Genomic DNA, 110,381 nt, shown 5'->3' on the forward strand with positions numbered 1-110,381 from the left:
TGACGATGTCGCGCCATGCGCGTGGCGCGGCCGACTATTACCAGATTCCGTCGAACCGCGTGATCGAGTTGGGAACCAAGGTGGAAATCTGACGATAGTGATGTCATGAAAAAGGGCGGCCATGCCGCCCTTTTTCATTTCGCCGGAATGCTGCCGGATACCATTCGTGCGCGGCGATAGCTGTGCAAGCCATCCACCGAGTACAGGGCCAGTGCGATCCAGATGGCGGTAAAGCCGATCAGACGCGCACCGCCGAACGGCTCGTGATAGAGCCAGATGCCGGCGAGCAGTTGCAGCGACGGCGTGATGTACTGCATCAGCCCCATCGTCGACAGTGGCACCAGTCGTGCCGCTGCGCCGAACAGCAGCAGCGGAATGGCAGTGATGGGGCCGGCTGCCACCATCAGCCATTGCGTGCGGGTGGATGCCTCCGCAAAACCGTGCGCGCCTTGTGCAGTCATCACCAGCAGCGACACGGCTGCCACCGGAAACAGCAGCAGCGTTTCCAGCGACAGGCCTTCCAGCGTGCCGAGCGAAGCCGTCTTGCGCAACAGGCCGTACATGCCGAACGTGATGCCCAGCAGCAGGCTGATCCATGGCGGATGGCCGTTCTGCCAGGTCAGCCACAGCACGCCGAGCGCGGCCATGCCGACAGCCATCCACTGCAGGCGGCGCAAGCGTTCGCCGAGAATGGCGGCGCCGAGCAGCACGTTTACCAGCGGGGTCATGAAATAGCCGAGGCTGGCCTCCACCACGCGGTCGTGGTTGACCGACCAGATATAGAGGAACCAGTTGCTCGACAACAGGAACGCGCTGGCGGTGAAGCCTGCCAGCACTCTGGGTTGCCGCAACACCGGCCGTAGCCAGGCCCATTGCCGACGTACGGCCAGCACGACGAAAAGAAAGACCAGAGCCCAGACCATCCTGTAGAGCAGCACTTCAAGCGGCGGGATTTCCTGCAGCGACTTGAAATAGATGGGGAACATGCCCCAAGTCACATAGGCGAAAAGGGCGTAAAGAATGCCGGGATTCATGGCGGCGGCTCGATCGATGCGGCAACAAGGGCCCGCCATCGGGATGGCAGGAAACGAAGGCTGCCGATTATCCTCCCAATCGCAAAAGCTTGCCGGCTGTAGTCGACGTTGGAAAGGAGCGGCCCGCGGCCGATGAAGAAGGAAGGTGTGCTGCGATTTGCCCGGCGCTCAGGCCGACGGTTCGTCGAAGAAGAACTCGACCGATTCGGCCGGTCCGCTATCGACCTTGATGATGCCTTGTTCACGCAGATCGTCGTAGTAGCAGACGCGATTGCGGCCGCTTTCCTTCGCGTGGTACAGCGCCTGGTCGGCATGGCCGAGGATGACGACCGGTGTCTCCTGCGTGATGGCCGCGAAGCCGACGCTGACGGTGATCGTGCCGACCTGCGGAAAGGTATGTTGTTCGACGTTGGTGCGGAAGCGGTCGAAGATCATGCGCGCTTCGTCCAGCGTGGTCGAGCGCAGCAGGATCACGAATTCCTCGCCGCCGAAACGGAACACGCGATCCTGCGAGCGGAACGACGTGCGCAGGATGTTGGCGACCAGGATCAGTACTTCGTCGCCGTACAGATGACCGAAGCGGTCGTTGACGCGCTTGAAGTGATCGATGTCGACGACGGCCAGCCATTGCGATGTCGCATGATGATGGCGGCGGTCGTTGCTGTTCGCCGGTTCGGGTGTACGGCTGCTGATCATGCGCGCGAACTTCTCGTCGAAGGTCTTGCGGTTCAGCAGGCCGGTCAGCGAATCGCGTTCGCTGTAGTCAAGCAGGCTCTGGTAATTGCGATAGACGCTGAGGATGCCTTCCATCACTTGCAGCATCTGCGGCGTGAAGGGATGCGCGTTGACGATTTCGAGGCAGGTCGAGACCTTGTCGTTTTGCCAGACCGGTACCCACAGTGCATGGCTGCCGTCGTCGCGGGTTTCTTCCACGCGGTTGTGGCGCTGCGCAATGCAGTTGACCAGTGCGGGAAACCGGACGATGGGCTCGCACGGCTGGTCGGCAGGCGAGCTTTCCTCATCGAGGATATGTACCTTGCCGTCTTCGATCCATACGCGCGGGCGCACCAGCAGATCGCCGTGCGACTGGAACAGTTCCAGCACGCGCGCCTGGCCGACGCCGATCATGTTGAGCAGCGCGCTCATCGTCGAAATATCCAGCAGATCGTGATCGCGATGGCCGGTGATTTCCACCAGATGTCCCAGCAGGGATTCCATCTTCAGCGGTGCATGATCCATCAAACAGCCTCCCGGGCGAAGTCGTCGATCGAACGGGAAAACTGAATCCTGTGAGGCATGTTCCTATGAGGCACACACGGCATCGGGGGGAAATTCAGGCAACGATCAGACGAAACGGTCAAGCGATATGAGCGAATTGATTCTTATTGATTTGTAACCATCTTATATGAAGTGATCACGACAAATTCGCACGAAATGATGATGGAAACCATATTTAACGTTTCCAATCTGGGATCGGGCACAATTGGTGCGATAGATGCAACGGTTGGCGGCAATGATCGATGGTAAGTAGCCGCAGCCACGGTGGGCACACAGCGGCAAGAAGCACTTGACCTTCCCCTTGTGGCAAGCCCTAAAGTGGCATCAGGCATACAACAAGGAGAGTGTGATGTACGAATTGCAAGTGGAAAAAATGAGTTGCGGTCATTGTGTCAATGCGGTGACGAAGGCGGTGCATGCAGTGGATGCGCAGGCTTCGGTCAACGTCGATCTGGCGCAGAAAAAGGTGAGCGTGCAATCGGGCGCGGCGCTGGACAAGATCAGCGCTGCAATCGTCGATGCCGGTTATCCGGTGACCGGCAGCAAGGCAGGGTGAGCAGGCGCGGCATTCTGCAGTAATGGAAAAGGCGAGCGGCATGGCCGGCTCGCTTTTTTTTCCGCTTTTTGCTAACGTCTTTGCTGGCGTCGATCGGTGACGATCAATGCTGGCAGCAGGCTGCGGCATTTGCGGCATCGGACGAGTCCGCCAGACCGCGCAGGATGGGGCAATCGGCACGCGCATCGCCGCTGCACGATTGCGCCAGATGTTGCAGCGTGTCGCGCATCTCGGTCAGTTCGGTGATGCGTTTCTCCAGTTCGCCGACGTGTTCCAAAGCAATCGCCTTGACGTCGGCGCTGGCGCGATGTTCGTCCTGCCACAGCGACAGCAGGTTGCGGATCTGGTCCAGCGAAAATCCCAGCGAGCGCGCGCGCTTGATGAAGCGCATGGTGTGCACGTCTTTCTCGCTATAGGTACGGTAGCCGGAAGCGGTGCGTGCTCCCGGCCGGATCAGATTGATGCTTTCGTAATGACGGATCATCTTGGCGGAGATGCCGGAAGCAGCGGAGGCTTGTCCGATGTTCATGCGTTTTCCTCCTTCATGTTGCGATTGATGTTGCGGTTCGTATTGCGGTTGGCACTGCGATCTGCCTTCCATCGTTTCAACAGCAGCGCGTTGCTGATCACGCTGACCGAGCTGAACGCCATTGCCGCGCCGGCGAACATCGGATTCAGCACGCCGAAGGCGGCCAGCGGAATGCCGATGACGTTGTAGATGAAGGCCCAGAACAAGTTCTGGCGAATCTTGTTGTACGTGCGGTGCGAGATGTCGATCGCATCGGCGACCAGCGCCGGATCGCCGCGCATCAGCGTGATGCCGGCTGCGTGCATCGCGACATCGGTGCCGGTGGACATCGCGATGCCGACGTCGGCTGCGGCCAGCGCCGGCGCGTCGTTGATGCCATCGCCGACCATTGCGACAACCTGGCCGCTGTTTTTCAGTTCGGTGATCTTGTCGGTCTTCTCGGCCGGCAGCACCTGCGCGATCACGCGGTCGATGCCGAGCGCACGGCCGACGGCATCGGCATTGCCCTGGTTGTCGCCGCTCAACAGCACGGTATCGATCCGTTGTGCATGCAGGCTGTCGATGGCGCGCGATGCGCTTTCCTTGATCGTGTCGCTGGCGGTGATGAAGCCGAGCAGTTGATGCGTCGGCATCGCCTGTGCGACCCAAGACAGGCTGCGGCCGCTGCGTTCCAGCTGTTGTGCCTTGGTGTTGGCGTCGCCGTCGAGCACAATGCCTTGTTCGCGCATCAGGCGAGAAGTGCCGAGCAGATATTGTTTGCCGTCTATCGTCGCGCGCAGGCCGAGGCCGGCCAGCGCCTGCACTGCGACGGCATCGCCGGGAACGATCTGCAGTTCGGCGGCGCGTTGCATGACGGCGAGGCCGAACGGATGTTCACTGCCACGCTGGATGGTAGCCGCCAGTTGCAGCAATTCATGTTCGGTGATGCCGATGGCCTGCACTTCGGCTACGCGTGCACGGCCTTCGGTCAGCGTGCCGGTCTTGTCGAACACGACGGTGGTGACGCGATGCATGGTTTCCAGCGCTTCGGCGTCCTTGATCAGGATGCCGTACTTCGCGGCCACGCCGGTGCCGGCCATGATGGCGGCTGGCGTGGCGAGGCCGAGCGCGCAAGGGCAGGCGATCACCAGCACGGTGACGGCGTTGATGATGGCGGTCTCGGCATCGGCGCCGGCGATCCACCAACCGATGAAGGTGAACAACGCAATGATCAGCACCACTGGCACGAAGACCGCGCTGACCTTGTCCACCAGTCGCTGGATCGGCGCTTTCGCAGATTGCGCGCTTTCCACCATGCGGATGATGCGCGCCAGGGTGGTTTCAGCGCCGATGGCTTCGGTGCGGACCAACAGCATGCCTTCGGCATTGATGGCTGCGCCCGTCACGTGGTCGCCTTCCTGCTTGACGACCGGCATGCTCTCGCCGGTGATCAGCGATTCGTCGACATGACTGCGGCCTTCGATGACGACGCCGTCGATCGCGATGCGTTCGCCCGGACGCACGACGACCAGATCGCCGACGCGTACGGCGTCGATCGGCACGTCGGCGTCGATGCCGTCGCGCCGCACGCGCGCCGAATCGGGGCGCAGTTTCTGCAATGCGCGGATGGCGGCGGCAGTCTGTTTCTTCGCACGTGCTTCCAGCCATTTGCCGAGCAGGATCAATGTAATGACGACGGCTGATGCCTCGAAATACAAGTGCGGCGTGTGTCCTGCATGCGCGGTCAGCAGCAGATAGATACTCAGGCCGTAGGCGGCGCTGGTGCCGAGCGCGACCAGCAGATCCATGTTGCCGGTGCCGGCCTTCACCGCATGCCAGCCGGCGCGATAGAAGCGCGCGCCCAGCCAGAACTGTACCGGCGTCGCCAGCAGCCATTGCACCCAGCCCGGCGGCATCCAGTGCACGCCGAACGGCTGCAGCAACATCGGCAGCACCAGTGGCGCGGACAACAGCGCGGCGTACAGCACCGGCAGCCAGTCGCGCGCGGGCGTGGATTCCTTCTCGGCCTGTTCTTGCGCGGCGGCCGGTAATGCAGCACCGTAGCCGGCTGCCTCGACGGCCGCGATCAGTGCAGACGGCGTAACACCGGTGCCGGCCTGCACGCGCGCCTGGTCGGTGGCGAGATTGACGCTGGCGTCGAACACGCCCGGCACCTTGCTTAAGGCCTTCTCGACACGGCCGGCGCAGGAAGCGCACGTCATGCCGGTGACGTCCAGCGACCATTCCTGCTGCGGTACGCCGTAGCCGGCTTTCTCGATCGCTTCCCTGATAGGGGCGTTGAGCGTGGCGGCATCGACACCGTCTGCCGTCTCGACGGCAACCGAATCGGTCGCCAGATTGACGCTGGCCTGGGCGACATCCGGCACGGCGGCAATCGCCTTTTCGACACGCGCCGCGCAGGAGGCGCAGGTCATGCCTTCGACGTCGAATTGCAGACGGCCGGCAGGCACGGAGGCGGCAGAATTGACGGAAGGAATCGGTTGCGTGGTCATGGCAGGCCTGTTCGGAAATGGAATGAAACCAGTGTCGACCTTGACATGATGGGAAGGTCAACCGCTTTTTTCAAGGGGAAACCGAAAAAACGAACAGGCCTGATTCATCGAGCATGGTAAGTAAGCATGCGCTCACTTCAGTGTTGCCAGATAGGCGGCAATGTCGCGCGCATGCGCTTCGGAAACGCCCATATCGGGCATGGCCGTCTGTGGATCGACGGCTTGCGGATTGCGTATCCACCGCACCAGATTGTCAGGCGTGTTCGGCAGGCTGCCGGCAAGCATGGCGCGTGATGCCAAGCCGTCCAGCGGCGGGCCGACGTGGACGTCGGAGCCGGTGATGCCGGGAATCACGTGGCAGGCTTGACAAGCGTACTGGGTCAGCGCGATGCGTCCCTTGGCGGGATCGCCATGCAACGCTGGCTGCAAGGCGCGTTCGTCGCAGCCGGCGAACAGCAGGCAGACGCCGGCCAGCAGTGCGGGAACGGCGAGGCGCTGGATTGCATGCGGAATCTTGCGCATTGGGCGCACCATTGCAAATTTCATGGCTGCTCCTGTGCTGCCGTCGTCGCGTATTGCGCCGGCGTCAATTGTGGCAGCCGCTGCATGAAGGCGACGATTTCCCACAGCTGCTCATCCTGCATCCGGTATTCCCACGCCGGCATACCACTCATCTTGATACCGTGGCGGGCGATCCAGTACAACTCGTTCGGTTTCCATTTGTCGATTGCATCGACCAGCGGCCCGGGCACCGGCTGCATGCTCATGCCGATGCCGTCCGGCGCGACGCCCGGTGCACCGTGGCATTGCACGCAGTGCGCGCGATAGAGGCGGCCGCCGCGCGCGATCATCGCGTCGTCGGCGAGATTCGGCACGGTGATGTCGCGCGCATGGAAGCGCACCGAATGATGCATGCCCTGTTCCAGCAGCGAATAGACCGGCTGCAGATGCTGCGACGTCGCGGCAACGCTGTACAACCCGCTGCGCAGAAAGAGGTAGCCGCCGACGAGCGCGCAGACGGCAAGCACGCCCAGGGTGGCGAGAACGGTCAGGACGACGAGTCGGGATGGCTGAAGACGCATGGCGACACCGTAAAAAGCGGAGAAGCTGTCGTTTGTCAGGCACAAGCATGGTGGCAAAGTTCACGCGGCAATGTGCGCTGGCGCACAGCCGCGGCGATGTGGCGCGATCCATACTGCGGGCACGCCGGAGGCGTTGTGCGCCGGCCGCGCGTTGCGTGCGCGCAATGTGCCGTCAGCAAGGGACAGCCATGCATGCCAACCAAGCCGCCACATTCCGGCTGCGCTGCTGCGTCATTGCGCTTGCCGCTGCAGCGACGGCCGGTTGCGATAGCCAACTGGCCGACGATGTTGCCGCCGGCGTCAGCATCGAGCGCGGCAAGCTGCTGCTGGATCAATACCAGTGTGGCAGCTGTCATGCGATTCCCGGCATCCCGGCCGCCCGCGGCACGGCCGGCCCGCCGCTTGAAGGTTTCGGCCGCCGCAGCTACATCGCCGGCCACATTCCCAACCGACCCGACCTGCTGGCGAAATGGATTGCCGATCCGCACGCGATGATTTCCACCACCACGATGCCGGCAATGGGCGTATCGCCCGGCGATGCGCGCGACATGGCGGCCTATCTGCATACGCTGAAATGACGGCACGACGGACGGCATCAGCATTACGCGCAGGCACGAGGCCAATCGCCATGGCGATGTTTGTGCTGTCGCTTGCCGGATGCGCGGAGGCGCCGCTGCAATCCGCACTGCATCCTTCCGGCAACGATGCAGTCGTCATTGCGCGGATGACGTGGTGGCTGGTCGGCGGTGCGGCGATCATCTTCGTCGGCGTCATGGCACTGGCGGTGTTGAGCTTGCGCGACGGCAGGAAGCCGGTGCGTCCGGCCGTGTGGCTGCTCGGCGCCGGCGTAGCGTTTCCGGTGACGGTGCTGTCGGCATTGCTGGTCTACAGCCTGGTGCGCAGCCAGCAGCTGCTGGCGCCGATGTCGCAGGATGCGTTGGTTGTGTCCGTCACGGCAAGAATGTGGTGGTGGGAAGTGCGCTACCGCGATCCGACCACCGGTCGTACCGTTATAAGAAATGGCGTCAATAACAGCGCCAGCAATAACGCCAACAGCATCGCCGACGATGTCGTGACGGCCAACGAAATCCGCCTGCCCGCGCATCGCGACATTTACTTCGCATTGACCAGCGACGACGTCATCCACAGCTTCTGGGTGCCGCCGCTCGCCGGCAAGGTGGACATGCTGCCGGGGCGTATCACGCGCTTGCGCGTGCGCACCGGCGAACCCGGCGTGTTGCGCGGGCAGTGTGCCGAATACTGCGGCGAGCAGCATGCGCGCATGGCCTTGCACGTGATCGTCGAGGAAGCGGGCCGTTTCGATGCATGGCTGAAGAACCAGGCGCAGCCGGCCCGTGCGTCGGAGAATGCCCTGCAGCAGCGCGGCCGTGCGCTATTCACGGAGCGACGTTGCAGCGCCTGCCACACGATACGCGGCGTGGCGGAACAAACGGCTGGCGGCGCGGCGCTGGGGCCGGACCTGACGCACGTCGGCAGCCGCCTGTATCTGGGTGCCGGCACCTTGCGCAACGACGGCGACGCCATGCGCGACTGGATCGCCGACGTGCAGCGCATCAAGCATGGCGCGCGCATGCCGGCGTTTCACGATCTCGACGACGACAGCCTGCACGCGCTGTCGGCTTATCTGGAGCAGCTGCAATGACGGACGACGTGCGCATTGTGCAAGATTCACTGCCGAACTCGCTGCCGCGTCCGGCGCATGAGCTGCCGCACCTGAAAGCCCTGTGGCGCACGCCGCCCGGCTGGCGCTTCTTCAGCTCGGTCAACAACATCAACATCGGCCTGCTGTACATCGGCACCGCGCTGCTGTTCTTCGTGCTGGCCGGGATTCTCGCGCTGCTGATGCGCGCGCAACTGGCCGTGCCGGGCAACACGCTGTTCGATGCCGGCACCTACAACCAGCTGTTCACGATGCACGGTACGGTGATGATGTTTCTGTTCGCGATTCCGGTAGTGGAGGCGATCGCCGTATTCCTGCTGCCGGGCATGCTGGGTGCGCGCGATCTGCCGTTCCCGCGCCTGTCCGCCTATGCGTACTGGGCCTACGCGATCGGCGGGCTGGCCTTCTTCTGCACGCTGCTCCTCGGTGTCGCGCCGGATGGCGGCTGGTTCATGTATCCGCCGCTGACGAGCAAGGAATATTCGCCCGGCGTCAACGCCGATTTCTGGCTGCTCGGCATCGGCTTCATCGAGATATCCGCGATCGCCGGTGCGATCGAACTGATCATCGGCATCCTGTTTACGCGCGCGCCCGGCATGAGTCTCGGCAAGATGCCGATCTATGCGTGGACCATGCTGGTGGTCGCCTTCATGATCGTGTTTGCCTTCCCTGCCATCATCGCCGGCACGATGCTGCTGGAGCTGGAGCGTGCGTTCGACTGGCCGTTTTTCATCGCCGCGCGCGGCGGCGATCCCATCCTGTGGCAGCACTTGTTCTGGTTCTTCGGCCATCCGGAGGTCTACATCATCTTTTTGCCGGCGGCCGGCATGGTGTCGATGATGATTCCGACGATCGCGCAGACACCGCTGGTCGGCTACCGCACCATCGTCGTCGCGCTGCTCGGCGTCGGCGTCATCAGTTTCGCGCTGTGGGCGCATCACATGTTCACCGCCGGACTGGGGCCGATGGAACTGAGTTTCGTGTCGGCAGCCAGCATGGCGGTCGCGGTGCCGACGGCGATTCAGGTCTTCGCGTGGATCGCGACGCTGTGGCGCGGCCGCGTGCGCATGTCGACGCCGGCGCTGTTTCTGCTCGGCTTTCTGTTCATCTTCGTGCTCGGCGGCTTGACCGGCGTAATGGTCGCGGTGCTGCCGTTCGACTGGCAGGCGCATGACAGCTACTTCATCGTCGCGCATCTGCATTACGTGCTGATCGGCGGCATGGTGTTCCCGATGTTTGCTGCACTGTATTACTGGATGCCGCTGGTCAATGGCAACATGCTGTCGGAACGATGGGGGCGATGGATTTTCTGGCTGATGTTCGTCGGCTTCAATCTTGCATTCTTCCCGATGCATATCTCCGGCCTGCTCGGCATGCCGCGCCGCGTCTATACCTACGACGCCGGCCTGGGCTGGGAGATATGGAATCTGTTGTCAACGATCGGCGCTTTCGTACTGGCGGCCGGCATCGTGCTGTTCTTCATCGACCTGCTGCGGCTGGCGCGCCGGCCTGCACGCAACAACGACAATCCGTGGCATGCGGGCACGCTGGAATGGCTGTCGTCGGAAGACTATTCGTCGCGCAGCATCCCGCATGTGCATTCGCGCGAGCCGCTGTGGGAACAGCCCGGCCTGCGCGAGGAAGTCGAAGCGGGGCAGCACTGGCTGCCGGGTGCCGTCACCGGTCAGCGCGAGACGCTGATGACCAGCCCGGTACGCGCGCGGCCGATGTATGTGCAGATGCTGCCAGGCGACGGCTGGCTGCCGTTGATCGCGGCGGCCGGCACCGCGGGTTTCTTCCTGCTGTTGACGGTCGAGCAGGTCGTCGTTGCATTCATCTGCGGCATCGCCGCGATCGCCGCCGTCATGCGCTGGCTGTGGGAAATCGACCGCAAGCCGCCGTCGGCCATCGTGCGAATCGCCGACGACATGCATCTGCCGGCAAGCGCATCGGGCAGGGCATCGCATGCATGGTGGGCAACCGTCATTATGCTGGTCGTCGATGCGACGATCTTTGCTGCGCTGGTCTTTGCCAACATCCATGTCTCGATGCTGCTGGACGTCTGTCCGCCGCCCGGCGCGCGCTTGCCTGAAACGGGTTGGCCGCTGGCAGCCTGCGCGCTGCTGCTGTGCGGATCGGTTGCTGTCGAGGGTGTGCGTCGCCATGTCCGACGCTTGTCGGAAGCAGAGCGCGTCGCTTTCCAGCCATGGTTCTGCGCGATCGTGCTGATTGCGATGCTGGCGGCAGGTGCGGCTTACGGACTGGATATCGCCGGCCAGATGCGCGCTGGTTTGACGCCGACCGGGCAGGCATGGAGCGCCACCGTGGCGGCTATGCTTGGCTATCAGGGGTTTCATGTGGCGATCCTGCTGCTGACCGCGGCTTACCTGCTGGTGCGCGCATGGGCCGGCCATCTGGCGGCATCCGGCCGCACGCTGGATAACGCCGCATTGATCTGGCATTACACGACGCTGCAGGGATGGACGATCGCCCTCGTCGTCAATCTGCTGCCGCAATGGATGGCATGAGGTGAAATGAGGTGAAGCATGCATGAAGACATGTCGAACAAGCGCATCGATGCTTTCCTGCGCTTGTCTTTCGATACTGCGGCGCCGTTGCTGCTGTGGCTGCTTTATTTTCTTGCGAGCTATGCCTTCGTCGCTGCCGGTTGCGATTCACGTTTGGGCAGAATGCAGTGGCTGGGTCTGCCGGCAATCGCACTGGTGCTGGCGCTCGCCAGCGGTGCGACGGCGATACTGTTCTTCCTGATGCTGGGCCGCGCCGTCATGCATTGGCGTGCCGCGCCGCCGACCTTGCTGTCCACCGCAAGGCTGGGCATTGCCGCGCTGGCGCTGCTCGGCTTCGCGTGGATGACCGTGCCGCAATGGATCATGCCGCTCTGTGCCGATTGAAATCAATCGCGAATGTATTTCGGATCCGGTGTCAGGTAGATCGTGACGCGATGATCGAGCAGTCCCGGTGGCGTCACGCGGTTCAGGTCGAACGAGACGATCTGCTGGGAGTTGTTGAACGCCCAGGTGAATGTCTTGCGGCCCGTCTTGCCTTCGACAATGAAGCGCACGATCTGTCCGCTCTCGATGTTGGCCCAGCGTGTTTCCGGCCGGATCACGACGACCTGCGTCGCCGCCGCGTCGTCGACCTGCTGGCCCAGCAAGTGCGTCGGCGGCAGTTCGCCCCAGCTTGCGCATGCAGAAAGCGAGATTGCCAGACACGCAGCCAGTGCGGTATTGCATGAAAAAAATCGCATGATGTTCTCCTTGCCGTCGATGCAGGACATTGCATTACGGAAAACGGCATTCCTGCGCTTACTTTAGCCGATGCATGGCAATCCTGCCGTGCGTTATGCGCTTTCCGTCCAAGCAAACTTGCAATCCGTCATTTACATTAACGGCATCGCTGCATACCATGCGAGTCTTTTCCGATCGAATCTTTCCGACGCAACGCCAGCACGATGCGCCTGCTTTCCACCCTGTTCCTGTCGATGGCACTGGCCGGCGCATGCTGCGCGCCGGCATCGGTGCGCGCAGCCAACCTGAAGATTGCGCTGGCGGCCGACGTCTCGTCGCTCGATCCGCACTATCTGAACATCGCGCCGAACGTGGCGTTTTCATCACATCTGTTCGATGCATTGGTCAATGTCGATGCCGATGGACATCTGGTGCCGGGGCTGGCTGTTTCATGGAAGCCGATCGATGCGACGACGTGGGAATTCAAGTTGCGCCGCGGCGTGAAATTCCATGATGGTTCGCCGTTCACGGCCGACGATGTGATTTTTTCGCTCGATCGTCCTGCCACGTTGACGCGCAGTCCCGGCCCGTTCACCAGTTACACGAAGCAGATCGTCGCCAAGCAGATCGTCGATCCGTACACGGTGCGTCTGAAGACGGCCACGCCCTACGGCCCGCTGGCGCTGGACATGAGCGCGATCTTCATCGTCTCGAAGAAGGCGGCGGAACACGCGACTACCGACGATTTCAACAGCGGCCGCGCGCTGGTCGGCACCGGGCCGCTGAAGTTCGTCAGTTTCCGTCGCGGCGAGCGCATCGTGCTGAAACGCAACGACGATTACTGGGGCGAGAAGGCGGAATGGGACAAGGTGACTTTCCGCATCGTCACCAGTGCCGCGCCGCGACTGGCTGCCTTGCTGGCTGGCGATGTCGACGTCATCGAAGCGGTGCCGACCGCCGATATCGCGCGATTGAAAACCGATCCGCGTTTCCGAATCGAACAGAAGATTTCGTGGCGCACGATTTTCTGGCATCTGGATCAGCGCGATCAACCGTCGCCGACCATCACCGACAAGACCGGTAAGCCGCTGGCCGTCAATCCGCTGCGCGATCCGCGCGTGCGTGCGGCGATCTCGATGGCGATTGATCGGCGCGCGCTGGTCGATCGTACGATGGAAGGGCAGGCGGTGCCGGCATCGAATATCGTCGCGCCCGGCATCCTCGGCTACAACGATGCATTGCCGGTCGAAAAATACGATCCGCAAGGTGCGAAGAAGCTGCTGGCCGAAGCCGGCTATCCGGACGGGTTTGCAATCACGCTGCACGGACCGAGCGACCGCTACATCAACGATCGCCAGATCGTGCAGACGGTCGCGCAATTCCTGAATCACGTCGGCATCCGCGCCAGTGTCGAGACGCTGCCGCTCTCGGTCTATTTCGGCAAGGCGCGCACCGGCGCATTCAGCATGTCGCTGCTCGGTTGGGGCACGCTGGCGGCCGATTTCGGCCTGCGCACCTTGCTCGGCACGCCAGATCCAGCGATCGGCTGGGGCTCGTGGAACTGGGGCAAGTACAGCAACCCGCAGATGGACAAACTGGTGCATGCGTCACTGGCGTCCGTCGACCAGAGCGCGCGCGATGCATATGCGCGGCAGGCGATGGCTGTCGCCTTGCGCGACCATGCGGTGATCCCGCTGCATTATCAGTACGCGACGTGGGCAATGCGAAAAGGGCTGCGCTACACTGCACGCACCGATGAATTCACCTTCGCGCATCAATTCCATACGGATGCGGCAGTGCAGAAAGCGAGCGCGCTGAAATGATAGCTTTCCTGCTGCGCAGACTGATACAGAGCATCGTCGTGCTGGTCGCGATGTCGCTGCTGGTCTTCATCGCGCTGCATGCGATCGGCAATCCGATCGACATTCTTCTCAGTCCCGACGCCGACCAGGCCGAACGCGCACGCACGATCGCCGCCTTCGGGCTCGACCAGCCGCTGTGGCAGCAGTACTTCTACTTTGCGAAGCAGGCGCTGCATGGCGATCTCGGCCGTTCGTTCTCGTTCGGCACGCCGGCGCTGCAGCTGATTGCGGAACGCCTTCCGGCGACGCTGGAACTGGCGATCGCCGCCATCCTGATTGCGATCGTGCTTGGCGTGCCGCTCGGCCTGTGGGCCGGCTTGCGGCCGCACGGCATTGCGGGAAAAAGCATCATGACCTTGTCCATCTTCGGCTTTTCGCTGCCGACGTTCTGGGTCGGCATGATGCTGATCATGCTGTTCGCCGTGCATCTGGGTTGGCTGCCGTCAGGCGGGCGCGGCGAGACGGCGTCGCTGTTTGGCGTGCAGGTCAGTTTCCTGACGTGGGATGGTTTGCGCCATCTGCTGCTGCCGGCCTTCAATCTCGCCTTGTTCAACATTGCGCTGGTGATCCGCCTGACGCGCGCCGGCGCGCAGGAAGCATTGCTGCAGGATTACGTGCGCTTCGCGCGCGCGAAGGGTTTGCGTCCGGCGCGCATCGTCGGCGTGCACGTGCTGAAGAACATCCTGATTCCGGTGATCACCGTCGTCGCGCTGCAGTTCGGTTCCATCATCGCGTTTGCCATCGTCACCGAATCGATCTTCGCGTGGCCGGGCATGGGCAAGCTGATCATCGACTCGGTGCGCGTGCTGGATAGGCCGGTGATCGTCGCCTACCTGATGCTGACGGCGATCCTGTTTGTCGCGATCAATCTCATTACCGATCTTCTGTACGCGGCGCTCGATCCGCGCGTGCGATTGACGGATGCGAAGGGCTGAGATGGAAGAGACGATCGCACAGCGTTTGCCCGAGACGCCGGAAGTACCTGAAACGCCTGAATCACCGCTTCAGCGTTTCCTGCGCAACTATCTCGCCAGCCGCATCGCGCTGTTCGGTTCGGTACTGCTGATCGTGATCGTGCTGGCTGCCGTTTTCGCGCCGTGGTTGGCGCCGCAGAATCCCTACGACCTGTCGCAGGTCGACATCCTCGATGCGCGCCTGCCGCCGGGCGCGCATGCATCGGCAAGCGTATCGACGAATGCATCGGTGAACATTGCGCATGGACCGAGAACCTATCTACTCGGCACCGACGAACAGGGCCGCGACATGTTGTCCGCCATCCTGTACGGCTTGCGCATCTCGGTGACGGTCGGCGTCGCCAGCACCGTCGTCGCGCTGGCGATCGGCCTCGCGCTTGGCCTGATCGCCGGCTATGCGGGTGGGCGCGTCGATGCCTTCATCATGCGTATCGCCGATCTGCAGCTGGCGTTTCCGCCGATTCTGGTTGCGCTGATTCTGCTCGCATTGATGGGGCCTGGCACAGGCAAGATCATCGTCGCGCTGATCGCCGTGCAATGGGCCTATTACGCGCGCACCGCACGCGGTGCAGCACTGGTCGAGCGACAGAAGGAATATATCGAGGCGGCGCGCGGCCTCGGCCTGTCGCCACTGCGCATCGCATTCCGCCATCTGCTGCCGAACTGTCTGCCGCCGGTAATCGCGATTGCCGCGCTGCAGATCGCGTCGGCGATTTCGCTGGAAGCGACATTGTCCTTCCTCGGTCTCGGCCTGCCGGTGACGGAACCGTCGCTGGGTCTGCTGATCGCCAACGGCTTTGAATATCTGCTGTCCGGCCGCTACTGGATCAGCCTGTTTCCCGGCATCGCGCTGGTCGTCACCGTAGTGGCGATCAACCTCGTAGCCGATCAATTGCGCGACGTGCTGAATCCGCGTCTGCAGACACAATGACGATCCATTCGACACAACCGGTCCTCGACGTGCGCCATCTGAGCACGCACATCGCCACGCGCGCCGGCACCGCGAAGGCGGTGGACGACGTGTCGTTCTCGGTACGGCCCGGCGAGATCATGGGGCTGGTCGGCGAATCCGGGTCCGGCAAGTCGATGACCGCATATTCGCTGATGCGGCTGCTCGATGCGCCGGCGAAGATCGTCGGCGGCAGCGTGCTGCTGAACGGACGCGATCTGCTGCAGGCATCGGAAGAAGAGATGCGGCAATTGCGCGGCAACGACATCGCGATGATCTTCCAGGACCCGATGATGACGCTGAATCCGGTGCTGCGCATCGATACACAGATGATCGAGGCGGTGCGTGCGCATGAAGACGTCAGCGTTACCGTCGCACGCGCACTGGCGCGCGAGACATTGGCGCGCGTCGGCATCGCGTCGCCGGACAAGCGGCTGCTCGCGTATCCGCACCAGTTCTCCGGTGGCATGCGCCAGCGCGTGGCGATCGCGATCGCATTGCTGAACAAGCCCGATCTGATCATCTGTGACGAGCCGACCACCGCGCTCGACGTGACGATACAGGGCCAGATCCTGCATGAGATGCAGACGCTGTGCCGCGAATCGGGCACGGCGCTGATCTGGATCACGCACGATCTGTCGGTCGTCGCCGGGCTGGCCGATACGGTGGCCGTGATGTACGCCGGTCGCATCGTCGAATCCGGCAGCGTACGCGACGTGCTGCAGGCGCCGCGCCATCCTTATACGCATGGACTGATCGCGTCGTCGCCGTCGAACAGCCGGCGCGGCGAACCGCTGAAGCAGATTCCGGGTGCGACGCCGTCGCTGCTGAATCTGCCGTCCGGCTGTGCCTTCCGTACGCGCTGCGATCGCGCGACCGAGATCTGCGCCACCGATCCGCCGTTCGAGACGATCGATGGCCACACATTGCGCTGCTTCCATCCGATCTTCGACGAAGGAGGCGCGTATGTCTGAACGCGTATTGCCCGACAACGAAACACCGCTGCTTGCGCTGCACGATGTCAGCAAGCGTTTCGTGAAACCGGCCGATGCGATCGACCGCGTCGCGCGCGTGTTCGGCGCAGGCAAGCCGGAAGAAGTTGTGCATGCGGTTGATCGCGTATCGCTCGATATCCGGCGCGGCGAAGTGGTCGGCCTGGTCGGCGAATCCGGCTGCGGCAAATCGACACTGGGGCGCATGGCGATCGGCCTGCACACGCTGTCGTCCGGCACGCGGCAGTGGAAGGGCGCGGACATCGATGCGATGCCCGCTTCGCAACAACGCAAACTGCGACTGGCGATGCAGATGATCTTTCAGGACCCGTATGCGTCGCTGAATCCGCGCTTGCGCGTGGACGACATCGTCGGCGAAGCACCGGTTACGCACGGCATCGTGCCGCGTGCGCAGCGCAATGCATACGTAGCCGAACTGCTGCAGCGCGTCGGCCTCGACGCGGCATTGGCGCGCCGCTTTCCGCACCAGTTCTCAGGCGGCCAGCGTTCGCGCATCGGCATTGCGCGTGCACTCGCGGTAAAGCCGGAACTGCTGGTTTGCGATGAAGCGGTGGCAGCGCTCGACGTTTCCATTCAGGCGCAGGTGCTGAATCTGTTCATGCGCCTGCGCGATGAGCTCGACCTGACCTATTTGTTCATCAGCCACGATCTCGGCGTCGTGCGTCACATCTCGGATCGCGTCGTCATCATGTATCTGGGCCGCATCGTCGAATCGGCGTCGGCCGACGAACTGTTTGCGCATCCGAATCATCCGTACACGATCGGTTTGCTGGCCTCGGCGCCGACGCTGAAAGTGAAGAAAATCGACTTCCGCGCAGTCGAAGGCGAAATGCCTTCGCCATTGCATCCGCCGTCGGGTTGTCATTTTCATCCGCGCTGTCCGCATGCGATGCCGCGCTGCAGAGTCGAGCAGCCGCTGCTGAGGGAAGTCGCACCGCAGCATTTTTCCGCCTGCCATCTGAACGACGGCTAGATGACTTTAACGGATGGCGCGATCTACCGTCTTGTTCGTTGATCTCGTCTCGTCATCCATCTTGTTAATCGGTCAAGTTGCGCATGCGGCGCAATCGGACGACAGTAAACAATTTGCATTGAAATGACTTTCCGTGCGGAACTTCGCATGCCGCGCGCACTCGCATACCGACAAGGAGGGTAGTCGCAATGAAGAAAGTAATCGGTTTGGTGGTCGTCGTCGCGCTGGCGGCGGCCGGTTATTTCTGGTGGCAGCACAATATGCGCGAGACGGTCGAGCCGTTGCCGCCGCCGGTCGCAGTCGAGCAACCGCCGGTCGTTGAAGCGCCGGCACCGGCGGTTCCGCAGCAGCCGCTGATCCAGCATCCGATCGAAGAAACACCGGTCGAACAACCGCTGCCGGCGATCGATGACAGCGATCGTCAGCTGGCGCAGGCGCTGCAGGCGTTGACGGGCAGCGAACTGTGGCGCTTCATCTTCCTGCCGGATCGCCTGGTTCGCCACATTGTCGCGACGGTCGACAACCTGCCGCGCCAAGAAGTCTCGACCAAAGTGTGGCCGGTGCGTCCTGCCGGTTCCTGGCTGCAGGTCGAGGGCAGTGGCGGCGATCTGCGTCTGTCGCCGTCGAATGCACAACGTTACGAGCGTTACGTGGAACTGGTGCAGCGTGTGGATACGGCGAAACTGGTCGGCGTCTACAAACAGTTCTATCCGTTGTTCCAGCGCGCATATGTCGAACTCGGCTACCCGGATGGTTATTTCAACGACAGGCTGGTGATGGCGATCGACGATCTGCTGGCAGCGCCTGAACTGGAAGAGCCGCCGCAACTGGTGCAGAACAAGGTGTTGTACCAGTACGCCGATCCCGATCTGGAAAGCCGCTCGGCCGGCCAGAAGATCATGATGCGCATCGGCGTGACGAACGAGCGCATCGTCAAGAAAAAGCTGCGTGCGTTGCGCGCGGCGGTGACGAACATGCCGCCGCAGCCGAAATCGTCGGAACTGGCACCGCCGCAAACGGTGCAATGAGGTGTGTCATCGAGCGGCTGGATCGCGTGCGATCCAGCGCCGATGCCAGTTTTCCACCGGGCCCTGTGGATGATGCGACAGCCACCAGCGGCTCAACAGCAGTTGCACCAGCATGATCGCGCCAGCGATTGCCAGCCAGCCGGCTGGTGGCAGCGTCGCTCCCAGTCCAAAGCCCGCACCTTGCAGCAGCAGCGCGCACAATAGCGACTGCATCAGGTAATTGGTCAACGCCATGCGTCCCACCGGCGCCAGCCAATGCTGCACGTGGCGCATGATGCCGTCGCCCGCCAGCATGAAGACGGCGACATAGGCCGCGGCCAGACTCGTCCCGCCGACCGGCAGCCACGAATACAACGAATAATCGAGACGCGCCGGATGCAGCGGATCGATTGCTTCGCCCAGGACCATCGTCGCCCACATCAGGTTGAATGGAATGCCGACCACGAGGCCGATTGCCAGCACGCGCCGCCACAGTGTGCGATGTCGCTCGGGTTGCGTCAGCCAGCGCAGCCGTACCGCCAGCACGCCGAGCAGGAACAGGATTGCGACATGCGGAATGATCAGGATCGATTGCATCGTGACCGCCACGTAATCGTTCAGGCGCTGCCACGCGATCGCGGCCAGCGTGCCCTGCGTATAGACGAGATGCGAAGCCTGGACGCTGTCATACATGGCACGGCCCTGCGCCTGCAGTTCATTGCCGTTCAGCAGCCACAGGTTGAGAAAGAAACCCGTCAGCAGCAGCAAGCCGAACACCAGCGCCCAGTTGCGCAACGATGCCGTCACCGTCCGCAGCCGCGCACCGACCAGTCCCAGCAAGACCCAGAAGCCGGCGATGGCGTATAGCGTCAGGATGTCGCCGAACCAGATCAGCGTGCCGTGCAGCACGCCGCAGCCCAGCAGCCATTGCAAGCGTCGGCGATATAGCCGCTTCGCATCGCCCCAGCTGCCGGTGCGCCGCTTCGTCGACTGCGTCACCAGTGCGAAGCCCGCGCCGAACAGGAAAGCGAAGATCGGGTAGAACTTCTGCTCGGCGAAGAAGGCGACGAAGGCTACCGACAGGATGTCGGCCAGCGTCGCATCGGCCGGCAGCACGCCGTAGCGCAGCGGTTCGAATCCCCAGACGAAGGACCAGATGTTGACCAGCAGGATGCCGAAGACGGCGAGGCCGCGCAGCGCGTCGATGCGCAGATGGCGGTTGGTGGCGGGAGCGGTCGGCATGAGCATGGAGGAGGGCATCGCCCGAAAAATTCCGACAGCATAGCGTCAAACGGCGCGGGCGGGCGGCTGGCAGCGATGCGGTGCTATGCTGCCGGCTGTCGTCCTGCCACCATAATCGTCGCACTCACTGCATGCCGCGCCGCCATCACCATCATGTCTACGTCGTCGAACTGGCGTCCGATGTCTGGTACGAACCGCGCTTTCGCAAGGCCAATCCGGACTATGTGCGCGGCAAGCCGTGCGTCTATGTCGGCATGACGGGGCTCGATCCCGATCTGCGTTTCGATCGGCACAAGGCGGGCATCCAGGGCAATCGGTTCGTCGAACAGTACGGCTTGCGCCTGCTGCCCGAACTCTATGCGATCTATAACCCGATGCCGTATGCCGCTGCCTGCGAGATGGAAGTGGAACTCGGTATTGCGCTGCGCGAAGCCGGCTACGGCGTCTGGCAGGCGTAGAGAATTTGTGCTGCGGACGGGCAACTTTTTGCGTGTGCAAGGAACCTTTCCGCTCTGTGTCTATCCATCCCCTGTTCGACAGTGTCCCGAACCGCCGTTTCGCCTGCGTTATCTGGATTGCGAGGCGGCAAGGGTCGCGGGAGTCAATGTAAAATCCGATACTTGTCCGGCCGCCAACATCCGGTTGCTGCGGTCGGCAGAATAATCGGACGGCACGGCGCATCGGCGCCGCCTTCCCAGAATTCCGCGTCGGCTTCGGCCGCTGACTTGCGTACCGACCGGCAGGCCACCTGCGGTCGGCATGTGATGTGCTTTGATTGGAAACCATGTTCTTGAATGTTTTAAACCCGGTACGATTCTGTCGACAAGCGCGTCGACAAGTACGTCGACAAGCGCTCGTTTTCGCGCTGGCGCTTCTTCCCTGCATTCCTTCCCTCGCATTCGATTTCAATACCGTCGCCAAAAAGGCGAAACAACTCTCTGAAAGCGCCTACAAGGAGCCGAAGAAGAATCTCTCGCCGCTGCTGGCCAATCTCAGTTACGACCAGTACAAGGCGATCCATTTCAAGCCCGAAAAGGCTTACTGGCACGATCGCAAGCTGCCGTTCGAGCTGACCTTCTTCCATCAGGGACGTCAGTACGACACGCCGGTGCGCATCAACGAACTGGTCGGCGGCCGTGCGCGTGCGATTCCTTTCGATCCGCGCTCCTTCGATTACGGCGGCCTGAAGACGACGGCGCAGGATTTGCGTCACCTCGGTTTTGCCGGTTTCAGCGTGCAGTACCCGCTGAATACGGCCAAGAGCAAGGACGAGTTCCTGGTGTTCCTCGGCGCCAGCTATCTGCGTGCAGTCGGCAAGAACCAGGCGTACGGCGTGTCGGCTCGCGGCTTGGCAATCGATACCGCACTGAATTCCGGCGAGGAATTTCCGCGCTTTACCGAATTCTGGATCGAGCGTCCCGGAACGAAGAGCAAGCAGTTGACGATTTATGCGCTGCTCGATTCGAAGCGTGCGACCGGCGCCTATCGCTTCATTGTCAAGCCGGGCGAGCAAACGATCACCGAAGTGAAATCGCAGCTGTATCTGCGCGAGAACGTGACCAAGCTCGGCATCGCGCCGATGACCAGCATGTATTACTTCGGCGAGAACCAGCGCGCCCCGGTCGAGGATTATCGCCCTGAAGTGCACGACTCCGACGGCCTGTCGATCGCTTCCGGTACCGGCGAATGGATCTGGCGTCCGCTGGTCAATCCGAAGCGCCTGCTGGTCACGTCGTACTCGCTCAGCAATCCGACCGGTTTCGGCCTGGTGCAGCGCGACGACCGCCAGAGCAGCTACGAAGATCTGCGCACGCGATACGAAACGCATCCGAGTGCGTGGATCGAGCCGATCGGCAAATGGGGTTCGGGCCGCGTCGAGCTGATACAGATTCCGACGCCGGACGAGATGAACGACAACATCGTCGCCTTCTGGGTGCCGGATCGCCTGCCCAAGCCGGGTCAACCGATCGACTTTGAGTACCGTGCATCATGGGGCAAGCAGTCGCAGCAACTGCCGCCGCTGTCGTGGGTGACGCAGACACGCCGCGGCCAGGGCGTGCCGCGCAAGCCGGATGGCAGCGTCGCGCTGTATGTCGACTTCGACGGCCCGGTCTTCAAGAAGCTGCCGCGCGATGCCAAGGTGGATATCCGCGTGTCGGCCGATGCGAACGGCCAGATTCTGGAATCGGCCGCCTATCCGAATGAAGCCACCGGCGGCTGGCGCGCCGCGGTACGCGTCAAGCGCGTCGACGAAAGCAAGCCGGTCGAGATGCGTGGCTTCCTGCAAAATGACAACGCCACGCTTTCCGAAACGTGGAGTTACATCCTGCCGGCGGAATGATGGAAGCGACACGCATGGCGCCGGCCGCTTGCCGGCAGTATCTGGATCATCTGTCGCTGCCGCTGGCGCAGCGCAGCGAGATCGAATCCCAACTCGAAGCACAACTTGCCGCGCAGCCGGCCGCCACGACGCGCGAAGCGATGGCGATCCTGCATCGCATTCTGGCCGGCGATGATGCCGAGACGGTGAATCCGGCATTCGGTTCGATTGCCGCTCGCGCGCAGACCGCGATCGAACAGGACGACGCATGGGCCTGCGACGACACGACTGCGCTGCCGTCGTCCTCATCCGCATTACCGCAACTGCCGCTGCCGCATCAGCTGAAGGTCGCGCCGCCCATCCACCGTGCATCGATGGTGCCGGAACCGTGGGGTGCGCTGAATCCGCTGGTGCGCTGGTGCAAACACACGTTCGGCCGCGGCAAATCGCCCGCGCCGTGGGAAGCCGGCGAAGCCGCACCCGAACCGGCGCATCCGGCACGCGGCGGCTTGCGCCGGCTGGTGCTGCTGTTCCTGATGCTGGGACAGACGGGTTTGGCGACCTTCTATATGAGCCGTGTATTGCCGTACCAGGGCACGACGCCGCTGGAAATCTCGATGCTCGCGCTGTTTGCCTTGCTGTTCTGCTGGGTATCTGCCGGCTTCTGGACGGCGATGACCGGCTTCCTGCTGCTGGCTACCGGCCGCGATGCCTACTTGATCTCGAAGACGGCCGTCACCGGCGGCGCGATCGATCCGGCTGCGCGCACCGCGATCGTCATGCCGATCTGCAATGAAGACGTCACGCGCGTGTTCGCCGGCCTGCGTGCCACCTACGAATCGGTGCAGAAGACGGGCAAGCTCGACCGTTTCGATTTCTTCGTGCTGAGCGATACCGGCAACAGCGACACGGCCGCCGCCGAAGTCGCTGCCTGGACGCGGCTATGCAATGCAGTGGGTGGCTTCGGCCGCATCTTCTATCGCCGCCGCCAGCGCCGCGTGCGCCGCAAGAGCGGCAACATCGACGATTTCTGCCGCCGCTGGGGCAAGGATTACCGCTACATGATCGTGCTCGATGCCGACAGCGTGATGAGCGGCGATTGCCTGACGAAACTGGTGCAGGCGATGGAAGCCAATCCCGACGCCGGCATTATCCAAACCGCGCCGCGCGCGGCCGGCCGCGATACCTTGTATGCGCGCATCCAGCAATTCTCGACGCGTGTCTACGGCCCGCTGTTCACCGCCGGCCTGCATTACTGGCAGTTGGGCGAATCGCATTACTGGGGCCACAACGCGATCATCCGCATGAAGCCCTTCATCGAACACTGCGCGCTGGCGCTGCTGCCGGGCAAGGGGCCGTTCGCCGGCGAAATCCTGTCGCACGATTTCATCGAGGCGGCGATGATGCGGCGCGCCGGCTGGAAAGTCTGGATCGCCTACGATCTCGACGGCTCGTACGAAGAGATGCCGCCGAATCTGCTGGACGAACTGAAGCGCGACCGCCGCTGGTGCCAAGGCAACCTGATGAACTTCCGGCTGTTCATGGCGCGCGGCATGCACAGCGTGCATCGGGCGGTGTTCGTCACCGGCGTGATGGCCTATCTGTCGGCGCCGCTGTGGTTCCTGTTCCTGATTCTGTCCACGGCGCTGCTGGCGCAGCACACGCTGACCGAGCCGGCCTACTTCACCGAGCCGTGGCAGCTATTCCCCAACTGGCCGCAATGGCATCCGGAAAAGGCGCTGGCGTTGTTTACCGCCACCGCCACACTGCTGTTCCTGCCGAAGATACTCAGCGTGCTGTTGGTGTGCATCCAGGGTGCGCAGGAATTCGGCGGACGCTTCCGCGTCGTCATGAGCATGCTGATCGAAATGCTGTTCTCGATGATGCTGGCGCCGGTGCGCATGCTGTTCCACACGCACTTCGTGGTGGCGGCATTCATGGGCTGGGCATTGCGCTGGAAATCGCCGTCGCGCGAGGATTCCGAGACGACGCCGGGCGAAGCGTTTCGCTATCACGGTTACCAGACGTTGCTGGGGCTGGCATGGGGCGGCGCGATCTTCTGGCTGAACCCGGCCTTCCTGCCATGGCTGCTGCCGATCTGCGGTTCGCTGGCGGTGGCGATTCCGGTCTCGATCTATTCGAGCCGCGTGTCGCACGGTCTGCAATTCAAGCGCGCGAAACTGTTCCTGATCCCGGAAGAGGCGACGCCGCCGATCGAGTTGCAGGAGACGGTGCGCTACGTGAAGGATGCGGCAGCGGAAGCGGATTTCGTGCAGGCGGTGGTCGAGCCGGTATTCAATGCCGTGGTCTGCGCGACCGGCAAGCTGCATCCGCATCGTTCGCTGCTGGCGCAGGAAATGCGCGCCAACCTCGTGCAGACCGCGCTGCTGAGCGGCCCGTCGGCCTTGGCCGATGCGCAGAAGAATGCGTTGCTGGCCGATCCGATTTTCCTGTCGCGGCTGCACTTCGCCGTCTGGAGCAACGACAACGCGCATACGATATGGCGGCAGGCGATCGGTTCGCCGGCGGAGTTCACCGCGCCGGCTGCCTTGCGGCATGCGGCCTGAAACTTCGGATAAAAAAAGCCCCGTTTGCGAACGGGGCTTTTTTGTTTCAGGAGACGATGTTCGTCAGCAGATGAATGCCGGCTCCGAGCAAGACGATTGCCAGCAGGGCCACGCTCAGCATCGGCAGGATGGCGATGCCGTACATCAGCATCTGTATCGCGATACGCTGCAGCGGTGGATGTTGCGTGCCGAAGCGGTTCGCGATCTTTTCTGCCAGCCAGTCGGCCAGCGGCATCACCATTGCTGACAAGACGCCGGATAGCAGCCGGCCCGTCGTTTCCAGCATGTTCTTCCTTGTATGTTTGTGCCGTCGTCAGAACGACAGCGTGCGCCGACTTTCGAATGCGCGTGCCTCGCCGGTCACCGGATCGGTGAAGCGCACCGATTTTGCCAGCAATTGCAGCGGCCGCGTGTAATCCTGATGTGTGCCTTCGTCCGGATGGAGATGTGGGTAGATGCGGTCGTTGACGATCGGTATTCCAAGCGCTGCCATGTGCGCGCGCAACTGATGCTTTTGTCCGGTTACCGGTTCCAGCGCGTAGCGAGCGAAGCCGTCTTTGCGTTCCAGCAGTGCGATGCGGGTTTCCGCATTCGGCTCGCCGGGCATTTCCGTCATCTGCATGAAGGCATCGCTTTCGACGAGGCGGCTGCGATGCACGTACGGCAGCACCAGCTCGGCGCGGAACGGCGCGATCGCTTCATAACATTTCGCGACGCTGCGATCGCGGAACAGCGTCTGATAAAGATTGCGATGCGACGGTTGCACGGTGAACAGCACGAGGCCCGCGGTATCGCGATCGATGCGATGCATGGGCGTCAGTGTGTCGATACCGAGCAGGCGCTTCAGGCGCACCAGCAGCGTTTCTTGCACGTAGCGGCCGGATGGCGTCACCGGCAGGAAGTGCGGTTTGTCGGCGACGATCAGTTGCGCATCCTGATGCAGCACTTCGATCTCGAACGGGATGCGCGGCTCGAACGCCAGCATGCGGTAGTAGAAGACGCGCGCCAGCGGCCGATAGGGTTCGTGCGGCTGCAGCGGATTGCCCTGCGCATCGAGCACTTCGCCGCGCTGCATGCGCGCGACCCAGTCGTCATGAGGGACGGCAGGGAAGCGCTGCGCGAAGAAATCCGCCATCGTGCGCCACGGCCCCGGCGGCAGCGCGACGCTGCTCGGACTGACGCCGGCGATGGCTGGCGGCTGCCATGCGGGAAGCGGGCGCCCCATGTTTCTATTCGCTTTCCTCTAGCCGGCGCGCGCGCTGCAGACGCCATTCCCATTCCGGATGGCCGCCGTAGACGTCTTCCGATGTGGTGGCGGTTTCATGCAGGTGCGTATCGAGCGCGACGCGGTTGTCGAAGACAAAGCATTCGCCTTCCCAATCCTTGTCTGCATCCGGCATCTGCAGGAAGTAGTTGAGGATGCCGCCTTCGAGCTGGTAGACCGGCACGCCCATGTCGCGCATCCAGACACTGGTCTTCTCGCAGCGGATGCCGCCGGTGCAGTACATTGCGACGCGCTTGCCCTGCGCCTTCCACTCCGGCAGATGTTGTTCGATGAACGCGGGGAAGTCGCGGAAGTTGTCGACGCCGGGATCGACCGCATGGTGGAAGCGGCCGAGCTGGTATTCGAAGCTGTTGCGGTTGTCGATGACGACGACGTCGTCCTGCGCGATCAATTCGCGCCATTGTTGCGGACTGACGTCGATGCCGCCGGCAGCCGTCGCATCCACGTCGTCCACGCCGAGCTGCACGATTTCCGGTTTGCGATGCACCTTCATCCGCGCGAACGGCGCGGTGGTGCAGGCGCTGCGCTTGAAGGCGATGCCGGCGAAGCGGCCGTCGAATGCGGGATCGTGCTGCAGCGCCTGTTCGAACGTATCGAGCGCCATTGTGTTGCCGGCCAGCACGCCATTGATGCCTTCCTCGGCGACCAGGATGCTGCCCAGCAAATCGGCAGTCAGTTCGCGCAGGCGTGCGGCGACCATGTCGGGATCGTCGAGACGGACGAATTTGTAGAAGGCGGTGTGGAACAGCGGCGCAGCGTTGTCGGCGCCTGAGGGCAGGGCATTCATGGCGAAATTGTCGCAGATTTGCCGGTGTTTGCCATGGCGTTTGCCGATCGGCGGCATGTCGTTGATGCGTTTGTCACGCTATGTGGAAGCCCGTGTAGTGGCCTATGCGGCGCCGTTGAATGTCGGCAACCCGCTTCGGCCCATGTCGGTCGATAACGCTGCGCATCGGCGAGGCGCGCTGCAAACATGAGCCGTATTCCGACAGGAGTTGGTGCCAATGTCTGATACGCGCGGTCGAGCTGCCGGCATACATTTCCCACTGGTTCACCGAATCCACCTTCAGGAGACAGACATGACGTCCAAATCAGCGCATAAGCCAGCCAAATCAGCCAGCAACGACGCAATTTCGCTGCTGATGGAAGACCACGAGAAAGTGAAGAAGCTTTTCAAGGAATTTGAAAAGCTGGCCAAGCATGGCGACGTCGACGGCAAGGTAGACATCGCCAACCAGATCTGCGAGGAACTGACCATCCATACCATGATCGAGGAGGAAATCTTCTATCCGGCCGCGCGCACCGCGTTCGGTGATGCAGAGGACCTGATCAACGAAGCGGAAGTCGAGCATGCGACGGCCAAGGACCTGATCGCGCAGATCCGCGAAATGGCCGGCGACGATCCGATGTACGACGCGACCGTCAAGGTCTTGAACGAATACATCAATCATCACGTCAAGGAAGAAGAAACCGAAATGTTTCCGAAGGCGAAGAAAGCCAAGCTGGATCTGGAAGGCCTCGGCGTGCAACTGATGGAACGCAAGGAAGAGCTCAGCACGGAAGCCGTCGCATGATGCGTGCGGCGTAATCTCCTTTCTTGTCACTGCACAACGTCGGCGCGATGGCTGCATGCAAATGCGTCCACGTGCCGTTCCCACCGCGACGGTTACGCCGGGCGCGTGCAGGAAAGGCGGGAAATGGGGCGGGAAATCATCATGTCGAAGAAGAACAGCGGCATCAACGACCGGCACGACGAAAGCGGCGAGCAGAGTCACGTGGACGGCAATTCGGGGCTGGATAACCTGATCGATGGCGAAGCGTTGCCCGATCCGCCGGATGCAATCGATGTGGCGCAGGCGCGTGAATTGCAGCGGCGTGCACGTGCGTTGACGCGCACACCGACCAAGCGCAATAGCGATATCTTCTGAATGCGCTTGCACAGAGCGCTAGTAGATTCGCAGAGTGCCGGCAGAGCGTCGAGAGCCGTGTCGGAATTTTTCGGAGAGCACGATGGGCGATGTCATCGGCTGGAGCAGCGCCGCCATCCTGTTGCTGACGGTGTCGGCACAGGTCCTGCAACAGTGGAAGAGCCGCAGCAGCGCGGGTGTGTCGCCGTGGCTGTTCATCGGACAGATCAGCGCATCGGCCGGCTTTGTCGCTTACAGCATTGCGGTCGGCGATGCGGTTTTCACGGCGACCAATACCCTGCTGCTGCTGGCGGCGTTACTGGGGCAGGTACTGTATCTGCGCAATCGCTGCGCCGAACGACGCAGGCGTAACGGCGCCGAGCATCTGGCCGACGGCGGTACGCCGGCAACCTCGCTGCCGCCCTAGGCATCATGCGAAGTTGGCTTCGCGAATTCAGTCAGGGCGGTGCAGTTTTTCCGCTTCGTCCTTCTGGTTGCCGGCCGAGAAGGTCTGCCACAGCGTGATGAACATTGCCGCGATCACCGGTCCGATGACGAAGCCGTTCAGGCCGAGCAGCGCCATGCCGCCGACGGTAGAAATCAGCACGATGTAATCCGGCATCTGCGTATCCTTGCCGACCAGGATGGGGCGCAGGATGTTGTCCACCAGTCCGATCACCAGCACGCCGAATGCAATCAGCACGATGCCTTGCCAGAGCGAGCCGGTCAGCAGGAAGTAGATGGCGACCGGTACCCAGATGATGGCTGCGCCTACGGCCGGCAGCAGCGACAGGAAGGCCATGATCACGGCCCACAGCAATGCCCCTTTTACGCCGAGGAACCAGAATGCGATGCCGCCGAGCGCGCCTTGCACGGCAGCGACGATGATGTTGCCCTTGACGGTTGCACGAATGGCGCCGGTCAGGTTGTTGAACAGCAGTCGCTTGTGTTCCTGGTTCAGCGGCGCGGCCTGCCGGATGTGCGCAGCGAGACGATCGCCGTCGCGCAGCAGGAAGAACAGGATGTACAGCATGATCGTGAAGCCGACCAGGAAATTGAAGGTGTTCTGGCCGATGTTGATCGCCTGCCGCGTGAAGAATTCGCTGCCCTGGATGGCGGCGGCGGCCAGCTTGGCCTGCAGCGCCGTCAGGTTGCCGATGCCGAAACGATCGAGGATGCCGATCAGCCAGCCCGGCATCGCGGAGAAACCCTTCTGGATGAAGCCGGCAAAATCGATCTGTCCGCCGCGGATTTCTGCATAGAAGGCCGAGGCTTCTCGCACTAGCGAAATCGAGATCAGCGTCAGCGGCAGGATTACCACCACCAGACATAGCAGCAGCGTCGTCAGCGCAGCCAGGTTTTCGCGCCTGTGCATCTTGTGCAGCATCTTGCGATAGAACGGTGCGAACAGGATGGCCAGCACGATGGACCAGAATACCGCGCCGTAGAACGGCAGCAGGATGACGACGAAAGCGATCGAGAATACGATCAGCAGCGTCAGGAAGGTTTTTTCGCGGATTCCTTGATAGTTCATGTTGAGGCGCCCCGACGGGCCGCGGCATTGTGGGTGCATCCATCCTACCCGAAGTTGCCGCGCCCGCGACGGGTTTCGGCATCGCTCGGACATTGCGGAACGCATGGCCGATGCGGTTGTCCATGCAGGAAGATCGGTCGGCCATTCTCCGGCTGAAGGAGAGCGCGATGTCTTATCTGATGAAGCCCAACCTGATCCTGCTGCCGGGACTGTTGAATGATGCGCGGCTATGGCGTGCGCAGGCCGAAGGACTGGCCGATATCGCCAACGTGTCGGTAGCGGATCTGACGCGCAGCGACACGATGGCGGGTCTGGCCGCCGACGTGCTGGAACAGGTGCCGGCCGGCATGTTCGCACTGGCCGGCTTGTCGATGGGCGGCTATGTCGCGCTGGAAATCATGCGGCAGGCGCCCGAACGGGTGACGGCGCTGGCGTTGCTCGATACCAGCGCGCGACCGGATACGCCGGAAGCGACTGAAAACCGCCAGCGGCTGATTACGCTGGCGCGCACGAATTTTCCTGCGGTGCCGCGCGAACTCATGCCGAAGCTGCTCTATCCCGCCCATCTGGAGGAACGTCGCATCGTCGACTGCGTCGAGGATATGGCGGCCACCGTCGGTCCCGATGCCTTCGTGCGTCAGCAGCACGCGATCATGGCGCGCGTCGACAGCAGAGACGGTCTGGCGAACATAGATTGCCCGGCACTGGTGCTGTGCGGACGCGAGGATCGCATCACGCCGGTGGAAGTGCATGAGGAAATGGCAGCGCTGATTCCGCGTGCGGCGCTGACAATCGTCGAGCATTGCGGCCATCTGTCGGCGCTGGAGAAACCGGATGCGGTCACGGCGGCGCTGTGCAATCTGTTGCAGGGCAAGCCGTGCTGAATGCTCGCAAAAGCTGCTTGAACTATCGGAATTGCCGGAACGACGGATAAAAAAAGACCGGCGCGAAGGCCGGTCTGAAAAACTGTCTGAACGGAAACCGATCAGTTCTTGCTCATGAACTTGGAACGCATCGGCTTCAACACGAACCATGCCATCAGTGCAGCGGCAGCGTTCAGGATACTTGCCAGCACGAATACTGCGTACCAGCCGCCCGTTGCCGAAGCGATCACTGCGGAGATCGGAACCAGCAGCGATGCCGTGCCTTTAGCGGTGTACAGCAGGCCGGAGTTGGCGGTTGCGAACTTGGCGCCGAAGGTATCCGCGCAGGTCGACGGGAACAGCGAGTAGATTTCGCCCCATGCGAAGAACACGATACCGGTCAGGACCACGAACGCGATCGGATCGTGACCCCAGTGGTACAGCGCCAGGATGCCGACTGCTTCGATCGCGAAGGCGATGAACATCGTCGGTTCGCGGCCGATCATGTCGGAGATCCAGCCGAAGAACGGACGGGTCAGGCCGTTCAGCACGCGGTCGATTGCCAGTGCGAAGGTCAGTGCAGGCAACACCATGCCGAACACGTTGAAGTTGACGTCGAACACCTTGAAGTCGTGCGCGATCGAACCCAGTTGCGCGGTTGCCATCAGGCCGCCGGCCGCAACCATCACGAACATCAGGTACATGATCCAGAACACAGGCTGACGCAGAACTTCGCTCGGCTTGAATTCGTTTTTCGACTGCTGCACCTTGGCGGCGCTTGCTTCGCCTTTCTTGTGCTCTGGAGCACGGGTCAGGAACAGTGCGATCAGGATGACGATCAAGCCCTGGCCGATACCGAAGTACAGGAACGCGGCTTCATAGCCCTTGCTTGCGATCATCGACGAGATCGGGATGATGGTCGCAGCGGAACCGGCGCCGAAACCGGCAGCGGTCAGGCCGGCAGCCAGGCCGCGACGGTCCGGGAACCATTTCAGCGCATTGCCGACGCAGGTGCCGTAGACGGCGCCTGCACCCACGCCGCAGATGATGGCGGAAATGTAGAACAGTGCCAGCGAATCGGCGAACGAATTGATGAACCAGCCGAGGCCGCACAGGATGCCGCCGACGAGGACGACAGGGCGCGGGCCGAATTTATCGACGAACCAGCCTTCGATAGGAACGAGCCAGGTTTCGGTGATGACGAAGATCGTGAATGCCACTTGAATGGCAGCACGGCTCCAGCCGTATTTTTGCGAAATAGGATCGACGAACAGGGTCCAACCGTACTGCAGGTTGGCGATCATCGCCATGGCGACGATACCAAGGATCAACTGCATCCAGCGGTAAGAGGCCGGACGGCTGACTTCGGCAGTCAGCGTAGCGGAAGCGGTTTGATTCATTTTGCCTTCTCTCAACTCTCAAGTATGTAATTGCACGTCACGACCTGTGCCGTGCGCCCGTTGCCATAAACACTTGATTCGATGTGATCATTCTCGGCTGCATCGTTTGCGGGAAAGCCGGTGTCTTTTCCTCGCCGGGTTTGCAGTCCGTGTGTTTACTTTTTCAACGGCATCACTATCAGAGAACGCGCGCTTCGTTGCTATGCTTCAAGTCAGGAATATGTGATATTCAGATTGTGGATATCCCGTATTCGCGCGCGAATGCGTTAAGTGAATTGTGGATACCACGTAAAAATTTTGTGGATAGTACGTAATCGCGGAGAGCGAGAGCTGGCGCGGGTTTGCGGCCGATCGTGTTAAGATTTCGTTAAATTGTTCTGCCTGAATTTTAGGCAGTCCGGTGTTTTGCAATGTTTGCCCATTTTTTAGGCAGTGCTGTTTTTGCCGCCCGAAGGAGGCGTCATGCGTGAACGTGCATGGCGCGGCATTCAATAAAAAAGCGCGCCATTGCGGCGCGCCTTGCATGGTATGCGGTTGCGTTTATGCAACCGATGCGATGGCGTTCAGTACATCTTGTACGGCAGATACTTGCCACTCATGGTGATCTTCACACGATCGCCGTTCGGGTCCTTCTCGCGCGACATGTCCATCTTGAAGTCGATTGCGCTCATGATACCGTCGCCGAATTCCTCGTGAATCAGTTCCTTGAACGTGGTGCCGTATACCTGCACCAGTTCATAGAAACGATAGATCGTCGGATCGGTCGGCACGGCGGTCGGCAGTGTGCCGCGGTAGGGAACGACCATCAGCCATTTCTTCTCTTCGTCGCTCAGGCCGAACAGTTTGGCGGCAGCCTCGGCCTGTTCGGCATTCATCGTCATCTGGCCGAAACAGGCGGCGGTGACCCATTCTTTGCTCATGCCGACCTTGTCGGCAATCTCCGACCATTTCAAGCCCTGCGATACTTTTGTGGAGATGATTTTTTCGGTTACGTCGTTGCGATTCACGTGAAACTCCTGTTGAGAAAGTGGTTGAATGAAAGATCAGGCAATCAGGTGCAGTGGCGCCGGCGTTGTTGGTAATGCCGCCTCGGGTTCCGTTCTATCGTCGGCGAGGCCGGGCTCGATCACCGGCGGGTGCGTCGGAGCACGTCCACCGGAAAGCGTCTTCGAGCGCGCCACCAGAAAATCCACCAGATGATTGCGAATGCGGTAGTACTGCGGATCGTGATGCAGCGTTGCGCGCTGGCGGTCGCGTGGCATTGTGTTGCGCACGATTTCGGCCACCCGTGCACGCGGACCGTTGCTCATCAGCAGGATGCGGTCGGCCAGCAGGATCGCTTCGTCGACGTCGTGCGTGATCATGAAGACGGTCTGCCGCGTTTCGGCGCAGATGCGTAGCAGTTCGTCCTGGATCGTGCCGCGCGTCAGCGCATCGAGCGCGCCGAACGGTTCGTCCAGTAGCAGCATCTTCGGCTCGATCGCGAACGCGCGCGCGATGCCCACACGCTGTTTCATGCCGCCGGACAGCGCGGATGGCTTTTTGTCGATTGCCTGGCTGAGGCCTACCAGGGCGACATACTTTTCGACATGTTCATCCACCTTGGCCGCAGGCCAGTCAGGCCACTTGCTTCGCACGGCGAAGGCGATGTTCTTGCGTACCGATAGCCACGGCATCAGTGCATGGCCCTGGAATACGACGCCGCGCTCCAGTCCCGGGGCAATGACTTCGCGCTCGTTCATGAAGACGTGGCCGCCGCTGGCACGTTCGAGGCCGGCCAGTGTATTCAGGATTGTCGTCTTGCCGCAGCCGGAATGGCCGATGATGCAGACGAACTCGCCGCGGTTGATCGTGAAGTTGATCTGGTCGAATACCGATTCGGATGCGCCCGGATACGTTTTCTCCAGCGCTTCGACGCGCAGAAAGGATTTGTCGTTGACGATTTCAGTCGACATAGGTCACCGCTTTCTGTGCCGTGGCAAAGATCAGATCGAGCAGCATGCCGATTACGCCGATCATCAGGATCGCGAAGATCACATTGGTCAGCGACAGATTGTTCCATTCGTTCCACACAAAGTAGCCGACGCCGGTGCCGCCGACCAGCATCTCGGCTGCGACGATAACCAGCCAGGCGATGCCCATGCTGATACGCATGCCGGTCAGGATCGTCGGCGCGGCAGCTGGCAGGATCACTTCGAATGCCTTGCGCAGCGGCTTGACTTCCAGTGTGCGTGCAACGTTGATCCAGTCGTGCCGCACACCGGCGACGCCGAACGCGGTGTTGATCAGCATCGGCCAGATCGAGCAGATGAAGATGACGAAGATACCGGATAGAGACGCATCCTTGATCGTGTACAGCGCGATTGGCATCCATGCCAGCGGCGAAATCGGCTTCAGCAGCTGGATGAACGGATCGAGCACGCGATAGACCAGCGGGCTCATGCCGATCAGAAAGCCGAGCGGAACCGCGACGATTGCCGCCAGGCCGAAACCGAGTGCGACGCGCAACAGCGAATGCGCGATCTGGATGCCGATGCCCTTGTCGTTCGGGCCGTTGTCGTAGAACGGATCGCGCAACTGTTCGACGAGGGTGTGGCCCATATCGGCCGGAGTCGGGAAGGCGGATTTGACCGGAGCGGTGGCCTGCGCCGGATCCTTGCCCATCAGCTTTGCGTATTCGATCTGTTCCGGGGTCAGCTGCGGTGTTGCGGCCTGTTTCGGGAGCGTGGCCAGTTGCCAGATGCCGACCAGCAGCGCGAACAGCATTAGCGATAGTAGTGGTGAACGGTACTTGCTCAGCAGCGATGTGTCCATGTCATGCCCTTCCGATCGCGAAGCTCTTGGCATAGGCATCGGCCTTGCCGGCATCGAAGGTTTTGCCCATGATCGTGAATTTCGGATACCCGTCGCCCGACGGTACCGGCAGGCCAATTGCCTTCATCTGCTTTTTTGCATCGGTCAGCAGGAAAACCTTTTCTGCGATGTGTTTGTAGTCGACGTCACCCTTGATGTAACCCCAGCGTTTCATCTGCGTCAGCATCCACACCGCCATGCTCTGCCACGGAATGGGATCGAAGTCGGCACGATCCGGTACGTTCATCACATTGCCGAGACCGTCGGCGAACTTGCCGGTCAGCACCTGCGCGACAACGGTTTCCGGCTGATTCAGATAGGCCTGCGGCGAGATCACCTTGGCAATCAGTTCGCGGTTCTTCGCATCGCGTGCCATCGCGGAAGCGGTCAGCACCGCGCGATACAGTGCAGCAAAGGTATTCGGGTTTTGCCTGATGAACTCGGCCGACGTGCCGAATGCGCAGCATGGATGGCCGTTCCACAGATCCTTTGTCAGCAAATGGATGAAGCCGACTTCCTCGTACACGGCACGCTGGTTGAACGGATCGGGCCCAAGATAACCGTCGATGTTGCCGGCGCGCAGATTGGCGACCATTTCCGGCGGCGGCACCACGCGGATCTGAATGTCCTTGTCCGGATCGAGACCGGCTTCCGCCACGTAATAGCGCAGCAGGAAGTTGTGCATCGAATATTCGAACGGCACTGCGAACCTGAATCCTTTCCACATCCTGGGATCGCGCTTGTCCTTGTGCTTCATTGCCAGCGTGATCGCCTGGCCGTTGGTGTTCTGGATCGTCGCTACATTCATCGGCGTTGCCTGCGCACCGACGCCGAGCGAAATTGCCAACGGCATCGGCGACAGGAAGTGCGTCGCGTCGTATTCCTTGTTGAGCATCTTGTCGCGGATCAGCGCCCAGCCCGCGGTCTTGATGACTTGCACGTTCAGGCCTTGCTGTTTATAGAAGCCGAGCGGATGCGCCATGATCAACGGTGTCGCGCAGGTGATGGGAATGAAGCCGATTTTCAGATCCGTTTTTTCCGGCGCTGCCTGCTTTTCCTGCGCCATCGCCTGCAGGCTGGCGACCGGAAATACGCTGGCGATGGCAGCCATGGCGGTACTGCGGCCGACCGCAGACAGGAATCCACGGCGCGTGGCTTCCTGCGGGAACAGCGCCTTCATCAGCGTGGCTTCGATGAATTCGTTCGAATACTGTTCGAATTCTGCAGTCTCGCTGCGCGCACGCAGCGTGGCGACGGCGGCATCGTGTTCGGCCTGGCTGCCGTGGCCGCCGCAGCTGCAACCCACATGCAATGGACGGTCAGGATCGTATGGATCGAAGAAGCTGCTCATGAGATCTCCCTGTGAATAGGCTGAAACCATCATAGGGAGGCATGCCATATCGCACTATCGTGCGAGGCCGCGATTGTTTGTAGTGTCAGCACTACAAGGCCGCGCGCCGCGAACTGCGACGGCGGTGAAACTCATGCAGCGAGTTTTTCGATCAGAAAGTCGATAAAGGCGCGCGCGCGCAACGGCAGATGACGGCCATGCGGATACAGCAGCGAAAAACTGCGCGTGCCGCCGGCGTAGGGTTGCAGCACTTCGACCAGCGCGCCGGAGCGCAGATCGTCCTCGACGATGAAGCGATAGGTCTGGAACAGCCCGGCACCGTTGCGCGCCAGCGTGACTGCGCTGACGTAGTCGCCGGATGTGCGATAACGGCCTTGTGTTGCAACCTCCTCGACGATGCCGTTCTGCCGGATCAGCCACGGGATGTCGCGGCCGCTGCTTGGCAGTTCGAACTGGATGCAGTCGTGCGCGGCCAGGTCGGCCGGCGTGCGCGGGGTGCCGGCGCGCGCCAGATAGTCGGGTGTGGCGACGATGACCAGCGGTGTGTCTTCCAGCTTGCGGCCGATCATGTTCGAATCGACCACCAACCTCCCGCGGATGGCGAGGTCGTAGCCTTCCTCGACGAAATCGATATTGCGGTTGCTGACGTGGGTTTCGATCGTCACGTCCGGATAGCGCGTGCGGAATTCCGGCAGCAGTGGCAGCACGCGGTAGTGTGCATACGGTACCGGCAGGCTGATGCGCAGATGTCCTGCTGGCGCGGTTTGCCGGCCGGTGACTTCATTCTCCGCATCGACCAGTTGTGTCAATGCCTGCCGGCATTGCGCGAAATAGGCCTGGCCGCCATCGGTCAGCCGGATCTGGCGCGTGGTGCGCACGAACAGGCGCACGCCGAGGCGTTGCTCTAGCCGAGATACCGAACGGCTGACGGCTGCCGGCGTGACGCCAGCCACCGTGGCCGCCGCGGTAAAACTGCCCAGTTCGGCCGCTAGGCAAAACAGCTCGATGCTGCCGAGCAGAAGATCATCGAATTGCCGTTTCATTTATTACACAATGTATCAAGTGATTTGTAATTTAATATATTTATCATCGTATTCGGCATGAGTAAAGTCCATTCCATCGTCAAGCGCGGAGACAACCCCCGTGCAACGAAACAACGGCTGGTGATGCCAGCCTCGTCAAACACAACGAAAGGAATGGATCATGAACAGCAACAAGGCAGCTAGAACAGTCATCGTCACCGGAGCATCGAGCGGCATCGGTCTCGCGATTGCCGAGGCTTACGTCAAGCGTGGCGACAATGTGATCGGTAACGCGCGCACCTTGCCCCGCCTGCAGGAAGTCGCGGAAAAACTGGGCGAGCGTTTCGTGCCGGTCGATGGCGACATCGGCGATCCGGCTACGGCGAAGCGCGTATTCGATACCGCGATGGCGCAATTCGGCAAGGTCGACATTCTGGTCAACAACGCCGGCATCTTCCTGCCGAAACCGTTTGCCGATTACACGCCGGAAGATGTCGACCGTATTTTCGACACCAATCTGAAAGGCTTTCTGTACGTGACGCAACTGGCCGGTGCGCAGATGGCGGCCAATCGCAGCGGCCACATCGTCAACGTGACGGCGAGCATCGCGATGCAGCCGACCGCCAAGATCGGCGCGCTGCTGCCGGTACTCGTCAAGGGTGGTCTGAACCAGGCGACGCGAGCGCTGGCGATTGAACTGGCGTCCAGCAACGTGATGGTCAACGCGGTCGCGCCTGGCGTCATCGATACGCCGATGCATGCGCCGGAGACGCACGATTTTCTGAAAGGCTTGCATCCGACGCATACGATGGGCAAGGATCAGGACATCGTCGATGCGGTAATGTATCTGACCGGCGCATCGTTTACGACCGGCACCATTCTCGCGGTAGACGGCGGCGCCTCGGCGGGCACCTGGTAATCATTCATTGAAAAGGAAAGCGATCATGCCATTCGTCAATATTCAGATCACCCGTGAGGGAAACGTCACGTCGGAGCAGAAAGCCGAGCTGATCAAGGGCGCGACCGAACTGCTGCAGCGCGTGCTGAACAAGAATCCGGAAACCACCTTTGTCATCATCGATGAAGTCGATACCGACAACTGGGGTGTCGGCGGGGAGCCGATCACGGTGCGGCGGCAACGCGAGCGCGCGCGCAAATAGGCGCAAGCAAGAAGATCGGCAGTCGGGTGAAAGTCATTCGGGGGCCGACGATTGCCGTACTGCGTACAGCGCCAGTTCGACGTCATTGCGTACGCCGGTCTTTTCGAGAATGCGCGCGCGATAGGTGCTGACAGTGTTCGGCGACAGCGACAACTGCGCCGCGATTTCGCCGACGCTGGCGCCTTGCGACAGCAGCCGGTATACCTGCAGTTCCCGCTGCGACAGCATTTCCTCGACCGGCTTGTAGCCGCGATCGGCCGGACCTGCGCCGACCGAAGACGCCAGCAGTTCGGCAACTGACGGCGTGATGAAGACGCCGCCCTGCGCGACCTTGCGGATCGCCGCGATCATTTGCTCGGAATCGGCGCTCTTATTCAGGTAGCCCGCCGCACCGAGCCGCAGGCTGAATACCGCATATTGCTTATCGGAATAGGTGCTGAGGATCAGCACCGGCAGCTTCGGGAATTCATTTTTGAACTGCTTCAGCATGTCGAGCCCGTCGCGTTGTGGCATGGCGATGTCGAGCAACACAACATCTATGCCGTTTCCGGAGACCACCGCCTCACGCATCATGCGCACTGCTTCCGGCCCGCTTGCCGCTTCGGCGGCAACGTCGATATCGCCGGCATCGGACAGAATCTGGCGGATGCCTTGGCGCACGATCAGGTGATCGTCGCAGACGAGAACACGAATCGGATGGTTCATGGGGTTTCCTGTCGGGTTTCGATGATCAACGGCATGATCAGCTTGACGCAGGTGCCTTGTCCGGGCAGGCCGTCGATCGTCAACCTGCCGCCGAAGTAGCCGGCGCGCTCGCGCATCCCCACCACGCCGTAGCTCTGCGGGCTGTTCAGCTCCTCGTGCGTTGCGCCGACGCCATCGTCACGCACTTCGATGAACAGCACCGGCTCCGGCGGCACGTCGACCAGCAACCGGATCGAGACCGTATCGGCGCGTGCGTGCCGCGCGACGTTGGAGAGCATTTCCTGAAAGATGCGGAACACGGCCGTGGCCTGCGCGCGTTCCGGATGGCCGACGCCGGCGGCAATGTGGATCTGGATGTCGGAGACCATTTCCGCGCTCTTCAGGAATTCCTGCACCTGCCATGCCAGTGCCGCCCACAGGCCGCGATGGTCGAGGATGCTGGGGCGCAGGTCGGTAATAATGCGGCCGACATTGTCGACCGCGATGTCGATCAGTTCGCCCATGCCTTCGCATTTGCGTGCCAGCGGCGGTCGGTCGGCAACGCGTTTTTCCAGCCAGTTCACATCCATCTTTAGCGCCACCAGCAGCGAGCCGAGTTCGTCGTGGATTTCGCGCGCAATGCGCGTGCGTTCGGTTTCACGCATCGTTTCCATATAGGCAGCTAGTTCGCGAAGGTCGGCCAGCGCCTTCGTCAGTTCGCCGGTGCGTTCGGCGACGCGGCGTTCCAGTTCGTCGTTGGCCTGCTTCAGTAGGTGCTCGGCACGTTTGCGTTCCGAAATATCCTTGATCGTGGCGACCGCGCCGAGGATGGTTTCACCGTCGCCTGTGCGTTCAACGATGGGATGTGACGTGTACTCGGCCTGGAACGACGTACCGTCCTTGCGCCACAGCACCTCATCCTCAATATGGCAGGGCAGGCCGTGGCTGAACGCATGGAAGATCGGGCAATCTTCGACTGGATACAGGCTGCCGTCATCGTGCGAATGATGGATCAGCCGGTGCATGTTCTGGTGCAGCGCTTCTTCCTGCGAGTAGCCGATCATGTCGGCGGCCGCTCGGTTGATGAAGATGCAATTGCCTTCCATATCCACGCCAAATACGCCGTCGCCGGTCGATTCCAGCAGCAGGTCGAGCCGTTCGCGCCACAATTGGGCGCCGCGCGGTGCTTGCGGAGAGGTTGCCGTGATTGTCATTGCCTTGTCCTTGGTTCGATAAATAAGCAAAAGCAAGATTCATGCATGGGCGATGCCGGATTGCCGCCCGTTCGGGGGGGACACATCAGGGATGCAGCGTCGTGGCAATCCGCCGGCAGGCGATGCAATGCGGCAACAGCAAGAATTTTTTATCCGGCGTGGGAATAAATCGGGTCGTCCTTTCGTATACCTCCATGTCGGCGCACACTTGCGAAGCGCCGCCGAGGCGCAGTTGCGCTTTCTGCTTATTCACGATCATCCACGATCCATCACGATAAGGAACAACGCCATGAAAATCTCCCGTCTGTTGATGTCTGCAGCCGTTGTACTGTCCTTTTCCGCGACCGCGTTTGCACAAGGCGTTCCGGTCAAGAAGGCCGATGGCATTCTCATTACTAATGGCGGCATGACCGTCTACACCTTCGACAAGGACACTGCCGACAGCGGCAAGAGCGCCTGCTATGGCGGCTGCGCGGCGCTGTGGCCGGTAGTGGCCGCGGGCGACGCCAAGCCGGTCGCGCCCTACGGCGCGATCACGCGCGACGACGGCGTCAAGCAGCTGACTTATAAAGGCAAGCCGCTGTACACCTTCGTGCAGGACAAGAAGGCGGGCGACCGCAACGGCGACAACTTCAAGGACATCTGGCACGTCGTCAAGGACTGAGCGCTTCCGGATGGCAGCCATGCAGGATGAGCGCGAGCGGCTGATCGCCTGTATCCCGCGCCTGCGCCGCTATGCGCGGGCGCTGGTCGGTGATCGTGCGCGCGCCGACGATCTGGTGCAGGACACGATGGAACGCGGCTGGCGCAAGCTGTCTTCGTGGCAGCGCGGCAGCGACATGCGCGCCTGGCTGTTCGGCATCATGCACAACCTGCATGTGGATCAGGTGCGGCGTCCGGCGATCCAGACCGATGTGCTGGACGACGACACGCCGCTGCCGCCGGTACGCGCGGCGCAGGCCGATGCGTTGGAAATGCGCGACCTCGAATCGGCATTGCAGACGTTGCCGGCCGAACAGCGCGAAATTCTGCTGCTGGTCGCGCTGGAAGAGATGCCGTACGCCGAAGTGGCGGCGACGCTGGGTTTGCCGATCGGCACCGTGATGTCGCGCCTGTCGCGCGCCAGGCAGAAGTTGCGCGCACAGATGGAAGGGCGGACCGTGGTTTCGCCGTTGAAGGTGGTCAAATGAATCAGCGCACTGTTGTTACCGAAGCTGACCTGCATGCCTATGTCGACGGCCTGCTCAGCGAAGCGCGCCGCGCGGAGATCGACGATTATCTGGCGACGCGGCCGGAAGAGCGGGCGCGTGTCGCGGCCTGGCAGGCGCAGAACGACGGCCTGCGCCGGCTGTTCGATCCGGTGCTGGACGAGCCGGTGCCATCTCGACTGTCGTCCGGCATGGTGGACTGGTCGCAGCGCTTCGGTTCGCACATAGGACGTTATGCGGCGGCAGTCCTGCTGGCACTGGCCGGCGGCGTCGGCGGCTGGACCTTGCACGGCGCGGTGCAGCCCGCCGGCATGCTGGCGCGGTATGCGGTGCCGGATGCGGCCGTGATTCCGGTGGCCGATGCGGCCTTCGCGCGGCAGGCGGCGATCGCGCACGTGGTCTACAGCCCGGATGCGCGCCGTCCGGTCGAGATCGGTGCCGATCAGGAAGAGCAACTGGTCGCGTGGCTGTCGAAAAGGCTGGGTACGGCGATGCGTCCGCCGCATCTCGGCAGTCTCGGCTACGAACTGATCGGCGGCCGCCTGCTGCCGGGCGACAACGGGCCGGTGGCGCAGTTCATGTACCACGATGCAGGCGGCCAGCGTCTGACGCTGTATGTGTCGAACAAGGAAAAGGCCGGCAGCGACACCGGTTTCCGCTTCGCGCAAGAAGGACTGGTCAATGTCTTTTACTGGATAGACGGCAGTTTCGGCTATGCCTTGTCGGCCGGCATCGACAAGGGTGAGCTGGCACGTGTGGCCGACGCCGTCTACGCGCAACTGGAGAATAAACCCCGATGAAAAAACACAAGCCGGCAGGCGCACGCGCGCCTGCCGTGTGGACAGCGCTCGCCTGTGCATTCTGCATGCAGGCCTCGTTCGCACACGATATGAACCATGACACGGGCAATGCCATGCAGCACGGCATGCCATCCATGCAGATGACGCCGCAGGCCGTGCCGCCGCCGTTCATCGCCAGCACCGCCAAGCCGTTCGACGGCCTGATGGGCGACGCGATGGCCGTCATGGAATACGGCATGGCGAGCGCACCGATGAACGGCAATGCCGACCACGATTTCGTCACGATGATGATTCCGCATCATCAAGGCGCGGTCGACATGGCGAAAGCCGTGCTGCTGTACACGAACGATCCGGAAATGCGCAACTTGGCGCAGGGCATCGTCACCGAACAGCAGTACGAAATCCAATTGATGCAGTTGTGGCTGAAACGCCATCCACACACGACTTCTCCGAACGCGACCGCGCAACCGGCGCGATAACTCTTCACCACAAAGGACGAACCATGCATTTTCCTTCTCTCTCGCTGAAACAGACTGCGCTCGCCTGCGCCGCCGCTGCACTCGCTTCCGCACTGGCCGGCGCCGCTGTTGCCGCGCCGTCGGCGCAGGATCGCGTCTACACCGCCGACCAGAACAGCAACACGGTTTCCGTCATCGATCCGGCGACCAATACGCTGCTGGGCCAGATCCGCCTCGGCAACCAGCGGCCCGACGTGCTGTCGCCGCTGTACAAGGGCGAGATCAACGTGCACGGCATGGGCTTTTCACCGGACCACAAGACGCTGATCGTCGTCTCCAACGGTTCCAACTCGGTGACCTTCATCGATACCGCGACGAACGCCGTCAAGGGCAAGACCTATATCGGCCGCTCGCCGCACGAAGGCTTCTTTACCGCCGACGGCAAGGAAGTGTGGGTCGTCGTGCGCGGCGAGGACTACATTTCCGTCATCGATCCGAAGACCTTCAAGGAAACGCGCCGCATCCAGACCGCGCCCGGCCCCGGCATGGTGCAGTTCCTGCCGGACGGCAAGCTAGCCTTTGCCGTTTCCAGCTTCACGCCGGAAGTGGACGTGATCGATGTGAAAAAACACAGCATCGTCAAGCGCATCCCGGTCGTCAGCCCGTTCTCGCCGTTCCTGCAGTTCACGCCCGATTACAAGGAAATGTGGATGACGCACAAGGACGTCGGCAAGGTCACGCGCATCGACACGAAGACGCTGAAAGTGAAAGGTGTCATCGATACCGGCTTCATCACGAACCACCTGGCGTTCGCACAGGTTGGCGGCGAAAGCTATGCGTATGTGACGATCGGCGGCGAGAACTGCGTCAAGGTCTACACAACCGGCGACGAAGCGAAGCTGGTCGCGACGATTCCGACCGGCGCGCTGCCGCACGGCATCTGGACGTCCGGTGATGGCAGCCGCGTCTATGTCGGCCTGGAGAACGGCGATGCGGTCGAAGCGATCGACACCGCCAGCAACAAGGTGATCGCGCACATCCCGATCGGCCAGGCGCCGCAGGCGCTGGTCTACTTGACGCATGCGGTGCCGGAAGGCGACAGCGGTACGCAGAATCTGGTGTCGCGCGTGAATGGCGAATCGATCAACGTTGCGCTGAAGCCGGTCGGCAAGGACGGCAAGGGCTTCGTCGTCGCGCGCAACCTCGGCGTCGTCGATGCGCTGGAAGTGTCGCTGTTCAAGCTGAAGCCGGACACCGACTACAGCGTCTATGTCAGCGGACAGGATGCGCCGGTCGCGCGTTTCCGTACCAATCCGATGGGCATGGCCAACGGCACCGCGATCGGCCCGCTGCGCAACGTGTCGACCACGCTGTCGTCCGACAAGGGCGGCGCCAGCCGCATCGTCGTGATGGAAGGCGATGCGCCGGCCGATGCGGCGAAAGCCGTACTGGTCAGCGCGGTCTGATTCGTCCTCGTTTACTCGTGCCTGTTGCCGGCCGTCGCGATGCTCGCGGCGGCCGGTTTTTTCATCTGGGTATCGCGCTAGAATTCGCAGGATATCGATGCAACACGCATAAGGAGACGACATGCACTACCAGGGTTCCTGCCACTGCGGCAACGTGACGTTCGAGGCGGAAGGCGAACTCGATCATGCGATCGAATGCAATTGTTCGTATTGCAGCCGCAAGGGCACGCTGCTGTGGTTCGTGCCGCGCACGAAATTCACGCTGAAGAGCGGTGGCGATGCGTTGACTACGTACAAATTCAACACGCATCGCATTGAACACCGTTTCTGTACGACCTGCGGTTGCCAGCCGTTTGCCTTCGGCACCGATCCGGCCGGTAACGAGATGGCAGCGATCAATGCGCGCTGTCTGGAAAATGTGGATTTGTCGGCGCTGAAGCGGCACCAGTACGACGGCCGCAGCAGTTGATGCAATCGCTGCCGTATCGGCAATCGGGCACAGCCGAGTGCTACGGATAGCCGACCGGCTTGCCGGGAATGTCCGGCATCGGGATGAATTCGGTTTCGCCGGGCACGGCGGCAAAACGCTGGTGTTTCCAGTCGTCCTTCGCCTGTTCGAGACGGTCGAGAGAGCTGGACACGAAATTCCACGACACATAGCGCGAGCCGTCCATCGGCTCGCCGCCCAGCAGCATCAGCCGCGTCATGCCGGGGCCAGCGCCGCGCAGCGTGACGGCGGTATTCGCCTTCAGTACCAGTAACTGACCTGCTTCGAACATGCCGTCGCGGCCGAGATCGAGTTTTCCTTCGACCACGTACATCGCCTGTTCCGGATAGTCGGCTGGCACGTCGAGCCGCGCGCCCGGCTGCAGCACGACATCGGCGTAGAACAGGTCGGATAGCGTCGGCACCGGCGCGCGCTGGCCGAAGAAGCTGCCGGCGACGATGGTGGCAGAGACGCCTTCGCCTTCCAGCGTCGGCAAGGACGTGGCAGCAATGTGCGCGAAGGAAGGATCGGTTTCCTCGTGCGCCTTCGGCAGGGCGACCCAGCATTGCAGGCCGAACAGCGACGACGGTTTCTTGCGTTTGTCGGCGGCCGTGCGTTCAGAATGGACGATGCCGCTGCCGGCCGTCATCCAGTTGACCGCGCCCGGCTGGATTACCTGCACCGAGCCGACACTGTCGCGATGCTCGATCTCGCCGTCGAACAGATAGGTAACGGTCGCCAGCCCGATATGTGGATGCGGCCGCACATCGAGGCCGGTGCCGGCATCGAAACCGTGCGGTCCCATCTGGTCGAGAAAGACGAAGGGGCCGACCATGCGCTTCTGCGTAGTCGGCAGCGCGCGGCGGACTTCGAAATTGTCGCCCAGGTCGCGCGTGCGCGGGACGACGACGACTTCCAGTGCGCTGCCGGCGTCCATGCTTACACCGCCTCGGTGACGATCTTGATTTCGCCGGACAGCACCTTGTGGATCGGGCACTTGTCGGCGATGCCGAGCAGGCTGGTCTTCTGCTCGTCGGTCAGGTTGCCGTGGAAGGTCAGCTTGCGATGGAAGACGTAGGCACCGTCCTTGTCCGCGTGCTCGACTTTCACGTCGACTTTCTGCAGATCCATGCCCTTGCGTTGCGCATACATATTCAGCGTCAGCGCGGTGCAGGCACCGAGCGAAGCGGCCAGCAGGTCGTGCGGCGTGAAGCCGGCATCCTCACCGCCGTATTGCGACGGCGCGTCGGCGATCAGTTTGTGCGGGCCGACTTCGACCACGTGCTGCAGTTTGCCTTCGCCACGGTATACGTTCACATCCATCCGGAAATCTCCAATATCTAGTCAGGGAAAAGGCCTGTCGCGACACCGCAATGACGCCGCCGACCGTGGACGTACTATAACTTAGGTCGCGTGGCCGAATAAGAAAGCCGGCGCCTGGAAGGACAGCTTTCGGGCAATGCACGCAAAAAATTTCATCGATCGAGGCGCGAACGCTGGTTGACGGATGGGAATACACTGTCCGTCTTGTTCATCGATCGGGAGGACTTCTCATGGCGAACGCAACACCGCACGGCATTCCAGCAACGCTCATCCCCGGAGACGGCATCGGACCGGAAATCGTCGATGTTGTGGTGCGCGTCTTCGATGCGCTGGGCAGCCCGTTCGCATGGGAAACGCATCAGGCCGGTCTGAACGCACTGGAAAAGAATGGCGACCTGCTGCCGACCGAGACGCTGGACAGCATACGCCGCACCGGTCTTGCACTGAAAGGTCCGCTGACGACGCCGGTCGGCGGCGGCTTCCGCTCCGTCAACGTGCGTCTGCGCGAAGCCTTCCAGCTGTACGCCAACGTGCGTCCCGCGCGCACCATTATTCCCGGCCGCTACGACAAGATCGATCTGGTGCTAGTGCGCGAAAACCTCGAAGGCCTGTACGTCGGCCACGAGCATTACGTGCCGATCGGCGGCGATCCGCATGCGGTGGCGATGGCGACCGGCATCAACACGCGCGCCGGCAGCCGCCGCATCGCCCGCTTCGCGTTTGACTACGCGGTGCGCAACCATCGCCGCAAGGTCACCATCGTGCACAAGGCCAACGTGCTGAAGGCGCTGACCGGCATGTTCCTCGAAACCGCGAAGGAAGTCGGCCTCGATTACGCCGACCGGCTCGAATACGACGACCGCATTGTCGATGCCTGCGCGATGCAGCTGGTGCTGAACCCGTGGCAGTTCGACGTGATCGTTTCCACCAACCTGTTCGGCGACATCCTGTCCGACCAGATCGCCGGCCTGGTCGGCGGCCTCGGCATGGCGCCGGGTGCGAACATCGGCGAGGACGCGGCGATCTTCGAGGCGGTGCACGGCTCCGCGCCCGACATCGCCGGCAAGGGATTGGCGAATCCGAGCGCGCTGCTGCTGGCCGGTGCGCTGATGCTCGACCATGTGGGCAAACCGGCGCAGGCGCAGAAGCTGCGCGATGCAATCGATGCCGTATTGGCGACCGACAGCGGCCGCACCGCCGACCTGGGCGGCGGTACGTCGACGTCGAAATTCGGCGATCTGCTGATCGAGTGGATTCGCGGCTGACCGTACGATCGATTCATGAGCGTAAGTGAGCGCGACGCGCCTGTCGTCGCGGGCCATTCGCTACTGCGCTTGAAGTAGCGGCTTCTCTGTCGAGGCGTCCTGCCTCGGCGTCATCGCACATCACTATTGCCGATGGACTGCCGCTGGTAGTGCGTCCGGCAGGTATCCCCGGCTTTTTACTCCCTTTCCTGATAGACGCTATCGGCTGGCCTCTATCGGCCTTTTCCGTTGATTGACGAGTATCCCGCGTGAAATCGATACAACACTGAATTTGAATGATAATAATTCTCATTTATAATGGCGCTTCGGGCGGTTTCCCGCTGGCCGCGTCGGCTGCTTCCTGACCGCCCTTCAGAGTCCATGCTGCGTCGTGCAGTGCGGGCAGATGCTGCATCCGCAACGATGCGGCCGGAGACGAGGCATGGAACATTCCGACGAAGAAATGAACAACATGATGCGCGAGCACAAAGCGCTGCTGCAGCAGTACGGCCGCGTGCAGACGCGTTGCACGGAACTGGTGGCGCGGCAGGCGGCGGAGATCGCGCGCCTGCAGGGCGAACTGGTCAGGCTGCGCGGCGAACTGCTGGTGCGCGAGACCGCGCTCGCGTATCTGCGCCAGGACATGGCAGCGCTGCGCGACGGCATCCCCGGCTTGCCGGCGCGCGTGACATTGGCGCAGCGTGTGGAATCGCTGACGCGCCGCGTGCAGGAGCTGATGCGAGAACGCCTGCGCAGGCAGGTGGTGCCTGTGCCGGCCGATGACGATGCGGCAAACCTGGTCGGCGCGGCGGCAATGGATGCGGTGATCTGCCGCACCGGCTGCGTCAGCCACGACGATTACTGGCGCGAACAGGATCAGTGCCGCCGCACCGGCGAACAGTGCGTGCTGGCGGAGCAGCCGCAGGCAGTACAGTTCGTACTCCGCGACGAGGATGACGTCGCCGACCCCACCGCTGCATCGACAACATCGGCAACAGTATCGCCCATGGCGCAAGACGGCGGGGAGCGCAACCGTGTCGACTGAAATCGCGCATCAACGTGAGGCGGTCGCCGCCTTGTACAGCAATCATCACGGCTGGCTGCTCGGCTGGTTGTGCAAGAAGATCGGCAACGCTTTCGATGCGGCCGACCTGACGCAGGACACCTTCACCCGCATCCTCGCCTCGCGCGACGTGTCGTCGCTGCATGAGCCGCGCGCCTATCTGACGACGGTCGCCAAGGGACTGGTTGTCAACTGGTATCAGCGGCAGGCGCTGGAACGCGCCTATCTGGAAGCGCTGGTAGCGATGCCGGAGCAACTCGCGCCGTCGGCCGAGCAGCGCTACATTCTGCTGGAAACGCTGCACGAGATCGACGCCATGCTCGATGCCTTGCCGAACAAGGTAAGGCGCGCCTTCCTGCTGTCGCAGATCGAAGGCATGAAATACGAAGACATCGCGGGCGAACTGGGCGTATCGCTGATTTCGGTCAAGCGCTACATGAAGCAGGCCTTCCTGCATTGCCTGCTGATTGCGGAGTGACGTGATGGCAAGTTTCGACGCGACGATCGACAAACGCATCCTCGAAGAAGCGGCCGACTGGATGGTGCAGTTGAGCGATGGCAGGGCGACGGCGGCCGACCGCGCCGCCTGCGAAAGCTGGCGGCAGCGCAGCCCGGCGCACGCGCAGGCATGGGCGCGTGCGGAGCGCGTGATGCACAAGTTCGGCGGCTTGCCGCCGGCACTGGCGATGCCCGCATTGAATCGCATGTCGCCGGGTCGCCGCGCCGTCGTTGCCAAGCTGGCAGTGCTGCTGGCGGCCCTGCCGGCCGGCTGGTTTGGCTGGCAACTGGTCGAGGAAAAAGGCTGGGCTGCCGACTACCGTACTGCGCTGGGCGAACGGCGCGATATCCAGCTGGCCGACGGCACGCGCGTCACACTGAATACGCAGACCGCGATCGATGTGCGCTTCGATGCGACACAGCGAACGATCATGCTGCGCGAAGGCGAAATCCTGGTGCAGACCGCGCCCGATACGGCATTTCCGCGGCGGCCGTTCAGCGTGCATTCGGTGGAAGGCGGCATGGAAGCATTGGGCACGCGTTTCAGCGTGCGTGAAGAAGGCGATCGCACGCATCTGGTGGTGCTGGAAGGCGCGGTACGTATCACGCCCAAGGATGCGCCATCAACGCAGCGAATTCTCAAGGCCGGCGAGCAAGCGTTCTTCACCGGCAGAACGATCGAGCGCAGCGCCGAAGCCGATGATGCCGCAGTGTCGTGGACGCACGGCATGCTGATGGCCGACCGCATGCGCATCGCCGATTTTGCCGCGGAGCTGGAACGTTATCGGCGCGGCATCGTGCGCGTCGAACCGGAAGTGGCGAACCTGCGTGTGTCCGGCGCCTTCCCGATCGACGATACCGATCAGGCGCTGGCGATGCTGGTTTCCGCCGTTCCGGTCGATGCCGTGACCCGCCTCGGCGGTCGCTGGATCACGCTGGTGGCGCGTAGTGAAACACATGCGAAAGCACATACGGAAGCGGTAGAAGAAAGCAACAGGAAAAAATAATCGCGAGGCGGTGATACTTTTTCCGATCTCGGCTGGCAAGGAAGACGAAGAAACCATATTGCCAGTCGAAAGGAAGTCCTCCCATGCAATCCGCACGTCCGCTCTGCACGGAGCGCCGCCTCGTCCAGGCGGTTCGTATCGCCCTGTTGGGGCTCGCCATGGCCGGTGCCGCCGGCGCCAGCCAGTCTGTTCTCGCCGCCGGTGTATCACTCGATGGCGCTGCCGCCAAAAACTATCAGCTTGCCGCCGGCCCGCTCGGTCGCGCGTTGTCCAGCTTCGCGGCGCAATCCGGCATTGCGCTGTCGTTCGATCCGCAACTGACGCAAGGATTGAGCGCGCCGGCGTTGTCCGGCAACTATTCCGCACGCGAAGCATTGAGTCGCCTGCTGTCCGGCAGCGGACTGGAAATCGTCGAACGCGAAGATGGCAGCTACACGTTGCGCAAGCAATCGGCTGCCGTGCCGCGCGACAGCGCCACGCTGCCGATGGTGCAGGTTGTCTCCGACATGGGCGCGACCACCGAAGGCACCGGCTCCTACACCACGGGTTCGGCCAGCACGGCGACCAAGTTGAGCCTGTCGCTGCGCGAGACGCCGCAGTCGGTCAGCGTGATCACGCGCCAGCGCATGGAGGATCAGGGGTTGACGCAGTTGTCGGATGTCGTTGTGCAGACACCGGGTTTGACATTGGGCGGTGGTGGCAATGCCGGTTCGGACAGTACTCCTATCTACGCCCGCGGGTTTCAGGTCGATAACTATCAGATCGATGGCGTCGACCAGCTTTATAGCAACTACGGCGATATTTTCCAGACCAACGACATGGTGTTGTACGACCACGTTGAGGTAGTACGCGGTGCAACGGGCTTGATGAACGGCATCGGCCTGCCGGGCGCGACGATCAACATGATTCGCAAGCGCCCGACGCGCACCTTCCAGGCATCGGGACGTGTCGAAGCTGGTTCATGGGATTACTACCGTGCCGAAGCCGACGTATCGACACCAATGAATGAGGCAGGCACGCTGCGCGGCCGCTTGATTGCTGCCTATCAGGAAAACGATTCCTATATTGATCGGCTGGAAGAGAAAAAGAAGATTATCTCCGGCATCGTAGAAGCCGACATCGCACCGGCCACGCTGATGACGGTCGGTTTTACATTGCAGGATCAAGATGCAACCGGCCATGCGCGTGCCGGCTTGCCGAGATTTTTCTCGGACGGCAGTCTGACGGACTGGTCGCGTTCCAAATCCGCTGCAGCTTCCTGGGCCTATTCGAAACGTGACAGTCAGACCTTGTTTGCGTCGCTGGAACATCACTTCGACAACGAATGGCTGGTCAAGGGGACGTATACGTACTCGAAGAGCAGGTACGACGAAGTGCTGGGCTACGCGGCAAGTTATGGCGCCTATCCGAATAAAACGACGGGCGCGGGCATGTCGCTATGGGCAGGCCGCTGGGGTGGCGAGCCGGAGCAGAACAGTCTGGATCTCTATGCCACAGGTCCGTTCACGCTCTTCGGTCGCAAGCACGATCTGGTGGCCGGTATAACGTCGACCTACACAAAAGACGATACGCAAGGTTATGGTCTGTGGTGGCTGGGAAGCTGGAGCAGTGCCATTCCGAATATCTATACCTGGGATGGCAATACGCCGGCAGAACCATACAATCCGGCCAGCAGCGACATCGTGATGCGTGAGCATACGAACAGCGCCTATACCACTGCGCGATTCAAACCGGCAGATGATTTGTCGGTGATTCTCGGTGCACGCTATACCAGTTGGGAGACCGACAAGCGGACCGATTACTACGATCCCGCCGAAACGGACAGCATAGACAATCGCAAGGAACATAAGGTCATTCCTTATGCCGGGATCGTCTATGACATCAACGATAACTGGTCCACATACGCCAGCTATACCGACATCTTCAAGCCGCAGAATAATTACGATGCCAACGACAATGTCATTGATCCGCTGCAAGGAAAAAGCTACGAGATCGGCGCCAAGGGCGAGTTCTTCAACAAACGGCTGAACGTGGCTGCGGCCATCTACAAGGTCAAGCAGGACAATCTTGCGGTAGCGGTAGTGCCATCTGCGTTGACGCCGACGGGGCACACGATCTTTGAGGCGGAATCCGGTACGGAAACGCGCGGTTTCGAAGTTGAAGTCGGCGGCGAAATCTTGCGTAACTGGCAGGCATCGGCCAGCTTCTCGCGCAACATCACAAAGGATCGCGAAGACAAGCCGCTCAATACGAACGTGCCGCAGAATACCTTCAAACTCTTCACGACCTACCGTATCGCCAGCATCGGCAACGGTCTGACGGTTGGTGGTGGTGTGCGTTGGCAAGGCGACACTTACAGCGACGATCAAGGTCCGAACAGCGTTCGCTTGAAGCAAAAGGCCTACTCGGTCGTCGATCTGGTGGCGCGTTACGACATTTCGAAGAATCTGTCGGCAACTTTCAATGTGTACAACGCCTTCGACAAGTCGTACTACCTGACGAGCGATACCAATTCCTACTACGGCGCGCCGCGTAACGTCCGCGTCGGCCTCGATATGCGCTTCTAACCATGTACCGCTAATTGTTTCCTGCCCTTACGCGAGCCGCGCTGTACCCGGCTCGTCTTTTTTCTTTTCATCGGGAGAATGTCATGTTGAAAAAATCGTTGTTGTCGCTGTTGCTTGCTTCGTTCGCCGTTTCCGCATCGGCGCATCAGATCTGGATCGAACGTGATGGCAGTGCGCCGGCGCGCATCTACGTCGGCGATGCCGACGGCCAGCACGATACCGGCGACGATGTCGTCAAGCTGAAGACCGCCACGCAAGTCTTCACTGCCGATCGCGCCAAACATGCGGCACTGACCGTCAAGCAGGATCATCTGGAAGCGGACGTGAAGGGCGCCGGCGACGTGCGCCTCGTCAACGATCTGGTGTGGGAGCCGTGGAAGAACCGCGATGGCAAATACGAAGCAGCCATCTTCAACGCGCGTGCCGGCCGCAGCGAAACGGCTGTGAAGCTGGATTTCGAACTGGTGCCGACTGCGGCCAACGGCAATGTCTTCACGTTGACTTTCAAAGGCAAGCCGCTGGCCGGCAAGGAAGTTACCGTCATCAATCCTGAAAAATGGTCGAAGCGCTTCCAGACCGACAAGGAAGGCCGCATCACCGTGCCAGCCGGCGACAAGGGCCGCTTCGTTCTGGTCGGCCATCACCAGGTTGCGGCCGATACGGAAATTGCCGGCCGCAAGGTGGAAAAGCTGAGCTACATCACCACACTCAGCTTCGTCGCGCAGTAAGCAGGGCGGACAAGGTTGTCGGCTGCACGCCGCTTGGCGAAGCAGCCGGCTTCAAGGCCGATTTCATTCGGTGCAGATTCAAGGTTGATTGCTGATGCAGTGGGATAAACAGGCGAAGGCGCTGCTTCGCCGCAGAACGGGATGGATCGTCGTCGCCCTGCTGGGCGTGGTGGCAGCCGGCGCGCTGTGGGCGGGACTGCGCGACACGACGCGCTACGAAACGGCGCCGGTCGCGCGCGGCAACATCGAAGCCAGCGTGACGGCAATCGGCACGCTGCAGCCGATGCGTTCGGTCGAGGTCGGCGCGCAGGTGTCGGGCCAGATCACGCGCATCCACGTGCAGCCGGGCGACGTCGTCAAGAAAGGCCAGTTGCTCGCCGAGATCGATGCCAGCGTGTTGCAGGCGACGGTCGAAGCCGGCCGGGCCGAACAGAACGATCTGCGCGCGCAACTGGCGGAACAGCGCGCCTTGCATCGTCTGGCCGCACAACAACAGGCGCGCCAGCAGCAACTGTTACGCGAAGAAGCGACGCGTCTGGAAGACGTGCAGACGGCAGAAGCCGAACTGGCCGCGGCCGCCGCGCGCATCGCCCAACTGGAAGCGCGCATCGTGCGCACCCAGTCCAGCCTGAAGGCCGACGAAGCGCGGCTCGGCTACGCGCGTATCTATGCGCCGATGGCCGGCACGGTGATCGGCGTCGATGCGAAGGAAGGCCAGACGCTGAACGCGACCTACCAGACGCCGACGCTGATGCGCATCGCCGACCTGTCGCAGATGACGGTGTGGACCACGGTGTCGGAAGCCGACATCCGCCGCGTCAAGGCGGGACAGAAAGCATCCTTCACCACGCTGGCCGGTGACAGCCGTAGCTGGCAGGGCACGGTGCGGCAGGTGCTGCCGGCGCCTCCGCAGCCGGAAGGTGCGAACCAGAACGGCAGCGGCACGCAGACGCCGGTCAGCAAGGTTGTGCAATACACGGTGCTGTTCGACGTGGACAACGCCGATGCCGAACTGCTGCCGCAGATGACGGCGCAGGTGTTGTTCGTCACTGCTGCCGCGCGCGACGTGCTGGTGGCGCCGCTGGGCGCATTGCAGGCAATCCCGGAAAAGCCGCAGCGCTATCGCGCGCGCGTGCTCGGTAACGACGGCCGGCCGCAGGCACGTGAAGTACGCGGCGGCGTGGCGGACAGGTTGGCGGTGCAGATACTCGATGGCTTGCGCGAAGGCGAGTCGCTGATCGTCGGCGAAATGCAGCCGCAGGAAGGAAAACGGAGATTCCAGTGGTAGCACAGGAAGCGCCGTCGCTGATCGAACTGCACGACATTCGCAAGCAGTATGGCGGCGAAGACGGCGCGCCGGCGGTTGAAGTGCTGCACGGCCTGTCGTTGCAGATTCGCGCCGGCGAATTCGTCGCCATCGTCGGCACCTCGGGTTCCGGCAAATCGACGCTGATGCATCTGCTCGGCTGTCTGGATCGGCCGAGTTCCGGCCGTTATCTGTTCAACGGCCGCGATGTCGCGACGCTGGACGGCGACGAGCTTGCCTGGTTGCGCCGCGAAGCGTTCGGCTTCGTGTTTCAGGGCTATCACCTGATCGCGACCGAATCGGCGTGCGAGAACGTCGAGGTGCCGGCGATCTACGCCGGCATGCCGGAGGAAGCCCGCGCCGAACGCGCGGCGGCATTGCTGACGCGGCTGGGTTTGCACGACAAGCTGCACAACCGGCCGAATCAGTTGTCCGGCGGCCAGCAGCAGCGCGTCTCGATCGCGCGCGCACTGATGAACGGCGGCCGCATCATCCTCGCCGACGAGCCGACCGGCGCACTCGACAGCAAGAGCGGCGCCGAAGTGATGGCGTTGCTGCACGAGCTGGCCGATGCCGGCCACACCATCATCCTGATCACGCACGATCGCGATGTGGCGGCGCAGGCGCGGCGCGTCATCGAAATCCGCGACGGCAACATCGTCGGCGACAGCGGTACACAATCAAAATCGAACAACGCATTGCCTGCGCCGCGCATGGAAGAAGCCGGCCGCGATGCCGAAGGTGCGACCTGGCGTGCGGAATTGCGCGAAGCGGCACGTACCGCATGGCGCGGCATGCGATTGAACCGCGTGCGCACCGGCCTGACGCTGCTGGGTATCGTCATCGGCGTGGCGTCGGTGATCGTGATGCTGGCCGTCGGTGAAGGCGCGAAGCAGCGCGTGATCGCCGAAATGGGTTCGCTCGGCACCACCATCATGTACCTGGGCAGCGGCTATCCGTCGAATGGTGGCCCGCCGGGCAGACTGACGATGGATGATCTCGATGCTGTCGCCGCGTTGCCGCAGATCGGTCACGTGATGCCCATCATCGGCGATCCGGTCACCGTGCGTTATCGCAATGTCGACCGGCAGGTCTATGTGTTCGCCAGTGCGGCAGTGATGCCGCAGGTGCATCGCTGGCGCGTCGCACGCGGACGCTTCTTCACGCAGCAGGAAGATCGCGGTCTGGCGCCGGTTGCCGTGATCGGACACAAGGCGTGGCAGAACTTCTTCCCCGATGGCAGCGATCCGATCGGCAAACAGATTCTGATCGTCGACGCGCCGTTCGAGGTGATCGGCGTCATGGCCGAGCGCGGCGCCGATTCCGGTTCGCAGGATTACGACGAGATGATCTTCATTCCGTACGACTCCGGCCGCATGCGCGTCTACGATGCGCGCGCCGAGCCGGACTACACGGTGGTAGAAGCGGCGTCCGAGGACGTGGTGCAGGAAGCCGAACAGGCGATGAAGGAGCTGCTGGTCGCACGGCGCGGCCGCGACGATTTTCGTATCGGCAATGCCGCCGCCAAGCTGCAGGCTGCCGCGCAGACCAGCAACGCGATGAAGATGATGCTGGGCCTGATCGCCGCCGTCTCGCTGGTGGTCGGCGGCATCGGCGTGATGAACGTAATGCTGATGACGGTGCGCGAACGCACGCGCGAGATCGGCATCCGCGTGGCGACCGGCGCGCGTCAGCGCGACATTCTGCGCCAGTTCCTGACCGAGGCGGTGCTGGTGTCGGTGGTCGGCGGCGCGATCGGCGTGCTGGGCGGGCTGGCGATTGGCGCGGTACTGCTGCTGTCCGGCGTGCCGGTGATCTTTTCGGTGACGGCCATCATCGGCGCATTCGCCTGTTCGCTGGCGACCGGGCTGATTTTCGGCTACATGCCGGCGAAGAAAGCGGCCGCGCTCGATCCGGTCGTGGCGCTGGCTTCCGAATGAACGAGTCGATGACAATGAAGAAACTGAAGATCCTGACGACGACAGGCATGTTGCTGATGCTGTCGGCCTGCGCACTGCAGCCGCCGCCGCGCGAGGCGGCGTCGCCCGCGCCGGCGCGCTGGCTGCATGCAACGCAAAACGAACAGCAGAGAAATGCAGAGCTGACGGTCACACTCGACTGGTGGCGCGCTTTCGGCAGCGCCGAACTGGATGGACTGATCGAAGCGGTCCAGACGCAAAGCTTCGACGTGGCCGCCGCAGCGGCGCGCGTGGAGCAGGCGCGCGCGACGGCGCGCATTGCCGGCGCCGCGCTGCTGCCGGAAGTGTCGGCCAGCGTTGACGCACGACGCAACGGCCGGCTCGGCGGCCATGCCGAGACGACCGGCACCACCTACGCGGCCGGCATTGCCGCCAGCTACGAAGTGGATTTCTGGGGACGCAACCGCGCCATCCGCGATCAGGCAGGCGCCTTGCTGCGTGCCGCCGAATTCGATCGCGATACCGTGCGCCTGACGGTGACGGCTGGCGTGGCTTCGGCGTGGATGCAGGCAGTCGGTCTGCGCGAACGTGCCGTGATCGCCGCACGCAGTCTCGACAGCGCGCAGCGTCTGCTGAAACTGGTCGAATCGCGTGCGCGCGCCGGCGCGGCCATGCAGCTGGAACTGGCGCAGCAACGCGGCGTGGTGGCCGCGCAGCAGCGTGTGCTGGCGGCGCTGCAGCAGCAGGAGCGCGACAGCCGCACTGCGCTCGCCATCCTGCTGGGGCGCGACGTCGCTTCGCTGACGCTGACGGCCGGCGATCTTGCCGCATTGCAGGTGCCGACGATAGGCGCGGGCGTGCCGAGCATGCTGCTGGCGCGGCGGCCGGACATCGCACAGGCCGAAGCGCAGCTGCGCGCGGCCGATGCCGACATCGTTGCTGCGCGCGCCGCGATGTTTCCGACGCTGACGCTGACGGCCGGCATTTCCGCGCGCAGCAATCGCTCGCACACGCTGTTCGACAATCCGGTCTACGACACGGCCGCCGGCCTGTTGGCGCCGATCTTCAACGCGGGGCGACTGGCGGCCGGCCGCGATCTGGCGATGGCGCAGCGCGAAGAGTTATTGGCGCAGTACCGGCAGGCAATCGTCGCCGCGTACGGCGATGTGGAAACGGCGTTGAACGCGATCACTGGCATCGATGCGCAGCGCGTGGCGCAGGAAGAGGAAGCGCGCCAGGCGCAGCGCGCATTGACGCTGGCCGAATCGCGCTATCGCGCCGGCGCGGAAACCGCGCTGGTGCTGCTGGATGCGCAGCGCACCTTCTACGGTGCGCAGGATGCCGTCGCGCAGCTGCACATGCAGCGGCTGCAGGCATCGGTCAGTCTGTATCGTGCACTGGGTGGCGGCTGGCAGTTGCCGGGAGCGAAAGCTTCCTGACGACGGTGATCGGAGACGTTACGGTTGAGGTGCGGCGGTTGGCGGAACGGTGGTTGGCACAACATTTGCCGGAGAAGCGATTGACGGCGATGCCGGAGCCGATGTCGATACTGCTGTCGGCGCGGGTGTTTCTGCGGCATGCGAGGCAACGGTTTCGGTGGCGGCTGCAGCGGTTTGAGAGGATGCCGCGGCAACTGCCGCTGCATTGGCCACTGTCTCGGTTGTCGTTGCGGTAGCGACAGGCGCTGCGATCGGCGCGTCCGGCGTTGGTGCAGGAGTCGTCGCTGCAGGGACTGTTGCAGGAATTGCTGTAGGAGTTGTTACTGGCGCGGGAGCAGTGGAAGCAACCGCCGCCGCAGTTGCGACCGGAGGCACGATTATGGGCGCAGGCGTCGCGGCAACTCCGGATGCAACAGCAGCGGTGGTGGCAGCGCCAGACGTGACAGACATGGCCGGCGTGGTCACTGCAGGAGCAGCTGCCACCGGCGTCTCACTTGTGGCGGAAGACGGCATCGTCGTCACTGGACGCTCCGTCGAAACCGGCTTGACCGGAGCGGGCTTGGGCGTCGCCGCTGGCGGCGCCAGATGGTCCTCGTCCTCGTCTTCTATCGTGGCGTTGTCCAGGAAGCGTTCCACCAGATAGAAGAAGCGCGAATAAAACTTGTCGGACGAGATCGTCTCGCTCGCCACCTTCACCAGCGAATCATCGCTCGACGAGAACGGCAGCGATACCGAACCCAATACGCCCACGCCGAGGCTGGCGACGTTGTTGACCTTCTTCAGCGCATAGCGGTCTTCCAGCGCATTCACGTAGATCGACGATTTGTCGCCCTTGGCGTCGTCGTCGGTGCAGACCACGCGGAACGAAATCTGCACATGCGCATCGTCGCGCGGCTGGAAGCTCTTGCTGCTGGTGACCTGGTTGGGGCTGGATGTGACGATCACGTAACCCTGGCTCAGCAGCGTGCGGCGCACCGCTTCGCAGGCGACGGTGGAACTGACTTCGAAACGGCGCGAATAGATATTCGTCGAATCGAACTTTTCTTCCGTATAGACCGCGGGCGGCGCGCTGGAGCAGCCGGCGACGGCCAGCAGCAGCGCCGACAGCAGAATGCGAGTACTGAATTGCATGAAGGAGTTTCCCGATATTCCTGAACGGCTGACGCCCGTCTGTGCGCGCGCCTGGCATCGGCGGCAAATGTCGATGAGCAGGCAACGCGGCGAGCGTCAGCGGCGTTGACGCCATGTTCTCATATTGATTGCCGCTTCGTGCTGGCAGATGCGCCGGAAAAGCCGGTTTTTTCTGCAAAACGGCGATTTGCATGGTGATTTGTGCAACCGGTCTGCAGCGATGGACGTTCCGTAAAAGCATCTGTTGATAAACCGACATTCGCAATCTCGGTTAATCTTGCACCTTTGTGTTTCCGATACGGAAAAAGAATGGGCAATCTGGTCATCGTCCGCCACGGCGAGTCGCAATGGAACATGGAAAACCGTTTCACCGGCTGGACGGATATCGACATCACCGAAAAAGGCCGCCAGCAGGCGCGCCGCGCCGGTCGTGCATTGGCGGAGGCCGGTTTCCGTTTCGATTTCGCCGTCACCTCGCTGTTGAAGCGCACCATCCGTTCGCAATGGCTGATCCTCGAAGAAATGGATGCGATGTGCCTGCCCATCGTCAAGCACTGGCGGCTGAACGAGCGCCACTACGGCGCGCTGACCGGGCTGCGGCGCGAGGACACGATCGCGCAGTTCGGCGAGGAACAGGTGTGGAAATGGCGTCGCGGCTTCGACAGCCGTCCGCCGCTGATGCCGGCCGACGATCCGCGCGCGCCGGTACTTGAAGCGCGTTATCGCGACATTGCGCCGCAACTGCTGCCGCTGGGCGAATCGCTGAAGGATACGGTCGAACGCGTGCGCGTGTTCTGGGACGAAGCCGTCGTGCCGCAATTGAAGCTGGGCAAGAACATCATCATCTGCACGCACGGCAACAGCCAGCGGGCCCTGGTCAAGCTGCTGGAAGACATGCCCGACGACGAGGCGGCAAGTTTCGAAGTGCCCAACGGCGTGCCGTTGATCTATCGTCTCGATGCGCAGATGCGCGTGCTGGATCGTCAGTCGATGCAGATTGCCGAAGCGACGCTGTCGACGATTCTTTGAGCATTCCCTGATTTCGGGGCGGCGTGCCGGCTGGTGCCGCCCTCCATTCGTTCTCTCTATTTAGTCAGTCGGCTGCCATCGGCTCATTCCGGTGACGTCAGCCCCAGCCGCGCATGCCATTCGGCCAGCGATTCTTCCGGATAAACGCTGAACTGCTTGTCCTTTTTCCCCGCATCGATCTGCACCCACGGCGCCTTGAAATCCAGCATCAGGTGCGTGGTTTCCGGCGGCGCCGGCAGCGGCGTATCGATGGCCGAGGCGAACGGATGCATCAGCTCCGGCCACGCCGGATCGAACAGCCATAGCGCGCTGCCGCAGCGCCGGCAGAAATGGCGCTCCGCCTTGCTCGCATGCGTGCGCTCGCCCCGAACGCGCATGACGGCGTGGTAGATGCTGATGTCGTCTTTGCCTTTTATCTTCAACGTTTTCGCGTCGCCGCCGATGTTGATCGCATAGCCTCCGCCACCCTGCGTCTTGCGGCAGATCGAACAGTAGCAACGCTGATAGGGAACGGGCGTGGCGCTGTGCAGCGAAAACTGCACGGCGCCGCAATGACAGGAGCCTTCGAGTTGCATGGGTGCCTCCATCTTGGGTTCACGGGAAATTGGATGCAGCCGGCGCGGAGCCGTTCCCCGGTAACCGAGCCAATGCTGCATGGCAACATCGATACAGTGCGGCGATTTTGCATCCGCCTTTGTGCGGTACCCCATTGCGAATGCGTGACTCTCATGGTGCAATGTGCGCAATTGTTTCAAGCGTTCCGTTCAGCCGTTCCTGTTATTCCTGTTGATCCTGCCCTGGATGTTCGAAGCCCGCGCAATTCGGCGGACTTCGACGGGCAAGCATCCGACCGATCCTGCGGATGCCGTCTCTCTGTTTTTCTCTGTCGCGTTTATCGGTGCATTGCTGGCCGATGCATGCGGCGGCTCGTGCAGCAGGCTGGCATGGATTGATCGTGCTAGCCGCACGGGGGGTATCATGTTATTGCCACGCGGCACCATGTCCCACGAATCTCCTGAGCAGGTTTCACTTTGGCAAATGCGCATCGTAAAATCGATCATCGTCTTTCAGGTTATTTGAAGCGATACGGATACCTGAAGGAACACGTCGGCACCATCATCCTGTGGCCGGCCGGCTGCCTGTTGCTGGTAGCCGTCATCTGGGGCATCACGTTCAGCAAGATCGCGATGGACCACGAGGACGCGGAACGCGATGCCATCGCGATGGCCGTGTCGCTCTCCAATGCCTATTCCCAGCAGCTGTCGCGCACTGTCGACCAGATCGACGCCCTGTCGCTCAGCCTGAAGTATTACTGGGAGCATGGCGACGGCAATATCGATCTGCAGGACCAACTGCGCGAAGGCTTGTATCCGCCGGCTTCCGATTTCTACGTCAGCATCATCGACCGCAACGGCGTCAGTATCGCCAGCACCTTGGCCGGTCCGTCGATCAATGCGAGCGATCGCGATTATTTCCGGTTCCATCGCACACATGCCGACGAAAGCATGCGCATCGATTCGATGCTGACGGTGGGGCGCCGCTCCGGCCGTTCGGTGATCCGCTTCACGCGCCGTCTCGATGCGGCGGACGGTTCCTTCGCCGGCGTGGTGTCGGTCGGCGTGGATCCGGCTTTTCTTGCGTCGTTCAACGACGAAAGCAGCCTGAAGCCGCGCGATTTCATTTCGATCCGGCACGACAACGGCACGCTGCTGGTCAGCGAGAAGGGAGCGGACATCCGTGGCGGCCAGGTGCATCTGCGTCCGCCCGTATTCGCAGCCGAAAGCGGCGTGCGGCGCATGCCGGCGGACAAGTACAAGGATCACGAGGCGCGCATCCTTGCCTGGCACAAGCTGCAGGGCTATCCGCTGGTTTCCTATGTCGGCCTGGCGGAAAAAGACCAGTATGCCGCGCAGAACGAGACTGCCGCCGGCTATCGGAAGATCGCCGGCATCGCCAGCCTTGCGCTGTTCCTTGCTGCATTGGTCGGCATGCATTTCTCCGCACGGCTGGCGTGGCGCAAGAAACAGGCCGAAGAGGTGAAGCGCACCTATCACCTTGCCATCGACGATGCGCGTGAAGGTTTTTACATGGTGCGCGCGCTGTACGAGCACAACAACGTGCTGCAGGATTTCATGATCGAGGATTGCAACGAGCGCGGCGCCTCGCTGCTCGGATACACGAAGCGCTCGCTGGTCGGTATGAAGATCTCTGAAGTTAATCTGGGGCAGGACGCGCAGCAATCGCTATCCGTCTATCGGCGCGCGATGGAATTCGGTTTCTATGAAGACGAATTCCAGTTCACCGATGCGAAGCCGGGGCAGCCTAGCTGGGTGCATCGCCGGCTGGTGCGTTCGCAGACCGGCCTGGCCGTCACGCTGCGCGACATCTCGGAAACGAAGGAGCATGAGCAGCTGCTGCTGACGATGGCCAATACCGATGCCCTGACCGGTCTGCCGAACCGCTACTGGCTGATCAACTTCCTGCCGACCGCGTTGCGCAGCGCGAAGAATCGCGACGGCATCCTCGCGATCCTGTTCATCGATCTGGACAACTTCAAGAACGTCAACGACACGCTCGGCCATACGATGGGCGACAAGCTGCTGCGGCAGGCGGCGGCACGGCTGAAATCGGTGCTGCGCGCGGAAGATCACGTCATCCGTCTCGGCGGCGACGAATTTACCGTGCTGCTGAATTCGGTCGTCAATCATGACGAAGTGGTGCATGTCGCCTCGCGCATTACCGAATCCTTCCGCGAACCCTTTGTCATCCTCGGACGCGAGATGCGTATCGGCACGTCGATCGGCATCAGCATGTTTCCGGATGACGGCGAAGAACCGGATGCGCTGATCCAGAAGGCCGATATCGCGATGTATGCCGCCAAGGAGGAGGGCAAGGGCACCTTCCATTTCTACGATCAGAAACTGTACGACAGCATTCGCAGCAAGCTCAATGCGGAAGCCGAGCTGGTGCGCGCGATCGCAGAGAACCAGTTCGAGATGCATTACCAGCCGCGCGTGAATGCCTTCACCGGCCGGCTGACGGGGCTGGAAGCGCTGGTGCGCTGGCGTAATCCCTTGCGCGGCCTGATCCATCCTTCCGAATTCATTCCGCTGGCCGAAAAGAACGGTTGTATCGTCCAGCTCGGCCAGCTGGTGATCGACCAAGTGTGTGCGCAGATCGCGCAATGGCAGCGCCAGGGCGAACCGCTGGTGCCGGTTTCGGTCAACATCTCGCCGACGCAACTCAACGTCGGCGGTGTCGATACGCTGATTGCCGGCCTGCTCGAAAGCCATGGTATTGCGCCCGAGCTGATCGAGGTCGAACTGACGGAATCGGCGATGATGAGCGAATCGACGGACGTGATCGGCCAGCTGGCCGCCATCAGCAATCTCGGCATCAAGATTCATCTGGACGATTTCGGCACCGGCTACTCGTCGCTGTCGCGTCTGCAGGAAATCGACATGCAGATCATCAAGGTCGATCGTGCGTTCACGTCGCGGCTGGGCGAAGGGCGGGAAGGCCAAATCCTGTTCAAGACCATCGTGCTGATGGCGAAGGCGCTCGACATGGGCGTGATCGCCGAGGGCGTGGAAACGGAAGAACAACTGCACATCCTGCGCGAACTCGGTTGCGACGAAGTACAGGGATACCTGATCGCGCCGCCGCTGCCGGCCGCCGACATCCTTGCATTGATGCACCGCCAGTATCTGCTGGCGGATACGGTGACTACCTGAGTCCTGCTGCTGTTCCGCTGCTGTTCTTTACGCGCTCGTTCTTCTTTTTCTCTTCTGTATCTTTTCTTGTAATGCGCCATCTGCATGGCCGGCGGCAGAACTATTCGCATGCAACGAACTCCCACAGGCGGAACGTGCGGGCAAGATTTTCCTGCCTGCAATTGTCTGATGGAGAAACAAGATGGTGAAGAAACAGAGTGCAACACGTTGGACGATACGACTGGCAGGCGCGACATGCGCTGCCATGCTGGCCTGCGCTGCGCCGCTGCATGCGCAGCAGACCAACACCGATCCGGTGGCCGCGACGGCGGAAGCGCGCGTCAGCAGTGGCGACCGCGAGCTGATACGCGATATCGCGCAAGCCAACCTCGGGGAAATCGATACCGGCAAGCTGGCATTGGAAAAATCCGAGGACGAGAAGATCAGAAAGTTCGCGCAGCTGATGATCGACGATCATACGAAGGCTCTGGAGGAGCTGCGCGCATTGGCGCAATCGAAGGGAATCACGCTGCCGGAGGAAACCGATCTGCAGCACAAGACCCTGCACACTGCGCTGGGCCTGTTGAGCGGCAGCACCTTCGATTCTCAATATATTGCGCGTATCGGCATCGGCGACCATGAGCGCGCGGAACAGCTGCTGGATAAAACCATACGCGAAACGTCGGATCAGGAACTGAAGGTCTATGCGGAGCGCAACATCAAGGTCGTTCAGCGCCACTTGAGTGTGGCGCGGGCCATCGATACGAAATAGTCGACGATAAAAAGAAATCCGGCGGGCAGGTGGTGAATGCCGCGGCCGGATCGGACATTGCGTTCGGCGCATCCGTTTCATCCGATGACCGTTTGATTGGCCCTAGATTGCCGATCGATTGCGGTTCTGATTGACGCTTGTTGCGCTTTATTGCGCCAGCCGGAATTCCTTCTTCAGGAAATCCTCCAGCTCGGCACTGTCCTGCGGCCGGGCCGACAGCACGACCACGCGTCCCAGACGGCGCGATTCCCAATGGAAGTCGCCGCGTTCGGTCTGCCGGATCAGTTCGATCATGCGGCGCACGATTGCCGTATCTACATCACCGTTCAATCCTGCATCGACCTGGATCAGCTGTCGCGTATCCGTGCGTCGCCGTACGTTCCAGCCGCGGAAGATGAATTCCGCGGTACGCGCGCCCTTGTAGGTGATCTGGAATACGCCGCCAGCTTCCTGCTGGCCGTGCGATTGCATCTGCAACATCTGTTGCACGTTGGCGCGCGCGATCGCGCTGTCGTCCTGCGGTTCCTGCTTGCTGCTGTCCGGTTCCTCGATGCCGGCGGCGCGACGGCGATCGCGTGCGGCGGCCAGCATGTCCGAGATGTCGGCAGTGGGCGGTAATTTCTTCGATGCCGTCTTTTCGGGCGGCAGCGATTTATCGAGCGCGGTTTTTGGCGCAGCCTGTTTCTTCTGTGCGACGGCGGGTTTCTGCTTCTGGCGCGGTTGCTGTTTCGCCATGGGCGGCGGCGCCAGCACCGAACGCGGCGGGGCCGGCGTGGCGGGCGGCGCGGACGATTGGGGCATCGGCAGCAGGCGCACGGTCAGCGGCATGTTTCCCTTGGGGCCGGGCTCGTTGATGTCCATTGGCGGCGGCGGTTGCGTCGCGAAACGGAACAGGATCAACGCATGCAACAGCAGGGAGAGTGCCAGGCCGATCGCGGCGCGTTTGCGCGGGTGAGCGAGAAGAGGCTGGGACTTCATGTGCAACGACAGGTGTAAACCGCTCCATTATGAGGCCGCTGCAACATCCGTGCGGCGAGAACGATGCGGTGCGAACCGCAAATAAGAGTGGCTGCAGCCTGCTTGGTTCCTTTCATTTTTTCTTCACAAACGATGCCGGAATTACCTCTGAACTACGTATTAGTACGTATTTTTGTTACGTACAAATACGTATTGGCGCAGAAAGCCTAAATCCGTATCGTCACGAAATCTTAACGACACCCTAACCTGTTTTTAAGAAAAAGGCCGACCCCGGCCGAATGCTTTTGCGACTAACGCTTTGACCGGCCTGACGGCGGACAAGGGACGTTACCAGAGAAGCAATGTTCTCGGAAGGCGGGGTTTTCTGATTCGTTCCTTCCGGGAACCGGTTTTGACGAAAGCGAGGTGCAGCATCCGATCATTCCACACCGCAAGGGCGATCGGCAACGGATCGTAATAGCGGAAGGCGGAACGGCGTTCGACCGGACCTGCAACATGGCCGCCTGACAAAACAACAGATTTGCGCGTCGCTGCAGTTTGCGACATCAACAAACAATCGTCTTCCGGGGGTTGCGCCAAGCAAGCCTCGCAGATGGCAAGAGGAACAATCATGACAGAGGTATTCATCCCATCGGGTGGCGCTTCCACGCGTGCATCCCGCAATTTCGTTCAGTGCGATTTTGTTCAGCAACATTGCGCTCTCCAATTCAACCCATCGATTCAAGGAGCTGGCAAATGAGCGGCGCACCTTCGGCTACCCTAGACAAACCGGTTTCCAACAAGCGTTGGTGGCAACTGGTCGTCGGCGTGATCTGCATGATCGCGACCGCAAACATTCAATACGCATGGACGCTCTTCGTTCCTGAAATCCAGGACAAGTTCGGCTGGGCACGTGCGGAAATTCAAATTGCCTTTACGCTGTTCGTGCTGGTGCAAACCTGGCTGGCGCCGATCGAAGGCTATTTCATCGATAAACTCGGCCCGCGCCTGATGGTCGCATTCGGCGCTATCTTCATCGGCGTGGCATGGGTCATCAACTCGCAAGCAACGTCGCTGGCTGGCTTCTACGTCGGCGCGGCATTCGGCGGTATCGGTGTCGGCTCGATCTACGCAACCTGTATCAACAACGCGCTGAAATGGTTCCCGGACCGTCGCGGCCTGGCAGTCGGCCTGACCGCTGGTGGTTACGGTGCTGGTTCCGCTGCAACGATTCTGCCGATCGCGGCCATGATCGAATCGTCGGGCTTCCAGGAAACCTTCCTGTTCTTCGGTATCTTGCAAGGTTCGCTGGCGTTCATCGCTGCATGGTTCCTGCGTTCGCCGGCCAAGGGTGAAGTTCAGGCTTCGGCAAAACTGGCACAGGCAACCCGCGACTACACGCTGAAGGAAGCGATGAGCACCAAGCTGTTCTGGCTGATGTTCTTCATGTTCATCTGCGTCGTGACCGGCGGCATGATGGCTGTTGCACAGCTGGGCGTGATCGCAACCGATCTGGGCGTCAAGCACTTCGAAGTCAACCTGTACTTCTTCACGATGGCTGCGTTGCCGCTGGCCTTGATGCTCGACCGCATCATGAACGGTATCTCGCGTCCTCTGTTCGGCTGGATCTCGGACAACATCGGTCGTGAAAAGACCATGGTGATCGCGTTCACGCTGGAAGGCTTCGGCATCATCGCTCTCGGTTACTGGGGTCACAACCCGTGGGCATTCCTGATCCTGTCGGGCGTCGTGTTCCTGGCATGGGGTGAGGTGTACTCGCTGTTCTCGGCACTGGCTGGCGACGCCTTCGGTACCAAGCACATCGGCAAGATCTACGGCGTGCTGTACACGGCAAAAGGTATCGGCGCCCTGTTCGTTCCGGTCGGCAACCTGATGATGGAAGCAACCGGAACCTGGTCGACGGTTCTGTACACGGTGGCGTGCATGGACATCACTGCAGCAATTCTCGCGGTCGTGGCCTTGCGTCCTACGCTTGCCAAACACGTTGCACGTTCGAAAGAACTGCAGCGACAGGAAAGCGCTGCTGGCGGTACTGCAACAGCAACGGCCTGACGCAATTTGTAGTCTGTAATGCTCTCAACTTTCAGGGCCCCTTCGGGGCCCTTTTTTTATGCGCGCGTACTTTGTGCGTAGGTTGGTACTTCGTTCATGCATGGCTGGCGCATGCGCGGAGGACTAGTCGGCGGCATCGGATCGTCCTGCTTTCCGATGCCGCCGTGCTGTCATGCAGCCTGTTGCGCGCCGGTGATTGGCGTCCTGCGTACTTCCGACAGATACATCAGGATCAGCGAGACCCAGACGATCCCGTACAGGAACATGAAGCAGCTGGAACGGATGCGGAAGATGTCGAGCAGCGCGCCGAAGATGATCGGCAGCAGAAAGCCTCCAAGTCCACCGGCCAGGCCGACAATGCCGGTGACGATGCCCATGTTCTGCGGAAAATCGTCAGCGACGTATTTGAACGTCGACGCCATGCCGAACGCGAACACCGCACCCAGCAGGAAAGTCAGTGCGACGAAGACGAGCGGCGGAATGTTCAGGGCGATCGTGAACGGGCCGTCTATCGTGTGGATGACGAAATCGGTAGGCGGATACGACAGCAGGAACAGGCAGATCCATGCCACCCACAATCCCCACCACGTTACGTTGTGTGCGCCGAATCGATCGGCCAGGATGCCGCCGACCGCGCGCAGTACCGCGCCCGGCAGCGCGAAGCCGGCAGCGAAAGCCGATGCCATCACCAGCGTCATGCTGTATTCCGCCTTCAGGTATTGCGGAATCCACAGCGACAGTGCGGTGAAGCCGCCGAAGGTGATCGAATAGTACTGGCACAGGCGCCACACGCGCGGATCGCGCAGCACGCGGAACGAATCGAGCAGCGAACCCGAAGTCTTGCCCGCGCCCGGATCGCGCGCCGATGCGAACCAGAAAATGACGGCGGTGACGAGCAGCACGACCGCATAGACGCGCGGCACGAAGCGCCAGCCGTAGGCATCCAGCAGTAGTGGTGTGACGAACAGGTTGACCGCTGCGCCGACGGTGCCGGCACCGAAGAAGCCCATCGCGAAGCCGCGCCGCTGCGCCGGAAAGAAACGCGCAACATACGGCGTGCCGACCGCGAACGATGCGCCGACGCAGCCGAGGAACAGCCCGATTACGAGGAATTGCCACAGCTGCGTCGCATAGCTGACGATGTAGACGGGAATGGCGCAGATCGCCAGCAGCAGCGTCATCACAATGCGGCCGCCGAAGCGGTCGGTCCAGATGCCCAGCGGCAGCCGCATCAGCGCGCCGGTCAGCACCGGCGTCGAAGTCAGCAGGCCGAATTCGGTGCCGTTCAGCCCGAGGTCTTCGCGCAACTGCACGCCCAGCACACCGAACATCATCCAGACCACGAAGCACACCATGAAGGCAAAGGTGCTAGCCAGCAGCACCGACCATGCCTGCGCCGTGACGGTGGTTGGCTCTGTGTGGAGAATGGGAAAAACGGAGGAAGACGGCGCGGAAGTATCGGTTGCCTGCATGATCGCTTCTCCTTGATGAATGGCTACTGCACTAGCGGCCCGTTCGCCGCGCCGAGATCGACGCCTTCCAGTTGCGCCTGCGACGCCAGTACCGTCACGTACTGTTGCATCGCCTTGTGCCGCACGCGCTCGGCGAGGAAACGCGCGATGTCGTCGGCCACTTCGTCGAATGGGATCGCCTCGCCGTCGATGCGGCGGTCCACGCGCACGATGTGGAAGCCGAAGCGCGTGTTGACCAGGTACGGCAGGATGCCGTTGCTTTCCACGTCGAAAACGGTCTGTTCGAATTCCGGCACGCTGTCGCCGCGCAGCAACTGGCCGAGACTGCCGCCGACGCCGCCGGACGGGCAGTTCGACAAGTCGCGCGCCGTCGCTTCGAAGGCTTCCGGCGTTGCGCGCAGTTGCTGCAGCGTTTCCTCGGCCTTGGCGCGAATCAATGCCAGTGGTGTTTGCGCGGTAACGGCAAACAGGATGTGGCTGGCGTGGACGATATCGTTGCGGCGGAAGCGCGCGGCGTGGTGACGGTAGTAATGCAGGCAATCGTTGCGCGTGGGAGAGGGCGTTTGCAATTCGGCGGCAAGCAGCGCATCGAGCGCGTCGTCGTCCAGGGTGATTTTTTCCTCGCCGATCAGATGCAAGGCTTGCGCACGCTGCCGCAGCAGTTCGCGGATTGCCAGTGCCTGCCGTGCGGAAGCGGACGGATCGGGCGCGTCCGCGTGATGCAGGCATTCGTCGCGGATGGCATCGTCAGCTATGGCGACGCCATTGACGCGCAGCGCTGCCGTCTCATGTGTTGTGCCGGTTTCGCATACGGAATCCATGATCACCTCAGCGTTTGCGTACCAGTTGATAAGGGCGGATCAGATAGGCAAGCGAAGCGACGCCGCTCCAGATGTGCACCATGCGCGTGAACGGCGAGATCAGGAAGATCGTGAAGCCGAGCGCGATGTGCAGGCGATAGGTTAGCGGCACGCCGACCAGAAGGTCGGCCACGCCGGGTTCGAAGGTGACGATGCCTTTGACGTAATGCGTCAGCTGCTCGAACATCACGCCATCCATGTGGCGCGTGGACAGCACGACGGTGCCGAGGCCGAGTGCCAGTTGCGCCCACAACATCAGCACGACGACGATGTCGGACGTGCGGCTGTTGCGGCGGATGCGCGTGTCGGACAGCCGCCGCCAGATCAGGATCGTCAAGCCGATGATGGCGACCACGCCGGCGGCACCGCCTCCGACCATCGCCAACAGCTGATGCTGCGAAGCTGACAGGAAGGGCGACACCATCCAGTGCGGCGCGAGGAAGCCGGCGAAGTGGCCGATCACGACCACCAAAATGCCCCAGTGGAACATGTTGCTGCCGAGGCGAAGCATGCCGTGCCGCAGCATCTGCGACGAATCGCTCTTCCATGTGTACTGCTCACGGTCGAAGCGCACGAGACTGCCGAGCAGCAGCACGGCAAGGCAGATGTACGGATAGATGCCGAACAGGAATTGATGAAAGTAGTGTTCCATGCCGTTCTCCTGATGCAGGTTTGGCCGCATGGCGTCGCCGTCATGCGGGTACAGCGTTCAGCGCATTCAGCTTCCGGGACGTTTTTCGTGGAAGCGGATCGGTTCTTCTGACTGTGTCATCGATGCCATCGGCGTCATCGGTGATTGTGCGCCGACGAAGCGCACCGGTTCATCCGCATAGGCGGCATCCAGCGCGCGGTAATGTGCGGCATCCGGAATCGCATCGGCGTCGTCTTCGTGCAATTCCTGTTCCGTCGATACCGCCTGCCCGATGCCGGCCAGCGGCAGCAGCGCGCCGATGACGAAGGCATACGGGCTGCCACGTTTACCCAACTGTTCGGCAATCGACTGCAGGATCTCGCCGGTCTCGGCCAGCAGCGGCAGCGCCTCGTCGGCCGGCAGGCGCGACAGGTATTCGAGAAAGACCGGTAGATAATCCGGCAACTGGCCGTCGTTCAGATACAGGCCGTGTTTCTCGTACATTTGCAGCAGATCGACCATCGCCTGTCCGCGATCGCGCGATTCGCCGTGCACATGTTCGAACAGGTGCAGCGAGGTGGCGCGGCCGCGATCGAACAGCGCGACGTAGTTTTCCTGCAGCCGGATCAGGTCGCGTTCTTCGCAATAGTCGAAGAAGCGATCCAGCCTCAGCCGCGCTTGCTGCGGCAAGGCGCGTTCCTCGTGCAAATGCACGCGTGCTTCGGGCAGCGCGCCGAGCAAGGCGTCGTCCGGATAGTCGAGCAGTGCGGACAGGATGGGAAACAGCAGCGGCGACGGCGGTGTGCGGTTGCGCATCTTTATCAACCCTTCATAACTCCTGCTTGATCGGGATCGTGCGGTTGCGCTTCTTCGCGGTGGCGAACAGCCCGGTTTCGGTGCGGCCATCCGAACAGCCGTTGCCGAACGAGAAGCCGCACGACGAACGCAGATCGAACGCATCCTCCGCATACTCGCGGTGCGCGGTCGGGATCACGAAGCGGTCTTCGTAGTTGGCGATTGCCAGGTAGCGATACATTTCCTCGACCTGCGCGACCGACAGCCCGACCTGCTGCAGCACTTCCGGTATGTCGGCGCCGTCTACGTGGCGGCCGCGCATGAAACCGCGCATCGCCAGCAACCGCTGCAGTGCCAGTTTCACCGGCTCTTCCTTGCCGGCCGTCAGCAGATTCGCCAGATAACGCAGCGGAATGCGCAGCGATTCCACGTCCGGCAGCCAGCCGTTCATGCCGAGTTCGCCGCTGTTGGCGGCGGCGTTGATCGGCGACAGCGGTGGCACGTACCAGACCATCGGCAGCGTACGGAACTCCGGATGCAGCGGGAAGGCGATCTTCCAGTCGATCGCCATCTTGTAGACCGGCGAGCGTTGCGCGCCTTCTATCCAGGCAGCTGGCACGCCATCGCGTTCAGCCTGCGCGATGACGGCTGGATCGTGCGGGTCGAGAAAGACCGACAGCTGCGCTTCGTACAGATCGGTTTCATGCTCGACACTGGCCGCTTCCTCGATGCGGTCGGCGTCGTACAGGAGTACGCCCAGATAGCGGATGCGGCCGACGCAGGTTTCCGAGCAGACGGTTGGCTGGCCGACCTCGATGCGCGGATAGCAAAAGATGCATTTCTCCGCCTTGCCGCTGTGCCAGTTGTAATAGATTTTCTTGTATGGACAGCCGGAAACGCACATGCGCCAGCCGCGGCATTTGTCCTGGTCGATCAGCACGATGCCGTCTTCCTCGCGCTTGTAGATCGAACCGGACGGGCACGAGGCGACGCAGGCCGGGTTCAGGCAGTGCTCGCACAGCCGCGGCAGGTACATCATGAAGGTGTTCTCGAACTGGCCGTAGATATCCTTCTGCACGTTCTCGAAGTTGACGTCCTTCGAACGCTTGTCGAACTCGCCGCCGAGGATTTCTTCCCAGTTCGGCCCCCATTCGATCTTTTCCATCCGTTCGCCGCTGATCAGCGAACGCGGTCGTGCGACCGGCATCGCCTTCGCGTCGCCCGCATCCTGCAGATGCGCATAATCGAAGGTGAAGGGTTCGTAGTAGTCGTCGATCTCCGGCAGGCGCGGATTGGCGAAGATCTGCGCCAGCAGCCGCCACTTGCTGCCGAGGCGCGGCGTGATCTTGCCGTTGGCGTGGCGTGTCCAGCCGCCGCGCCAGCGTTCCTGATCTTCCCAGTTCTTCGGATAACCGATGCCGGGTTTGGTCTCGACGTTGTTGAACCACGCGTATTCCATGCCCTCGCGGCTGGTCCAGACATTCTTGCAGGTGACCGAACAGGTGTGGCAGCCGATGCACTTGTCGAGGTTCAGCACCATTGCGATCTGCGCGCGCACTTTCATGAGGCTTCTCCTTCGCGAATCTTGTGTTCAGTGGCAGGGTTGACCGGATCGGGCGGCGCGGGCGATGTTTCGTCGAGCCAGTCGATCCGGTTCATCTTGCGCACGATCAGGAATTCGTCGCGGTTCGAGCCGACGGTGCCGTAGTAATTGAAGCCGTAGGAAAGTTGCGCATAGCCGCCGATCATGTGCGTCGGTTTCAGTGCGATGCGCGTGACAGAATTGTGGATGCCGCCGCGCGTGCCGGTGATCTCGGAGCCGGGCGTGTTGATGATCTTTTCCTGCGCGTGATACATCATCACCATGCCTTCCGGAATGCGCTGGCTGACCACGGCGCGTGCGCACAAGGCGCCGTTGGCGTTGTAGCACTCGATCCAGTCGTTATCGACGATGCCGACTGCCTTCGCATCCGTTTCCGACATCCAGACGATGGGGCCGCCGCGCGAAAGCGTCAGCATCAGCAGGTTGTCGGTGTAGGTGCTATGGATGCCCCATTTCTGGTGCGGCGTCAGGAAATTCAACACGCGTTCCGGGTTGCCGTTGGAGCGTGTGCCCAGCATGTGCGCGTAGTTGCCGGTATCGATCGGTGGCTTGTACACGCACAGCGATTCGCCGAAGGCGCGCATCCACGCGTGATCCTGATACAACTGCTGGCGGCCGCTGATGGTGCGCCATGGAATCAGTTCATGCACGTTGGTGTAGCCCGCGTTGTACGACACGTGTTCCGATTCGATGCCGCTCCAGGTCGGCGACGAGATGATCTTGCGCGGTTGCGCCTGAATGTCGCGGAAGCGGATTTTTTCATCTTCGCGCGCCGATGCCAGATGCGCGTGATCGCGTCCAGTGAGCGCCGAAACAGCCTGCCACGCCTTGACGGCGACCGTGCCGTTGGTTTCCGGCGCCAGCGTCAGGATGGTTTCGGCCGCATCGAGCGCGCTGTCGATGCGCGGCTGGCCGTCGCGGTCGCCAGGGCGGTCGACGCGGTAGTTCAGTTCGCCAAGCAGTTCGACTTCTTCCTTGGTATCCCAGCTGATGCCCTTGCCGCCGTTGCCGAGCTTTTCCATCAGCGGGCCGAGCGATGTGAAGCGCTCAAAGGTCTGCGGATAATCGCGCTCGACTACGATCACCGACGGCATCGTCTTGCCGGGTTTGGCTTCGCATTCGCCGCGCTTCCAGTCCTGCACGTCGAACGGTTGCGCCAGTTCGCCCGGCGTATCGTGCGCGATCGGCGCCAGCACGACGTCGCGTTCCAGCCCGAGATGACCGTGGCTCAGTTCGGAGAAGCGTTTCGCGATGCCCTTGAAGATTTCCCAGTCGCTCCTCGATTGCCATGCCGGATCGACGGCGGCCGACAGCGGATGGATGAAGGGATGCATGTCGGACGTGTTCATGTCGTCCTTCTCGTACCAGGTCGCGGTCGGCAGCACGATGTCCGAATACATGCAGGTGGTGGACATGCGGAAATCCAGCGTGACCAGCAGATCGAGCTTGCCCTGCGGCGCGGCCTCGTGCCATTTCACTTCCTCCGGTTTCGCGCCGCCGTTGGCGACCACGTCATCGCCCTGTACACCGTGCGTGGTGCCAAGCAGATGCTTGAGGAAATATTCGTGGCCCTTGCCCGACGAGCCGAGCAGGTTGGAACGCCAGACGAACATGTTGCGCGGGAAGTTGGCCGGATCGTCCGGGTCTTCGCAAGCCATGCGCAGTGCGCCGGATTGCAGTTGTTGTGCAACGTTCTTGCCGGCCTGTGCCGCATCGTTCAGCGAGCGGCCGACTGTCAGCGGATTTGCCTGCAGTTGCGGCGCGGACGGCAGCCAGCCCATGCGTTCGGCGCGCACGTTGTAGTCGATCGTCACGCCGTGGAAATCCTTCCTGTCCGCCAGCGGCGACAGCAGGTCGGCTGGATTCATCGGGTCGTAGCGCCACTGGTCGGTGTGCGCGTAGAAGAACGACGTCGCATTCATCTGGCGTGGCGGGCGATGCCAGTCGAGGCCGAAGGCCAGCGCGGTCCAGCCGGTCTGCGGGCGCAGCTTTTCCTGGCCGACGTAATGCGACCAGCCGCCGCCGGATTTGCCGATGCAGCCGCACATGATCAGCATGTTGATGATCGCGCGGTACGACATGTCCATGTGGAACCAGTGATTGATGCCGGCGCCGAGGATCACCATCGACTTGCCCTGCGTCTTGTGCGCGTTCTCGGCGAACTGGCGCGCGACGGTGATCACGTCTTCGCGCCTGACACCGGTGATCGCTTCCTGCCACGCAGGCGTATAGGGCAGGTTGTCGTCGTAGCTGTGCGCGATGCCGTCGCCGCCGAGGCCCTGATCGAGCCCGTAGTTGGCGACGAACAGGTCGTAGACGGTGGCGACCAGCATTTCGCCTTCGCGCGTGGCGACGCGGTGCGCACCGATGCGGCGCGAGAAGGTCGACGGATGCGAAGTGTGCGGAAAATGCGGATGCTCGCGGTTGCCGAAGTAGGGGAACAGCACGTCGACGGCTTCGTCGCGCGTCTGCACCAGCGACAGCCGCGGCACGATGGTGCGGCCGTCGGCGGCTTCCGACTGCAGGTTCCACTTGCCCTTGTCTTCGCCTTCCTTCTGTCCCCAGCGAAAACCGAGCGAACCGACCGGCACGACCAGATCGCCATCGGCCTCGTCGATCATCACGGTCTTCCAGTCGGGATTGTTGGCCTGACCGAGGTTGTCGGTGAAATCGGAGGCGCGCAACAGGCGTTCCGGCACGTAGCCATCGCCATGCGGCACCAGCCGAACCAGACATGGCATGTCGGTGTAGCGGCGGCAGTAGTCGAGGAAGTAATCGCTGTTTCCGGCGAGATGGAATTCCTTCAGGATCACGTGTCCCATCGCCAGCGCGAGCGCGGCATCGGTGCCCTGTTTCGGGTGCAGCCAGATGTCGCCGAACTTCGCGCCTTCCGAATAGTCGGGGAAGACGGAGACGATCTTCGTTCCCTTGTAGCGCACCTCGGTCATGAAGTGCGCATCCGGCGTGCGCGTCTGCGGCACGTTCGAACCCCACAGCATGATGAAAGTGGAGTTGTACCAATCGGCCGATTCCGGCACGTCGGTCTGCTCGCCCCAGGTCTGCGGCGACGCCGGCGGCAGATCGCAATACCAGTCGTAGAAGCTGAGACAGACGCCGCCGATCAGCGACAGGTAGCGCGAGCCGGCCGCATACGACACCATCGACATCGCCGGAATCGGCGAGAAGCCGATCACGCGGTCGGGGCCGTGTTTGCTGATCGTGTGGACGTTGGCGGCGGCGACGATCTCGTTGACTTCGGCCCAGGTGGAGCGGATGAAGCCGCCGAGCCCGCGCCGGGCCTGATAACTGCGGCGCGCCGCTTCGTCATCGACGATGCTCTGCCACGCTTGCACCGGCTCCATCGTACGGCGCCGGTCGCGCCACAATTTGACGAGCGCGCTGCGCACCAGCGGATACTTGAGGCGGTTCGCGCTATACAGATACCAGGAATACGATGCGCCACGCGAGCAGCCACGCGGTTCGTGGTTCGGCATGTCGGGGCGCGTGCGCGGATAGTCGGTTTGCTGTGTCTCCCACGTGACGATGCCGCCTTTCACGTAGATCTTCCACGAGCAGGAGCCTGTGCAGTTCACGCCATGCGTGGAGCGCACGATCTTGTCGTGCTGCCACCGCTGCCGATAGGCATCCTCCCATTTCCTGTCTTCATCTGTGACAGCGCCATGACCATTGGAGAATTCCGGCCGGGCCGTCGTGAAAAAACGCAATCTATCCAGGAAGTGACTCATGGGCGATCCGTATTCCAAGGGAGGGTGCGGACATTAAAGGATGTGAATCTCCATTCGTCAATATGTCATTGGTGCATGTCGCGATAAAAGATTGCGTGTGGCGCGGTCGGATCGTGCAAATGAGAATGATTCCGCCGTGCAGACTGTCGGTGCGACCCTGTGCAAAGGAATGTAGCGATGGAAGCGGGATAAAATCGCAGCAGGCGGCCGGCAATCGTGGCTGCGTTGTTTTATCTTTTCTGGAATACGCATGAGCACTCTCCCATCCTGTCCCCAATGCCAGTCCGCTTTCACCTATGAAGATGGCGGCCTCTACATCTGCCCCGAATGCGCGCACGAATGGCCGCAGCAGGCGGCGTCCGAAGAAGCGGAATCTGCGCGCATCTATCGCGATGCGAGCGGCGCCATTCTGCAGGACGGCGATACCGTCACCATCATCAAGGATCTGAAGCTGAAAGGTTCAGGCGGCGTGCTCAAGATGGGAACCAAGGTCAAGAATATCCGTCTAGTCGACAGCGACCACGATATCGATTGCAAGATCGACGGTTTCGGCGCGATGAGCCTGAAATCGGAATTCGTTCGCAAGGCCTGACCGGCCTTATCATTTGTCACATCGTCCAAGCGCACATCGTCCACATCGTCCATGTCGCAACTGTTCACCGTCCCCATCCGTGTCGAATGTCCGCCCGGCGCATGCGGCTGCGATCGGGAACTGTTGCTGAACGATCCCGCCAGCGACCGGCGCATCTTGTTGCTGACCAAGCAGGAAGAGAAAAAGCTGATCGCGCGTATCGAGGCAATCTCGCATTACGCAGAATTGCTGTACATGATGCAGCGCATGGACGAGCAGCTCGGCATGGTGCTGCAGATTGTGCCGGGAGACGGCGAGGTGCGCACCGTGCGCGGCCTGAACATTCGTCTCGTCGAGCAGCCCGGCCTGTGCAAGAAGACGCGGCAGACGGTGCCCGCTGCCGTGCGCCGCTGCCTGGACCAGCATCCGGAAATCGTCTATGCGATTCTGGATGCGCAGGGATTGTTCGGCGCGGTGCCGTGAGTCGCCGCCTGTCTTCGCCGTTGTGTGATGTAACGGTTTCTTCCCGATAGTCGATTCTGAATCCATAAACGAAAGCGCTCCATGCCCATCGTCCACAGCTTGCTGGAAACCGATCTCTACAAGTTCACGATGTGGCAGGCATTGCTGCACAGCCACCCGGCGGCGCAGGCAAGCTATCGTTTCGTTTGTCGCAACAAGCCTGCCTATCCGCTGACCGAATTGAAGGAAGAAATCGAACGCGAGCTCGATCATCTGTGCACGCTGGCGTATCGGGCAGACGAACTGGCCTACCTGCGATCGTTGCGCTTCATCAAGAGCGATTTCGTCGACTTCCTCACCGTGTTCCGCTTTCAGCGTCACTTCATCGAGGTAGCGACCGATGGCGACACGCTGGAAATCGTCGCGCAAGGGCCGATGGTGCACGTGATGGGTTTCGAAATCCACGTGCTTGCCATCGTCAACGAACTCTACTTTCGACGTTTCGATCAGCAGACCGCGCTGACGGAAGGGCGCAGGCGGCTGCAAGAAAAGATTGTGTTGTTACGTGCATTCGGTAGCGAACCACCGCGCACGCATCCATTCGAATTCTTTGACTTCGGCGTGCGCCGCCGCTTTTCCGCCGCGTGGCATGAAGAAGTCGTTTCTACCTTCGCGCGCGAGATTCCGCAATTCTTCAAGGGCACGTCCAACGTCCATTTCGCGAAGAAGTTCGGCCTGGTACCGATCGGTACGATGGCGCACGAATACCTGCAGGCCTATCAGGGATTCGGCGTGCGTCTGCGCGATTTTCAGAAAGCCGCGTTGGAAGACTGGGTGCAGGAATATCGCGGCGACCTCGGCATCGCGCTGACCGACGTCGTCGGCATGGATGCCTTTCTCGCCGATTTCGATCTGTATTTCGCCAAACTGTTCGACGGCCTGCGCCACGATTCCGGCGATCCGTTCGAATGGGGAGAAAAGGCGCTCGCGCACTACGCGAAGCTGAAGATCGATGCACACACCAAGCGCATGGTGTTTTCCGATGCATTGAATCTGCCGCGTGCGCTGGATTTGTATCGGCACTTCGTCGACCGCACGATGACGGGCTTCGGCATCGGTACCGATCTCAGCAACGATGTCGGCTACGAACCATTGAGCATCGTGATGAAGCTGGTGGCCTGCAACGGCCAGCCGGTGACGAAACTGTCCGATTCTCCGGGCAAGGCGTTGCTAACGGACGGAACCTTTCTGGCTTATCTGCAGCAGGTGTTTCATACCGGGAACAGGTAACACACATTCGATGTCCCGTTTTCGCCCTTTCACATTCCGCCTTCCGGTGAGAGTCGCCTAGAATGCAGCACGCCCATTCAGGCGAAGTCCATTAAGGCGAAAAATTGCGATGAACGATCCGCTGAAAAAATTCTCATGGGACGACCTGCGCATCATCAAGGCGATTGGCGACAGCGGCGGCTTGGTATCCGCAGCGGCCGCGCTCGGCGTCAATCATTCGACGATGTCGCGCCGGCTGGCGGCCATCGAGGAGGCGTTGGGCGTCGTGCTGTTCGATCGCCGCCGCAACGGCTATGTGGCGACGGAGGCCGGACTTGAAATGATTGCGCTGGGCGAACGCGTCGAGCGGGACATCCTCAGCGTGGCGTGCCGCATTTCCGGCCACGTGCAAGGACATAAGGGCGATCTGCGTATTACCACCAGCGATGCGTTGCTGCTGGATTTTTTGACGCCGATCATCGCCGATTTCCAGAAGGGCAATCCCGGCATCCGGGTGGAAATGATCGTCGGGAACAAGCCGCTCAATCTGGCGCGCGGCGAATCGGATATCGCATTCCGCGCGACGACCGCGCCACCGGAAAACCTTTTCGGCCGCAAGGCGGCGACGGTCGCATGGGCCGTCTACGGCCGTCGCAACGAATACGTCGGCATGGCGCCCGGACCGGACGAATTGTATCGATGCCCGTGGGTTTCCTATGGCCGCGGCCTTGCCGGCCTGAAGGCCTATGCCTTCGTCAACGAGCGCGTACCGAAGGAAAACATCGTCTATCGCAGCGATTCCGTTGCCGGTGTCGCCTCGGCAATCGCGGCCGGCATGGGAATCGGATTCCTTCCCTGCATGCACGGCGATCTGATCAACGATCTGGTGCGGATCTCGCCGATCGAGCCGGAGGTCTATGACGAATTGTGGATTCTGACGCATCCGGACATCCGCAAATCCGGCAGGATCTATGCATTCATGACCTACTGTGCCGACGCCATTTCTATGCATCGCGATTTCATCGAAGGCCGCGCCGCGCGTTAGCAGGTATTTCTTCGGCCCTTTTCAGTCTTTTTCAGAATTTTTCGTGCCGTAGGTCGTATTCCGGCCTTGCTCGCCATTTCCTTCTTCTGGCGCATTCTGATCGACAAAGCAGAAACGGCCACGGCCATGGCTATTTGAAGCCACACCGATCGGCATATCGACCGATCCGCAATTCTGCATAGTCGATTCCGCTCAAATGCACACTGCTGCATGAGGTTGTCAACCTAGAATCAATTGCGCGTCAACTCACACATTGAATCGCGTATTTGAATCACGCATTAGATCGCACGCAACAGCGGTCGACAGCTTCCGTCGATCTTCTCGCTCATCAGACTCCACTGCATCCACCGTTACCTGCATCTTGAAAGGACATCACGTCATGAGCATCAAAGCTATTGCCAAACCTGCCAGCTCGCTTCTCAGCCCGACCGATCATGCGCTGGTGCTGATCGATCATCAATCGCAGATGGCATTCAACACCAAATCGATTGACGTCACGAATCTGCGTGCCAATACCGGCATCCTTGCGCATGCAGCAAGAGGATTCAACGTCCCGACCATCATTTCGACGATCTCGAAAGACACGTTTGCCGGGCCGCTGTTCGATGAAATCACCGAAGCATTCCCGAATGCAGAAGTGACCGATCGCACCACATCGAACGCATGGGAAGACGAAAACTTCATCAAGCGCATCAACGCCGTCGGCAAGAACCGCCTGGTCATGGCCGGCCTGTGGACTTCGGTCTGCTGCAACGGCCCCGTTATTTCGGCGCTCGAACAAGGGTTCGAAGTCTATGTGGTGACCGATGCCTGCGGCGACTGCACACCGGAAGCACATGAACGCGCGGTCGAACGCATGATCCAGGCCGGTGCACGTCCGATCACGTCGCTGACCTATCTGCTAGAACTGCAACGCGACTGGGCGCGCACCGAAACCTATGACGTGACAACCGGCATTTCGATGAAATTCGGCGGCGCATTTGGCATCGGCATCCAGTACGTGAAGACGATGTTCGGCGCGCATGAAGGGAAGTAAGCCGGCCGCTCTTTGGTGATGCCATTGCCGTAAATTACTGGCGATAAAAAGGCGCTACGGAATGGATCGCGTAGCGCCTTTTTTATCGATCTGCCTGATGGCGATCCGTATCGAATCAGCGTATTTCCGGTACGGGCATCGTTTGTTTGATGTTTCTCGTGCTCAGGGAAAGTCTACGGTGCGATATCCCAATGCTCCGCCCAGTCCGTCTCATCCTTGACGATGCCGCGCAGCAGTTCAAACGCCTTGTGCAGCGGTTCCGATTTGTTTTCGCGTGAATAGATCAGGAAAACCGGATACGAAAATTCTGGCGCGTTCTTCACTTGCGTGACCAGCCCTTTTTCGATCGCGCGGCGTGCGACGCGGGTGCGGAAATAACCGCTGCCGCCATTCTTCATCAGGTACTGAAAAGCGAGCGGGCCGAGATTGAATGACATCGCGTTCCGTGCCTTTTCCGGCAATGCAGCGTCGTGTGCTTTCCTGAATGCCTCGCCCCAGTCGATGTAGATGTACGGTTCGGGATTCTGCGTCGAGGCCACCTGAATCAATTTTTCTTCCAGCAACTGTTCGACCTGCATGCCGGTCCAGTATTCCGGCCGGTGCACCAATGCGGCATCGAGCAAACCATGTTCCAGCTTGTTCTGCAGCGTCGGTCCTTCGCCGACTTCGATACGCACTGCCTGCGTCGGCAGTTCGTCATGCAGACGCGTCGTCCATTGCAGCACCAGCGGATTGCACAGGCTGACTTCGCAGCCGAGCGCGATCGAATTGCCGATGCCGTCCGGCAACGGCAGGTCGCGCCGCGCGGCATCCCAAGTCTGTACCAACTGGCTCGCATAGCCGGCAAAGGTTTCGCCGGCATCGGTCAGCCGTGCGCCGGCGCGGTTGCGCACGAACAGCGAGCAGCCAAGCTGCGATTCCAGGTTCTGCACGCGTGCGGTCACCGTGGTTTGCGTCACGTGCAGGCGGTTCGCGGCGGCGATGAAACTGCCGGAGCGGACGATGCAGAGGAAGGTGCGGGCTAGTTCGATATCCATTTTTAGTAGCAACTTTCTTGATAATAAATGCAGGTTTTATTCATTATTCATGCACTTTTTAATATGCATAATATATACATGTTTTGAGAGAACAGCGCATCGCCGAAGGGAAAAGCCGGAAAGCGGCGCGTTGTTGGAAGCGCAACATCAAGGCAACACAAGGGCAATTTCAATAAACGGTCATGGAGAAAGGAACCGCAGTCATGCATGTACAGACCTTCGCGCCGAACAGCCAAACGCAACAGACTGGATTGCTGACAAGCAATGACCGTCTGTATCGCGCCACTGTCGAACTGCTCGGCAAGGCATCCATTCGCGTCAACGGATCGGATCCGTGGGACATGCAGATTCGTGCCCCCGGTGTGCCGGAACGCGCTTTCGCGCAGGGCAACCTGGGATTGGGCGAAGCCTATATGGATGGTGCATGGGATGCGGAAGCGCTGGACGAGTTCTTCGCCCGCCTGCTCGGCACGCGAATGACCGACAGCATCAAGCCGCTGCGCCTGCTCGGTTATGCGTTGACGGCGAAATTGCTGAACCGCCAGGACATGAAACGCGCGAAGCAGGTCGGTGAAGTGCATTACGACCTCGGCAATGAGTTCTATGCAGCGATGCTGGATTCGCGGATGACCTACACCTGCGGTTACTGGGCCGATGCCGACAATCTGGAAGAAGCGCAGACCGCGAAGCTGGACATGATCTGCCGCAAGCTGCAATTGCAGCCGGGCATGCGCCTGCTGGATATCGGTTGCGGCTGGGGCAGCCTGATGGCTTACGCGGCGCAGCACTACGGCGTCGAATGCGTGGGCGTGACGATTTCGAAGGAGCAGGCCGCGTGGGCGCAGGAACATTACGGCGATGCGCTGCCGCTGGAATTCCGCCTGCAGGATTACCGCGAGCTGGACGAGAAGTTCGATGCAATCGCCAGCGTCGGCATGTTCGAGCACGTCGGCCGCAAGAATTACCGCACCTACATGCAGGTGGCGAACCGCTGCCTGAACGACGACGGCTTGTTTCTGCTGCACACGATCGGCAAGAACGTGCGGCGTTCGACGCCCGATCCGTGGATCGACAAATACATTTTCCCCAACGGCGATCTGCCGTCGATCGGCCAGATCGGCGATGCGGCGGACGGTTTGTTCGTCGTCGAGGATTTGCACAACTTCGGCGCCGATTACGACAAGACGCTGATGGCCTGGTTCAAGAATTTCGATGCGGCATGGCCGCGCTTCGAAGCGGAACTGGGACCGCGCTTCTATCGGATGTGGCGCTACTACCTGCTGTCGTGCGCCGGCGCATTCCGCGCGCGTGACATCCAGCTGTGGCAATGGGTTCTGTCGAAGGAAGGCATACGCGACGGATACCGCAGGGAGAGGATTTGATCCGCGGTGCCCGCTGGGCACATGCGGATGAGCAGAGCAATCGGTTCGATTCGTCGTCCATCCGGGCGGCATCGATGTTGCACTTGTCAACTACAGGAGGTCGATATGACAGTCATCGAGGAATTCAAGGTCAAGAACGCATCCGGCAAGGTCGTGATCCTGCAACACATCGGTAAGGGCATCAGCTATCTCGATTTTGGTTCGACGCACCTGCCGCGCGACTTCGAAGGTTATCGCGTGAAGTACACCGACCGCATCGCGCAACCGAAATCGGACGGTACGTTCGAGCTGCGCGACAGCCACGAGGCATTCAGCCGCGTGTAATGCGGGAAAGGCATCCGCTTCGTGCGGATGCGTGGTGCGTAGTGAATGCACTGGTCAACTACAGGAGGTCGATATGACAGTCATCGAGGAATTCAAGGTCAAGAACGCATCCGGTAAGGTCGTGATCCTGCAACACATCGGCAAGGGCATCAGCTACCTCGATTTCGGCAACACGCACCTGCCGCGCGACTTCGAGGGTTATCGTGTGAAATACACCGACCGCATTGCGCAACCGAAATCGGACGGCACGTTCGAACTGCGTGACAGCCATGAGGCGTTCAGTCGCGTGTAATGCAGTGACGCCGGTATCCGCTGCATGATTGAGCGGATGAACGGATAGTTCGTATCGCCTTTCGGCATGACTGCCGGGAGGCGATTTTCATTTGGCGATGCGAAATTGGAAGTGCCGACGAAACTGGCGACACGCAATGCGTGCATGATCAATGCGTCATGGAGCGGAATTCGGTAAACGTCGCCACATCGGAGAGCGTCTCGACGATGTGGTCGTAGACCAGCCGGATGCGTGCCGGCACCGGTCCGCGGCGCGGACGGTAGATATAGAGATCCCACGGCGGCGGCTGGTAATCGTCGAGCACGCTGATCAGTTTTCCTGAGCGCAGATACGGCTCTGCCATTTGCGCGAGCACCTGGCCGTAGCCGATGTCGGCCAGCATCGCGCTGAATTCCACTTCCGGATCGTCGGAAACGAAAGCCGGTGTGGCCGGCACCAGGTTGTAGTTGTCGGCGAAGAACCATGGCCAGATGCGGCCGGTGTTGTGATCGGTCAGCGCGGTCATCGGCAGATGCTGCAGGTCCTGCGGCGTCGTCGGTTTGCCGCGGGCGGTGGCCAGCTTCGGCGTGCCGACCACGACAAACGGCATCTTCACAATTCCGCGCGCGACGAAGCGGCTGTCGCGCAACGGGCCGATACGCACGCCGATGTCGATGCGTTCGTCGACGACATCGGCGACCACGTCGGTAAATTGCACATCCAGCCGGATGCCGGGATGACGCGCGGCAAGCGGCAGCAGCGCCTTCATCAAGTAACGCCGTCCGATCACGCGCGGTGCTGTGATGCGCACTACGCCGGTCAGGCCGGCATCCGGCAGGCGGCTGTGCTTGTGGAACAGGTTGTCGATGTGGGAGACGCCGTCGCGCGCATGGATTGCCAGTTGCGCGCCGAACTCGGTGATCTGCACGCCGCGCGTATTGCGGTGGAACAACAATTCGCCGACCGCTTCTTCCAGTTCCTTGACGGCGCGCGTGATGGCCTGCGGTGAAGTGCCGGCGCGGGCGGCGGCTTCCTTGAAGCTGCTGGCCTCGGCTGCGGCACAAAAGAGGCGGAGCATTTCCAGACGATTCAGCATGGAGTCGTGGGTTGAGCGTGGCTTCCGATTGACGGGGATCAAGCAGTGGCTGCATTCCAGATTCTGGAATTCTCAAATCTTAACATTTTCATTTATTGCGAGTTTGCAGTTACGCAATACTGTCCAGCGCAACGATACGGGTTGTTTCCCCTTCCACGTTTCCCTCAGAAAAATCATGGCGAATCTCATGACGAATCTTACGATCAACGGCAAGCAAACACAGGTCGAGCTCTCCGACGATACCCCGCTGCTGTGGGCACTGCGCGACCATCTCGGCATGACCGGAACCAAGTTCGGCTGCGGCATGGCGCTGTGCGGCGCCTGCACCGTGCATATCGACGGCCAGCCGACGCGCGCCTGCGTCACGCCGCTGTCGGCAGCGGCGGGCAAGCAAGTTACGACCATCGAGGCGATGGCAGAAGACAGTATCGGCAAGAAAGTGCAGAAGGCATGGATGGATCTTGGCGTGCCGCAATGCGGCTACTGCCAGGCAGGACAGATCATGTCGGCCACGGCCCTGCTGAAGAGCACGCCGCATCCGACCGACGAAGAGATCGATGCGGCAATGAGCGGCAATCTCTGCCGTTGCGGCACCTACACGCGCATTCGCGCCGCCATCAAGCAGGCAGCTTCGACGAAAGGATGAGCGACATGGACACCGTATTGAATAAAAAGGCTGCGCTCGAAGATGGTGTGGCATCACCGGCACGCCGCACCGTATTGAAAGGCATGGGCGCGATTACCTTCGCGCTGACGGTCGGCGCATCCGGTGTGGTGCGTTCGGCGACGGTGCAGGAAGCGAAGAAATACGGCGGTGCGGCGATGCCGGGCGGCCTGGTCGAAGATCCGTTGGTGTTCGTCTCGGTCGGCGGCGACGGCATCGTCAGCATCATCGTCCACCGTTCGGAAATGGGGCAGGGCGTGCGCACCAGCCTGCCGATGATCGTGGCCGACGAGCTGGAGGCCGACTGGAGCCGTGTGCGCGTGGTGCAGGCCGAAGCCGATGAGAAGAAGTACGGCAACCAGGATACCGACGGTTCGCGCAGCGTGCGTCAGCACTTCATGTCGATGCGGCATATCGGCGCAGCCATGCGCACGATGCTGGAAGCTGCCGCTGCCGCGCAATGGGGCGTACCGCAGCAGGAGGTGCAGGCGAAGAATCATGAAGTCGTGCACGCCAAGAGCGGCCGTCGCCTCGGTTACGGCGAACTGGCTGCGGCAGCCGGCAAGCTGACGCCGCCGGCGATGGCGACGCTGAAGCTGAAGAAACCGAACGAGTTCCGCTATATCGGCAAGCAGGATGTGCGCGGCATCGACTATGCCGACATCGTGACCGGCAACACGCAGTACGGCATCGATACGCGCCTGCCCGGCATGCTATATGCGGTGGTCGCGCGTCCGCAAGTGCTGGGCGGCAAGGTCGTGAAGGTCGATGCGTCTGCCGCATTGAAGGTACCGGGCGTGATCAAGGTGGTCGAGCTGAAAAATTCTCCGCCGCCGACACAGTTCAATCCGCTTGGCGGCGTCGCCGTCATCGCGACAAATACCTGGGCTGCGATCAAGGGGCGCGAAGCGTTGAAGATCGAGTGGAACGACGGGCCGAATGCGCGTTACGACTCGGTCGAGTTCAGGAAAACACTGGAAGCGGCGGCGCGCAAGCCGGCGAAAGCGGTGCGCAGCGACGGCGATGCAGTTAAGGCATTATCGGGCGCGGCCAAGCGCATCGAGGCCGAATACTATCTGCCGCACATCGCGCACGCGACGATGGAGCCGCCGGCCGCGACAGCGCATATCGTCGGCGGCAAGTGCGAAGTGTGGGCCTGCGTGCAGGCGCCGGAAGCCACGCGCGATCTGGTCGTCAAGCATCTGGGCATGAAGCATGAAGACGTTACCGTGCACGTGACATTGCTGGGCGGCGGCTTCGGCCGCAAGTCCAAGCCGGACTTCGCCGCTGAAGCGGCGCTGCTGTCGAAAGCGATGGACGGCAAGCCGGTCAAGGTGACGTGGACGCGCGAAGACGATATCCATCACGACTATTTCCACACGGTGTCGGTCGAACATATGGAAGCGGCGGTGGACAAGGCCGGCAAGCCGACCGCGTGGCTGCATCGCACGGCAGCGCCGACCATCGGCGCGCTGTTCGTGCCGGGTGCCAGCATGCAGCAGCCGTTCGAGCTGGGCATGTCGGCCGTCAATATTCCGTTCCCGATTCCGAACTTCCGCGTCGAAGTGCCGGAGGTCGATGCGATGACGCGCGTCGGCTGGTTCCGTTCGGTATCGAACATCCCGCATGCGTTTGCCGTGCAATCGTTCGTTGCCGAGCTGGCGGCGGCGGCCAAGCGCGATCATCGCGACTATCTGCTGGAGCTGATCGGCCCGTCGCGCAAGATCGATCCGCACCGCATGGCCGACGACTGGAACTACGGCGAATCGCCGCAGCTCTATCCACTTGATACCGGCCGCATGAAACACGTGATCCAGCTGGCGTGCGACAAGGCGAAGTGGGGCCGCAAGTTGCCCAAGGGCCATGGCCTTGGGCTGGCGGTGGCGTACAGCTTCGTCACCTACGTGGCGGCGGTGATCGAAGTCGTGGTGAACGAGAACGGCGAGATCACGATTCCGCAAGTCGACATTGCCGTCGATTGCGGACCGACGGTGAATCCGGATCGCGTCCGTTCGCAGGCGGAAGGCGCTTGCGTGATGGGTGCGAGCCTGGCGCTGACCGGCGAGATCACGTTCAAGGAAGGCCGGGCGCAGCAGAGCAACTTCCACGATTACGAAGTGTTGCGCTCGTTTGCCGCGCCGCGTGACATTCGCGTGCATATCGTCGAGCATGCGTACGGCATGCCGCTGGGCGGCGTGGGCGAACCTGCGACGCCGCCGATCGCGCCGGCGCTGTGCAATGCGATTTTCGCCGCGACCGGCAAGCGTATCCGCAGCTTGCCGATACGCGATCAGCTGAAGTCGGCCTGAGTGAGTGAAACATGCATGAGCAGACGGAGTAAGCGATGGACAGTATCGATCTGGAAGTGCTGAAGGCGGCCGATGCGTGGATAGACGCCGGCCAGCCGTGCGAACTGGTCACCGTGATCCAGACCTGGGGTTCCAGCCCGCGTCCGGTCGGCGCGACGATGGCGATACGCGGCGACGGCCGCGTGGTCGGCTCGGTGTCCGGCGGCTGCATCGAAGACGATCTGATTGACCGCATGCGCAATGAAGGCATCGTGCGTTCGTTGCCGGAACTGGTGACCTACGGCATCAGCGCCGAAGAAGCGCACCGCTTCGGCCTGCCGTGCGGCGGCACGATCCGTCTGACAGTCGAACCGCTGAGCGAAAAAAGCCGCATCAAGGAATTGCTGCAGCGCCTGGCGCGCCATGAACTGGTGACGCGTCAGCTCGATCTGGAAAATGGCGCCGTGCAATTGACGAAGGCTGCGGCCACCGATGTGCTGAATGTCGATTGCGGCGTGCTGACGACGGTGCACGGCCCGCGCTGGCGGCTGCTGGTGATCGGCGCGGGACAATTGTCGCAATTCCTCGCGCGTATCGCGACCGGACTCGACTATCACGTGATCGTCTGCGACCCGCGTGAGGAATATCGCGCCGGCTGGCAGGTCGAGAATGTGGAAGTCGTGCATGCGATGCCGGACGATCTGGTGCTGCAATTGCAGCCGGACAGCCGCACCGCCGTCGTCGCACTGACGCACGATCCCAAGCTCGATGACCTGGCATTGATGGAGGCGTTGAAATCGGATGCCTTTTATGTCGGCGCGATCGGTTCACGCACCAACAATGCACGCCGTCGCGAACGTCTGAAGGAATTCGATCTCGACGATGCGCAACTGGCGCGCCTGCACGGACCGATCGGCCTTTATATCGGCAGCAAGACACCGGCTGAAATTGCGATTTCGATTCTGGCTGAACTGACGGCAGTGCGTAACGGCGTCGCCGTGCCGAAGGCGATGGACGTGGCGGTCGCCAAGCAGGCGATCGAAGCGCCGACGAAGAAAGGCGATGCCGACGGGCAGCGTGGTGATTTTCCATCCTGTACACGCAAGGAGAGCATGTCATGGCAATGATGAAAACGACCCTGATGACCGCATTCACATTCGTCGTGCCGGCTGTGATTGCATTGCCCGCGCAGGCGCTCGATGCGGCCGCCGCTTCCGCGCTGGCAAAAAAAGGCGCGTGCATCGCCTGCCATACGGCGAACAACAAGATGGTCGGCCCGGCATACAAGGACATTGCGAAAAAATATGCAGGCGATGCGAATGCGCCGGCCTATCTGGCGAAGAAGATTCGCAGCGGCGGTTCCGGCGTGTGGGGACCGGTCATGATGCCGCCGCAATCGACATTGAGCGATGCCGAAATCGGCACGCTGGTCGAATGGGTGTTGGCGGGTGCGCCTGCCAAATAGATGTAGCGCTGCGAAACGTTCGCGCATATCGACGCTGCCCGCGGGCAGCGTTTTCTTTTCGGTAACGCGGAACGAAGGAACGATGTTTGCGTTTGACCGTTTGTGCCGTATGTGGCGTCGCAGCAATTTCTGCAATGGTTGAATGATGACGACGCTGCGGCGTGTATTGCAATTGCCGCGTTGTCGTCCTTGCCGGTGTCGTTGCCTGACTATGGACTATGACTTGGATTATGCGGCGTGCCGGGAGGCCACCGCCAGAGACAGCTTTTCAGCTAGCCGGCCGCGTGCCTCGTCCATTGCAGCCGTCACTGCTTCCTGCCCGAAGACCAGGCCTTGCAGTGGAAAGAAATGCACGTCGGCGATGCCGATCGAGCGCAACGCATAGCGCAGATACGGCGTCAGGAAATCAATCTGCTTCGCGCGTTCGCCGGCGTGGAAACCGCCCGAACTGACCAGCACGAAAGTCGGCCTGTCCTTCAACGATCCCACCTTGCCCTGCGGCGTCGATTCGAACGTGCGGTTGATACGGATCACATGATCGATCCACAGTTTCAGCGCGGCCGGTACGGTGAAGTTGTGCATGGGCGTGACGATGAACAGCATGTCGTGCTGTTCCAGTTCACGGATCAGCTTTTCCGACCAGTCGAACTCCTTTGCATCGTGCGGCGTATGTGAAGTGATCGCCAGTGCGTAATCGCGGCCGATGGGTGGAATCGGCGTTTGCACCAGATTACGTTCGGTGATCTGCGTATCTGCGATGCCTTGCGCGGCAAGCGTTTCGCGCGCCAGACGGTAACCATGGCTGGCCGTACCGTGCGGGCCGCTGTTCAACAACAGAATCTTCGTCATGTTCATTCCTGTGAATTATTGCTTGAGCGGTTCGACGAAATGCATGCCGCGGGCAAGCAGACCTTGGCGGAAATAAAAGCGCTGTGCCAGTGCCATGTGCAAGCCGGTGTCCAGCACGAAGTGGCTGCACTGCAGGGCGACCGCTTGTTGCCGTGCCTCCTGCAGCAGACGCTCGCCGAGGCCGGCGCGGTGCAGCGATGCGGTGACGACCAGATCGTCGACGTAGACGAAGCGGCCGTAAATAAGATTATCCATCTGCCGATAGCCGGCAAGGCCGACGATCGTGCCATCCTGCCATGCCGCCAGCAGGCGATAGCCTTGCGTGCGCTGGTGCATGACTTGCACAACGTAGGCTGCCGCATCTTGCAGGTGAGGGCGCAGTTCCTTCATGACCGGGAATGATGCTTCCAGATCGGCATCGGTTTCGATGTGTCTGATTTCCACGTGATGCTGCATGACCTCTCCAGAAATCGCCATCCCGCCGGAGACAGGGATGGCTATTGATCGATTTGTTCGTTGGTTTGCCCGTTCAACCGGCTGCTTGCGCGTTGGCGGATGACTTCGCAAGCCAGGCAGCGAATTGCGTCGGCCCGATGCGCGCGTCGCCGATTGGCGTCAGCGACTGGTCGTTCAGGATCGCGCCGTAGTAGGCGGCTTCACGATCCGCGACGACGGCGCGCTTGTCGCCGCGTGCGGCGAGATAGCGCTGCACCAGTTCGGCCAGGCCGACTTTTTCCGGGCCGGCTGCATCGAAGGTGCCGTTCAGCGGTTGCGCCAGCGCGGTATCCGTCACGATTGCGGCGATGTCGTCTGACGAGATAGGTTGTACATGTGCGGGCGTCAGGCGGATTTCGTTGCCGACGGCGCCGTATTGCGCGATGCCGTCGAGGAATTCGAAGAATTGCGTCGAGCGCACGATGGTGTACGGCACTTTCGATGCCTTGATCAGATTTTCCTGCGCCATCTTCGCGCGGAAGTAGCCGCTGTCCTGCATGCGGTCGGTGCCGACGATGGAAAGCGCGATGTGATGCTTGACGCCGGCGGCTTCTTCCGCGGCCAGCAGGTTGCGTCCGGATTTTTCGAAGAATTCCAGCACGGCGTGGTCTTCGAACGAGGGCGAGTTGCTCAGATCGATGACGACCTGCGCGCCTTTCACCGCTTCGGCCAGGCCTTCGCCGGTGACGGCGTTGACGCCGGTGCGCGGCGATGCGGACAGCACTTCATAGCCGAGCTGGCGCAGGTTCGCGGCGACTTTGGTGCCGATCAGGCCGCTGCCGCCGATGATCAGGATTTTCATGGGGTGCCTCTCTTGTATCTTGGGGAAGGCCGCCATCGGGCGGCCTGGTTGGTCGATCTTATTCCGGCATCTTGCGGAAGGCGATCGCGAAGCGGTTCCAGGTGTTGATCGATCCGATCAGCAAGGTCAGTTCCGACAATTCGGCATCGGTGAAATGCGGGCGCACGGCTTCCCATACGGAATCGGGCACATGATTCTGCGAAACCAGCGTCAGCGATTCGGTCCATTCCAGTGCGGCGCGTTCGCGGTCGGTGAAGAAAGGTGATTCGCGCCAGGCGGAGACAGTCGCCAGACGGCGATGCGTTTCGCCGGCCTTGAGAGCGTCGGTCGTGTGCATGTCGAGACAGAAAGCGCAACCGTTGATCTGCGATGCGCGGAGACGGACGAGATCCTTTAGCAGATGATCCAGTTTGCTTTTGGCGATCTGGGCTTCGACGCCCATCTGGGCTTTGAGGACATCCGGGTTGGCGGTATAGAAATCGAGTCGGGTTTGCATGGTGAATCTCCTTGTTGATCGTGACTGGCTTGGCGGTTTGAACAAAACTGGCGTTTCGTTGACAGGAAGTATGCGAATATCTTGGCCACACTAGAAGTGCCAAGAAATGCAAAAAGGACTAGGCCATGAAAGCTGCCGCACAGAAACCGGCTCTGGAGCTGGAATTGGACCTGCACATCGACCGCACGCTGGAACTGCCGATGTACCAGCAGATCTGCCAGCGTTTCAAGACGGCGATCGAACGGGGGCATTTGCATCCGGGAGACCGGGTGCCGGCCGCGCGGGCGCTGGCGGCCGAACTGAATCTCGCGCGCGGCACGGTCGACATGGCCTACCGCATCCTGACTGACGAGGGTTATTTTCAGGTGCGCGGCGCTGCCGGCACGATCGTTTCGCCGTCGCTGCCGCAACCAGCCGTGCTGAAGCCGCAGGCGACGCTGCCGGAGCAGCCATCCGCCGTCGTCATCGAACATAGCGGCAAGGCGCCGCGCCCGTTGCAGCTTGGCCTGCCGGCACTGGATGCCTTCCCGCGCAAGGTATGGAACCGGCTGGTGACGCATCGCCTGCGCTTCAGCGAGCCGATGCGATTGGGCTATCCGCACCCGGCCGGCTACGACCAGTTGCGGGAGCGGATCGCGACGTACCTGGGTGTCTCGCGCGGCGTGGCTTGCCTGCCCGAACAAGTGTTCGTCACCACCGGCCTGCGCAACACGCTGGAACTGACGCTGAGCAGCCTTGCCACTCCGGGCGATGCATTCTGGTTTGAAGATCCCGGCTACGTCCTTGCTAGACCATTCCTGCAGAACGAGGCGGTGCGTCTCGTGCCGGTGCCGGTCGACGAGGACGGCATGATGATCGAAGAGGGCAAGCGGCGCGAACCGTATGCGAAGTTCGCGATGGTGACGCCCTCGCATCAGAGCCCGCTGGGGATGATGCTGTCGCTGGAGCGCCGGATGGCCCTGCTCGAATGGGCAGACGGTGCCGGCAGCTGGATCATCGAAGACGATTACGACAGCGAATTCCGCTATCAGGGTAGGCCGCTGCCGGCGCTGAAGAGTCTGGACCGCAACGATCGCGTGGTCTACAGCGGCACGTTCAGCAAGGTGATGTTTCCCGGCTTGCGGCTGGCCTACGTGGTGGCACCGCTCAGCGCGGTGGCGCGTTTCAATGCAGTCGCCAACAACCTGAATGCCGGCTGCCCGTACCTGCTGCAGGCGAGCGTGGCGGACTTCATGGCCGATGGCCATTTCGCACGGCACCTGAAGAAGATGCGACTGCTGTATTCGGAACGCCGCCTGATCACGCAACGCGTGTTTCAGCAGGTGCTCGGCGATCGCGTGCGCATCGATCTGCGGCCTGGCGGCTTGCATATGCTGGCGAAGCTGGCCGATCACGAAAACGATGTGCTGCTGGCCGAACGGGCGAGCGCCGCCGGCCTGTCGGTTCATGCACTGTCGCACTGGTACATCGAGGCCAGGCCGCAGCAGGGATTGTTGCTGGGTTTCGCCAATGTGCTGGACGAGAACGATGCGATGTGGCTGGCGCAACGACTCAAGGAAGCATTGACGTGATGCAGATTATGGCAATGTGTCGCTGGAAGGTTGCCGGCATGCAGCAACATCACTGACGTATCCGGTGCAAAAAATCTGTCGTTCCGGAGCGGCGTGTCCTGGTATTGACGCTGGCATCCGCCCGCGTCATTATTGGATTGCAACGGCTTGCCTGATGATCAGTGACCATGCTTCCGGAGGATGTGATGGACGCCTTGTTCTATGCGATGTATTGCTTTGTGCTTCCGCTATGGATTTTCGCGGGGCTTTATCTGGCGCTCGAATTTACCGAGATGCTGAAGAAGCGGCACGTCAAGAAATAATCCTGCTTTCAACGCTTCTTTCGCGTACGTCTGCCTGCGTTGCTTGCGCAGGCAGCGTGCCCCGATAGAAGCAGGTGTTCTGCTTTAATTACCGTGCGCCATCTCTGCATTTCCGTTTCTCTCATCATCCTTTCCGCTCTCTTCAGTTCGCGTTTCGTCCCCTCCTCATTCATCGATTAATCCACTTCTCTTTACGCACTTCGCCGTCTTCAAAACTGCGTTTCAAAACGCATCGATTGCTTACCCGTACACTGAATTGTGAGTACGTGCCAACTCCATTTTTGTGACATCGATCTTCAAAATCAAAGACACAAATTCCACGAGATTTTCCGCAAGACATTTCGTGTAACAACACGTAACGATTTGTTTGCTGTGTTTGCTGAACTATCTTGCAGCCGCTTCTCTCTGATACGCGGGCCGATCGCAGTGCATGGTTCGAAATGCATTGTTGGATGAACCGGTCCGCCGCTTTTTTCGACAGACCTTTCCGACAGACCATCGTGCCGCACGGGCGGCGCGTCATTTTTTTGCGAGGCATATCATGACCATGACGATCGTTGCTTTCTACCTGGACTTCAGCAAAAACTTCAAATCCTTGTTTGCAGGCTTGCATGCTTCCACGCTGACGCGTGAAGAGCGTCAGGAACTCATCAATTGGTGAGCATGATGTGCCGTGATGCCGCCATCATTCGACGGAACGACAGGGTTGCGCGGCTGCGCAACCCGCAGCCTGCTCATTGATTGCCCGTTCCTTATCGGCTTCCTTGAGCTTTCTTCTTCTCTTTTGATATTGGCTTGCATGCGTTTCCAACGCAGTCGCGGTTCCCATCACGCAGCCATGGCGTTTCATTTCCCGTCGCCTTCACCTGTTACCGGTACTCATCGACGTTTCTTAGGTGTGGCGCGCCAGCAATTCCAGAATAAAAAAACGGCCGCATGCGCGACCGTTATACGAGAAACTTACTTCTACTTCAGCGTAATGACGCCGCACGCCAGACGCTTGCCGGAATTGCCGGTCGGCTGCGTGACATAATCGTCCGGATCGCTGTGAACGATCAGGCCGCGGCCGATGATGCTGGACGGCGAGTTCTTGCTGACGTTGATGTCGCTGATCGGAATATTGAGTCGCAGCGCGGCTTTGCCGCTGGCATCCGCAATGATGTTGCCCAGGTCGCCACCGTGATGCTGCGCCTGTGCCGGACTGCCGTGTTTCATGCCGGACGGATTGAAGTGGCCGCCGGCGCTTGATGCATCCGGTGCGCTGCAATCGCCTTTTTCATGGATATGAAAACCGTGCGGACCTGGCGGCAGGCCGGTCAGCCGCGCATCCATCAGCAGCTGATCACCCTGTTTGACGAAAGTGACGGTGCCGGTTGCCGTGTTGCCCTGTGTCGGCTTCATGTTCGCCACCGCGATCGGCGGCGACGAATCCGACATGCCGGCGCAGCCTGCGAGGAGAACGGTGCCTGTCAATGCGGCGATAAGAACTTTCATGCTGGGCTCCTTCGAGAGAGGAAAGTCGTTTCGGCCGCATGCTGCGTCGGCCCGTCGATGCGGTCTTGATGCCGCATGATCGCTTGTTGTACCGCCGTTCATCGGCGGATTCTGTTAGATACCGCACATTGCCGCGGGAAGCGTGATACAGCAGCGGCGTCGCTGATCGATGTATTGAATCGAGGTGAAAACAAAAAAGCCCGCTTGGGCGGGCTTGTCGGCATGCAACGGTCAGACCGGTGTGCGCATGGTGACGAATTCCTCGGCCAGCGTCGGATGCACGCCTATCGTCGCATCGAACTGCGCCTTGGTCGCGCCTGCGTTCAATGCCACCGCGAATCCCTGCACGATCTCGCCGGCATCGGGGCCGACCAGATGCACGCCAAGCACGCGGTCGCTGGTTTCGTCCACCACCAGCTTCATCAGCACGCGCTCGCTTGAACCGCTGATCGTGCTCTTTAGTGCGCGGAATTCGGATTTGTAGATACGCAACCTGCCGTGGCGGCGGCGCGCCTCGTCTTCGCTCAGGCCCACAGTACCGACATTCGGATGGCTGAAGACGGCCGTCGGAATATTGTCGTAAGACACTGCGCGCTTGCCGTCGCCGAACAGTGCGGACGCGACCACCATGCCTTCTGCCAGCGCCACCGGCGTCAGCGCCACGCGATCGATGACGTCGCCGACGGCGTAGATCGACGGCACGCTGGTGCGGAAATGCGCATCGACGACGACGGCGCCGCGCTCGTCGCGCTGCACGCCGGCGTCGTCCAGCCCCATGCCTTCGACATTGGGCTGGCGACCGGTGGCAAACAGGATGCAATCGGCATCGATGGTCTCACCGTTCTTCAGCGTGACGTGCCGGGTTTCGTCTTGAGCGGCGGTGACTGATGCGATCTGCATGTCGAGCCGGATATCGATGCCTTTCTTTTCCATTTCCTTTGCGAGGAAGAGGCCGAGATCGGCATCCATGCCGCGCAGCAGCTGCGCACTACGATGCACCAGCGTGACCTTGCTGCCGAGGCCGTTCAGGATGGAGGCCAGTTCGACGGCAATGTAGCCGCCGCCGACCACTACCGCGTTCTTCGGCAGCGCCGGCAGATGGAAGAAATCGTCGGAGACGATGCCCAGTTCGCTGCCGGGTACATCAGGCCACATCGGCCGGCCACCGGTGGCGATCAGGATGTGCTGCGCGGTGATGCGCTTGTCGCCGACGACGACCGTATGCGCATCGACGATGGTGGCGTGTCCCTCGAACAGCGTGACGCCGGCATCGTCCAGCAGCTTGCGGTAAACGCCGTTCAGGCGCGCGATCTCGCGATCCTTGTTGGCGATCAGCGTGGCCCAGTCGAAGCGCGGATTGTCGATGGACCAGCCGAAGGGACCGGCATCCTGCAGATCGTCGTGATAATGCGCCGCATACGACATCAGTTTTTTCGGGATGCAGCCGACGTTGACGCAGGTGCCGCCAAGATCGCGCCTCTCGGCCAGCGCCACGCGTGCGCCGTATTGCGCCGCAAAGCGGGCCGCGCGCACGCCGCCGGAGCCGCCGCCTATCGTGAAGAGATCGTAGTCGTATTGCTGTTGCGGCATGTTTTTTCTCCCGTTGCGTTCATTCGGCGCGCTGCAGTGCGCGCGACATGAGACGCACTATAGGGCAACCGTTCGGATTGCCCTATGCCCGATCGACTCGAATGATAGTCAGATCGTCTCGATTTCTGGTGCGTTCGGAAGAACAAGTGGTTAGGAAGTGGTGCGCGACTGCCATTCCCGATAGATATCGGGCTCGCCCATCGGCATCTGCGAGATGGAAATTGATTGCTGGTCGAGTGGCAGCGCCATTTGGGTATAGACGGCGGCGGAGGAAAGACCGAACGGCTGTGCATCGTTGTTCGAATAGGCAAAGATCACTTCACGGATGCCGGTCAGATGAATGGCCGCCAGACACATCGGACAAGGCTGGCCGCTGGCATAGACTGTGCAGCCTTCCAGACGTGGCGAGCCGAGTTTTTGCGATGCCTCGCGGATGGCGGATAGTTCGGCGTGCGCAGTCGGATCGTTGGTGGACATGATTTGGTTGACGCCGGTGGCGAGAACTTTTCCATCCTTGACCAGTACCGCGCCGAAAGGGCGTGCGCCGTGGCTGCCGTTTTCGCGTGCGAGATCGATCGCCATGCGCAGGAATTTTTCGTTTTGCATTGTTTTCTCCGGATTACAGATGGGAGTTAACTGTAATCCGGAAACGCCGTCACGTCATGATGATCGGCTGCGAGATAGGTTGCGAGATCCGACCGCGATGGCGAACGGAATCGACGGCTGTGCGCATCAGTGCGCTGATGCCTGCTCCTTGCCCGGAAAAGCCAGCGCGCCGACGATCACCAACACGCACAAGCCGGCCATCGCCTGCAGCATCAGTGCGAAGCCGCCGCGTTCATGCAACCAGGCAACCAGCCCGACCGAAGCGCCGGCCGCGGTAAAGCCGAGAAAATACCGGATCGCATAGGCGCGGGCGCGCCATTCGTCGCTGGTGTAGCGGCCGATCATCGCATCGTTGACCGTGATCTGGCCGAAGATGCCGATGATGATGCCGACGCACACCAGCACCAGCGGCAGGCCGGACAAGGTGGCGCCGAGATACAGCAGCGGCGCGAGGATCAGCGCCAGCGGCAGGAACAGCGATTTCAGCGAATGGCGATCGAGCAGATGGCCGATGATGTATTGCGCGATCGCGCCGAAGGCGTAGGTGGCGGCGGCGATGGCGCCGATCAACGCCGGGCTGGTCGTCAGGCCGGACAGGCGTTCGGTGAACAGCTTGGGCAGCGAGACCGTCAGCGCATTGAAGGTGGTGGAGCTGGCAATGATGGTGACGGCCAGCGCGAACAGGATGCGCGCCATCGTCTGCTTCGATGCGCGGCCCATGCCGTGCGCCGGTTTGGCTGATGTAGCGCGGGTCGGGCTGCTTGCATGTTGCACGTTGCCGGCGAACGCGATGCCTGCTGCGATCGCGATCAGCCCCGGCAGCACGAACGCCCAGCGCCAGCCGAGGTACTGGCAGACGACGCCTGTCACCAGCGCCGACGACGCTACGCCGAGATTTCCCCAGACGCCGTTGACGCCGACTTCGCGTCCCAGCTTGTCCGCATGCGCGACCAGCATGGCGGTGCCGACCGGATGATAAATCGCCGCGAACAGGCCGATGGCCAGCAGCGCGAAGCCCAGCTGGCGCGGCGTCTGCGCCAGTCCTGTCGCGATCATTGCCAAGCCGATGCCGATGAAGAAGATCAGCATCATGTGGCGGCGGCTCCAGCGGTCGCCCAGCCAGCCGGTCAGCAGCGAGCCGGCGCCGAAGGCAATGAAGCCGGGCGTCGCATATGGCAGCAGTTCGGCATAGCCGACGCCGAAGACCGGCGCCATGACGACCACGGCGGCGGCGAAGACCAGCATCGCGTAATGGTCGATGAAGTGGGCGATATTGATGTAATTGATGACGGTACGAGCAGAGTGCATGACGAGCCTTTCCAAAAGATCGCTGACAGCGTAATCTGTCTGTTCCTAAATGAAAGGACAATCGTCATCGATAAGACGCCAAATAATACGCAAAAAACCGCGCCAAAAAATGCATCAAAGGATGCGCCGTCGCGTGCGTCGGAAGATGTGTCGCCTGTGTCACGCGACACGCCAATCCTACCGCCGTACGCGGAAGGCAGCGGAAAGATGATCGTCGCCGCGACCCGCTATGCGCGCGGCGCGCATCTTGGTTTGCATGTGCATCGCGAGGCGCAATTGTTGTACGCATCCAGCGGCATCATGCAGGTGACGACGCCGAAAGGACGCTGGCTGGTTCCGCCGGCACGCGCCGTCTGGTTGCCGCCGGGCATCGAGCACGCGGTGGATGTGCTGGCCGATATCGAGATGCGCGCGTTGCTGGTGCCGTCATCCTGGCTTGCCTCGCATCCGGAAGCGCAGCGCCTGCAGCGCGAATTCGTCGTGGCGGTGCGGCCCTTGCTGCGCGAAGCGATACTGGCTGCTTTCAGGAGCGGCGTGCAGCCGCAACGCATCGATCTGCTGGTATCGATTGCGCTGTTCGAACTGGCGGAAGACGAAGATGCCGCGACCTTCATGCCGCTGCCGACCGATCCACGCGCACGGCGTGTCGCCGATCTGGTGCTGGCCGATCCGGCCGGTGCGCAGGATCTCGATTTGTTGGCACAGGAGGCTGGCACTTCGGCACGCACGATCACGCGCTTGTTTCCTGCCGAAACCGATCTGACCTTCAAGGCATGGCGCCAGCGCGCGCGCATCATGTCGGCAGTCGAGGCATTGGGCAGCGGGCATACTTCGATCAAGCGGCTCGCGGCGCAGCTCGGATTCAGCAGCGTGGCTGCGTTCAGTCACGCCTTCCGGCAGGTGATGGGAATGACGCCGGGGGAGATGATGCGCAGGACGGAAGCGGCAGACTGAGTTTCATCAGGATTCGCCAGCGTGTTTGAATTGCGCATCACTCCAATCTGCGAAGTGTGTGAGACGAATAGGCGTATGCACATGACAAAGACGCTCACGCCATGGTCGCAACATGCTCACAAAACAGGCAAGTGAAACAACACAGCGAAAGACAGTTTCGATGAAAGACGATATGCATAAAGCGGGAACCGGCGATGCGCGTTTTCACATGCTGGAGCCCTCCTTCTTCGACCGCGACAGTCCCGCGCTGGCACGTGCACTGATCGGCAAGGTGCTGCGTCGGCTCTGGAGAGGCCAATGGTTGTCTGCGCGCATCATCGAAACCGAAGCCTACCGCCTGGACGAACGCGGCAGCCATGCATCGCTGGGCTACACCTACAAACGACGCGCCTTGTTCATGGAGCACGGCGGCACCATCTACATGTACTACTCGCGTGGCGGCGATTCCTTCAATATCGGTGCGGCTGGTGCCGGCAATGCGGTCCTGATCAAATCGGGATATCCATGGATAGACGAGATTGCGGGCCCCGAAGCGTTGGCGGTCATGCAGGCGGAAAATCCCGATGCCGGCGGCGAGATACGGCCCTTGCATAAACTTTGTGCGGGGCAGACCTTGCTGTGCCGCGCGCTGGCGTTGCGCGTGCCGGACTGGGATGCGCATTCGTTCGATCCTGCCGAACTCTTCATCGACGATGTGGGCGAATCACCGCAGGTGCTGATTCAGACCACGCGTCTGGGAATTCCGGCAGGACGGGACGAACATCTTCCATACCGCTTTGTCGATCCTGCCTATGCGCGCTATTGCACGCGCAATCCGCTACGCAGAGGGCAGACTACGCCTCTGCATTATTGCTGGGTGGATCGCGACGGAAACGTGGTGGCAGTGCCTGATGGTTTTCCGAAATAGCGGATCAATGCAGACGGCAAGAATGATCTAGGCCTGGAAGGGCGTTATTCCACCGTTACCGACTTCGCCAGATTGCGCGGCTTGTCGACGTCGGTGCCGCGTGCCAGCGCCGTGTGATACGCCAGCAGCTGCAGCGGCACCGTGTGCAGGATAGGCGACAGCAAGCCGTAGTGTTCCGGCAAACGGATCACGTGCAGGCCGTCGTCTGACGCGATGCGCGAATCGCCGTCGGCGAACACGTACAGTTCGCCGCCGCGCGCGCGCACTTCCTGCATGTTGGATTTCAGCTTCTCGATCATCGAATCGTTGGGGGCGACGGTGACGACCGGCATTTCTTCCGTCACCAGCGCCAGCGGGCCGTGCTTCAGTTCGCCGGCCGGATATGCTTCGGCGTGGATGTACGAGATTTCCTTCAGCTTCAGCGCGCCTTCCAGCGCGATCGGATAGTGCAGGCCGCGGCCGAGGAAGAGTGCGTTTTCCTTGCGCGCGAAGGCTTCAGCCCACGCGATGATCTGCGGTTCCAGCGCCAGCACCGACGTGATCGCCACCGGCAGGTGGCGCATCTGCTTCAGGTAGGCGGCTTCCTGTTCGTCGCTCAATCGTCCCTTCACTTGCGCCAGCGTCAGTGTCAGCAGGAACAGCGCGGCCAGCTGCGTCGTGAATGCCTTGGTCGACGCGACGCCGACTTCGACGCCGGCGCGCGTGATATAGGCCAGTTCGCATTCGCGTACCATCGCGCTGGTCGATACGTTGCAAATCGTCAGCGTGTGCGTCATGCCTTGCGATTGCGCGTGGCGCAACGCGGCCAGCGTGTCGGCGGTCTCGCCGCTTTGCGAGATCGTGACGACCAGCGCATTCGGATTCGGCACGCTGTCGCGATAGCGGTATTCGCTGGCGATTTCGACGTCGACACGGATGCCGGCGACGGCCTCGATCCAGTATTTCGCCGTCAAGCCGGCGTAGTAGCTGGTCCCGCAGGCAAGGATCAGCAGCGAATCGATCTTCTTGAAGATGCCGTAAGCCTTGTCGCCGAATATTTCCGGCATGATGGCTTCCACGCCTTCCAGCGTATCGGCGATCGCACGCGGCTGCTCGAAGATTTCCTTTTGCATGTAATGACGATACGGGCCGAGCTCGACGGCGCCGGTGTGGGCATGCACGGTCTTCACTTCGCGCTGCACCTGTTTGCCGTTGCCGTCGACGATCCATACGCGCTGCAATTGCAGATCGACGACGTCACCTTCTTCCAGATAGATGATCTGGTCGGTGGTGCCGGCCAGCGCCAGCGCATCGGACGCGAGGAAGTTCTCGCCATTGCCGACGCCGACGATCAGCGGCGAACCGCGGCGCGCGCCGACTACGCGGTGCGGTTCGTCGCGGCAGAACACGGCGATCGCGAAGGCGCCGGTCAATCGCTTGGTTGCCAACTGCACGGTTTCGAACAGGTCGCCGGTGTACAGATGATCGACCAGGTGCGCGATGACTTCGGTATCGGTCTGGCTTTCGAAGACGTAGCCGGCCTTCTTCAGTTCGTCGCGCAGCTCGTCGTGGTTTTCGATGATGCCGTTGTGGACCAGCGCGATGCGCTCGCGCGAGAAATGCGGATGTGCATTATGCGAGGCCGGTGCGCCGTGCGTGGCCCAGCGCGTGTGCGCGATGCCGGTAAAGCCGGCCAGGCCCGAGTCGCCGATCTGTTTTTCCAGTTCCGCCACGCGCGATGTGCTGCGCGAGCGTTCGAGTTTGCCGTCCACGTGCAGCGCGATGCCGCAGGAGTCGTAGCCGCGGTATTCAAGGCGCTTCAGGCCTTCGATCAAGATGGGAGTGATGTCGCGTTGCGCAACGGCGCCGACGATACCGCACATGGAAACCTCGTTTCATTGAATGAATGGCAAAGAGTCTAGACGAGGGTTTGTGAAATAAGTTTTCAAAATAATTAAAAAGTTGACTTAATATTTTACTTAAGTAGACTTGAGAAATAATATTTCAAATATTTGAAAAATATTTCCAAATGAGCGATGAACTTATTCTGGATGAATTGGATCGCCGCATCCTGAATGTGCTGCAAGCCGATTCATCGCAGACTAATCATGAATTGGCCCAGGCCGTGCATGCGTCGCCGCCGACCTGTTTGCGGCGTGTCAAGCGGCTGGTCGATGCCGGCGTCATCGAAAAGCAGGTGGCGATCGTCGCGCCGGCCAGCGTCGGTGCGCGGCTTACGGCGATCGTTGAAATCACCTTGGATAATCAGGCGGCGGAGCGGCAGCAGGAGTTCGAGGAACTGGTTGCCGGCGAGGCCGCGGTGTTGCAGTGCTATCGCGTGTCGCCGGGACCGGATTTCGTGCTGATCGTGCAGGTGGCGGACATGCCGGCCTATCATGCGCTGGCGCATCGCGTTTTCGCTGCGCATGCCAATGTGCGCAACGTGAAAAGTTTCTTTTCCATTCATCGCAGCAAGTTCGAGACGCGCATCGACGTCTGACGTTGCCGCTTCTTCATGCGAAGAAGGGCAATTGTGATTGCTGCGAAATCATGGCGCCAGTCGCGTAAAGACGTAGTCGTGATTCTTCACCAGCGCCTGATGACAGGCGAAGCAGGTTTGATGCTGCGCCAGATCTGCCGGCTTGCCGTCGATGAAGCGGCCGAAGCCCCAGCCGCCGGTCGCTGCATATTTCTTCGCATCCTTGACCATCACCTGTACCGTCGTCGCTTTGCCCGGCACATAGGCCGGCGCAAATTCGGCCGACTGCACGTGTTTCCACGCCAGTTTGACGAGAACGGTGCCATCGGGGAACGGCAGCTGGTTTTTATCGATGGCGGCGATGGCTTGCGGATTGCCCAGCACGACACGCAATTCGTCGAGTGGTGCCGTTTCGTGTGCCGGGGCGATGAACTGCCATTTGCGATAGCCGTCGGGAATTGTCACGCCGTAGATCGGCGAGGTATCTGAACTCGCGGAACTCGCGGAATTTGTGGCATTGGCGGCGGCTTTGCTTGCTTTGGCAGATTTGGCGGAAGCGGTATTCGCTGACGTTGCCGGCGCATCGGGAGCGGCCAGTGCCGCAGTTGCGCAAGCCAGCGACAGCATGGCGAAAACGGTTTTCGTGCGAAACGTGTGAATCGTGCGGATAGTACGGATAAATAGGCGTGATTGAAGAGAAGGCATCGGTGTTCTCCTGAATGGGAATGACGGCTTTATATCCCTTCGTCGATACCGGTTTGTATCGTTCTGTATCCTCTCCTCGCCGGTGCTACAAAACATTGCATTGCAGGCAGTTCCGCATGTTTGCGCTAGAACATTTCCAGGAATTGCCTGGCGGCAGCCGACAATCGTTGGCCGCGCAACCAGGTGATCGCCACCGCCGATTCGAGCCGGCAGCCGGCGATGTTCATGATGTGCAGCTCGTCGCTGGGTTTCAGCAATGCTGCCGAGCGCGGAATGATGGCCGCGCCCAATCCGAGCTCGACCAGATTCAGCAGCGCCATCACGTTGTCGCTTTCGCAAAAGACGGTCGGTTCGACATCGGCCGCGCGCAACTCATCCCACACCATGTCGTGACAGAAGATGCCTTGCTGGCGCTGCATCAATAGCAGCGGTTGCCGCGCGAGTTCCGGCAGCACGATGGACTTCGGCTGGCGCTTGCCCTTGATGCGCCGCGTGACGGCAACCCACGGTTCCGTCAGCAAGGGGATCTGTTCGTAGACGTTGTCGTCGATCGGCAAGCGCACGATGCCGACCTCGATCACATGTTTGTCCAGCAGTTCGAGGATGCGGTAGGTGTTTCCTTCGCGCCACTGGAAATTGACTTCCGGATATGCCGCATGGAATTCGGCAATGCGCGGCGGCATGTAGAGATGGCCGATGCCGGGCGGGCTGCCGATTGCCAGCATGCCGCGCAGGCCCTGATCGAATTCGCGGATTTCCTTCGCCGTGGTATCGACCAGGCCGACGATCTGTTCGGCACGCTGATATAGCGCATGGCCGGCTTCGGTCAGTCGCAGGCTTTTCGTATTGCGTTCGATCAATCGCACGCCGAGTCCGTCCTCCAGCATTTTCAATTGCAGGCTTAGCGGCGGCTGCGCCATGTGCAGGCGTCGCGCAGCGCGGCTGATCTGACCTTCTTCGACGATGGCCATGAAGTATTTCAACTGGCGGATATCCATGCGTGCTCCTTGATTTTTTCCATATTTTATCGGTATGAATATATGACAGAAACAGTATTTTCCTTATAAGTGGATGCCACCTAGACTGCGATGCATCTTGTGATGCGATAGGAAGAACATGGTGAAGAAGTCGACAATCTGGATCATGGCGATCACCGGCGGTGTGGTCGTTGCCAACAACTATTACAACCAGCCGCTGCTGGTGGAATTCGCGCATACCTTTGGCGTGACGGAAAAATCGGCCGGCATCGTCGCCGCGCTGACGCAGTTCGGCTATGCGCTCGGCATGCTGCTGTTTTTACCGCTGAGCGACAAGGTCGAGCGGCGCGGCATGATCCGTACACTGTTGCTGGTGTCGATGTGCGCGTTGATCGCTGCGGCACTGGCGCCGTCGATGTGGTGGCTGTCGGTCTTCGGTTTCGCGATCGGTTTCGCCAGCGTCGTGCCGCAATTGCTGACGCCGTTCGCTGCGCAACTGGCTGAACCGAAGGAACGGGGCAGCGTGGTCGGCATCGTGATGGGTGGGCTGCTGACCGGCATTCTGCTGTCACGTACGATCGCCGGTTTCGTCGGCGCACATCTGGGCTGGCGCACGATGTACTGGATCGCGGCAGCCTTGATGATTGTGTTCTTCTTCATTCTCGGCCGCGCGTTGCCCAAAGGTCCGCCGACGTTCAAGGGCAGTTATCTGTCGTTGATGAAGTCGATGGGGGAGCTGATCTGTACGCAGCCGGTATTGCGCGAGACGTCACTGGTTGCTGCGCTGCAGTTCGCCGCCTTCAGCGCGTTCTGGACCACGCTGGTATTTCATCTGCACAATCTGCCGCAGCATTACGGCAGCGATGTCGCCGGCATGTTCGGCCTGGTCGGCGTGATCGGCGCGATGGCGGCGCCGTATGCCGGCAAGCTGTCGGACCGTCGCAGTCCGCGATTGACGGTGATGCTGAGCAGCATTCTGTTCGTCGTCGCGTTTGTCGTGTTTGGTTCGGTTGGATATGGATTGCTCGGCGTGGCAGCCGGCGTCGTGTTGCTGGATCTCGGCATGCAATCGGGCCATGTATCGAACATGACACGCAACTTCGCGTTGAAGAGCGAAGCGGGGGGGCGGCTGAATACTGTCTACAACGTCACGCGCTTTCTCGGCGGCGGTGTCGGTTCCGTGGTCGGCAATCTGGCGTGGAACCACTGGCAGTGGACAGGTGTATGTGTGATGGGTGCGGTGCTGTCGTTGCTGGCGATTGCAGTGCAGCTGTATTTCGGTCGTCGCTATACGCTGCCGGCAACGACCGGCGTCACTTCTTCTTGACGGGCCGCTGCCAGCTGTCGACCGTGACCTGCTTCGCGCGTGACACGGTCAGCTTGTCTGCCGGCGCATCTTTCGTCAGCGTGGTGCCGGCGCCCAGCGTTGCGCCGCGGCCGACGCGGATCGGTGCGATCAGCTGCGTTGCGCTGCCGACGAATACGTCGTCTTCGATGACGGTGCGCGATTTGTTCACGCCGTCGTAGTTGCAGGTGATCGTGCCGGCGCCCAGGTTGACGCGCATGCCGACGGTGGAATCGCCAACGTAGGTCAGATGATTGGCCTTGCTGTGTGCGGCGATTTCGCTGTTCTTCACTTCGACGAAATTACCGATGTGCACGTCTTCCGCCAGCACGGTGCCGGGGCGTAGCCGCGCGAACGGACCGATGATGCAGTCGTCGCCGACGACGGCGTTTTCGAAATGGCTGTACGGACGGACATGTGCGTTCTTGCCGATCTTCGTGTTCGCCACCACGCAGTAGGCATCGATGCGTACGCCATCTGCCAGTTCGACGTTGCCCTCGAACACGCAGCCGACGTCGATCGAGACGTCGCGGCCGCAAGTCAGCGAACCGCGTACATCGATGCGGGCCGGGTCTGCCAGCGTCACGCCGCGTTCCAGCAACGTGTGGGCGATATTGCGCTGATGCGTGCGTTCCAGTTCGGCCAGTTGCACCTTGCTGTTGACGCCGTCGGTTTCCCAACCATGATCGGGCTGTGCCGAGACGACCTCGACGCCGTCAGTCACGGCCTGCGCGACGATATCCGTCAGGTAATACTCGCCTTGCGCATTGTTGTTCGACAGCTTCGTCAGCCACGTCTTCAGCTGCCTGGTCGGCGCGACGATGATGCCGGTGTTTATTTCATGGATCGCGCGTTCGTCGTCGTTTGCATCCTTCTGTTCGACGATGCGAACGATGTTTCCCTTGCCGTCACGCACGATCCGACCGTAGCCGGTCGGGTTATCCATGTTGACGGTCAGAATGCCCAACTTATCGCGGCCGGCCGTGTCCAACAGGCGTTGCAGCGAAGCAGCAGTCGTCAACGGCACGTCGCCGTACAGGATCAGCGTCGGCACATCGTCGTCCAGATGCGGTACAGCCTGCATGACGGCGTGGCCTGTTCCCAGTTGCGGCTCCTGCTTGGCGAACTGCAGATCCTTGGCCTGCAGCAATTGCGGCACCTGCTCGCCGCCATGACCGTAGATCACACACAGTTTTTGCGGCGACAGCGTGCGCGCGGTATCGATGACATGCGACAACAACGGCTTGCCGGCGAGAAGGTGAAGGACTTTTGGTAGCGCAGATTGCATGCGCTTGCCCATGCCGGCGGCGAGGATGACGATGTTCATAGGAAACCAATGAAAAGAATGCAAAAGTTTATCATGCGGCCGGACCGTTTCTGGATGCAAAAACTGTGCGTTGCCGGTATGGCGCTGCTGCTGTTTGCGTGCAGTGCGGCACGCATGGGTTATAACAATGGCGAGCTCGTTTCATACTGGTGGCTGGACAGTTATATCGGCTTCGAAAACGATCAAAAACCTTTGGTCAGACAGCATATCGATGCGCTGTTTGCCTGGCATCGCAAGACGCAGTTGCGCGATTACGCGCAATTCGTGTCGCGCATCCAGCATCGCGATTTTTCGACTGCCACGCAGGCGGATTTGCTGAACGACTATAACGAAGGCAGAACGCGCATCTTGCGCGTCGCCGACCGCGCCGCGCCGGATCTTGCCGACCTGGCGTTGTCGCTGACCCCGGCTCAGATCGCCAACATCGAGCAGAAGTTCACACGGAACAACAACAAATTCCGCAAGGAATATCTGTCCGGCGATACGGACGAACGCCAGAAATTCCGTTACAGGAAGATGATGAAGCAGGCCGAATACTGGTTCGGCAACTTCGATCGCGATCAGGAACGGCGCCTGCGCGCATTGTCCGATGCGCGGCCGCTGAACAACGACATGCTGCTGGCCGAACGCCTGCAGCGCCAGCAGGAACTGCTCGCGCTGCTGCAGAAAATTCATGCGGAGCGGCCGTCGCGCAACGAGGCGGCGGCGATGATCCGCAGATACATCGCCAACACCGTGGATCGCTTCGGCGATCCGGAGCGGCAGAAGTTTGCCGAAGCGAGCAATCAGGCCAATGCGGCGCTGGTGGCGGAGATGATGCGCATGGCGACGCCGGAACAGCGGCGGCATTTCGTCAACACATTGCAGGACTGGATCGGCGACTTCAACCGTTTGTCCGCAAAGGTGCGCTCTTGATCATGTTCGCGATCACGTTCGTAATCACGTTTCTGCCCAAACTTTTGATCAAGCCGGCAGCAGCATGACAAGCTTGTGGCCGCGGCTCGACGCGACATTGAGCGTCACTTGCTCGTAGCGCAGTTCGCCTTTCTTCGGATGCTGGAACTGGCGCAGTCCGCCGTCGCGGCCGACCACTTCTTGCGAATTCCATAGACGATCGAATTCGGTGCTGCCCTGCCGCAGTTGTTCGATCATGCCGGCCAGCGGTTCTTCGTCCGCCGCCTTGCCGCAATCGGCGCGAAATTCCGCTACCAACCGTTGCGCACGTTCCGGCCAGTTCGTGATCAGCGTGCGCGCTGCCGGCGACAGGAAGGTGAATTGCAGCAGGTTCGGTCGCGGCGATTGTTTTGCGCCCTTGTCCAGCCAGCCGGTGAACAAGGTTGCTGCCGGCTTGTTCCATGCGACGACATCCCATTGGCGATCCAGCATATAGGCCGGCACGTCGATGGCCCTGACGATGGCATCTGCGTCTATCGTCGCGCGTTCGGTTGCGGGTTCGCGCGGATCCAGCCGGTCGGCCAGGCGGAACAAGTAGGCCCGCTCGGCAGGCGTCAACCGCATGACGTCAGCAAGCTTGGCCAGCACCTTCACCGAGGCGGCAACCGGCCGCCCCTGTTCCAGCCAGGTGAGCCAGGTCGGGCTGACGCCGCACAACTGCGCCAGTTCTTCGCGTCGCAGGCCCGGCGTGCGACGCGGCCCGGTCACGTGCAGGCCGATGTCCTGCGGCTTGATGTGTTCGCGATGCGTGCGGATGAAGGAGCCGAGCTTGCTGTGCATGACGATGAACCTCGTGAAAATCCGGAATGCCATTCTTTGGCTGGCAGAAAACATACCAGGATGTTTTGTTGTCTTGTTACAGGATGAATGATTGCATATTCTGGCCTCGTCCTCATGCAACCGGAGAATCACGATGAAGCAAACGGCAGTGGCAGCAAAACAGTTCGGCGAAACGGCATCGGCCTATCTGACCAGCGCAGTGCACGCGCAGGGTGAAGACCTGAAGCGGCTGCAGGTGATCGTCGGTGAATATGCGTCGACGAATCGCACGGCAAAAGTGCTCGATCTCGGCTGCGGCGGAGGCCATGTCAGTTTTGCGGTGGCGCCATCCGCGGCTTCCGTCGTCGCCTGCGACCTGTCTGCGCAGATGCTGGAAGTGGTTGCCGCGGCGGCCGGGCAGCGCGGCTTGTCTAACATCGCCACGCAACAGGCGCAGGCGGAGAGCCTGCCGTTCGACGATGCGTCGTTCGACATCGTGATCACGCGTTTCTCCGCGCATCACTGGTCCGATGTGCCGGCCGGATTGTGCGAGGCGCATCGTGTGCTGAAGGCCGGCGGCAGGATGATCGTCGTCGATATCGTTGCGCCAGAACAGCCGCTGCTCGATACGATGTTGCAGTCGGTGGAGATATTGCGTGACGCGTCGCATGTTCGCGACTACCGCGTATCCGAATGGTCGGCAATGCTCACTGCTGCCGGTTTCATCGTGCAGGATTCGGTGCAGCAATGGCGGCTGAAGATGATGTTCGCCGACTGGATCGCGCGCATGCGTACGCCGGTAGAGCGTGTGGCGGCGATTCGTAGTTTGTTCGATGGTGCATCGGACGAAGTGCGTCACCATTTCGCGGTGGAATCCGATTATTCCTTCACGATCGATTCGGCTTTCTTCGAGTCGGTGAAGCAGGGTTAGGCTTGTGCAGGAAATCCGGCGCTAGAATGGTCTGCATGATCCTGCATTTCCAGGCCGCTCGTCGGCATAACCTGAAGCAATAACGCAAGGAGAAATCCATGAAGCGATTGGCCATTCTGTTACTGCTGCCTTCCGTCTCTGCGTTTGCCGTCGCAGGCAATGCGGCGGCTACCTGCGAGCAAAAGCGCGCAGATATCCTGCAGCAGATCGATCATGCCAAGCGGGATGGGAACGACAGACGGGTCGCCGGCCTGAACAAGGCATTG

111 protein-coding genes (2 of these 111 cut by a window edge) are annotated in these 110,381 nt (G+C 61.3%); 62 read left to right on the forward strand and 49 right to left on the reverse strand.

What is annotated here, in order from left to right:
- Window positions 1-92: the final stretch of a potassium transporter Kup gene (locus tag ACO1VH_RS13685; RefSeq protein ID WP_486245017.1), read on the forward strand. 1,786 nt of this gene lie to the left of the window's left edge; the window shows 92 of its 1,878 coding nt (coding positions 1,787-1,878); the start codon falls outside the window, past its left edge; the stop codon is at window positions 90-92.
- A 42-nt stretch (window positions 93-134) separates the two neighbouring features.
- On the opposite strand, the gene rarD is transcribed toward ACO1VH_RS13685, so the two are convergent.
- Together rarD and ACO1VH_RS13695 are read right to left on the reverse strand one after the other, a co-directional pair.
- Entirely contained in the window at window positions 135-1,034 is a 900-nt protein-coding gene (rarD, locus tag ACO1VH_RS13690; protein WP_486245018.1) for an EamA family transporter RarD, read from the reverse strand.
- 168 nt (window positions 1,035-1,202) lie between these two features.
- Window positions 1,203-2,273 (reverse strand): GGDEF domain-containing protein, encoded by a 1,071-nt coding sequence (locus ACO1VH_RS13695; RefSeq protein ID WP_486245019.1) that lies wholly within the window; start codon window positions 2,271-2,273, stop codon window positions 1,203-1,205.
- A 388-nt stretch (window positions 2,274-2,661) separates the two neighbouring features.
- On the opposite strand from ACO1VH_RS13695, the gene ACO1VH_RS13700 reads away from it, so the two are divergent.
- The gene (locus ACO1VH_RS13700) at window positions 2,662-2,868 is read left to right on the forward strand and encodes a heavy-metal-associated domain-containing protein (protein ID WP_486245020.1); all 207 of its coding nucleotides are present in this window, start codon (window positions 2,662-2,664) and stop codon (window positions 2,866-2,868) included.
- 103 nt (window positions 2,869-2,971) lie between these two features.
- Here the strand turns inward: ACO1VH_RS13700 and cueR are convergent, their stop codons facing one another.
- The 4 genes from cueR to ACO1VH_RS13720 form a co-directional block, all read right to left on the reverse strand.
- On the reverse strand, window positions 2,972-3,397 hold the full coding sequence (cueR, locus tag ACO1VH_RS13705; RefSeq protein ID WP_486245021.1) for a Cu(I)-responsive transcriptional regulator: 426 nt from the start codon (window positions 3,395-3,397) through the stop codon (window positions 2,972-2,974).
- Window positions 3,394-5,889: a heavy metal translocating P-type ATPase gene (locus ACO1VH_RS13710; RefSeq protein ID WP_486245022.1), complete on the reverse strand. Its 2,496-nt coding sequence runs from the start codon at window positions 5,887-5,889 to the stop codon at window positions 3,394-3,396. The genes cueR and ACO1VH_RS13710 overlap by 4 nt, the downstream gene beginning before the upstream one ends.
- 132 nt (window positions 5,890-6,021) lie before the next feature.
- Window positions 6,022-6,435, reverse strand: coding sequence for a c-type cytochrome (locus ACO1VH_RS13715; RefSeq protein ID WP_486245023.1), 414 nt, complete (start codon window positions 6,433-6,435; stop codon window positions 6,022-6,024).
- Complete coding sequence (locus tag ACO1VH_RS13720) at window positions 6,432-6,971, reverse strand: c-type cytochrome (RefSeq protein WP_486245024.1); 540 nt, start codon at window positions 6,969-6,971, stop codon at window positions 6,432-6,434. Before ACO1VH_RS13720 ends, ACO1VH_RS13715 begins: the two co-directional genes overlap by 4 nt.
- Window positions 6,972-7,159: 188 nt before the next feature.
- Here ACO1VH_RS13720 and ACO1VH_RS13725 point away from each other — a divergent pair, with 188 nt between their 5' ends.
- Genes ACO1VH_RS13725 through ACO1VH_RS13740 form a run of 4 tightly spaced genes read left to right on the forward strand, consistent with a single transcriptional unit; the run spans window position 7,160 to window position 11,564 of the window.
- Window positions 7,160-7,549: a c-type cytochrome gene (locus ACO1VH_RS13725; RefSeq protein ID WP_486245025.1), complete on the forward strand. Its 390-nt coding sequence runs from the start codon at window positions 7,160-7,162 to the stop codon at window positions 7,547-7,549.
- Window positions 7,550-7,599: 50 nt separating this feature from the next.
- Window positions 7,600-8,634: a cytochrome c oxidase subunit II gene (locus ACO1VH_RS13730; protein ID WP_486245026.1), complete on the forward strand. Its 1,035-nt coding sequence runs from the start codon at window positions 7,600-7,602 to the stop codon at window positions 8,632-8,634.
- Complete coding sequence (gene ctaD, locus ACO1VH_RS13735; protein ID WP_486245027.1) at window positions 8,631-11,180, forward strand: cytochrome c oxidase subunit I; 2,550 nt, start codon at window positions 8,631-8,633, stop codon at window positions 11,178-11,180. Before ACO1VH_RS13730 ends, ctaD begins: the two co-directional genes overlap by 4 nt.
- A gap of 18 nt (window positions 11,181-11,198) precedes the next feature.
- Window positions 11,199-11,564, forward strand: a complete 366-nt coding sequence (locus tag ACO1VH_RS13740; RefSeq protein ID WP_486245028.1) for a hypothetical protein — start codon at window positions 11,199-11,201, stop codon at window positions 11,562-11,564.
- A 2-nt stretch (window positions 11,565-11,566) separates the two neighbouring features.
- On the opposite strand, the gene ACO1VH_RS13745 is transcribed toward ACO1VH_RS13740, so the two are convergent.
- Window positions 11,567-11,920: a CzcE family metal-binding protein gene (locus tag ACO1VH_RS13745; RefSeq protein WP_486245029.1), complete on the reverse strand. Its 354-nt coding sequence runs from the start codon at window positions 11,918-11,920 to the stop codon at window positions 11,567-11,569.
- A gap of 204 nt (window positions 11,921-12,124) precedes the next feature.
- On the opposite strand from ACO1VH_RS13745, the gene ACO1VH_RS13750 reads away from it, so the two are divergent.
- The 6 genes from ACO1VH_RS13750 to ACO1VH_RS13775 all read left to right on the forward strand — a co-directional run bounded on the left by ACO1VH_RS13750 (window position 12,125) and on the right by ACO1VH_RS13775 (window position 18,699).
- Entirely contained in the window at window positions 12,125-13,723 is a 1,599-nt protein-coding gene (locus ACO1VH_RS13750) for an ABC transporter substrate-binding protein (RefSeq protein WP_486245030.1), read from the forward strand.
- Complete coding sequence (locus ACO1VH_RS13755; RefSeq protein ID WP_486245031.1) at window positions 13,720-14,697, forward strand: ABC transporter permease; 978 nt, start codon at window positions 13,720-13,722, stop codon at window positions 14,695-14,697. Before ACO1VH_RS13750 ends, ACO1VH_RS13755 begins: the two co-directional genes overlap by 4 nt.
- Window position 14,698: 1 nt before the next feature.
- On the forward strand, window positions 14,699-15,667 hold the full coding sequence (locus tag ACO1VH_RS13760; protein ID WP_486245032.1) for an ABC transporter permease: 969 nt from the start codon (window positions 14,699-14,701) through the stop codon (window positions 15,665-15,667).
- Window positions 15,664-16,659 (forward strand): ABC transporter ATP-binding protein, encoded by a 996-nt coding sequence (locus tag ACO1VH_RS13765; protein WP_486245033.1) that lies wholly within the window; start codon window positions 15,664-15,666, stop codon window positions 16,657-16,659. The genes ACO1VH_RS13760 and ACO1VH_RS13765 overlap by 4 nt, the downstream gene beginning before the upstream one ends.
- A complete protein-coding gene (locus ACO1VH_RS13770; protein WP_486245034.1) occupies window positions 16,652-17,671 on the forward strand; it encodes an ABC transporter ATP-binding protein in 1,020 nt (339 codons plus the stop codon). The genes ACO1VH_RS13765 and ACO1VH_RS13770 overlap by 8 nt, the downstream gene beginning before the upstream one ends.
- 188 nt (window positions 17,672-17,859) lie before the next feature.
- Window positions 17,860-18,699: a DUF3014 domain-containing protein gene (locus tag ACO1VH_RS13775; RefSeq protein ID WP_486245035.1), complete on the forward strand. Its 840-nt coding sequence runs from the start codon at window positions 17,860-17,862 to the stop codon at window positions 18,697-18,699.
- Window positions 18,700-18,705: 6 nt separating this feature from the next.
- On the opposite strand, the gene ACO1VH_RS13780 is transcribed toward ACO1VH_RS13775, so the two are convergent.
- The gene (locus tag ACO1VH_RS13780; RefSeq protein ID WP_486245036.1) at window positions 18,706-19,920 is read right to left on the reverse strand and encodes a DUF418 domain-containing protein; all 1,215 of its coding nucleotides are present in this window, start codon (window positions 19,918-19,920) and stop codon (window positions 18,706-18,708) included.
- Between the two features lie 131 nt (window positions 19,921-20,051).
- Here ACO1VH_RS13780 and ACO1VH_RS13785 point away from each other — a divergent pair, with 131 nt between their 5' ends.
- The 3 genes from ACO1VH_RS13785 to mdoH all read left to right on the forward strand — a co-directional run bounded on the left by ACO1VH_RS13785 (window position 20,052) and on the right by mdoH (window position 24,807).
- Window positions 20,052-20,378, forward strand: coding sequence for a hypothetical protein (locus ACO1VH_RS13785; RefSeq protein ID WP_486245037.1), 327 nt, complete (start codon window positions 20,052-20,054; stop codon window positions 20,376-20,378).
- 326 nt (window positions 20,379-20,704) lie between these two features.
- Window positions 20,705-22,261: a glucan biosynthesis protein G gene (locus ACO1VH_RS13790; RefSeq protein ID WP_486245038.1), complete on the forward strand. Its 1,557-nt coding sequence runs from the start codon at window positions 20,705-20,707 to the stop codon at window positions 22,259-22,261.
- 14 nt (window positions 22,262-22,275) lie between these two features.
- Window positions 22,276-24,807, forward strand: coding sequence for a glucans biosynthesis glucosyltransferase MdoH (gene mdoH / locus ACO1VH_RS13795; RefSeq protein ID WP_486245039.1), 2,532 nt, complete (start codon window positions 22,276-22,278; stop codon window positions 24,805-24,807).
- 46 nt (window positions 24,808-24,853) lie between these two features.
- On the opposite strand, the gene ACO1VH_RS13800 is transcribed toward mdoH, so the two are convergent.
- The 3 genes from ACO1VH_RS13800 to trhO are packed head-to-tail and all read right to left on the reverse strand — an operon-like array spanning window position 24,854 to window position 26,879.
- Window positions 24,854-25,093: a hypothetical protein gene (locus ACO1VH_RS13800; protein ID WP_486245040.1), complete on the reverse strand. Its 240-nt coding sequence runs from the start codon at window positions 25,091-25,093 to the stop codon at window positions 24,854-24,856.
- A gap of 27 nt (window positions 25,094-25,120) precedes the next feature.
- Window positions 25,121-26,032, reverse strand: a complete 912-nt coding sequence (locus ACO1VH_RS13805; protein WP_486245041.1) for a pseudouridine synthase — start codon at window positions 26,030-26,032, stop codon at window positions 25,121-25,123.
- A gap of 4 nt (window positions 26,033-26,036) precedes the next feature.
- Window positions 26,037-26,879 (reverse strand): oxygen-dependent tRNA uridine(34) hydroxylase TrhO, encoded by an 843-nt coding sequence (trhO, locus tag ACO1VH_RS13810; RefSeq protein WP_486245042.1) that lies wholly within the window; start codon window positions 26,877-26,879, stop codon window positions 26,037-26,039.
- Between trhO and ACO1VH_RS13815 the strand changes: the two genes are divergently transcribed.
- The 4 genes from ACO1VH_RS13815 to ACO1VH_RS13830 all read left to right on the forward strand — a co-directional run bounded on the left by ACO1VH_RS13815 (window position 26,878) and on the right by ACO1VH_RS13830 (window position 28,426).
- Complete coding sequence (locus ACO1VH_RS13815; protein WP_486245043.1) at window positions 26,878-27,069, forward strand: hypothetical protein; 192 nt, start codon at window positions 26,878-26,880, stop codon at window positions 27,067-27,069. The two genes, trhO and ACO1VH_RS13815, sit on opposite strands and share 2 nt — an antisense overlap.
- Before the next feature lie 102 nt (window positions 27,070-27,171).
- On the forward strand, window positions 27,172-27,666 hold the full coding sequence (locus ACO1VH_RS13820) for a hemerythrin domain-containing protein (protein WP_486245044.1): 495 nt from the start codon (window positions 27,172-27,174) through the stop codon (window positions 27,664-27,666).
- Window positions 27,667-27,807: 141 nt separating this feature from the next.
- Complete coding sequence (locus ACO1VH_RS13825) at window positions 27,808-28,020, forward strand: hypothetical protein (RefSeq protein ID WP_486245045.1); 213 nt, start codon at window positions 27,808-27,810, stop codon at window positions 28,018-28,020.
- Window positions 28,021-28,102: 82 nt separating this feature from the next.
- Window positions 28,103-28,426, forward strand: coding sequence for a hypothetical protein (locus tag ACO1VH_RS13830; protein WP_486245046.1), 324 nt, complete (start codon window positions 28,103-28,105; stop codon window positions 28,424-28,426).
- A gap of 27 nt (window positions 28,427-28,453) precedes the next feature.
- Here ACO1VH_RS13830 and ACO1VH_RS13835 read toward each other — a convergent pair whose 3' ends face one another.
- A complete protein-coding gene (locus tag ACO1VH_RS13835) occupies window positions 28,454-29,533 on the reverse strand; it encodes an AI-2E family transporter (RefSeq protein ID WP_486245047.1) in 1,080 nt (359 codons plus the stop codon).
- A gap of 167 nt (window positions 29,534-29,700) precedes the next feature.
- Between ACO1VH_RS13835 and ACO1VH_RS13840 the strand changes: the two genes are divergently transcribed.
- Window positions 29,701-30,417 carry an alpha/beta fold hydrolase gene (locus ACO1VH_RS13840; protein WP_486245048.1) on the forward strand — a complete coding sequence of 239 codons (717 nt, stop codon included), beginning with the start codon at window positions 29,701-29,703 and terminating at the stop codon, window positions 30,415-30,417.
- A gap of 101 nt (window positions 30,418-30,518) precedes the next feature.
- Here ACO1VH_RS13840 and oxlT (ACO1VH_RS13845) read toward each other — a convergent pair whose 3' ends face one another.
- The 6 genes from oxlT (ACO1VH_RS13845) to ACO1VH_RS13870 all read right to left on the reverse strand — a co-directional run bounded on the left by oxlT (ACO1VH_RS13845) (window position 30,519) and on the right by ACO1VH_RS13870 (window position 37,043).
- Window positions 30,519-31,796 carry an oxalate/formate MFS antiporter gene (gene oxlT, locus ACO1VH_RS13845; RefSeq protein WP_486245049.1) on the reverse strand — a complete coding sequence of 426 codons (1,278 nt, stop codon included), beginning with the start codon at window positions 31,794-31,796 and terminating at the stop codon, window positions 30,519-30,521.
- A 563-nt stretch (window positions 31,797-32,359) separates the two neighbouring features.
- Window positions 32,360-32,803, reverse strand: coding sequence for a cyanase (gene cynS, locus ACO1VH_RS13850; RefSeq protein WP_486245050.1), 444 nt, complete (start codon window positions 32,801-32,803; stop codon window positions 32,360-32,362).
- A gap of 36 nt (window positions 32,804-32,839) precedes the next feature.
- Window positions 32,840-33,751 carry an ABC transporter ATP-binding protein gene (locus tag ACO1VH_RS13855; RefSeq protein ID WP_486245051.1) on the reverse strand — a complete coding sequence of 304 codons (912 nt, stop codon included), beginning with the start codon at window positions 33,749-33,751 and terminating at the stop codon, window positions 32,840-32,842.
- Entirely contained in the window at window positions 33,741-34,610 is an 870-nt protein-coding gene (gene ntrB / locus ACO1VH_RS13860) for a nitrate ABC transporter permease (protein WP_486245052.1), read from the reverse strand. The genes ACO1VH_RS13855 and ntrB overlap by 11 nt, the downstream gene beginning before the upstream one ends.
- 1 nt (window position 34,611) lies before the next feature.
- Window positions 34,612-36,000, reverse strand: a complete 1,389-nt coding sequence (locus ACO1VH_RS13865) for a CmpA/NrtA family ABC transporter substrate-binding protein (protein ID WP_486245053.1) — start codon at window positions 35,998-36,000, stop codon at window positions 34,612-34,614.
- 131 nt (window positions 36,001-36,131) lie between these two features.
- Window positions 36,132-37,043, reverse strand: a complete 912-nt coding sequence (locus tag ACO1VH_RS13870) for a LysR family transcriptional regulator (protein ID WP_486245054.1) — start codon at window positions 37,041-37,043, stop codon at window positions 36,132-36,134.
- Between the two features lie 160 nt (window positions 37,044-37,203).
- Here ACO1VH_RS13870 and ACO1VH_RS13875 point away from each other — a divergent pair, with 160 nt between their 5' ends.
- Both ACO1VH_RS13875 and ACO1VH_RS13880 read left to right on the forward strand, forming a co-directional pair.
- Window positions 37,204-37,941 carry an SDR family NAD(P)-dependent oxidoreductase gene (locus tag ACO1VH_RS13875; protein ID WP_486245055.1) on the forward strand — a complete coding sequence of 246 codons (738 nt, stop codon included), beginning with the start codon at window positions 37,204-37,206 and terminating at the stop codon, window positions 37,939-37,941.
- A gap of 25 nt (window positions 37,942-37,966) precedes the next feature.
- Complete coding sequence (locus ACO1VH_RS13880; RefSeq protein ID WP_486245056.1) at window positions 37,967-38,182, forward strand: tautomerase family protein; 216 nt, start codon at window positions 37,967-37,969, stop codon at window positions 38,180-38,182.
- A 33-nt stretch (window positions 38,183-38,215) separates the two neighbouring features.
- On the opposite strand, the gene ACO1VH_RS13885 is transcribed toward ACO1VH_RS13880, so the two are convergent.
- The 3 genes from ACO1VH_RS13885 to ACO1VH_RS13895 form a co-directional block, all read right to left on the reverse strand.
- The gene (locus tag ACO1VH_RS13885; RefSeq protein WP_486245057.1) at window positions 38,216-38,887 is read right to left on the reverse strand and encodes a response regulator; all 672 of its coding nucleotides are present in this window, start codon (window positions 38,885-38,887) and stop codon (window positions 38,216-38,218) included.
- Entirely contained in the window at window positions 38,884-40,080 is a 1,197-nt protein-coding gene (locus ACO1VH_RS13890) for a PAS domain-containing sensor histidine kinase (protein WP_486245058.1), read from the reverse strand. The genes ACO1VH_RS13885 and ACO1VH_RS13890 overlap by 4 nt, the downstream gene beginning before the upstream one ends.
- Window positions 40,081-40,165: 85 nt before the next feature.
- Window positions 40,166-40,339: a hypothetical protein gene (locus ACO1VH_RS13895; RefSeq protein ID WP_486245059.1), complete on the reverse strand. Its 174-nt coding sequence runs from the start codon at window positions 40,337-40,339 to the stop codon at window positions 40,166-40,168.
- A gap of 30 nt (window positions 40,340-40,369) precedes the next feature.
- Here ACO1VH_RS13895 and ACO1VH_RS13900 point away from each other — a divergent pair, with 30 nt between their 5' ends.
- The 6 genes from ACO1VH_RS13900 (at window position 40,370) to ACO1VH_RS13925 (ending at window position 44,481) form a co-directional block, all read left to right on the forward strand.
- Window positions 40,370-40,744: a COG4315 family predicted lipoprotein gene (locus tag ACO1VH_RS13900; protein WP_486245060.1), complete on the forward strand. Its 375-nt coding sequence runs from the start codon at window positions 40,370-40,372 to the stop codon at window positions 40,742-40,744.
- Window positions 40,745-40,763: 19 nt separating this feature from the next.
- Complete coding sequence (locus ACO1VH_RS13905; RefSeq protein ID WP_486245061.1) at window positions 40,764-41,270, forward strand: RNA polymerase sigma factor; 507 nt, start codon at window positions 40,764-40,766, stop codon at window positions 41,268-41,270.
- Window positions 41,267-42,088 carry an anti-sigma factor family protein gene (locus ACO1VH_RS13910; RefSeq protein WP_486245062.1) on the forward strand — a complete coding sequence of 274 codons (822 nt, stop codon included), beginning with the start codon at window positions 41,267-41,269 and terminating at the stop codon, window positions 42,086-42,088. The genes ACO1VH_RS13905 and ACO1VH_RS13910 overlap by 4 nt, the downstream gene beginning before the upstream one ends.
- On the forward strand, window positions 42,085-42,567 hold the full coding sequence (locus ACO1VH_RS13915) for a DUF305 domain-containing protein (protein WP_486245063.1): 483 nt from the start codon (window positions 42,085-42,087) through the stop codon (window positions 42,565-42,567). Before ACO1VH_RS13910 ends, ACO1VH_RS13915 begins: the two co-directional genes overlap by 4 nt.
- A 23-nt stretch (window positions 42,568-42,590) precedes the next feature.
- Window positions 42,591-44,012, forward strand: coding sequence for a YncE family protein (locus ACO1VH_RS13920; protein ID WP_486245064.1), 1,422 nt, complete (start codon window positions 42,591-42,593; stop codon window positions 44,010-44,012).
- A 121-nt stretch (window positions 44,013-44,133) separates the two neighbouring features.
- Complete coding sequence (locus ACO1VH_RS13925) at window positions 44,134-44,481, forward strand: GFA family protein (RefSeq protein WP_486245065.1); 348 nt, start codon at window positions 44,134-44,136, stop codon at window positions 44,479-44,481.
- Window positions 44,482-44,521: 40 nt separating this feature from the next.
- Here the strand turns inward: ACO1VH_RS13925 and ACO1VH_RS13930 are convergent, their stop codons facing one another.
- Together ACO1VH_RS13930 and ACO1VH_RS13935 are read right to left on the reverse strand one after the other, a co-directional pair.
- A complete protein-coding gene (locus tag ACO1VH_RS13930; RefSeq protein ID WP_486245066.1) occupies window positions 44,522-45,436 on the reverse strand; it encodes a pirin family protein in 915 nt (304 codons plus the stop codon).
- Window positions 45,437-45,438: 2 nt separating this feature from the next.
- Window positions 45,439-45,822, reverse strand: coding sequence for an OsmC family protein (locus ACO1VH_RS13935; protein WP_486245067.1), 384 nt, complete (start codon window positions 45,820-45,822; stop codon window positions 45,439-45,441).
- A 230-nt stretch (window positions 45,823-46,052) separates the two neighbouring features.
- Here ACO1VH_RS13935 and ACO1VH_RS13940 point away from each other — a divergent pair, with 230 nt between their 5' ends.
- The 9 genes from ACO1VH_RS13940 (at window position 46,053) to ACO1VH_RS13980 (ending at window position 57,593) form a co-directional block, all read left to right on the forward strand.
- Window positions 46,053-47,087 carry an isocitrate/isopropylmalate dehydrogenase family protein gene (locus ACO1VH_RS13940; protein WP_486245068.1) on the forward strand — a complete coding sequence of 345 codons (1,035 nt, stop codon included), beginning with the start codon at window positions 46,053-46,055 and terminating at the stop codon, window positions 47,085-47,087.
- A gap of 421 nt (window positions 47,088-47,508) precedes the next feature.
- The gene (locus ACO1VH_RS13945; protein ID WP_486245069.1) at window positions 47,509-48,111 is read left to right on the forward strand and encodes a DUF2325 domain-containing protein; all 603 of its coding nucleotides are present in this window, start codon (window positions 47,509-47,511) and stop codon (window positions 48,109-48,111) included.
- Window positions 48,101-48,607, forward strand: coding sequence for a sigma-70 family RNA polymerase sigma factor (locus ACO1VH_RS13950; RefSeq protein WP_486245070.1), 507 nt, complete (start codon window positions 48,101-48,103; stop codon window positions 48,605-48,607). Before ACO1VH_RS13945 ends, ACO1VH_RS13950 begins: the two co-directional genes overlap by 11 nt.
- A gap of 4 nt (window positions 48,608-48,611) precedes the next feature.
- A complete protein-coding gene (locus ACO1VH_RS13955) occupies window positions 48,612-49,634 on the forward strand; it encodes a FecR domain-containing protein (protein WP_486245071.1) in 1,023 nt (340 codons plus the stop codon).
- A gap of 83 nt (window positions 49,635-49,717) precedes the next feature.
- Window positions 49,718-52,201: a TonB-dependent siderophore receptor gene (locus ACO1VH_RS13960; protein ID WP_486245072.1), complete on the forward strand. Its 2,484-nt coding sequence runs from the start codon at window positions 49,718-49,720 to the stop codon at window positions 52,199-52,201.
- Window positions 52,202-52,284: 83 nt separating this feature from the next.
- The gene (locus tag ACO1VH_RS13965; protein WP_486245073.1) at window positions 52,285-52,929 is read left to right on the forward strand and encodes a nickel uptake transporter family protein; all 645 of its coding nucleotides are present in this window, start codon (window positions 52,285-52,287) and stop codon (window positions 52,927-52,929) included.
- A 94-nt stretch (window positions 52,930-53,023) separates the two neighbouring features.
- Window positions 53,024-54,217 (forward strand): efflux RND transporter periplasmic adaptor subunit, encoded by a 1,194-nt coding sequence (locus ACO1VH_RS13970; RefSeq protein ID WP_486245074.1) that lies wholly within the window; start codon window positions 53,024-53,026, stop codon window positions 54,215-54,217.
- Window positions 54,211-56,175: an ABC transporter permease gene (locus ACO1VH_RS13975; RefSeq protein ID WP_486245075.1), complete on the forward strand. Its 1,965-nt coding sequence runs from the start codon at window positions 54,211-54,213 to the stop codon at window positions 56,173-56,175. Before ACO1VH_RS13970 ends, ACO1VH_RS13975 begins: the two co-directional genes overlap by 7 nt.
- Window positions 56,176-56,189: 14 nt before the next feature.
- Window positions 56,190-57,593 carry an efflux transporter outer membrane subunit gene (locus ACO1VH_RS13980; protein WP_486245076.1) on the forward strand — a complete coding sequence of 468 codons (1,404 nt, stop codon included), beginning with the start codon at window positions 56,190-56,192 and terminating at the stop codon, window positions 57,591-57,593.
- 18 nt (window positions 57,594-57,611) lie between these two features.
- On the opposite strand, the gene ACO1VH_RS13985 is transcribed toward ACO1VH_RS13980, so the two are convergent.
- Window positions 57,612-58,724: a DUF2242 domain-containing protein gene (locus ACO1VH_RS13985; RefSeq protein WP_486245077.1), complete on the reverse strand. Its 1,113-nt coding sequence runs from the start codon at window positions 58,722-58,724 to the stop codon at window positions 57,612-57,614.
- A gap of 309 nt (window positions 58,725-59,033) precedes the next feature.
- Here ACO1VH_RS13985 and gpmA point away from each other — a divergent pair, with 309 nt between their 5' ends.
- On the forward strand, window positions 59,034-59,753 hold the full coding sequence (gene gpmA, locus ACO1VH_RS13990; protein WP_486245078.1) for a 2,3-diphosphoglycerate-dependent phosphoglycerate mutase: 720 nt from the start codon (window positions 59,034-59,036) through the stop codon (window positions 59,751-59,753).
- Between the two features lie 83 nt (window positions 59,754-59,836).
- On the opposite strand, the gene ACO1VH_RS13995 is transcribed toward gpmA, so the two are convergent.
- Window positions 59,837-60,328, reverse strand: a complete 492-nt coding sequence (locus ACO1VH_RS13995) for a GFA family protein (protein ID WP_486245079.1) — start codon at window positions 60,326-60,328, stop codon at window positions 59,837-59,839.
- 226 nt (window positions 60,329-60,554) lie between these two features.
- Between ACO1VH_RS13995 and ACO1VH_RS14000 the strand changes: the two genes are divergently transcribed.
- The 3 genes from ACO1VH_RS14000 to ACO1VH_RS14010 all read left to right on the forward strand — a co-directional run bounded on the left by ACO1VH_RS14000 (window position 60,555) and on the right by ACO1VH_RS14010 (window position 64,238).
- Window positions 60,555-60,833, forward strand: coding sequence for a hypothetical protein (locus ACO1VH_RS14000; protein ID WP_486245080.1), 279 nt, complete (start codon window positions 60,555-60,557; stop codon window positions 60,831-60,833).
- Window positions 60,830-63,487, forward strand: coding sequence for a bifunctional diguanylate cyclase/phosphodiesterase (locus ACO1VH_RS14005; RefSeq protein ID WP_486245081.1), 2,658 nt, complete (start codon window positions 60,830-60,832; stop codon window positions 63,485-63,487). Before ACO1VH_RS14000 ends, ACO1VH_RS14005 begins: the two co-directional genes overlap by 4 nt.
- Before the next feature lie 181 nt (window positions 63,488-63,668).
- A complete protein-coding gene (locus ACO1VH_RS14010; protein WP_486245082.1) occupies window positions 63,669-64,238 on the forward strand; it encodes a DUF4142 domain-containing protein in 570 nt (189 codons plus the stop codon).
- A 147-nt stretch (window positions 64,239-64,385) separates the two neighbouring features.
- Here ACO1VH_RS14010 and ACO1VH_RS14015 read toward each other — a convergent pair whose 3' ends face one another.
- Together ACO1VH_RS14015 and ACO1VH_RS14020 are read right to left on the reverse strand one after the other, a co-directional pair.
- Window positions 64,386-65,216: a hypothetical protein gene (locus tag ACO1VH_RS14015; RefSeq protein WP_486245083.1), complete on the reverse strand. Its 831-nt coding sequence runs from the start codon at window positions 65,214-65,216 to the stop codon at window positions 64,386-64,388.
- Between the two features lie 327 nt (window positions 65,217-65,543).
- Complete coding sequence (locus ACO1VH_RS14020) at window positions 65,544-65,864, reverse strand: hypothetical protein (protein ID WP_486245084.1); 321 nt, start codon at window positions 65,862-65,864, stop codon at window positions 65,544-65,546.
- A gap of 87 nt (window positions 65,865-65,951) precedes the next feature.
- On the opposite strand from ACO1VH_RS14020, the gene oxlT (ACO1VH_RS14025) reads away from it, so the two are divergent.
- Window positions 65,952-67,268 (forward strand): oxalate/formate MFS antiporter, encoded by a 1,317-nt coding sequence (gene oxlT / locus ACO1VH_RS14025; protein WP_486245085.1) that lies wholly within the window; start codon window positions 65,952-65,954, stop codon window positions 67,266-67,268.
- A gap of 170 nt (window positions 67,269-67,438) precedes the next feature.
- Here the strand turns inward: oxlT (ACO1VH_RS14025) and ACO1VH_RS14030 are convergent, their stop codons facing one another.
- The 6 genes from ACO1VH_RS14030 to ACO1VH_RS14055 form a co-directional block, all read right to left on the reverse strand.
- Complete coding sequence (locus ACO1VH_RS14030) at window positions 67,439-68,740, reverse strand: MFS transporter (RefSeq protein ID WP_486245086.1); 1,302 nt, start codon at window positions 68,738-68,740, stop codon at window positions 67,439-67,441.
- Window positions 68,741-68,763: 23 nt separating this feature from the next.
- The gene (locus ACO1VH_RS14035; RefSeq protein WP_486245087.1) at window positions 68,764-69,561 is read right to left on the reverse strand and encodes a peptidylprolyl isomerase; all 798 of its coding nucleotides are present in this window, start codon (window positions 69,559-69,561) and stop codon (window positions 68,764-68,766) included.
- Between the two features lie 7 nt (window positions 69,562-69,568).
- Entirely contained in the window at window positions 69,569-70,252 is a 684-nt protein-coding gene (narI, locus tag ACO1VH_RS14040) for a respiratory nitrate reductase subunit gamma (RefSeq protein ID WP_486245088.1), read from the reverse strand.
- A gap of 66 nt (window positions 70,253-70,318) precedes the next feature.
- Window positions 70,319-71,047 carry a nitrate reductase molybdenum cofactor assembly chaperone gene (gene narJ / locus ACO1VH_RS14045; RefSeq protein WP_486245089.1) on the reverse strand — a complete coding sequence of 243 codons (729 nt, stop codon included), beginning with the start codon at window positions 71,045-71,047 and terminating at the stop codon, window positions 70,319-70,321.
- A gap of 13 nt (window positions 71,048-71,060) precedes the next feature.
- Window positions 71,061-72,590, reverse strand: a complete 1,530-nt coding sequence (gene narH, locus ACO1VH_RS14050) for a nitrate reductase subunit beta (protein WP_486245090.1) — start codon at window positions 72,588-72,590, stop codon at window positions 71,061-71,063.
- Window positions 72,587-76,375, reverse strand: coding sequence for a nitrate reductase subunit alpha (locus ACO1VH_RS14055; RefSeq protein WP_486245091.1), 3,789 nt, complete (start codon window positions 76,373-76,375; stop codon window positions 72,587-72,589). Before ACO1VH_RS14055 ends, narH begins: the two co-directional genes overlap by 4 nt.
- A 250-nt stretch (window positions 76,376-76,625) precedes the next feature.
- On the opposite strand from ACO1VH_RS14055, the gene ACO1VH_RS14060 reads away from it, so the two are divergent.
- The 4 genes from ACO1VH_RS14060 (at window position 76,626) to ACO1VH_RS14075 (ending at window position 79,722) form a co-directional block, all read left to right on the forward strand.
- A complete protein-coding gene (locus ACO1VH_RS14060) occupies window positions 76,626-76,967 on the forward strand; it encodes a zinc ribbon domain-containing protein YjdM (RefSeq protein WP_486245092.1) in 342 nt (113 codons plus the stop codon).
- Between the two features lie 51 nt (window positions 76,968-77,018).
- Window positions 77,019-77,429 carry a hypothetical protein gene (locus ACO1VH_RS14065; protein WP_486245093.1) on the forward strand — a complete coding sequence of 137 codons (411 nt, stop codon included), beginning with the start codon at window positions 77,019-77,021 and terminating at the stop codon, window positions 77,427-77,429.
- A gap of 81 nt (window positions 77,430-77,510) precedes the next feature.
- Window positions 77,511-78,698 carry a nicotinate phosphoribosyltransferase gene (pncB, locus tag ACO1VH_RS14070; RefSeq protein WP_486245094.1) on the forward strand — a complete coding sequence of 396 codons (1,188 nt, stop codon included), beginning with the start codon at window positions 77,511-77,513 and terminating at the stop codon, window positions 78,696-78,698.
- Between the two features lie 109 nt (window positions 78,699-78,807).
- Window positions 78,808-79,722, forward strand: a complete 915-nt coding sequence (locus ACO1VH_RS14075; protein WP_486245095.1) for a LysR family transcriptional regulator — start codon at window positions 78,808-78,810, stop codon at window positions 79,720-79,722.
- Between the two features lie 21 nt (window positions 79,723-79,743).
- Here ACO1VH_RS14075 and ACO1VH_RS14080 read toward each other — a convergent pair whose 3' ends face one another.
- Window positions 79,744-79,902: a hypothetical protein gene (locus ACO1VH_RS14080; RefSeq protein ID WP_486245096.1), complete on the reverse strand. Its 159-nt coding sequence runs from the start codon at window positions 79,900-79,902 to the stop codon at window positions 79,744-79,746.
- A gap of 199 nt (window positions 79,903-80,101) precedes the next feature.
- Between ACO1VH_RS14080 and ACO1VH_RS14085 the strand changes: the two genes are divergently transcribed.
- Complete coding sequence (locus ACO1VH_RS14085) at window positions 80,102-80,758, forward strand: hydrolase (RefSeq protein WP_486245097.1); 657 nt, start codon at window positions 80,102-80,104, stop codon at window positions 80,756-80,758.
- Between the two features lie 173 nt (window positions 80,759-80,931).
- Here the strand turns inward: ACO1VH_RS14085 and ACO1VH_RS14090 are convergent, their stop codons facing one another.
- Window positions 80,932-81,795 carry a LysR family transcriptional regulator gene (locus tag ACO1VH_RS14090; RefSeq protein WP_486245098.1) on the reverse strand — a complete coding sequence of 288 codons (864 nt, stop codon included), beginning with the start codon at window positions 81,793-81,795 and terminating at the stop codon, window positions 80,932-80,934.
- Between the two features lie 203 nt (window positions 81,796-81,998).
- Here ACO1VH_RS14090 and cfa point away from each other — a divergent pair, with 203 nt between their 5' ends.
- The 3 genes from cfa (at window position 81,999) to ACO1VH_RS14105 (ending at window position 83,793) form a co-directional block, all read left to right on the forward strand.
- A complete protein-coding gene (cfa, locus tag ACO1VH_RS14095; RefSeq protein WP_486245099.1) occupies window positions 81,999-83,177 on the forward strand; it encodes a cyclopropane fatty acyl phospholipid synthase in 1,179 nt (392 codons plus the stop codon).
- Window positions 83,178-83,282: 105 nt separating this feature from the next.
- The gene (locus ACO1VH_RS14100; RefSeq protein ID WP_188421459.1) at window positions 83,283-83,501 is read left to right on the forward strand and encodes a hypothetical protein; all 219 of its coding nucleotides are present in this window, start codon (window positions 83,283-83,285) and stop codon (window positions 83,499-83,501) included.
- Between the two features lie 73 nt (window positions 83,502-83,574).
- Complete coding sequence (locus ACO1VH_RS14105) at window positions 83,575-83,793, forward strand: hypothetical protein (protein ID WP_486245100.1); 219 nt, start codon at window positions 83,575-83,577, stop codon at window positions 83,791-83,793.
- A 148-nt stretch (window positions 83,794-83,941) separates the two neighbouring features.
- On the opposite strand, the gene ACO1VH_RS14110 is transcribed toward ACO1VH_RS14105, so the two are convergent.
- Entirely contained in the window at window positions 83,942-84,868 is a 927-nt protein-coding gene (locus ACO1VH_RS14110) for a LysR family transcriptional regulator (protein WP_486245101.1), read from the reverse strand.
- 187 nt (window positions 84,869-85,055) lie between these two features.
- On the opposite strand from ACO1VH_RS14110, the gene ACO1VH_RS14115 reads away from it, so the two are divergent.
- From ACO1VH_RS14115 to ACO1VH_RS14130, 4 genes are read left to right on the forward strand one after another with little or no spacing between them, the layout of a single operon-like run.
- Window positions 85,056-85,514: a (2Fe-2S)-binding protein gene (locus tag ACO1VH_RS14115; protein WP_486245102.1), complete on the forward strand. Its 459-nt coding sequence runs from the start codon at window positions 85,056-85,058 to the stop codon at window positions 85,512-85,514.
- A complete protein-coding gene (locus tag ACO1VH_RS14120; RefSeq protein WP_486245103.1) occupies window positions 85,511-87,841 on the forward strand; it encodes a xanthine dehydrogenase family protein molybdopterin-binding subunit in 2,331 nt (776 codons plus the stop codon). The genes ACO1VH_RS14115 and ACO1VH_RS14120 overlap by 4 nt, the downstream gene beginning before the upstream one ends.
- A 35-nt stretch (window positions 87,842-87,876) precedes the next feature.
- Window positions 87,877-88,947 (forward strand): XdhC family protein, encoded by a 1,071-nt coding sequence (locus ACO1VH_RS14125; protein ID WP_486245104.1) that lies wholly within the window; start codon window positions 87,877-87,879, stop codon window positions 88,945-88,947.
- On the forward strand, window positions 88,947-89,285 hold the full coding sequence (locus ACO1VH_RS14130) for a c-type cytochrome (protein WP_486245155.1): 339 nt from the start codon (window positions 88,947-88,949) through the stop codon (window positions 89,283-89,285). The genes ACO1VH_RS14125 and ACO1VH_RS14130 overlap by 1 nt, the downstream gene beginning before the upstream one ends.
- Before the next feature lie 228 nt (window positions 89,286-89,513).
- Here the strand turns inward: ACO1VH_RS14130 and ACO1VH_RS14135 are convergent, their stop codons facing one another.
- The 4 genes from ACO1VH_RS14135 to ACO1VH_RS14150 form a co-directional block, all read right to left on the reverse strand.
- Window positions 89,514-90,134, reverse strand: coding sequence for an FMN-dependent NADH-azoreductase (locus tag ACO1VH_RS14135; RefSeq protein WP_486245105.1), 621 nt, complete (start codon window positions 90,132-90,134; stop codon window positions 89,514-89,516).
- A 15-nt stretch (window positions 90,135-90,149) separates the two neighbouring features.
- On the reverse strand, window positions 90,150-90,590 hold the full coding sequence (locus tag ACO1VH_RS14140) for a GNAT family N-acetyltransferase (RefSeq protein WP_486245106.1): 441 nt from the start codon (window positions 90,588-90,590) through the stop codon (window positions 90,150-90,152).
- A 73-nt stretch (window positions 90,591-90,663) separates the two neighbouring features.
- On the reverse strand, window positions 90,664-91,431 hold the full coding sequence (locus ACO1VH_RS14145; protein WP_486245107.1) for an SDR family oxidoreductase: 768 nt from the start codon (window positions 91,429-91,431) through the stop codon (window positions 90,664-90,666).
- Between the two features lie 58 nt (window positions 91,432-91,489).
- Entirely contained in the window at window positions 91,490-91,927 is a 438-nt protein-coding gene (locus ACO1VH_RS14150; RefSeq protein ID WP_486245108.1) for a carboxymuconolactone decarboxylase family protein, read from the reverse strand.
- A 125-nt stretch (window positions 91,928-92,052) separates the two neighbouring features.
- Here ACO1VH_RS14150 and pdxR point away from each other — a divergent pair, with 125 nt between their 5' ends.
- Entirely contained in the window at window positions 92,053-93,498 is a 1,446-nt protein-coding gene (gene pdxR / locus ACO1VH_RS14155; protein WP_486245109.1) for a MocR-like pyridoxine biosynthesis transcription factor PdxR, read from the forward strand.
- A gap of 1,268 nt (window positions 93,499-94,766) precedes the next feature.
- Here the strand turns inward: pdxR and ACO1VH_RS14160 are convergent.
- From ACO1VH_RS14160 to ACO1VH_RS14175, 4 genes are all read right to left on the reverse strand, one after another.
- Window positions 94,767-95,294 carry a superoxide dismutase family protein gene (locus ACO1VH_RS14160; protein ID WP_486245110.1) on the reverse strand — a complete coding sequence of 176 codons (528 nt, stop codon included), beginning with the start codon at window positions 95,292-95,294 and terminating at the stop codon, window positions 94,767-94,769.
- Window positions 95,295-95,525: 231 nt separating this feature from the next.
- Window positions 95,526-96,884, reverse strand: coding sequence for a glutathione-disulfide reductase (gene gorA / locus ACO1VH_RS14165; protein WP_486245111.1), 1,359 nt, complete (start codon window positions 96,882-96,884; stop codon window positions 95,526-95,528).
- Window positions 96,885-97,034: 150 nt separating this feature from the next.
- A complete protein-coding gene (locus tag ACO1VH_RS14170) occupies window positions 97,035-97,490 on the reverse strand; it encodes a nucleoside deaminase (RefSeq protein WP_486245112.1) in 456 nt (151 codons plus the stop codon).
- 126 nt (window positions 97,491-97,616) lie between these two features.
- Window positions 97,617-98,798, reverse strand: coding sequence for an MFS transporter (locus tag ACO1VH_RS14175; protein WP_486245113.1), 1,182 nt, complete (start codon window positions 98,796-98,798; stop codon window positions 97,617-97,619).
- 207 nt (window positions 98,799-99,005) lie between these two features.
- Here ACO1VH_RS14175 and ACO1VH_RS14180 point away from each other — a divergent pair, with 207 nt between their 5' ends.
- Window positions 99,006-99,752 carry an AraC family transcriptional regulator gene (locus tag ACO1VH_RS14180; protein ID WP_486245114.1) on the forward strand — a complete coding sequence of 249 codons (747 nt, stop codon included), beginning with the start codon at window positions 99,006-99,008 and terminating at the stop codon, window positions 99,750-99,752.
- Window positions 99,753-99,912: 160 nt separating this feature from the next.
- The gene (locus ACO1VH_RS14185) at window positions 99,913-100,659 is read left to right on the forward strand and encodes a DNA-3-methyladenine glycosylase (RefSeq protein ID WP_486245115.1); all 747 of its coding nucleotides are present in this window, start codon (window positions 99,913-99,915) and stop codon (window positions 100,657-100,659) included.
- Between the two features lie 44 nt (window positions 100,660-100,703).
- On the opposite strand, the gene glmS is transcribed toward ACO1VH_RS14185, so the two are convergent.
- Window positions 100,704-102,521 carry a glutamine--fructose-6-phosphate transaminase (isomerizing) gene (gene glmS, locus ACO1VH_RS14190; RefSeq protein WP_486245116.1) on the reverse strand — a complete coding sequence of 606 codons (1,818 nt, stop codon included), beginning with the start codon at window positions 102,519-102,521 and terminating at the stop codon, window positions 100,704-100,706.
- A gap of 146 nt (window positions 102,522-102,667) precedes the next feature.
- Between glmS and ACO1VH_RS14195 the strand changes: the two genes are divergently transcribed.
- Window positions 102,668-103,138 carry an Lrp/AsnC family transcriptional regulator gene (locus ACO1VH_RS14195; protein WP_486245117.1) on the forward strand — a complete coding sequence of 157 codons (471 nt, stop codon included), beginning with the start codon at window positions 102,668-102,670 and terminating at the stop codon, window positions 103,136-103,138.
- 48 nt (window positions 103,139-103,186) lie between these two features.
- Here the strand turns inward: ACO1VH_RS14195 and ACO1VH_RS14200 are convergent, their stop codons facing one another.
- Entirely contained in the window at window positions 103,187-103,822 is a 636-nt protein-coding gene (locus ACO1VH_RS14200) for a cytochrome P460 family protein (RefSeq protein WP_486245118.1), read from the reverse strand.
- A 125-nt stretch (window positions 103,823-103,947) separates the two neighbouring features.
- On the reverse strand, window positions 103,948-104,820 hold the full coding sequence (locus tag ACO1VH_RS14205) for a LysR family transcriptional regulator (RefSeq protein ID WP_486245119.1): 873 nt from the start codon (window positions 104,818-104,820) through the stop codon (window positions 103,948-103,950).
- Window positions 104,821-104,938: 118 nt separating this feature from the next.
- Here ACO1VH_RS14205 and ACO1VH_RS14210 point away from each other — a divergent pair, with 118 nt between their 5' ends.
- Window positions 104,939-106,126 carry an MFS transporter gene (locus ACO1VH_RS14210; RefSeq protein ID WP_486245120.1) on the forward strand — a complete coding sequence of 396 codons (1,188 nt, stop codon included), beginning with the start codon at window positions 104,939-104,941 and terminating at the stop codon, window positions 106,124-106,126.
- Here ACO1VH_RS14210 and glmU read toward each other — a convergent pair.
- A complete protein-coding gene (gene glmU / locus ACO1VH_RS14215; RefSeq protein ID WP_486245121.1) occupies window positions 106,113-107,471 on the reverse strand; it encodes a bifunctional UDP-N-acetylglucosamine diphosphorylase/glucosamine-1-phosphate N-acetyltransferase GlmU in 1,359 nt (452 codons plus the stop codon). The genes ACO1VH_RS14210 and glmU overlap by 14 nt on opposite strands.
- An 18-nt stretch (window positions 107,472-107,489) precedes the next feature.
- On the opposite strand from glmU, the gene ACO1VH_RS14220 reads away from it, so the two are divergent.
- A complete protein-coding gene (locus ACO1VH_RS14220; protein WP_486245122.1) occupies window positions 107,490-108,386 on the forward strand; it encodes a DUF6279 family lipoprotein in 897 nt (298 codons plus the stop codon).
- A 48-nt stretch (window positions 108,387-108,434) separates the two neighbouring features.
- Here the strand turns inward: ACO1VH_RS14220 and ACO1VH_RS14225 are convergent, their stop codons facing one another.
- A complete protein-coding gene (locus tag ACO1VH_RS14225) occupies window positions 108,435-109,205 on the reverse strand; it encodes a helix-turn-helix transcriptional regulator (protein ID WP_486245123.1) in 771 nt (256 codons plus the stop codon).
- A gap of 133 nt (window positions 109,206-109,338) precedes the next feature.
- Between ACO1VH_RS14225 and ACO1VH_RS14230 the strand changes: the two genes are divergently transcribed.
- On the forward strand, window positions 109,339-110,115 hold the full coding sequence (locus ACO1VH_RS14230; protein WP_486245124.1) for a class I SAM-dependent methyltransferase: 777 nt from the start codon (window positions 109,339-109,341) through the stop codon (window positions 110,113-110,115).
- A 98-nt stretch (window positions 110,116-110,213) separates the two neighbouring features.
- Window positions 110,214-110,381: the beginning of a DUF1090 domain-containing protein gene (locus ACO1VH_RS14235; RefSeq protein WP_486245125.1), read on the forward strand. It continues 213 nt past the right edge of the window; 168 of the gene's 381 nt are visible here — the first part of the coding sequence; it begins with the start codon at window positions 110,214-110,216; its stop codon lies off the right edge, out of view.

It is taken from the genome of Oxalicibacterium sp. (assembly GCF_057353965.1).

What these genes read in the sequence shown, in the direction of transcription:
- ACO1VH_RS13750 (WP_486245030.1), top strand. Translation starts at nt 12,125, where the DNA reads ATGCGCCTGCTTTCCACCCTGTTCCTGTCGATGGCACTGGCCGGCGCA.
- ACO1VH_RS13965 (WP_486245073.1), top strand. Translation starts at nt 52,285, where the DNA reads ATGTTGAAAAAATCGTTGTTGTCGCTGTTGCTTGCTTCGTTCGCCGTT.
- ACO1VH_RS13940 (WP_486245068.1), top strand. Translation starts at nt 46,053, where the DNA reads ATGGCGAACGCAACACCGCACGGCATTCCAGCAACGCTCATCCCCGGA.
- narJ (WP_486245089.1), bottom strand. Translation starts at nt 71,047, where the DNA reads ATGCGCAACCGCACACCGCCGTCGCCGCTGCTGTTTCCCATCCTGTCC.
- ntrB (WP_486245052.1), bottom strand. Translation starts at nt 34,610, where the DNA reads ATGGACACATCGCTGCTGAGCAAGTACCGTTCACCACTACTATCGCTA.
- ACO1VH_RS14085 (WP_486245097.1), top strand. Translation starts at nt 80,102, where the DNA reads ATGAGCATCAAAGCTATTGCCAAACCTGCCAGCTCGCTTCTCAGCCCG.
- ACO1VH_RS13720 (WP_486245024.1), bottom strand. Translation starts at nt 6,971, where the DNA reads ATGCGTCTTCAGCCATCCCGACTCGTCGTCCTGACCGTTCTCGCCACC.
- ACO1VH_RS14010 (WP_486245082.1), top strand. Translation starts at nt 63,669, where the DNA reads ATGGTGAAGAAACAGAGTGCAACACGTTGGACGATACGACTGGCAGGC.
- ACO1VH_RS14000 (WP_486245080.1), top strand. Translation starts at nt 60,555, where the DNA reads ATGTTCGAAGCCCGCGCAATTCGGCGGACTTCGACGGGCAAGCATCCG.
- ACO1VH_RS13695 (WP_486245019.1), bottom strand. Translation starts at nt 2,273, where the DNA reads ATGGATCATGCACCGCTGAAGATGGAATCCCTGCTGGGACATCTGGTG.
- ACO1VH_RS14090 (WP_486245098.1), bottom strand. Translation starts at nt 81,795, where the DNA reads ATGGATATCGAACTAGCCCGCACCTTCCTCTGCATCGTCCGCTCCGGC.
- ctaD (WP_486245027.1), top strand. Translation starts at nt 8,631, where the DNA reads ATGACGGACGACGTGCGCATTGTGCAAGATTCACTGCCGAACTCGCTG.
- ACO1VH_RS14060 (WP_486245092.1), top strand. Translation starts at nt 76,626, where the DNA reads ATGAGCACTCTCCCATCCTGTCCCCAATGCCAGTCCGCTTTCACCTAT.
- ACO1VH_RS14120 (WP_486245103.1), top strand. Translation starts at nt 85,511, where the DNA reads ATGAGCGACATGGACACCGTATTGAATAAAAAGGCTGCGCTCGAAGAT.
- ACO1VH_RS14185 (WP_486245115.1), top strand. Translation starts at nt 99,913, where the DNA reads ATGAAAGACGATATGCATAAAGCGGGAACCGGCGATGCGCGTTTTCAC.
- ACO1VH_RS14140 (WP_486245106.1), bottom strand. Translation starts at nt 90,590, where the DNA reads ATGCAGCATCACGTGGAAATCAGACACATCGAAACCGATGCCGATCTG.
- ACO1VH_RS13970 (WP_486245074.1), top strand. Translation starts at nt 53,024, where the DNA reads ATGCAGTGGGATAAACAGGCGAAGGCGCTGCTTCGCCGCAGAACGGGA.
- ACO1VH_RS13900 (WP_486245060.1), top strand. Translation starts at nt 40,370, where the DNA reads ATGAAAATCTCCCGTCTGTTGATGTCTGCAGCCGTTGTACTGTCCTTT.
- ACO1VH_RS13715 (WP_486245023.1), bottom strand. Translation starts at nt 6,435, where the DNA reads ATGAAATTTGCAATGGTGCGCCCAATGCGCAAGATTCCGCATGCAATC.
- pncB (WP_486245094.1), top strand. Translation starts at nt 77,511, where the DNA reads ATGCCCATCGTCCACAGCTTGCTGGAAACCGATCTCTACAAGTTCACG.
- ACO1VH_RS13995 (WP_486245079.1), bottom strand. Translation starts at nt 60,328, where the DNA reads ATGCAACTCGAAGGCTCCTGTCATTGCGGCGCCGTGCAGTTTTCGCTG.
- ACO1VH_RS14030 (WP_486245086.1), bottom strand. Translation starts at nt 68,740, where the DNA reads ATGCAGGCAACCGATACTTCCGCGCCGTCTTCCTCCGTTTTTCCCATT.
- ACO1VH_RS13760 (WP_486245032.1), top strand. Translation starts at nt 14,699, where the DNA reads ATGGAAGAGACGATCGCACAGCGTTTGCCCGAGACGCCGGAAGTACCT.
- ACO1VH_RS14135 (WP_486245105.1), bottom strand. Translation starts at nt 90,134, where the DNA reads ATGACGAAGATTCTGTTGTTGAACAGCGGCCCGCACGGTACGGCCAGC.
- glmS (WP_486245116.1), bottom strand. Translation starts at nt 102,521, where the DNA reads ATGTGCGGTATCGTCGGCGCCGTTGCGCAACGCGACATCACTCCCATC.
- ACO1VH_RS13895 (WP_486245059.1), bottom strand. Translation starts at nt 40,339, where the DNA reads ATGATCGTGAATAAGCAGAAAGCGCAACTGCGCCTCGGCGGCGCTTCG.
- ACO1VH_RS13835 (WP_486245047.1), bottom strand. Translation starts at nt 29,533, where the DNA reads ATGAACTATCAAGGAATCCGCGAAAAAACCTTCCTGACGCTGCTGATC.
- ACO1VH_RS13905 (WP_486245061.1), top strand. Translation starts at nt 40,764, where the DNA reads ATGCAGGATGAGCGCGAGCGGCTGATCGCCTGTATCCCGCGCCTGCGC.
- ACO1VH_RS13740 (WP_486245028.1), top strand. Translation starts at nt 11,199, where the DNA reads ATGCATGAAGACATGTCGAACAAGCGCATCGATGCTTTCCTGCGCTTG.
- ACO1VH_RS13790 (WP_486245038.1), top strand. Translation starts at nt 20,705, where the DNA reads ATGTTCTTGAATGTTTTAAACCCGGTACGATTCTGTCGACAAGCGCGT.
- ACO1VH_RS13785 (WP_486245037.1), top strand. Translation starts at nt 20,052, where the DNA reads ATGCCGCGCCGCCATCACCATCATGTCTACGTCGTCGAACTGGCGTCC.
- ACO1VH_RS13955 (WP_486245071.1), top strand. Translation starts at nt 48,612, where the DNA reads ATGGCAAGTTTCGACGCGACGATCGACAAACGCATCCTCGAAGAAGCG.
- ACO1VH_RS13840 (WP_486245048.1), top strand. Translation starts at nt 29,701, where the DNA reads ATGTCTTATCTGATGAAGCCCAACCTGATCCTGCTGCCGGGACTGTTG.
- ACO1VH_RS13805 (WP_486245041.1), bottom strand. Translation starts at nt 26,032, where the DNA reads ATGGGGCGCCCGCTTCCCGCATGGCAGCCGCCAGCCATCGCCGGCGTC.
- ACO1VH_RS13800 (WP_486245040.1), bottom strand. Translation starts at nt 25,093, where the DNA reads ATGCTGGAAACGACGGGCCGGCTGCTATCCGGCGTCTTGTCAGCAATG.
- ACO1VH_RS14205 (WP_486245119.1), bottom strand. Translation starts at nt 104,820, where the DNA reads ATGGATATCCGCCAGTTGAAATACTTCATGGCCATCGTCGAAGAAGGT.
- ACO1VH_RS14110 (WP_486245101.1), bottom strand. Translation starts at nt 84,868, where the DNA reads ATGCTGAATCGTCTGGAAATGCTCCGCCTCTTTTGTGCCGCAGCCGAG.
- trhO (WP_486245042.1), bottom strand. Translation starts at nt 26,879, where the DNA reads ATGAATGCCCTGCCCTCAGGCGCCGACAACGCTGCGCCGCTGTTCCAC.
- ACO1VH_RS13910 (WP_486245062.1), top strand. Translation starts at nt 41,267, where the DNA reads ATGAATCAGCGCACTGTTGTTACCGAAGCTGACCTGCATGCCTATGTC.
- ACO1VH_RS14035 (WP_486245087.1), bottom strand. Translation starts at nt 69,561, where the DNA reads ATGGATTCCGTATGCGAAACCGGCACAACACATGAGACGGCAGCGCTG.
- ACO1VH_RS13915 (WP_486245063.1), top strand. Translation starts at nt 42,085, where the DNA reads ATGAAAAAACACAAGCCGGCAGGCGCACGCGCGCCTGCCGTGTGGACA.
- ACO1VH_RS14075 (WP_486245095.1), top strand. Translation starts at nt 78,808, where the DNA reads ATGAACGATCCGCTGAAAAAATTCTCATGGGACGACCTGCGCATCATC.
- ACO1VH_RS13725 (WP_486245025.1), top strand. Translation starts at nt 7,160, where the DNA reads ATGCATGCCAACCAAGCCGCCACATTCCGGCTGCGCTGCTGCGTCATT.
- ACO1VH_RS13755 (WP_486245031.1), top strand. Translation starts at nt 13,720, where the DNA reads ATGATAGCTTTCCTGCTGCGCAGACTGATACAGAGCATCGTCGTGCTG.
- ACO1VH_RS14125 (WP_486245104.1), top strand. Translation starts at nt 87,877, where the DNA reads ATGGACAGTATCGATCTGGAAGTGCTGAAGGCGGCCGATGCGTGGATA.
- ACO1VH_RS13880 (WP_486245056.1), top strand. Translation starts at nt 37,967, where the DNA reads ATGCCATTCGTCAATATTCAGATCACCCGTGAGGGAAACGTCACGTCG.
- ACO1VH_RS14230 (WP_486245124.1), top strand. Translation starts at nt 109,339, where the DNA reads ATGAAGCAAACGGCAGTGGCAGCAAAACAGTTCGGCGAAACGGCATCG.
- ACO1VH_RS13985 (WP_486245077.1), bottom strand. Translation starts at nt 58,724, where the DNA reads ATGCAATTCAGTACTCGCATTCTGCTGTCGGCGCTGCTGCTGGCCGTC.
- ACO1VH_RS13765 (WP_486245033.1), top strand. Translation starts at nt 15,664, where the DNA reads ATGACGATCCATTCGACACAACCGGTCCTCGACGTGCGCCATCTGAGC.
- ACO1VH_RS14175 (WP_486245113.1), bottom strand. Translation starts at nt 98,798, where the DNA reads ATGCACTCTGCTCGTACCGTCATCAATTACATCAATATCGCCCACTTC.
- ACO1VH_RS13935 (WP_486245067.1), bottom strand. Translation starts at nt 45,822, where the DNA reads ATGGATGTGAACGTATACCGTGGCGAAGGCAAACTGCAGCACGTGGTC.
- ACO1VH_RS13925 (WP_486245065.1), top strand. Translation starts at nt 44,134, where the DNA reads ATGCACTACCAGGGTTCCTGCCACTGCGGCAACGTGACGTTCGAGGCG.
- ACO1VH_RS14180 (WP_486245114.1), top strand. Translation starts at nt 99,006, where the DNA reads ATGATCGTCGCCGCGACCCGCTATGCGCGCGGCGCGCATCTTGGTTTG.
- ACO1VH_RS13730 (WP_486245026.1), top strand. Translation starts at nt 7,600, where the DNA reads ATGGCGATGTTTGTGCTGTCGCTTGCCGGATGCGCGGAGGCGCCGCTG.
- pdxR (WP_486245109.1), top strand. Translation starts at nt 92,053, where the DNA reads ATGAAAGCTGCCGCACAGAAACCGGCTCTGGAGCTGGAATTGGACCTG.
- ACO1VH_RS13870 (WP_486245054.1), bottom strand. Translation starts at nt 37,043, where the DNA reads ATGAAACGGCAATTCGATGATCTTCTGCTCGGCAGCATCGAGCTGTTT.
- ACO1VH_RS13875 (WP_486245055.1), top strand. Translation starts at nt 37,204, where the DNA reads ATGAACAGCAACAAGGCAGCTAGAACAGTCATCGTCACCGGAGCATCG.
- ACO1VH_RS13930 (WP_486245066.1), bottom strand. Translation starts at nt 45,436, where the DNA reads ATGGACGCCGGCAGCGCACTGGAAGTCGTCGTCGTCCCGCGCACGCGC.
- rarD (WP_486245018.1), bottom strand. Translation starts at nt 1,034, where the DNA reads ATGAATCCCGGCATTCTTTACGCCCTTTTCGCCTATGTGACTTGGGGC.
- ACO1VH_RS14195 (WP_486245117.1), top strand. Translation starts at nt 102,668, where the DNA reads ATGAGCGATGAACTTATTCTGGATGAATTGGATCGCCGCATCCTGAAT.
- ACO1VH_RS13885 (WP_486245057.1), bottom strand. Translation starts at nt 38,887, where the DNA reads ATGAACCATCCGATTCGTGTTCTCGTCTGCGACGATCACCTGATCGTG.
- ACO1VH_RS13945 (WP_486245069.1), top strand. Translation starts at nt 47,509, where the DNA reads ATGGAACATTCCGACGAAGAAATGAACAACATGATGCGCGAGCACAAA.
- ACO1VH_RS13745 (WP_486245029.1), bottom strand. Translation starts at nt 11,920, where the DNA reads ATGCGATTTTTTTCATGCAATACCGCACTGGCTGCGTGTCTGGCAATC.
- oxlT (WP_486245049.1), bottom strand. Translation starts at nt 31,796, where the DNA reads ATGAATCAAACCGCTTCCGCTACGCTGACTGCCGAAGTCAGCCGTCCG.
- ACO1VH_RS13980 (WP_486245076.1), top strand. Translation starts at nt 56,190, where the DNA reads ATGAAGAAACTGAAGATCCTGACGACGACAGGCATGTTGCTGATGCTG.
- ACO1VH_RS14170 (WP_486245112.1), bottom strand. Translation starts at nt 97,490, where the DNA reads ATGCAAAACGAAAAATTCCTGCGCATGGCGATCGATCTCGCACGCGAA.
- ACO1VH_RS13700 (WP_486245020.1), top strand. Translation starts at nt 2,662, where the DNA reads ATGTACGAATTGCAAGTGGAAAAAATGAGTTGCGGTCATTGTGTCAAT.
- ACO1VH_RS13710 (WP_486245022.1), bottom strand. Translation starts at nt 5,889, where the DNA reads ATGACCACGCAACCGATTCCTTCCGTCAATTCTGCCGCCTCCGTGCCT.
- ACO1VH_RS14210 (WP_486245120.1), top strand. Translation starts at nt 104,939, where the DNA reads ATGGTGAAGAAGTCGACAATCTGGATCATGGCGATCACCGGCGGTGTG.
- cfa (WP_486245099.1), top strand. Translation starts at nt 81,999, where the DNA reads ATGCATGTACAGACCTTCGCGCCGAACAGCCAAACGCAACAGACTGGA.
- ACO1VH_RS13960 (WP_486245072.1), top strand. Translation starts at nt 49,718, where the DNA reads ATGCAATCCGCACGTCCGCTCTGCACGGAGCGCCGCCTCGTCCAGGCG.
- ACO1VH_RS14065 (WP_486245093.1), top strand. Translation starts at nt 77,019, where the DNA reads ATGTCGCAACTGTTCACCGTCCCCATCCGTGTCGAATGTCCGCCCGGC.
- ACO1VH_RS14145 (WP_486245107.1), bottom strand. Translation starts at nt 91,431, where the DNA reads ATGAAAATCCTGATCATCGGCGGCAGCGGCCTGATCGGCACCAAAGTC.
- ACO1VH_RS14105 (WP_486245100.1), top strand. Translation starts at nt 83,575, where the DNA reads ATGACAGTCATCGAGGAATTCAAGGTCAAGAACGCATCCGGTAAGGTC.
- ACO1VH_RS14160 (WP_486245110.1), bottom strand. Translation starts at nt 95,294, where the DNA reads ATGAAAGTTCTTATCGCCGCATTGACAGGCACCGTTCTCCTCGCAGGC.
- ACO1VH_RS13770 (WP_486245034.1), top strand. Translation starts at nt 16,652, where the DNA reads ATGTCTGAACGCGTATTGCCCGACAACGAAACACCGCTGCTTGCGCTG.
- ACO1VH_RS14115 (WP_486245102.1), top strand. Translation starts at nt 85,056, where the DNA reads ATGACGAATCTTACGATCAACGGCAAGCAAACACAGGTCGAGCTCTCC.
- gpmA (WP_486245078.1), top strand. Translation starts at nt 59,034, where the DNA reads ATGGGCAATCTGGTCATCGTCCGCCACGGCGAGTCGCAATGGAACATG.
- ACO1VH_RS14225 (WP_486245123.1), bottom strand. Translation starts at nt 109,205, where the DNA reads ATGCACAGCAAGCTCGGCTCCTTCATCCGCACGCATCGCGAACACATC.
- ACO1VH_RS14100 (WP_188421459.1), top strand. Translation starts at nt 83,283, where the DNA reads ATGACAGTCATCGAGGAATTCAAGGTCAAGAACGCATCCGGCAAGGTC.
- gorA (WP_486245111.1), bottom strand. Translation starts at nt 96,884, where the DNA reads ATGCCGCAACAGCAATACGACTACGATCTCTTCACGATAGGCGGCGGC.
- ACO1VH_RS14150 (WP_486245108.1), bottom strand. Translation starts at nt 91,927, where the DNA reads ATGCAAACCCGACTCGATTTCTATACCGCCAACCCGGATGTCCTCAAA.
- ACO1VH_RS14015 (WP_486245083.1), bottom strand. Translation starts at nt 65,216, where the DNA reads ATGAAGTCCCAGCCTCTTCTCGCTCACCCGCGCAAACGCGCCGCGATC.
- ACO1VH_RS13820 (WP_486245044.1), top strand. Translation starts at nt 27,172, where the DNA reads ATGACGTCCAAATCAGCGCATAAGCCAGCCAAATCAGCCAGCAACGAC.
- narH (WP_486245090.1), bottom strand. Translation starts at nt 72,590, where the DNA reads ATGAAAGTGCGCGCGCAGATCGCAATGGTGCTGAACCTCGACAAGTGC.
- ACO1VH_RS13825 (WP_486245045.1), top strand. Translation starts at nt 27,808, where the DNA reads ATGTCGAAGAAGAACAGCGGCATCAACGACCGGCACGACGAAAGCGGC.
- ACO1VH_RS14055 (WP_486245091.1), bottom strand. Translation starts at nt 76,375, where the DNA reads ATGAGTCACTTCCTGGATAGATTGCGTTTTTTCACGACGGCCCGGCCG.
- ACO1VH_RS13890 (WP_486245058.1), bottom strand. Translation starts at nt 40,080, where the DNA reads ATGACAATCACGGCAACCTCTCCGCAAGCACCGCGCGGCGCCCAATTG.
- ACO1VH_RS13815 (WP_486245043.1), top strand. Translation starts at nt 26,878, where the DNA reads ATGGCGAAATTGTCGCAGATTTGCCGGTGTTTGCCATGGCGTTTGCCG.
- ACO1VH_RS14220 (WP_486245122.1), top strand. Translation starts at nt 107,490, where the DNA reads ATGCAAAAGTTTATCATGCGGCCGGACCGTTTCTGGATGCAAAAACTG.
- ACO1VH_RS13775 (WP_486245035.1), top strand. Translation starts at nt 17,860, where the DNA reads ATGAAGAAAGTAATCGGTTTGGTGGTCGTCGTCGCGCTGGCGGCGGCC.
- mdoH (WP_486245039.1), top strand. Translation starts at nt 22,276, where the DNA reads ATGGCGCCGGCCGCTTGCCGGCAGTATCTGGATCATCTGTCGCTGCCG.
- ACO1VH_RS14130 (WP_486245155.1), top strand. Translation starts at nt 88,947, where the DNA reads ATGAAAACGACCCTGATGACCGCATTCACATTCGTCGTGCCGGCTGTG.
- ACO1VH_RS13920 (WP_486245064.1), top strand. Translation starts at nt 42,591, where the DNA reads ATGCATTTTCCTTCTCTCTCGCTGAAACAGACTGCGCTCGCCTGCGCC.
- oxlT (WP_486245085.1), top strand. Translation starts at nt 65,952, where the DNA reads ATGAGCGGCGCACCTTCGGCTACCCTAGACAAACCGGTTTCCAACAAG.
- ACO1VH_RS13830 (WP_486245046.1), top strand. Translation starts at nt 28,103, where the DNA reads ATGGGCGATGTCATCGGCTGGAGCAGCGCCGCCATCCTGTTGCTGACG.
- ACO1VH_RS14080 (WP_486245096.1), bottom strand. Translation starts at nt 79,902, where the DNA reads ATGCAGAATTGCGGATCGGTCGATATGCCGATCGGTGTGGCTTCAAAT.
- glmU (WP_486245121.1), bottom strand. Translation starts at nt 107,471, where the DNA reads ATGAACATCGTCATCCTCGCCGCCGGCATGGGCAAGCGCATGCAATCT.
- ACO1VH_RS14200 (WP_486245118.1), bottom strand. Translation starts at nt 103,822, where the DNA reads ATGCCTTCTCTTCAATCACGCCTATTTATCCGTACTATCCGCACGATT.
- narI (WP_486245088.1), bottom strand. Translation starts at nt 70,252, where the DNA reads ATGGAACACTACTTTCATCAATTCCTGTTCGGCATCTATCCGTACATC.
- ACO1VH_RS13865 (WP_486245053.1), bottom strand. Translation starts at nt 36,000, where the DNA reads ATGAGCAGCTTCTTCGATCCATACGATCCTGACCGTCCATTGCATGTG.
- cueR (WP_486245021.1), bottom strand. Translation starts at nt 3,397, where the DNA reads ATGAACATCGGACAAGCCTCCGCTGCTTCCGGCATCTCCGCCAAGATG.
- ACO1VH_RS13855 (WP_486245051.1), bottom strand. Translation starts at nt 33,751, where the DNA reads ATGTCGACTGAAATCGTCAACGACAAATCCTTTCTGCGCGTCGAAGCG.
- ACO1VH_RS13780 (WP_486245036.1), bottom strand. Translation starts at nt 19,920, where the DNA reads ATGCCGACCGCTCCCGCCACCAACCGCCATCTGCGCATCGACGCGCTG.